We start from the raw sequence: 115,343 nt of genomic DNA, 5'->3' as shown, positions 1-115,343 counted from the left end.
GCATGCAAACATCGAGCGAGGTATGCTCAGTGGTGCTCAAAGGACAAAGCATGGGTGAGGCCGTTTGCCAAGTGTGTTCGAAGCGTGGATACGTGCGGCCCGAACGGGGAATATTTCTTGCGGGGGCACAACCCCTCTGCTAGAATGGGCAAGCTAATCCTGCTTCGGGTATATGCCTTCAACAGCCCCGAAGCCGTAAAGTCCAGAGGAGGTGAGCTGATGAAGGCTTATGAATTGTTGTTTTTTGTGTCTCCGTCAATCGACGAAGAAACCCGCGCCGCAACCATGAAACGCGTTGAGACCACCATTGCCGCAGGCAACGGTGCGATCGATAACGTCGACGACTGGGGAAAGCGCAAACTCGCCTATGAGATCAACGGTTTGACCGACGGTGATTACACCCTGATCGATTTCCATGCTGAACCCGAGAATATCGCGGAATTGGATCGTGTGCTGCGTATTACCGACGCAATCGTGCGTCATATGATCGTTAAGCGTACGGATCGCGACTAATTTGAGCGAATGACACGGGCGGCGGGCGCTGAGCGCATCGCCGTCAAGCATGAGAAGAGGTGGAAGAATATGAGCATTAACCGAGTGATAATCAGCGGAAACCTGACGCGTGATCCTGAATTGCGTTCCACGGCGAGCGGTCTTCCGGTCCTCGGTTTCGGCGTAGCGGTCAACGACCGCCGCAAGAACCAGCAGACCGGCGAATGGGAAGACTACCCGAACTTCATCGACTGCACTATGTTCGGTGCAAGAGCCGAGAGCCTCTCGAGGTTCCTCTCGAAGGGGACCAAGGTCGCCATCGAGGGAAAGCTCCGATGGAGCCAGTGGGAACGCGAAGGCCAGAAGCGCAGCAAGATCGAGGTGATCGTCGACGAGCTCGAGTTCATGTCGAGTCGTGATGGTGGCCAATCTTACGGTTCCCAGCCTTCCTCGGGTGGGTATGCTCCCGCTCCGGCGGCAGCGGCCCCGATGGTCGACGCCTCTTCTTCGGTCTATGATGAAGACATCCCGTTTTAGTAGGTACGAAAGAGGTTAGTAAAATGTCTGATTACGCAAAGCAGCCTCGTCGTAAGTACTGCCAATTCTGCAAGGAAGACGCCAAGTACATCGATTACAAAGATACACAGATGCTGCGTAAATATGTAACTGACCGCGGAAAGATCAAGCCCCGTCGCGTTACCGGTGCCTGCACCCAGCACCAGCGCGACGTCGCCGCCGCCGTGAAGCGCGCGCGCGAGATGGCTTTGATGCCGTACGCGGTTCCTGCCGTCAGTGGTCGTGGCGACCGCCGCAACCGCTAGGCAAGGGGGTAACTGATGAAAGTTATTTTGCTTCAAGAACTGAAGGGCAAGGGAGGCGAAGGCGACGTCGTCGAGGTAGCACCTGGATTCGCCAACAACTTCCTGTATCCCCAGAAGATCGCTATTCCGGCTACCAAGGGCAACCTGAAGCAGCTCGAGCAGCGCAAGCACAACATCGAGCTGCGCGAAGAGACGCGCATCGGTGGTGCCGAGAAGTTCAAAGAGGCCATCGAGGGCAACGTGGTCAAGGTTGTCGCGAAGGTGGGCGAGGAAGGCCAGCTGTTCGGCTCGGTTACTTCCGTCATGATCGCCGATGCGGTCAAGGAGAGCCTCGGTCTCGACATCGATAAGAAGCGCATCGAGCTCAAGGCTCCCATCAAGACTGCCGGTGAGCACGAGGTGACGATTTCGCTGTATCGCGACATCAAGACGACGCTGAGGCTGTTCGTCGGCGGTGCCGACGATGCGATTCCTTCCGAGGAAGCCGCTGCGGCAGTCGAGGCAGCAGAAGATGCCGAGGCTCGCGAAGAGCTCAAGGCCATCGAAGACGCTATCGTCGAAGAAGCCGCTGCCAGCATCGAAGCCGCCGATGCGGCGGGCGATGCCCAGGCTGCTTCCGAAGCAGCCGAGACGGCTGCCGAGTTCGTCGAAGCCGAGGACAAGCAGTAGTTCTGCGCTTCGATCGAACGATCGAAATCGAAACGGGTCGCATCGAAGGGTGCGGCCCGTTTTCTTTGCCAGGCAGGGGGTTCGGCAGGGTACGGCTTATCTTGCAGCCAATGCCGTTGCGGCTGGGGTTCATGTCGAGAATACCTGGATTCTCTACATGAGCTTTATCCACACGGTTCCGTAGTGGAAAATGTGGAAAACCTCTTTTGCGGCAGGTGGGAAAGCTGCCTGGACATGCGGCGTTGTGGATAACGAAAACCACTGGGAAAAATCGCCAAAATACACAGTTGAACTGCGGTTTTTATAGTGTAGTATACTAAGCTCGACCAGCTGACAAGAAAGCGAAAGGACGGGTATGCCGGACAGAGGACCTGGCTCTTACCATAATCCGGATTTTGCACCGGAAGAGACGAGCGTCGAGCAAAAACGCAAGTCTTTGCCTCAAAACATCGAAGCAGAGAAATCGGTTCTGGCTGCCTGCATGCTTAATCAAGAAGCGGTAGAGGAAATCGCGACGAAGCTGAATCCCGATAACTTCTTCCGTCCCGCCCACCAGCGCATCTTCGAGGCGATTCTCGATCTGTACGTGCGTCATATTCCCATCGACCAGATATCGTTGGCCGATAACCTCAACGCTTCGGGCCAGCTCGAAGCGATCGGCGGGAAGGCGTATCTTGTCGAGCTGGGCGACAACACGTTCGCTTTGACCAACTGGCACAACCATGCCGAAATCGTGAAGCGTACGGCCATCCTCCGGGAGCTCATCTATGCGTCGGCCGAGATAAACGCGCTTGCCTACGATGCTCCCGACGATCTTGACGTAGTGGTTGAAGAAGCCGAGAAGACGCTGTTCAAGGTTACGGAGAAGCGCGTTTCTTCCGCATTCCAAAAAATGGACACGCTCCTCAACGATGCGTTCGAGGAGATATCGGAACTGGCGGCTCGGCAAAACCATATGGCCGGCGTTCCCTCGGGCTTCAAAGACGTCGACGATCTGTTCCACGGCTTTAGAGGCGGCGACCTCGTTATCCTCGCCGCCCGACCCGGCGTCGGCAAGACGTCGTTCGCGCTCAACCTCGCAGTCAATTCGGCGAAAGAGGGAACCACGGTTGCCTTCCTCTCGCTGGAAATGAGCGCCTCCCAGCTCGTGCAGAGAATCCTGTGCTCGGAAGCGCGCGTCAGCCTGTCGAGGGTGCGCAGCGGCCAGTTGCAGGAAAGCGACTGGGCGGCCATCGCCGATGCGTGCGGCACCCTTGCGAACCTCGATCTGTACATCGACGACACCCCGGCGCTTTCCATCCTCGAGCTGCGCGCGAAGGCGCGGCGCGAGTTGCGCGATAAGAAGCAGGGTATGATCGTCGTCGACTACCTCCAGCTCATGCAGCCGCCCCAAACGCGTCGCGACGGCAACCGCGCCGTCGAGGTCGGTGAGATCTCCCGTGGTCTGAAGGTCCTCGCAAAAGAGATGGACATGCCCGTCGTGGCACTCTCGCAGCTTTCCCGTGCCGTTGAAATGCGTGGGAAAAAACGTCCGATGCTTTCCGACCTTCGCGAATCGGGCTCGATCGAGCAGGACGCCGACATCGTTGCGTTCATCGATCGAAGCATGGACGAGATCGAAGCGGAAAGCGACGATCGCCCCGATCTCGGTACCGCCGAACTCATCGTTGCGAAGCACCGCAACGGTCCTACGCGCGATATTCCGCTGGCGTTCAACCCCGAGTTTACGAAATTCATGAACTTTGTCGACGATTCGCGCGCGGCCGGCTACGCGTAGCAGCGAAGCATCGCGTTTCGCGGTACACTGCATACATGCCTAAACGCGTTACATTTATCCATGCGGCGGACCTGCATCTGGGCGCTCCGTTTCGGGGCTTGCGAGCCCTGTCCGATGCGTGGGCCGATCGCCTGCTGACCGCCATTCCCGAAAGCTACGATCGCGTTATCGAGGCGGCTCTCGAGAACGGCGTCGATTTCGTCGTGATGGCGGGCGATATCTTCGATTCGGCGCGCGCATCGTATGGCGACTACCTCCATTTCTTCCAAGGGCTGCACAGGCTCGACGAAGCTGGCATCCCCGTATACCTCTGTACGGGCAACCACGATCCGTTCACTTCATGGAAGCAGGACTTTTTCGCGTTCCCGCCGAACACCTTCATGTTTTCGGCGGACAAACCGAGCTTCGAAACCTTCGAGCGCGACGGCGAGCCGCTCGTGCTGTTGGGAGGCCGTGGCTACTACAACCAGACTTGGCCTTTCGATCAGGATATCGCCGAGGGGGTGAACCGTTCGGCAGCCGAAGAGGCAACGGGCGCTGCTGATGCCCCGTTCGCTGTCGGCGTTCTGCATACCGGCCTCAACCTCGACCACACCAAGGCGCCCACCGATCCTTCCGCGCTCATGCGCACGGGCATGGACTACTGGGCGTTAGGGCATATCCACAAGCGCTATACGTTTCCCGACGACAATCCCCGGCTCGTATTTTCGGGTTGCATCCAGGGACGCGATATCAACGAAACCGGCGAGCGCGGCGTTTTCAAAGTCACGCTGACCGAGAACGCGCCGAACCAGCTCGAGTTTATTCCGACGGCCAGCGTTGTGTGGCAGCGGATGCACGTCGATGTTGCGGACTGCGCAAGCATCGCCGAGGTAAGCGAAAAAATCATGCGCGAACTGTTTCGCGAAAACGGGAATTCGCATTGCGAGGAAATGTGCGTGCGCATCGAGCTGACGGGCAAAACGCAGCTGCATAAGTTCCTCGAAGCACCCTCGGTGCTGGCCGATCTGCGAAAGAACATCAACGATTCCTACGCGTTCTTCTTCTGCGATGCGCTTATCGATCGCACCGAACTTCCTCTCGACAAAGAGGCGCTTGCAGGCGAAGGCCTGTTTCCTGCGGTGCTTTTACAGGTTGCCTGCTCTCAGAGGGAGAACGAGGAAGAAACGCTCGCCTATCTGCAGGACGAATTCCTGAAGAAGAACCTGACGGTATCGAGGAGCGTCGAGCGTTCGCTCGGTAAGCTCGCTGGCGAAGCAGAGAACCTCGTACTCGATTTGCTCGGGCAGAGCGAGGCACGATGACGGACAATGAGATGGAAGGCCCCGGCCGCAAGAAGACGACGGTCGATACGAGTCCTGCAAGGGGCTTGTATCTCAGCCGCATGAAAATTGTGAGCTTCGGTTCGTTTTCAAATCGCGTGATCGGCCCGTTCGCGCCGCATCTCAACGTGGTCCATGGCAAAAACGAGGCGGGCAAGACGACGCTCAATGCATTTTTCGCTGGCGTGCTGTTCGGCTGGGAAGATGCGCGCGGTGCGAAAAACACGTACAAGCCGAGCAACGCCGATCGTGCCGGATCCCTTTTCTTTACCGACGAGGCGACCGACGAGGAAATCGAGCTGACCCGCATCAAGAACATCGACGGCCTGCAGGGCGCTGCAGATATCCTCGACGACATCGATAAAGAGACGTTCCAGACCATGTTCGCGCTTACGAGCGACGAGTTGCGCAGCCTCCGGAATACCACGGACGTGACGGCCAAGCTGCTCACAGCAGGATCGGGCACCGGTGCTTCGCCCGCTCAGGCCCTCGCAGAAATCCAGAGCAGAATCGGCGAGTACACGTCGCGCGCTTCGGGGCTCGACCACTCCATCACGCAGCTGACTGCGCGCCAGGATGAGTTGCGGGCTCAGATCGCCCAGGCGGGCGATGAGGCCGAGCGCTTCAAGCACCAAGACAAGGAGTTCCACGAGCTGGCCCCGCAGCGCGAGGCCCTCATCGCCTCGCTGCAAAAGCTCAACGCGGAAATCGAAGCATTGTCGGCGGGGAAGGCGAGCCTCGAGCGGCTCGAAGAAGAATTGACGCGCAGCATCGACAAGCGCGAGGCGCTGCTCGAGGAGGAGCAGGCCCTCGTTGCCGAGCATCGCCTGCATGAACGGGCCCTCGATCCCTCCCTCGCCTCGATCGCTCCCGCTGACGAGCATGCACTGCGTGATCGCATCGATCTGCTCGTCGAGGAGCGAAGCAAGTGCCAGCACAGTGTCGATCTTGCCAAGGAGAACTACACCGATTCCAAATCGAACTACGAAGCGCTGCTCGAGGCGCCCGATCTGCAGGAGCTCGAAGGCCGGGCGCGCAGGCAGCGCCACGTGCAGATCGCCCTTTCGGTGGCGCTTCCCGTACTGTTCGTTATCGCGGGCGTGCCGGTATTCATGCACGGTCGCGAGATAACGAGCCTCTCGTTTACGGCGCTCGGCATCATCCTCGTCGTGTTCGCGCTGTTTTTGGCGGGTGCGGCGCTCGTCATGCTGTTCAGGCCTTCGAAAACCGAAGAGGCGCTTACGCAGCGAAAGCAGGATGCCCAATGGGTGATGCTGCAGGATAAGAAGAAGCTCGAAACGTGCGAAGGCGAGCTGTCAGTGCAGATGACGCAAACCACGACGTTTCTCGATCGTGCGGGGCTCGGTGCCGCCCAGGGGTCTCTTCGTCGTGCTCGCGCGTTGCTTGACGAAGCCAAAGACGCCCGGGCGGCATCGAGCTTGTTCGTGCAGAGACAGCAGGCGCTCGTGGCGCAGCTATCCGCCATCGAAGACCGCCTTGCGGATATTCAGAGGCAGAAAAACGCTTTGTACAGCCGCCTTGGAATAACGCTCGATACGCCCCTATCCGAAATCGCAACGCTCATCGAGCAGAAGTCCCATCAGCGATCGGGACTCATCGAGACGAGCGAGAACGTTAACCGTCGGTACGGGGAGCTCAAGCAAGAGCTCGCGCACGCGAAGCGCCAGAAGCGCTTCGACGAACTCAAGCTCGAATACCAGCAGGTGACCACGCGCCTTGCGGAAAGCGGGGAAGACCTCGCTCGGCTGCTGCTCGCCAAGCACATGCTTGAAGCCGCCATCACCGCATGGGAAAGCAAGAGCCAGCCCGAGGTGTATCGGCAGGCGAGCCGCCTGCTCTCGCTGATGACGGCGGGTGCTTGGGTGCAGGTTCGCATGAGCGAAGAAGGCAAGCTCCAGGTGATCGACCGGGTGAAAACGGTGCGCGAGCCGATCCATCTATCGCTCGGCACATGCCAGCAGCTGTATTTGAGCCTGCGCATCGCACTTCTGATGACGGCGGAAAACGTAGGGCGCGCTATACCCATCATGGCCGACGACATACTCGTGAACTTCGATGAGGAACGTCGGCACGGTGCGGTCGTGGCGCTCAAAGAGCTATCTGCGCGCAGGCAGGTCATTCTCTTTACCTGCCACGATGAGATCGTAGAGCTCATGAAAAGCGCCGATCTGGGGTTGAACCTGGTCGAGCTGTAACGTCGGTTGGCGTCACGCTCGAGTTCTACTGAAATGCTGGCCGCCTGTTGTATGGCGAGCGGCAGGCGGCCAGCGAGCAACCGCTATTCGAGTTCGGCGAGTTTTTTGGCGGTAATGTAGCCCGTTACGAGCGAGCTGCCGACACCGCCGTACATGGTGCCGTTCCAGAATCCGCCTGCTGTTCCGTCGCCGATGAAACCTCCTGCGGTGGAATAGCCTGCGTAGAGTCCTGGTATGGGAACTCCTTTCTCGTTGATTACCTGGAAATCTCCGTTAACGCGTAGACCGCAGAGCGTTTTGCCGATTTGGCCGCCGATGATGGCTGCGTAGTACGGCGGTGTATCGATGGGGCTCAGCCACGATGGATCGTAAGGAAATGCTAGCTCGTCGTCCTCGCCTTTCTCGCACAGTTCGTTATACCTTTTTACGGCATCTTTGACGACTTCGGGATCGAGTAATAGCATCTCGGCAAGTTCTTCGAGCGTGTCTGCCTTCTTCACCGCACCGCGTTCGACGGCTTCGTCTACCTCTGCTAGCCAATCGGCCGAGACCAGTCCGGCATTGTCAACGAGTACCGCAGGGTCGGTAAGTGGAATGCGGCATTTGTCGTGGGTTGCCTCTAGGGTGGTATTCTTTTTGAATATCTCGGTTGGGTACTTCGAATCGCAAATATTGTAAACATGGTGTCCGACTGTCGCCATCCAGCGAGTGGAGTTGGTCAGATCGCCCATGCCGCCGCCCGGGTTCAGGGGAGCGTATTCCTCGCGGGTTAAAGCATAATAGGGTTGACGGGTGCCGTTTTGATCGATGATGAGCCACGGGTTATGGAAGAGCTGGCGTTCGCCATGCCAGAAATAGTGCCAGAACTGCCCATCGCCGCCCGCGATGCTCTCGTCGATGCCCGACTCCCAGCAACACCATGAATCGTATCCCGAGAAATCGCCACCGACTCCAAGCCCCATGCGGAACGTCTCACCGGTATGGTAGGGCATGGGACCGCCCTGCACAGCCCCTTCGTATGCGCTCGGAAGATATGCCTTAATAAGGTCTTTGTTCATGCCGATACCGCCGGCCAAAAGAATAATACCCTTTTCGGCTTTCAGATATTTCTTGCCATCTTGGTCGGAAACGAGCACGCCGACAACACGATTTCCGTCGAATACGAGTGTTTCGGCAGAGGTACTCAGCCTAATATCAGCGCCCGAGGAGAGGGCGTTTTTTTCCAGCGTGTCGATGGGGTTGGTGAAACCGAGTACCCGATTTTGCTTGCCGTCGACCACGTCTTTGTCATGCCACCGGTTTCCTAGGCATACGAGGTTCATCCCTTCTTGTTCGACAACCCAATCGCATGCTTCCCCGCCATAATCGAACATCGTACTCATTAGCGAATCGTCGACCGAATAGCCACAATCGGATTGGTAGCGCCTCATACCGGCTTTTTTATCGCCCTTGCAGATGCCCTCGAAACCAGCTTCTTTCTGTGATTTTGCTCCGCCGAACGGATTGACGAACGAACATGCATGACGACATGATCCGCCCACGGTCGATTGCTTCTCTATGCCGATGACTTTGAAGCCGTTTTCCGCAAGGTAACCTGCGGCGACAAGGCCGCCACCGCTCATGCCGACGATGATGACATCTGCTTCGTCATCCCAGCTCTCGGGTGGTTCAACGGGCGCAATGGGTGTGGCATCGGGAAGCGATGCGCCGGCTATGCCGCGGTCGATCAGCCGTTGGGTTACCGCGTCTACCGCTGTAGCAGACTCGTTTTTGTCTGCGGCGGAAGACGGGCTTGCGGCGCAGCCAGAAAGTGCGGCGCTCGCCACGCCAGCAGCGCTTGCAATGCCTAAGCCCTTTAGAAAGGTGCGTCTCGAAAGGGAATGCTTTGTTGTTTTGTTGCTCTCGTGGTTTGTGTTGGTCATGATGAGCCCCTCCTCGTGTTCGATGTTGTTCGTTTTATAGTCGTGTGTTTGACATCGGATGTTTTCGTGCACCAACATGTTGATGCCTTTATGGTATTGAGGAACGAAGCGCTCTAACAGGGGACGGGGATGCAAGGCAAGGCACGCGGTGGAAACAAATCAATTAATTTGTACCCTTGACATCGCAGCGGAGGAATCATCAGAATAAAGTAATCGGTCGGGGGATGCGGCTCGGAGTGGGGATGGTCTTCGTGCAGATACCTTTAGCAGATGTGCCTGCTGATTTTCGAGACAAGATCGCGGTCTTGCATGCCGCGGATTCCCCGCTCGATCGCATGACGGTGAGTGCTATTTGCAAGAAGTGCGGTATTTCACGTAAGAAGTTCTACACGCTGTTCGAATCGAAGTACGACATTATGTACTGGTATCTCGATTTTTGTTTTTCGGTTTCTTTGTACAAGATCGGCCGAATTCTTACTTGGCGCGAGGGCATTACTACGTGTCTTGAATTGGTGGAGCAGGAGCGGTCGTTTTTCTTGGCGGATTACGAAAACCTTGTTCAAAAGCAGAAAAGCTATTACTGGCCGCTCAATGCTCGAAGAATCGACGTCATCGAAGAAACGCTCGCGCTGCGGGGATTCACTGATCTTTCCGCAGCGCTTCGCCTAGAAATTGCGATTTATTCCAACTGGGTTCCCGATCTCATTCGTCATTGGATACAGCCCAACGACTTTATCGGCTTGGATGATTACGTTGGGTTTTGGCTGGACTGCGTTCCGAAAGGGCTCTATGAAGCATTGGAGCTGAGTGGCGGGAGCTGTCGATTGGATGCATAACGGGAGGATCAGCCGAGCGGTTTTCTGTATGCTACGCGGCCGCCTTCCGCCGCAACGGGGTAGGCGGCCGCTTTTCACGGTATATCTGGAGATCGCAGTGTATCCGTTATGGTGCTTGCGGCTATTTCTTTCGAACAGCCCTATTTGCCGCTCTCGCCGTTTTCCCAGACGGCGATCTGCGCTGTCGTTCTGTCCTCGGCTGCGGCGTTCCTGCCTGCGATCATTCCGAAGAGAAGCGCCTGTATCAATCCGTTTCCGCTTGAGTACACCGATCCGGCGCGGCAGGAGAATCCTTCGGTGCAGCCTCCTGCGGCATACAGGCCTGGTATAAGGGTGTCGTCGGGGCGGACGACATGCCCGGCAACATCGGTCGGCATGCCCCCTTGCGTATGGCGTATTTCGCCGGTGATCTTCATCGCATAATACGGGCCGTCGAAATTCTCGGGCAGGTTGGACTTATTGAAAGCATCTTCGCCCTTCTCGATGCCCGCCTTGTATGCGTCGAATGTCTTTTCGAGGGCGACGGCGTCGATCCCGAGTGCTTCCGCAAGCTCGGCTGCGGTAGCGCCTGTCGCAACGTAGCCCGCTGACTGCCTATCTGCGAACTCCTTGCTTTTCGATGCCTGTATATCGGTGAAGCAGATGTAGCCGATGTGGTCTGGCTGGGCGAGCACGTGAGGGGAGAGATCCGAGTAGCCGCCGTATTCGTTGACAAACCGCTCGCCATTGGCATTGACGATGATGGCGCCGTTGGTAGCGAGAGCCTGATGGCCTGCGGTCGTATTGCTATCGACTCCGCGAAACGCATGCCCTTGGTAAGCACCCATGCATTGAAGCTCTACACCGAGCTCTTCCGCCCATTTTATTCCTTCGCCTGTTGCGCCGAGTGCAACGACCTTTACCGCATCGGCTGTTTCGGGGCAATACTGTGCGATCATATCGGGATTGTTGGCGAACCCGCTCGTGGCGAGTACCGTGTTCTTCGCGGTAACTGCGTATTTTTTCCCGTCATACGTTCCGTATGCGCCGGCAACGGCATTGGAATCGTCGAGAACGAGGCCCTCTATTTCGAAAGAAAGCATCTGGGTGATCGATTCTTGCGCTGTCATATGTTCGATAAGCGTGTTGACGAGTCCATCGCCAGTGCCTTCGGCTATGTGCATACGACGTGCGGTTTGCCCGAAGCGCCCCCTTTCGTCAAGGGTCCAGACGACCCCTTTCTGTTCCGTCCATTCGATAAGCTCTTTTGCGCGTTCTGCTACGGTGTATACGAGATCGGCGCGGACCGTGTAGTTGGTGGGGCGCAGAATGTCGGTTGCCATGGCGAAGATGCTGTCTTCTACCTCGGCTTCGGTTTGCTGCTTGGTTCCCACGACGGGAATTGCTCCCCCCGATAGGATAGTTGCGCCGCCGAGCTGACTGAGTTTTTCTGCCAGAATAACCTGCGCCCCGTTTTCTGCTGCGCTGATCGCGGCGCATATGCCTGCGCCACCGCCGCCGACAACCAAGACGTCGGTTGAAAGCTGCTCCCTATCGGACACGTCCGACTGTTTTTTAGCGTAAACATAGGAGTCGGCTGTCTGGCCGCTTTCGCTTGCTTTCTCGGCGGTCGTTGACGGTGCGCAGCCGGTAATGCCGGCGAGTGCCGCTATTCCAGCTGCTGCTCCCGCCCCTGCCAAAAACGTGCGCCTGCTCACCGTGCTGCGCGACGAGATGCTCTCTTTTATCATATGTGGTCCCCTTTTCTTTTCGACGGCGCCTCCCGGTGCCTTTCCTGCGCTTGCCCTAGCGGATTGCCCCGCAATGCTCTGCCATCGTATTAAGCGGAGGCGCTTCCGTCTTCGACAAGGATGGTTGAAATTGACCGAAAACGGGGTCAACACCTGTCTGTTTAGCTCGACAAAAAGTGTCTAAATTTGGAGTTTCGCCTAGTCGGCTGATTTCGGATGCATTGTCGATCGGGTCTGCTGTCGGGGTCCGGGGGCGGCCATGCTAGAATGCGGGTTGCGATCCTCGAACTCGGTGGGATGATGTTGGCATTGGGGAAATGAGTTGCGACGATTGGTCGGAGGTTATAGTGGCCTCTTCTAAGGGTAAAAACGGGCAAAGCGCGCCTGATTTGACGGGTGTCGATGACGAACGTGCCGTGCGCTCATCGCTTGAGTGGCGCTCGGGTTCTTTGCTGATCTTCGGGTTTCTCTTCGGATGGATTTACGTTGCCAAGGCTTTTTTCAAAGAGTCGTACTTCGGTATCGTTGATTACGTCGACGGAGTTCTTGCCTACTGCTTCTTTCTCGCGGTGTTGATCGGCTTGGTCGTTCTCGCCTCCGTTCTGAGAAAGAGGTTCGTACGCGTTGCGCGACATCGCTATGCCGTGCTCGGCTCAGGCCTTGTTGGTTCGTTGTGCCTCTTCTTCATTCACTCGATTGCGGGCCTTTTGGGGCAACCGTTCTCGGTAGCCGTATGCGCAGCGTGCCTTGTTGTCTTCGCAGCTTGCTTCGTTGTCGTTTTCTTCTCGTGGATCGTCGAGATACGGGAGCTGATGTTTTCGCAAAGACTCAATACGGTTGTCGTGCTTATGCTTGTCGCGATGGCGCTCGCCTACGTTGCCGCTCCCAGCAATCTGAACAACAGCGAATACCGAGCCGTTATTCCCATTGCGAGTCTGGGGCTGTCGAGCGTGTGCTATGCCGCCTACGCGAAGGTAAGGGGAGGTTTGGCGGTCGGCGTTTCGACGGAAAACCTTTTTGAAGAGGGGGATCGCCGAACGGAGCGAAAGGCATGGCTCGTCCCCTTGGCGATGCTTGTGCTCACTATCAATCTGATTTCTTACGTTGAAATATTCGTGCCGGGGTATCACGTAATTACCAGCGAGTCTCCTCTTACGTACGCTTTGCCGTTCGTTTTGTGCCTTATGCTTGCCCTGATAGCCGTGCAATCGGGAAAGACCCCCTTTTTCAAAAACAAAATGTTCTGGCACGCCTGCCTCGGGTTTCTGGCAGTCATATTCTTAAGCTTCTTCATGGCCGTATTCGTTTTGGCGGTGCAGACGAATTTTTGTTTTGAGGTCATGTACCTTTTCCGACGGATGACTAAAATCATGTTCTTCGTCATATTCATGGTCATTGTTTATCAAGAGGATCTGAACCCCATTCCTGTTTTCGGGATTTGCTACATCGCGGCGCTCTTTTTGCCGTCTCTGGTAGTCAATGCCGTCAGGTTCATCCTCGCTCAGTTTGCTCCGACCGTGCTTGCATTGATAGGCGAATATGCGGTGGGTTACGCCTTGATCCTCGGCTTCTGCCTCATTCTCTGCCTCGTGTTCGTTTGCGTCATGTTCGTCAACGGGAGCATTGCGAAGATAACGTTTTCGCCGAGCCAGGCCGATGAAGACCGGGGGCTTGACAGGAGCGATGTTTGCGATCAGATAGGGAATCGCTTTGGCTTGACGCAGCGAGAGAAGGAGATACTTTTCTGCATTTCGCTTGGCTACAGCATGCGGAAAACATCCGAAGTACTTTATATCTCAACCAGTACGGTCCACACCCATACGGCAACGATTTATCGCAAGCTCGGCGTGCATTCGCGACAAGAAGTGATCGATTTAATCGATGCGGCGGTTTGACGGCAGACGAGCGAACAGTCGTCAGCGTCGTAAGGCGCAGCTCATTCATAAAAAGCCTATGCACAAGGAATGTGGAATACTCCATTCGACCCCATTGGCTACGGAAATCACCCCATAGATTGTTATAATCGGAATTTGCTGAGGTAAGGCGAGCGAGGGCTCGCATATGCGCGGCCGCCGACGTTCGGGAAAGACCCCGTTCGCGCGGCCAGGGAAAGGAACGAACGACATGCCCAGTACGGTTCTCGTCGGCGCCCAGTGGGGCGACGAAGGAAAAGGCAAAATCACCGACATGATTTCGAGCGATTACGATTATGTCGTCCGTTACCAAGGGGGGAACAACGCGGGGCACACCGTCATTCACGGCGATCGCAAGCTTGCGCTGCACCTCATTCCGTCGGGGATCATGTACGAGAACGCGGTGCCGGTCATCGGCAACGGCGTCGTAATCGATCCCGGCGTGCTCGTGAAGGAAATGGCCATGCTCGAAGCCGAGGGTATCTCGTGCGCGCGGCTGCTCATCTCCTGCGATGCGCACGTCATCATGCCGTACCACAAAGATTTCGACGGCGCCGATGAGAAGCGCCTCGGAGAGAACAGGATCGGAACCACCAAGCGCGGCATCGGGCCGTGTTATCAGGATAAAGCCGCCCGCAAGGGCATCCGCATCCAGGATCTGCTCGACGAGAAGATCTTCCGCCTTAAGGTGGAAACGGCGCTTGCCCAGAAGAATCCCGTGCTCGAGAAGATCTACGGCATGCCCACCTACACGGTTGAGGAGATCTGCGAAGAGTACCTTCCCTACGCACGTATCCTCAAACCCCATATGACCGAATCGGCGCAGCTTTTGAACGATGCGCTGCGCGAGGGCAAGAACATCCTGTTCGAGGGTGCTCAGGGAACGCTTCTCGATATCGACCACGGAACGTATCCTTACGTGACGTCTTCGTCGTGCTGCGCTGGCGGCGCGGCTACGGGAAGCGGTGTGGGACCTACGGCCATCGACAAGGTGCTCGGCATCCAGAAGGCTTACGTCACCCGCGTGGGCGGCGGCCCCTTCCCGACCGAGCAGCGCTACGCCGAGGATGGCGGCGCCCCCGAAGAGGCTGAAGTCGGCGAGACGTTCTGCCAGGTTGGTGGCGAGTTCGGTGTAACCACCGGTCGTAAGCGCCGCTGCGGGTGGTTCGATGCGGTCATCGGACGCTATGCAGCCGAGGTAAACGGTCTCACCGACGTTGCGCTCACCAAGCTCGACGTGCTCTCCGCGTTCGAGACCATCAAGGTATGCGTTGCCTACGAGTGCGAGGGCAAGACCTACGATTACTTCCCCATGCAGCAGAGCGTGCTCTTCCATGCCAAGCCCATCTACAAAGAGCTTCCCGGTTGGAAGGGTGTCGATATCACCGGGTGCAAGACGTTCGAGGAGCTGCCGGAAAACGCGCAGGCGTATGTCGAGTACCTCGAGGAGATCACCGGTGTGCCGATTTCGATTATCGCCGTCGGCCCCGATCGCGACCAGACCATTCTGCGCGGATGGCAGAGCGTCAAGTAAACCGAAGATGCGGCAGGTTTGCGCGGTCTCGCGCAGCCAAGCGTTTCAGGCGCCGTCCACCTGGGCAAAGATGGTACGGCGCAGAGCAGAGATCGATATGTTTCACGTGAAACATTTGTTCGTATAGAACAAGAGGAAAGGACAAGCAGTGAACATCTTGGTTTTGGGAAGCGGCGGTCGCGAGCATGCGATTACCTGGGCGCTTGCGAAATCACCGAATTGCGATGAGCTGTTCGTGGCTCCCGGCAATGGGGGTACTGCTCAAATTGCCGAAAACATAGCCACCCTCGATGTCAACTCGGGCGCTGCCGTGCTCGGCTTTTCTCGCGATCACGATATCGATCTTGTGGTGATCGGCCCCGAAGCGCCACTCGTGGCGGGCGTGGCCGACGTGTTGCGCGAAGCGGGTGTTGCCGTGTTCGGCCCCGATGCGCAAGGCGCGCGCCTCGAGGGCAGCAAAACCTACAGCAAGCAGTTCATGGATGAAAACGGCATTCCCACTGCGCGCTATGCGAGCTTCACCGAGCTCGAGCCCGCACTCGCTTACATCGAAGAGCTCGGCGCTCCTATTGTGGTGAAGGCCGATGGATTGGCGGCTGGCAAGGGCGTTTTCGTCGCAGAGACCGAAGAGGTTGCCGAGGATGCGGTTCGCAGCTGCTTCGACGGCGAGTTCGGCGAGGCGGGATCCACCGTGCTCATCGAAGAGTGCCTGACCGGTCCCGAATGCTCGCTTCTCGCGTTCGTCACGAACGGCAAAGCGTTCTGCATGACCACCGCGCAGGATCACAAGCGCGCGTTCGACGGCGATCGCGGCCCGAACACGGGCGGCATGGGCGTGTACTCGCCGGTGCCGATCGTGACCGACGAAGAGCTTGCCGAGATGCAGCGCATCATGCAGGTTGCCGCTGCGGCGACGGCTCGCGAACCGTTCGAGCACGATTATCGCGGTGTGCTGTACGGCGGATTCATGCTGACCCCCGAGGGCCCCAAAGTCCTCGAGTTCAACGCGCGCTTCGGCGATCCCGAGACGCAGGTGGTGCTTCCCCGTCTCGAAAACGATCTTGTCGAGATCATGTACGCGGTTGCGCAGGGTCGCTCGGAAGACATCGATCTCGTTTGGTCGGATGCCTGGGCCGTGTGCGTGGTGCTTGCGAGCGAGGGGTATCCGGGCTCGTACGAAAAGGGCAAGGTTATCCTCGGCATCGACGAGGCCGAGGATCTCAAGGGCGTCACGGTGTTCCACGCGGGAACCGCGCTCAACAACGACGGTGAGCTCATTACGGCAGGGGGTCGCGTGCTCAACGTGGTGGCCTTGGGCGATGATTTCGACGATGCGCGCGAACTTGCCTACGATGCCGTCGACCTCATCAATTTCGAAGGCAAGCAGTACCGCACCGACATCGGCAAGCGCGCCGCATCGGGCCGCGGAGCTTGGGAGTAGCCGGTATGCTATCCGAACGAATGCTTTCCACCGTTGTAGGCCAATGCACGAAAAGCTACCTTAAACTTGAGCCGACCGAGGACGCGTTTGTTCCTGCGCCTACCCCGGGGCAGGCCTATATGCTCTACATGCACGTGCCGTTCTGCGAGCGGCTCTGCCCGTACTGCTCCTTCAACCGCTTCCCCTTCAACGAGGACCGCGCGGTGCCGTACTTCGAGAATATGCGCAAAGAAATGCTCATGCTCAAGGATCTCGGTTACGATTTCGAGAGCCTGTACGTGGGCGGCGGCACTCCCACCATCATGATCGACGAGCTGTGCGATACGATCGACCTCGCGAAGGAGACCTTCTCCATCAAAGAGGTTTCGAGCGAAACGAACCCGAACCACCTCATCCCGTCCTACCTCGATAAGCTGCAGGGCCGGGTGCAGCGGTTGTCGGTGGGCGTGCAGAGCTTCGACGACGGACTGCTGAAGCAGATGGATCGCTTCGACAAGTACGGGTGCGGCGAGGAGATCCTCGAGCGCATCCGCGAGGCGAGCCCGTACTTCACCTCGCTCAACGTGGACATGATCTTCAACTTCCCTGCGCAGACGGAGGATGTCCTCATCAGCGATATCGAGCGCGTGGTGGAAAGCGGCACGAGCCAGACCACGTTCTACCCGCTGATGGCCTCGCCGTCGGTGGCCCGCTCGCTCGCTAAAACGGTCGGCAAGGTGGATTACCAGCGCGAGCAACGATTCTACAAGATCATCGACGAGCTTTTGGCCGGTGGTCCGGATCCGCTGTTCAAGCACGGCAGCGCATGGACGTTCAATAAGGCCGAGGTTGCAGAGTCGGGCGAAGACGTCATGATCGACGAGTATGTGGTCGATTACGAGGAATACCCGGCAATCGGCAGCGGCGGCATCACGTATCTGGGTGAATCGCTGTACGTGAACACGTTCTCGGTCAACGAGTACAACAAGGCCATCGAATCGGGCCGTATGTCGCTCATGGGCAAGACCACGTTTTCGAAGCCCGATCGGATGCGCTACCGGTTCATGATGCAGCTTTTCGGGCTGCGTCTCGACAAGAAGCAGTTCGAGCACGATTTCGGGTGCACGGTCGAGCGCGGCCTTCCCGTGGAGATGGCGTTCATGAAGGCGTCCGGCGCCTTTGCGACCGACAACGACAACGAGCTCACGCTCACCCCGAAGGGCCGTTACCTCATGGTGGTCATGATGCGGCAGTTCTTCATCGGCGTGAACAACCTGCGCGACCAAGCCCGCGCGGCGTTGACGGGCGAGGAGCGCGAGCTGATCTTCGGATAGCTTTGCGTTGCACGCCTGCCGATTCGCTCAAAGCGGTTGGCGGGCGAATGACAAATGCTTAACAAAAGGGGCCTTTGCGGGTCCCTTTTTTGTTCGAGCCGTATACTTTATATTCCATGCGAAGGATGTGATGCTTGCATGATCGTAAGGGACGGAAGGCCGAACGGGAGGCGAAAGACCGCATGCTGGACGATACACAGATCGACGAGTTGATTGCTCATGGCATCGACTATCGTGGCGGAGTCGACCGCTTCGGAGGCAATGCCGCCATGTTCGAGAAGTTCATTTTCCGCTACCTGAACGACGAGCACTACGACCTGCTTACCCAAGCGATTGAAGCAGGGGATGCCGAAGAGGGCTTTCGCGTTGCCCATACGCTTAAAGGTGTAGTTGGGAACCTGTCGTTCTCATCGTACTTCGCTGTTTTGGAGCCCGTCACCGAAGCGCTCCGATCAGGCAATATAGATGCCGCCCGCCGTTCGATGCCCGACGTTGAGAAAGCACATAAGGAAACGGTGGCTATTTTGGGGCAGTTAAGCTAAACTAGCGTCTTCTTAAATACCACGTTGTATACTAATCATTAATGAAATTGATGAGGTATACGGGGGCGCGGGCGCTCCTGTGGGCGGAGACAGATGCTGGTTTATGCTTGACCGGGATAGGAATACTCAGGGTTTCACCCTTGCCGAACTGCTGCTAGCCATTGCAATAGTCTTGGTTCTTGCGGCCTTGGCCGCTCCCTCTATATCGAACATCCAACGCAACATGCGCATGCTCGAGCTCGATGCGGCTGCGAGCGACATTGCCGTAACCGCCCAGCAGCAGATGACTTCGATGAAGGTGTCGGGAACGTGGCTCGCCCTTTTCGACGGCGACTCCCCGCAGCTTCCCACGGGAGATCAGAATGCGTTGAACGTTCCGTCCGGGGTTGTCGATAACCATCCCGAACAGAACGATCTCTATTACATGACCGCCGACCAAGCACGAACCGCTGGAATCATCCCGGCGGGATCGATCGACGCAGCGGTGCGCAACGGCGATTACTTGATCGAGTACAGCCTCTCAACCGCGACGGTGTTCGGGGTGTTCTACACCGATGGGAGAACGGGTTTCTTCCAAACGGCACCTGCGGATATCGGAGAGACGAAGCCTGCGCAGGCCTACTATGCATCGATGACGTCGGAGGTCGGCCGTATCCAGGATGCGCGCATCAAGGCCGACCCCATGATCGGGTACTTCGGCGGTACGCCTGCGGGAGCTACGAACGAAGTGGCGCTCGCCAATCCGAACATCTGGGTCGATGAAGACGGCATGCTGTGCATTCAAGATGCAAACCTGTCGAAGCATCCCGAATGGCTTACGAGTTTAGAGGTTTATTTTGAAAATCAGGAAGACGGCTCAACGGCTACGCTTGCGTTTGCCGGTTTGCAGGGAGATACATACACGGGAACGTATCTGGCGGGCGTGAACCTCGATCAAGAGAATTTGAGCCTATACGACAACGACGACAACACGGCTCTTTACGTCGTCGTCAATCGCGACGATGCGATCGCGGTCGATCAGGGAGCCGATGTATACAGGTTCAACCTCGACATGCTTAAATCATCGTCAGACGTAAACCTGAAAGCACTCGGGGGGGGGTTCACTTATGGCGATTCGGTTAAGGTAACCGCTACTGTTCGAACCGGCCAAAAACCATTTGTCCCTACGGACTCGACGGCGTATATCAAATGGCCTGAACCGATTACGAAGCTGAGCGTTGTGGTGACCGACCCTGCGAACCCCGAAGGCGAAGCCGGCGGTTCGCACATAACCGGCACGTATGCTTCCCCCGAAGTAAAGGCACAACCCAAAAGCGGAAAACCACTGGTGCTCGATAACATGAAGCCATGCACCGAAGAGCATGAAATTGCAGGCACCGATGCGGCATTGACGGACGTGGACGATGGAAAACCCGGAAACACCGAGGCGGCATACCAACGGTACTCAGGTTCTAGCATAAGCGTCGACCAAGCGATATTGGACGAAGTATCGATTGAAGCTTCGGTTGGTTCGTATACGAGCAGCAAGCGCAACGTCCACTACTACCAAATCCACGAGCTGTGGATCGGCGTTGGGTCTGATCCTCAGACGAGCCGAAAAGAACGTATCGGCTATCTGATTGACAACAAGTGGCAGTGGACGGGTTCTGGAAGCACGCTTGCGTCAAGTGTAGGCGTAACACGAAACGGTGAGAACGTTCCCCTTAACGATGGGGATGGCACTTCGGGAATCATGACGCTGAACATCGATCCGGTAGCGCTTAAGCAGGCTCAATCGGATCTGGGGATCGGCGATCAAACGCTGACGCTATATGTGCGCACTGCGCCGAGCGTCGACGAGGCGCGTGTCTTCTTTACGGGAAAGGAAAGCGTTTACGGCGGTTCCGGGCAAGGCGGCTTAATCCCAACCATTATCGCTCAGATGGCGGACAACCTCGCCACCGGTGCCCGAGGGGTTAATCACGGAGCGGTATTCCGTGCGGCGTTCGAGGGCGAATTCGGCTGCGCGTCGTCGGTTGCAATGTGGTCTATAGCACGCAAAACCGAATCAGGTCAGTATTCCTATGACAACAAGGCGTTTCCTACGGATAAGCGCGATATTCGCATATATTATGCGATTACCCCAGGGTATGGCTTTGACGGAAACCTTTCTGCGAAGGATAACGAGTCGACCAACACGGCGCTGTGGTATTTCTCAAGAGCGGAAGACGTTGTATACCCGCAAGCCATGGTGAACAATCACGGAGACGGTTCGAAGTACGGCAACTATTTGGTTTCGACGAAGGACGGCCGAAACGTGGTCGCCGATTTCGAGTTTCGCTACGATCAGGACTACCTGTTTTATCGCCTGCTCAAATACTACGCTATGACCGAAGCCGATGGTGATTACTCCGCCGCCAGCACGGTTCCCCAGTACGTTCCGTTTTCGTTGCAGGACGATGAGCAAGTCGCAGAGATCGAGGCTGCCGATCCGATTAAGGATGATTCGGGAAAGCTCACCAAGCTTTTCTCGCATTGGACGACCGATGAAACAAGGCCGGAAAACGTCGGCTCGATAGCCGTTGAAGCTGGAACTCTGCTCGGGCAATACCATGATCAGCTCAGCTACGTGGGAACGTCTCTGTATGCCGAATACGTTGATGCGGGCATTGGCATGATGTATTTGGAGTTTGGGGCCAAGGAGGACGGCAACCAGGTAATGGGTTATTCGGGTTACTTGACTTCTAGTCAAAGCAAGATCGAAAGCTTGCTTGAAAACGATGCGGCCATACAAAGCTGGGGTTATTACGTCTTGGTTCCCACCGCTATGAATGCTCCTCAAGCCCCGAAGGTTTCAGGCAACGATATGTCGGTGGCCACCATAGCGAAAGCGGTTACGATCAAGGGCGTTCAATACCAAGCGTATCAGGTGACGGCGCGCGGCAACGCCGCCAAGGCGCGCAACCTTACGGGAGCGTTTACGCTGCCGATTCTCGGAAACCAGAAATACCAGTATACGGTCAATGCCAACTTCGCCTGTGCGGTTGAATCCTCCGAAGTCGCACAGGAAGAGAAAAAGGCAGACACCTGGGGCGATTCCGAGAGCAATCCGTGGCAAGTCAGACACGCTACCCAATTCATCGGGACGCTTTCGCTGCTCGACAAGGTGCAAGCGAGCTATGTGGGCGACTGCTTTTTGCAGACGCATACCATCGATATGAAAGATACCTCCGATCCTGCCTTGAGGGTAAGCCTCAAACTCGATCACGAGTTCTCTGGGATTTACGACGGTGGCAGCGATAAAGGAAACTCCATCAGGAACATCCAGTATTGCTTGTGGAGCTATTACGTTGTCAACGGTGGGGATACTGCGCTGGGCCGTGGCAGCGGAATGTTTCCGAAGGTGGTGGGAACCGAAAAGAAGCATGCTGAAATAAAGAACATGAAGGTTGAAATCAAGTGCTCGGACTTTGTCGACGATTCGTATACGTGGGACACTCTCAGCCCGTTCTCCCACGCGGGGATACTCGTGGGCTACATGTCGAATTGCACCATGAGCAATTGCGTAATCGAGGGAGATAGCGCAGTAAGGGACGGTAAAAAGGTATCCCCCTCGATCGACATCGCATTCGGAACCGACTCGATACGGGGATGGGGCGCGCTTTTCGGCGGCGCCACCATGAGCGAAGTATCGAATTGCGCGGTAAAGTCGATTAACTTTACCGCGTCAAGGAAGAACGGCGGCGTATGGAACAGCAACCCCAAGATCGGAGCCCTTGGAGGTCAGGCTATTGATACGACTATAAGGGACTGCAAGGTTGACGATGTGAATATAGGCACCGGTTCCAAGACGAACACGATTTTCCGCGATGACCGAGGCGTGATGTCGGTGGGCGCGCTAATCGGTGACATATCAGGGGAAAAAAGCTCATGCAGCAGCGTTGAGGCGAACAATGTGAGCATGCAAGTTGCCAACGAGCAGTACGATGCCAAATGGGAACGCGGTTTGTTCTACGGTGGATTGGCGGGTACAAGCACAATCGAATTCGATGCTACCTGCACGTTTAGCGGCATTACGCTCAAGGTGGGTTCGGATACGGTTTACGATGTGCTTGAGGCTGCAAAAAAGACTGCACGCGACGCTGTCGCTTCCTCGGACAAAGAACCCGACCAGGAAGGCGAAGGAGCTGTTGCCGAAAGAGGCGGCTCAAGTTCAAAAGAAGAAGAGCCTGCAGTTTTCCAGGATGCCGAACCCGAGGATAATGCCGCCGAACCGCCCGGCGAGGCGGTGGTGCAGCAATGAGCGTTCGGCTGCTGTCGAAAAGATTTCCTGTCATCCGCCGTGGGTTTGGGAAACCGATCGGAAAGCTCGAAGACACTTCGGGTTCATCGGTCGTCTTGGCGCTTGCGTTCTTTCTTATATGCGCGATTGTCGGATCGATTATTCTCACGGCGGCCTCGGTGAACGCAAAGACGGTGGCCACGTACAAGGAGACGCAGCAGGCGGAGTATACCGTGACAAGCGCGGCGGGCCTCTGGGCGGATTGGCTCAACGGCAGCTCGGCGGAATGGGTGCTGGGGGATGGTGGGCAGCCAGATTTTGTCAACAGCGTTTACGGTGTTGACGCTGCCGTTAATCCGACTTACCCGACGAAAAGTCTCATCAAAAGTTTGTGGGTTAATTACGGCGATGAGATCTGGCCGAAGCGAAACGTCGAATCATACACCATTCCCGCGACGTTCACCGTGAAAGCGACATCTCTTACGGGCGAGCAACCAGTTGACCCCGTATATGCGCAAGTGACATTCGATCGCGACTTCAATATCGTTGTGGTTTTCTCTCTCAAAGGGTTTGTGAACGGCGCCGTCGACCAAACAAGCCTCTACAACTTGCAATTGACGATGCAGGCAACGCCGACATTCGACAGCGACGGCTCTTTGACAAGCATATCGTGGGGGTCTCCGAAGATGGTGAAGCTCGGATCGACCTTGCAGGAGGTCGGTTGACATGAAGCGCAGCACTCGGAAGCATGCAAGCATGCCCTCGGCATTAAGCGGGAAGCTTGCCTCGGTTGCGGGCGATACGCTTGCCGAGGTACTCATTGCGTTGCTCATCGTTGTTCTTGCCACTACGTTGCTTGCGACGATGGTCGTAACCTCTACGAAGGTAACATCGCAAAGCGAAGCGGCGATGAGCGGCGCATATGCCGCCCAGAGTAATCTTGCAAGCAAGGGTGGCGCGCAGGGCAACATCGACGTGTCGATCACTTCGAGTGACGGAAAGCTCGGCACTTCGACAAGCGATAGCGTCGCATGGAAGGTTCCCCTCTACGAATCCGACGGCTTCGCTTGCTACGAAGCAGCGGAATTCTAAGGGAATTGCGCATGAGCCGTTTTTCTCGACATACAGCCTCCGTTAACCGTTTTCGGTTGCGCTTGCGCCCATCGCTTTGCGGAGCGAGGCCGAAGCTTTGCAGGCGGCTGCACGATACGCGCGGGTTTACGCTTGCCGAGCAGTTGATCAGCATCGTATTCCTCGGACTTTTGTGCGTTGTGATTGCCGTTGGCTTGAATACGGCATTTCAATCGTACCGGCTCGCAAACGAGTCCACGCGTGCGAACGAACTGCTGACCCGCGCGGTCGAAGAGGTGGGCGACGAGCTGGCGTTTGCTTCGTCGGTTGAGGTTACGGGGGCAGGTCCGACATTCGTAAGCCCAACGACTAAGCAACCGGTCGCGATCGGCAACGATGCCGACGGCAGCGGCATCGTGCTCGTTTCCCAGAATGCGGGGGACGATTCAGCATTCGATCCGGTGCTGCTCGTCGCTTCGTCGCACGGTTTAACCGTAGAGGTATTTGATGTGGCGTTTAACGATGATAAAACTGATAATGGTAAGAAAAATACGTGGGATTTCAGGATCGATATAAAACAACAAGGACGCGACACCGTCATTGCGTCAACCGCCATGACGGTAGCGTGGATAGGATAAGGCTATGGCATACAAGCGTCTCGGCGACTTACTTATAGATGCAGGGCTGATCAGCAACGATCAGCTCGATTTGGCTCTTTCTCACCAAAAGGGCTCGAACCGCCGATTGGGCGAGGTCCTCATCGACGAGGGCATCATTACCGAAGCGCAGCTTATCGAGGCTCTGCAAATGCAGCTCGGCATCGAGTTCATCGATCTTTCCCAATACGATATCGATCCTGAGATGAGCAGGGTCATCTCGAAGAATGTCGCGCGTACGTACAGCGTTGTGCCGGTCAAGGCAACTCCCGAAGAGGTGTTCTTGGCCATGAGCGATCCGCTCAACTTCCTTGCTATCGAGGCGGTGAAGACCGCATCGCGCAAACGCGTGGTGCCTATGGTGGCGACCAACGATGCGATCCAGCGCGCCATCATGACGCTGTACGGCAACGAGGGTGCCGCGCGCGCCATCGAAGAGATGAAGCGCGAAGTCAAGACGAGCGATGAGGCGACCACGTTCACATCCTCGACGCTCGGCGACGATGCCGATGCGCAAAGCGCGCCGACCGTGCGCTTGGTGAACAGCATAATCGAGCGGGCGGCCACCGAGCGTGCGAGCGACATTCACCTCGAGCCGCGCGAAGCCGACATGCATGTGCGCATGCGCATCGACGGCATCATGCGCACCATCCTTACGGTGCCGAAGGAGCTGCAGCAAAGCGTTATCGCCCGCTTGAAGATCATGGGCACGATGAACACTTCGGAACGGCGCATTCCCCAGGATGGCCGTGCGAATGTTCGCATCAAGAAACAGGACATCGATCTGCGCATATCAACGCTGCCGACCATCCACGGCGAAACGGTGGTTATCCGCCTGCTCGATAAAGACGAGAAGCTTCTCGAGGCCGAGGGAATCGGTTTGGCGGGCGGCGATCTCGAGAAATACCGCACGCTCATCAACGCGAGCAACGGCATGGTTCTGATCGTCGGCCCCACGGGATCGGGTAAGAGTTCCACCATGTACACGATGATCCGCGAGCTCAATACCGATGCGGTCAATCTCGTTACGCTCGAAGATCCCGTCGAGTACAACATCGATGGCGTCAACCAAGTGCAGATCAACGAGAAGGTGGGCATGACCTTCGCCGAGGGTTTGCGTGCGGTGCTGCGCCAGGATCCCGATATCGTGGCAGTCGGCGAGATCCGCGACGGGGAGACCGCCGAGATAGCCATGCGCTCGGCCATTACCGGACACCTCGTGCTTTCGACGGTGCATACCTACGATGCGGCTTCGACGATCGACCGCCTCATCGACATCGGGGTGGAGCCCTACCTTATCGCGAGCGGCGTGCGCGGCATCGTATCTCAGCGTTTGGTTCGCTGCGTATGCCCCCATTGCCGCGAAGCGTATACGCCCGACGAAGAGGATCTGGCCATGCTCGGCCTTTCACCCGATCCGTCCATCAAGTTCTACCGTGGAACCGGATGCCCCATGTGCTTCAACACCGGGTATCGCGGGCGAACCGGTGTGTTCGAAATCCTCATGCTCGACCGCGATCTGCGCTCGCGCATCACGGGCGGCGCTACGCGCGAAGCACTGCAAGATGCGATAGAGGCAACGGGTAAATACCAGAACATGCAGCACGGCCTTCAAAGGCTCGTGCTCGGAGGAACGACCACGGTTGAGGAAGCCCGCAAAACGATGACGGCGTTGGAGTAAGGCGTACCCATGAATATCGCTCACCTGATAAACCAAGCACACGACGTTAACGCGTCGGACATCCATATCGTCTGCGGTTTGCCCGTCAAGTTCCGTGTGGGCGGCAAGCTCATATCGGCAACCGAGGAGACGTTGACCCGCGAAGAATGCGAGCTTATCGCGCGCGATCTTGCCGGGGAGCGCTATGAGGCAATGAAGGACATCGGCGAGATCGACCTTGCCCGCACCATTGCCGGTGTGCGCATCCGCATCAACCTCTTTCGCGCGCAGGGCAACGTAAGCGCAGCGCTCCGTCTGCTTTCCGACGAGATACCCCCGCTCGAAACGCTGGGCCTTCCGCCTGCGGTCATGGATTTTCCGAGCATGCAGCGCGGGCTTATCGTGGTCACCGGCGAAACGGGGAGCGGCAAATCGACGACGCTCGCCGCTTTGATCGATCGCATCAACCATACGCGTGCCGAGAACATCATCACGATGGAGGATCCCATCGAGTACGTGTACAAGCCCGATCAGTCGATCATTTCTCAGCGAGAGATCGGCCAGGATACCGAGAGCTACCACAATGCGCTTCGTGCCGTTTTGCGCGAAGACCCCGATATCATCCTGATCGGCGAGATGCGGGATCTCGACACCATCCAAACGGCGCTCACTGCTGCGGAAACCGGCCACCTTGTGCTTGCCACGCTGCACACTAAATCAGCAGCCGATTCGATCGACCGCATCGTCGACGTGTTTCCCGAGGGTTTGCAGCGCCAGATCCGCATGCAGCTCTCGACGTGCTTGGTAGCCGTGCTCTCGCAGCAGCTGCTTGCGCGCCGCGATGGCATGGGCCGTTCGCTCGCATGCGAGCTCATGATGGTCACGCCCGCCATCCGCAACCTCATCCGCGAGGGCAAGACGCCCCAGATTGCCAGTTCGCTTGCAACTTCGGCGGCGGCAGGCAGCGTGACGATGGACAACGCGCTTCTCAACCTCTACCGCGCCCGCGCGATCGATTCCGAAACCGCGCGGGAGAACGCCCATGACCAAGACTACATAAGGAAGAACACGCTGTAATGCCGACATTCACCTACAAAGGAATCACCGAAGGCGGCATGCCTGCAACGGGCGTCGTCGAGGCGTTCGACGAGATCGGGGCAATGGAGGCCGCGCGGGCTCAGTGTCGCGTGGTCCAGGAGGTTAAGCTTGTGCGCGAGCGCAAGAACCTCCTTACCATGGATATCACCAAGCCCAAAGCCAAACTCAAGAACCTTGCGATCATGTGCTCGCAGTTCTCCATCATCCTGAAAGCGGGTCTGCCGATCGGAAGAGCGGTTGCGCTCGTGGCCGACCAGACCACCGACAAGTATCTCAAGCGCGTGCTTTCCGATGCTTCTTCGGATGTGGCTGCCGGTCACGGTTTTGCCGACAGCCTCGAGAACAAGGGCGAGAGCCTCCCGAACATGTTCATCGAAACCGTGCGTTCGGGTGAGGAGAGCGGTCATCTGCCCGAAGCGTTCGCGCGGCTGCATACGTATTACGACAAGCGCTCGAAGGTTGCGGCGAAGGTGGCGAGTGCGCTTACCTACCCGATTTTCGTGCTTATCATCGCGGTGATCGTGGTTGCGGTCATGATGGTGATGGTTATTCCATCCATGACGAGCATGATCTCGTCGCTCGGGAGCGAAATGCCGTGGGTGACGCAGTTTCTCATCGACGCTTCGTCGTGGCTGCGGCAGAACATCCTGTGGGTGATCTTGGTTATCGCCCTCATCGTTGCCGGGTGCAAACTTTACGGGCGTACCGAATCGGGCAAGACCGTGTTCGCCCTCATGAAGCTCAAAGCGCCGATCCTCGGCGTGGTTTCGGTGTATTCAGGTGCCGCGGAATTCGCAAACTCCATGGCGACGCTGATTGCGGCTGGCCTGCCGATACCCCGCGCTATCCAGGTGACGTCTCGCGTGCTCAACAACCATGTGCTTTCAAGCGAGGTGAGCATGATGGAAGTTGGTTTGACCGAAGGCAAGAGCCTGGGCGAGTGCATGGGCGAAGCGGAGCATTTTCCGCGTACGCTGATCGAGATGGCTTCGGTAGGCGAACAGACGGGCGAGCTGGAGGAAACGCTCCAAACGGTGGGCAGCTTCTACGACACTGAAACGCAGCGCGTGACCGATCGGGCGCTTTCGCTGCTCGAGCCGGCGCTGTTGGTGCTGATGGCGGTTTTCGCAGGTTTCATCGTTATCGCGTTGTACCTGCCGATGTTTTCGATGTATGCGTCGATGTAGCGGGAGGCCGAACACGGACGGCCGAGCATCGCATCGTGCAGATAGAAGGATCCGGATAGGGAATGCCGGGATTGAGGATTGTTGTTCGGCCGACAGGCCGAGCAGAAAGAAAGGAAGTGTCATGAAAGAGATGATCAAGCGCGTGCGCGAGGAGAAAGGCGGCTTTACGCTGGCCGAGCTCCTCATTGTGGTAGCGATTCTGCTGGTGTTGATTGCGATCGCAGTGCCGCTGTTCACGGGAGCGTTGGATAAGGCTCAGGCTGCGGTTGGGATTGCGAACGCGCGCTCCGCTCAGTCCGAAGCTTTGACGGCTTACCAGCTGGCAGAAACTTCGAAAAAAACGGGTCTTGCAACTCAATACTTCTATTACGACGATCATGGGAACGAAGTGGGCGAAAACGATGCCTATACATACAAGTATACGGTTACCTTAACCGAATCAAACGGGAAAACGTCAGTTCGCGTTGATATGAACGCCCCAGAGCAGAAGGACAATATTCTTAGCACCACTGGTTCATCCACCGGCGGTTCGGATGGCGGCGAAACGGACAAAAGCTAGGATTTCTTCTATCCTCGGTTTTTGCGAACGAATGTAGAAATATGGAGCAGTCTTAACACCGCATGACCACATCTCTATTCGACATAGCCCCTGCACTCGCAACGTACCTTCTGGCTCTCGTTGCGGTGCTGGGGGCGTGCATGGGAAGTTTTATGAACTGTCTGGCATGGCGGCTTGTCGGGGGGCAGAGCGTTCTTTCGGGACGAAGCTACTGCCCGCGCTGCAAGGAGCAGTTGTCGGCGGTCGACCTCATCCCAATCGTTTCTTGGGTGGCGCTGCGTGGCAGATGCCGACACTGCAAAAAGCGCATCCCCGTGCGCTACGTGCTTGTCGAAATCGTTATGGCGGCGGTGTTCGTTGCGATTGTGTTCGTGTACGGATTTACCGTTCAGGCGCTGGCATATGGTGTGCTCGCATGCATTTTGTGCGGGGTCACGCTGGTCGACGCCGACACGTACACGATACCCAACGGGTTTATCCTGGCGGGAATCGCGACGTGGGCTTTCACGGTGTGGTTTATGGGCGTTCCGCCGCAAGGTTTTTGGCCAGGTAGCGATTTTGCGACTCAATTCGGTGACGGGTTTCTGCCGGTGCTGGCCGATGGCGTTGCGGGCGGCTTGTTGCTCGGCGGGGGCATTCTCGCGTTTTCGCTTTTGTTCGAGCAGGTGACGAAAAGGGAATCGCTCGGCGGCGGCGATGTAAAGCTGTTGTTTGTAACGGGGCTGTTCCTCGGTGCGCCGCTGGGGCTGTTCTGCTTGCTCATGGCTTGCTTTATCGGGATTATCATCGCGTTTGTTTTGAGGCTTTCCGGCGGGTTGCCGGGTTCGGACGTTCTTAACGAATCCGATGGCGGCCCAGGGGAGCTGGAAAGCCTCAAAACAAGGGCGATACCGTTCGGTCCGGCGATAGCCGTGGCCACGGTGCTGACGCTTTTGATTGGCTCCCCGTGCATGACGTGGTACGTGGGGTTGTTTATGTAATACCGAGCCGTTTCGGTGGATGAACGCCAACGGTGCGGGTGAATGAGAAACGGAAGATCGCGCGTATGGGAAAAACGTATACAGGAATCGATATCGGGAGCAGCACGCTTAAGATGGCCGTTTGCGACGGCGGTTCCATAAGAAAAATCGCGCTCGAAGAGCTGCCCGAGGGGCTGATGTCCGAGGGGCGCATAACGAGCTTCGAAGCCATGGCCGATTTCATCAAGGCTGCCGCAAGGCGATCGGGTGGTATGACGAAGCATGCGGCATTTGTGATTCCGCAGGCAGATTGCGTAACGCGGCGGATCCAGATGCCCGCCATGAGCGTGCGCGACCTCGAGATCAACCTGCCCTACGAGTTTCGCGACTACATCACACAGGGCAAAGATAAGTTCTTCTACGACTATGCCGTCGTGGGCACAAGGGCGCTTCCCGATGGTACCCCTGAAGTCATGGATCTGCTGGCTGTTGCGGCATCGAAGCAGGTGATAAACGACTATGCGCGCATGTTCTCGCGCGCTGGCATGAAGCTCGCCATCGCTTTGCCAACCGCTGCGGCATTGCAGAATCTCGTGAGGGGCAACGTTTCGGCTCGGGCAAACTGCTGCATAATCGATTTCTCCCACGCCACAACGCAACTCCATTTCTTCGCCGACGGCGCCTACGACGTGTCTCGCGTAATCGAGATCGGAATGATCGATTTCGATCGCGCGCTCGGCGAACTCCATGGCCTCGACGCTCATGCGGCAAGCGGCTATCGGCAGGCAGGGCTTCGGGACGAGAAGGATCTTGAGGCAATCCGAGGCGTATGCGAGTCCATTGCCGTGGAAGTGGGCCGCGCCCTCAATTTCTACGGGTTCAACAATCCCGAGACGACGATCGACACCGTGTACACCTGCGGAGGCGGTTCGATGGTTGAGCCCCTTGTAGCCAAAGTGGCCGAATACATCGATCTTGAGCAGCGCAGCATCGCCGAGATCATGCCTTCTGCATCCGAAAACGTTTCGTTGGCCTGCCGCTGCCCTGCGGCAGTCGGTGCAACGATGGGCGGGGGGAGGTAGCCATGGATTTGCAGAAGGAGATATCTTTCAAAGGCGCAAAGAAAGTCGACTACCCGGTAAAAACCGATATCAACCTCATGAAGGTAGAGGTCGCGAGGGGAAACACCGTTGTGAACGTACTGCTGTTCCTTGTGTTCCTCGTTCTGCTTGCGTTGTTCGTGAAGTTTGCCGTGCTCGATCCGTTGTCGGCAGGCTCGCAGAGCAATCAGCAGCTTGCAAATGCGCGAGCGCAACTCGATGCCCTGACCGCAGAGAACGAAAGCTATACCGAATTGAGCCAAGAGTACTCGAAGTATGTTGTCACGGGGCTGACCGAAGAGGAGATGGACCTTTCCGATCGAAACGAGCTCATCGACCTTCTTTCCGATACGGTCATGCGGGCAACGTATCTTTCATCGGTGAAGGTCGTTGGGAATTCTGTGGCAGTTACGTGCGTGGGGGTGGGCTTGCAGGACGTTTCTGGGTTGGTGCAGGAGCTTGAGCAAGACGAGCGCGTTGCGTATGTGACCGTGTCGACGGCGCAAGAGAAGGATGAGGCCGCCTCGTCGGCAACCATTCAAATCGTATTGCGGGGATCGCTCGCGGCGGGTGCGCAAGAGCTTCTCGGGCAAAGCACCCAATCCGAATCGTCATCCAACGACCAATCATCGACCACTCCCGGCGAAGATCTCGCTGGCGCCTTGGGAGTGAAGGGAGGTAGCAATGGGAACTAGCATTCTCAACAGATCATTCTCCACGAGGGAAAAGGCGCTGATCCTCGTTCTTGCTATTGTTTTGCTTGTTGCCGCCTACTACTATTTCGTGGTTCGCAGCGTTGCGGAGACGCAGGAGGCCAACGCCGCCGCTCTCGAGCAGGTGCAAAGCGAGATCGATACTCAGTTGGCGATCGCCCAGGTTCGTTCCAAGATGCAAGGCGAGCTCGAGAAGCTCGGAACGCTTGAGAGCCTACCCGAGGTTGCAGTATACGACAACCTTCGCAACGAGCTCGACGAGCTCAACAAGGTGCTTGAGCAAACAAATTCGTACGACATCAAGTTCTCGACACCCGAGATCGATGGCGAAACGGTACGGAGGATCGTGAACATAACGTTTTCGGCTCCCTCGTACGAGGAATCTCTTTCCGTGGTAGATCAATTGCAGAACGGAAAGTATCGATGCGATGTAACCGATTTCTCCCTCGTCGGTACGCTTCTTGCCGATGGCAGCGTGAAAAGCGTGAGTGCAAACCTCAAGGTGACGTACTTCGAAACGGCGAACGGCGCGCAAAGTCTGAACGGATTGGTTGAAAAGGCCGAATCGTAAGCGGTTCCTGCGGAAATAGCTTGACCGCATCGCATCGCACAGGTAAAATAATGCCCCGCGTCTCAAACTGTGCGTTTGGGATACAAAAATGGTCGGGTAGCTCAGTTGGTAGAGCAGCGGACTGAAAATCCGCGTGCCGAGGGTTCAAGTCCCCCTCCGACCACCATTGATACTTCTGGTAGACCTCGCGTTTGTGGGGTCTACTTGCATGTTCGGGACACGATGGCTCGCCGGATTCCATTTCTTGAATATTTACTTGAGACAACCAACCATATAGGGGCAGAACGATCCTGTCACCTTCAACCGAAAGCTCCTTCGGGCAGACGATGTATTGATTGCCGATCTGCTTGTTAAATTTTCTTTTTAATTTATCAAGCGAGGATGTACTAAAGCGCTTTGACGACTTTACCTCCAGGGGGCTCACCCGAGGCTTTAGACCTGCATTCTCATAGCCTTCTGCAATCAGAAAATCTATCTCCATGTTTTGCGAAGCATCCGTCCGATCGCTGCGGGAGTAGAAAAAAGTTCCTGAGGCATATCCCCACAAGCATGTATTCTCTAAAAGCCTCATCGCTTTTTAAATAAAGGGATGCTGGCATAGAGTTTCGTCGGACAAACGAGTCTTCTATTGCATCGGCAATGGGTTTTTCGTCCATAGCCCACAAGACTTCTTCGAATCAAACTGAACAAGCTGCATCGGTCGTTCCTCGGAAGGAATCAGGATGCCCTGCGCGCTTTTTCGAATAGACATCAAAGAATCAGTTCGATATAGTCATAGCGTCTATCGGCGACCAGTTGCTTAAACGCCTCCCGGGCTTTTGCGAAAGCTTGTACTTCGTCAAATATTGTAAGAGATTTACGATCATGCAATGAAACCTGGCAGCAAGCAGAAAGATATAAAAAGAGGGCCAAATGCAAAACACCGAGATCAAATACCCGGCAAACGTCTGCGAACAGCAGAAGACCGGCGATGAGCCAGTACTTTTGGGAAACGAGGCCATCGCGACGGTGTCAGACTATTGGCGATGGGCCCATTCAGACCTCAACAGCAACGCCGAGCGCGGTAAGTTCGCCGAATTCTTAGTGGCTTGCAGTCTCGATCTCAAGCACGAGGTCAGTCAGGAATGGGAGCGTACGACATCTGTTGGGCGGATGGCGAAGACGAGATCAAGATAGAGGTCAAGACCTCCGCGTACTTGCAGATTTGGGACAGAAGAAACTCTCATCGCCCTCTTTCAGCACCAGGCCTTCTCGAAAATGGAACATTGAGACAAACGAATACGAAGAGGTCGTTCGAAGGCAGGCCGACGTGTACGTGTTTTGCCTTGAAAAACAGAGGACGCAGGAAGGATGCAACCCCAACCCGCTCGACCTCGCCCAGTGGGAGTTCTACGTTCTGCCGACTTCGGTGCTTGATAAACGGGGTATGCAGGGGAGAGTGGACCTCGCCCAGCTCGATGCCCTGAAAGCCGAGAAGGTACTGAGTCTTCGCGGTTTGCCCGATGCCATACGCCGGGCTTTTCATGCATAGCCAAGCGCTGTTTAGAAAACGCGAACAAAAATGACCCAATTACCGGTTCGCTGCTTTTCTAGAGATTCCGCGCCTTCCCTCTGTCCGCGCGTAGTTCCCCGTATCGCGGTGTAACTGCTTGATCAGGGAGGCATACAGCGGGTTCGTGTCCCCCAACCACCATGTGCACCACGCAGGCTTCTTCGGGACCTGTTTCATTCGGGTTTCATTACGCTTGCAAGAAGCATAGCGCCTGTTCGGCCCAGGGCGATTCGCATCTCGCGCTCGAGGCTCGTATCCCATGGAAGCGCATGCTCAGCACGCAAAAGAAAGCGGAACCGAGTTGGCTCCGCTTTCACTGAGTTGGTTCTGCCTTCAGCCATGGGGCTTTTGCCGCAGACCCCCACTATCTTGGCGGGAATGGGGGTCTGCGACGTACGCAATGACTCGGGGGCTACTCGTTTTCGTTGATGTAGCGCACCGCGTGGCGACCCTCGGTCATCGTGCGGCCGACTGCGCAACCGACCAGGTACTCGGGATAGTTGCCCGAGAACATGCTGCCACTACAATCGCCTGCAGCGTACAGGCCGGGAATGGGCTCCAGCGACTGGTCGAGAACCTGCATATCCGCGTTGATTTTCAAACCGTCGAGCGTGGTGAGAATGGAGCCGCCGAACCAACAGCCATAGAACGGAGGCGTTTGGATTCCCGAAAGGCGGAAAGCCTCTTTGCCGTAATCCTCGTCGTCCTGCTTGTCGTAGAGCTCGTTGTAGCGATCGACCGTGGCAAGGAAGGAATCCTTGGGCACTTCAAGGAGATCGGCCAGCTCTTCGAGGGTGTCGGCCTTGAAGAAAGCTCCCTGTTCAAGCAGCTGCTGGCCGCCTGGGAACGCGCTGACGGCTTCTTCCGGGGAAGCGGATTGCAGCAACTGCGAGGCGATTTTCGCGCAACCGACAACCTGGAACCGTGCAGCGTCGGCAGCTATGTTGGCATCGAAGACAGAACACCACACGCCGCCCGGTTGGTTTGCCGAAGCATTAGCGCACCAATCATACGGAGCGGACTCATTGAAGAAGCGCTTGCCGTGGCGATTGATTTTGAGGAAAGGCAAGCTGCCCAGAACATTTTCCGAGCAGACGCTGGGGAAATCAGCATCCATGCCCTCGCCCACGAGACCGCAATCCACGCCGGGAAGAACGGCACCGCGGTCGAAGATCATCGGTGCAGATTCCGCATCCATCCGAGCGCCAATCCAGATGCCCGCTTTGATGCCATCCCCGGTGCAGTTCGGCATCTTATCGATCGCGGTGCAGGATTCCAAGACGGCGGGAGACAGCGCTTCGAGCATCACCGGATTCGCTGCATAACCGCCGGTGGCAAGGAGGACGCCCTTGGTTGCGTTCACCTGAACATAGCCGTCACGGGTTTCGAAGATCGCACCGGTAACGCGACCGCCTTCTTCGCGAACGAGCTTCGCCAGCGTATAGCCGAACGCGATCTCGTTACCCTTGGATGCGATGTAGTCTGCCAAGACTTTGTTGCGGGAGAATCCGGCTTCCGCAGAAGCATTGCCCCAAAGGGCAGGGGGGGCGGCGTCGGCAACGTCAGGGAGATACCACATGTGCTGTTGGGGCGGCACGTAGAAATTGGTGCCGCCGGTCGGGTGATCGTAGCCGTCTGTATCCAAGTATATATCCATACCGGCAGCCGCCATGATGTCGTGCACGTACTCGAACGTCTCGCCGCTCTCGTTGACCCAAACCTTCCATACGTCCTGGGAGCATTTGCCCGAAGCGTAGCGGGTCAACTCGTTCAGCAGTTTGCCCTTGTCGGTTTCAACGCCGGCTTCTTTCTGCCATTTGCTGTCGATGGCGCCCGCGAAGTGACGGGTTGCCTGCACGGCGCCCGCCTTGTCGCACAGCAAAAAATCCATGTCCAAGTCGGCAGCGGTCGCTGCGGCCACCATGCCGGCGTTACCTGCGCCCACGATCAGCAGATCGGTGGTTTCGGTCTTAACGATCTGGTCTTCGGCGATTTCAGGAGCCTCGCCCAACCAAGAAGCAGATTCTTCCTTGCCGTTCGATTCGTCGCCTGCCTGTGCCTTCGGTGTTTGGCACCCCATAAGGCCCATGGCGGCAAGTGCGCCTGCACCGATGCCCGCGATAGACACGAATTGGCGCCTGTTCATTTCGATACTGCCCACGATATCCTCCTCTAACGTTTTCGGGTTGGTCCCTCCCAAAACCCATTGCCATAAGTTAACAACCTGCCGAACAAAAAGAGAAATACCGATTCGAGTATGATTTATAATGGTTTGGTATGAATGATAGGCCGAGAGGGGCGTCTATGCGTACCGAACAGCTCAGAAGCTTTATCGCCCTCTACGAAACGGCGTCCTTTACCGCAGCCGCTGCGCAGCTTTACACTTCCCAACCGGTGATCACCAGGCATCTGGCGCAACTGGAAGAGGAGCTGGGCGGACCGCTTTTCACCCGCACGACACGACGAGTTGCGCCTACGAAGGCGGGGGATCTGTTCTACGAAAAAGCCCGCGAGGCGATCCTGCTTATCGATAAGGGGATTGCAGAGTGCAAAGCCCTGAACAACCACAGCAGCAGGATCGCCGTTGGATACGAGTACCTGTACATGGATCAGATTACGACACCATGGCTCGAGGAGTACGAATCGAACTGCGGCGAGGGCATCGCGGTGGATGTTATCGAGCAACCTTCGCCGCAGCTCTTTGACGCGCTCTTCGCGGGGAGCGTCGACTGCGTTTTCGTCGGCGTGACCAGTGAAGAACTCATACCGGCCTATCTGGAAAAGCGCCGCGTTGCATCATCGATGGGAGAAAACATCTTTGTCGGGAAGACGCATCCGCTGGCGAACCGTGCATGCATCACCATCGATGACCTGCTGGACGAGGGTTTCGTGTATCCGCTTACCAAGCCCACGTCCCGCGAAAGCATCGTCGCCCGAGACTTCGAGGAACGCGGAAAGACCCCTCATTCCGTCGTTACCCTCCACCAGCCGAGCGCTCTGAGCGTGGTTGAACGCGGTAGCGCAGTCATCAACCTCCCTGAAGGATACGGGATCGAAAGCCCCAACCTGGTTCGGATTCCGTACAAATCCAACCATCGCATCGACTATTTCTTCGTTTGGAATCGCGGAAACGACAACGAAGCCTTCGAGCAGTTCCGCGCATTTATCGAGCAGAAAATCACGGAATTCAACGGCTGAAGGAAGGCGTTTCGAACTAAGCGCTTGATTTCGAAGATCTGGCAGAACGGTTGGGTACGACAAGGGTTTTCGTGGTGAATCCCGTGCGGCAGCATGGCGCAGGTTGCGTTTCTCAGCCGATCTCCCGTTCGTCAACCACCACGCCCTTCAAGAGCTTGTGCACGTCCTTGAGCGAATGCACATCGATCTTCGCGTACAGGTGTTTGATGTGCGATCGAACCGTGTCGACGGAAACACCGAGCTCATCGGCGATCTCGGGCGCCCGCATGTTTTTCCCGAGCAAAAGCAGCATCTCGCTTTCTTTCGGCGATCGAGCTGTTTCGGCTATGTGCGCAACGGTATAATCATTTCATGGAGAAACTCCTCGACAGATTTACGGGCAACATATCTCCTGTTGCGTTGCTTGTGTCGTCGTTCTACTGGTCGTGGTTCGACGTCGTGCCCTTCAGTCCCGCGTTGTTTTCGGCTGTGGGCATACCTGCCGACGTTATGCCGCTTGCTCTTTCGCTAGCGGTGAGCGCTGTCGTTCTTTGCATACTCGCATTGTGCCCAGCCTGGCGTGCGCGGGCCGTATCCGCGAAAGCGTTTTCTCTGGTTTCGCTCGTGGCGGGCGGCGGCGGATCGCTTCTCATGTATCTGGGCGCGCAAACGGCTTCTGCGCCGCTTCTCGTTGTCGGTGGCGTATTGGTGGGTGTCTATCAAGGTGCTGGGATCGTAACCGTTGGCGGACTTATTACCTGCGAGGGAACGACGAACGCTCTCGTGCATATCGCTACTGCGCTGCCGCTCAATCTGCTTGCGATTCTCTTTGTTATGTTTCTCCAGCCGCAGCCCTCGGTGGTTTTCGCGCTTGCTCTCCCGCTCTCTTCCGCGTGTTGCTACGCGGTTTTTTCTGCGCGCAGGCAGAACAGGATGCTCGTAGATGCGCTTGCGGATGAAACCGAGAAGAAGCTGAGGGGTTCTCGCGCCTTGAGCGGCACGGGGATAGCGCGGTATAACCCGCGGTTTCTCATCATATTGCTTGTTGTGTGCTGTTCGTTCGGATTCGTGAATTATCGAACGGTTTTCGACAGCGGGTTCGGTGGGTCGGATCTCGACTACCTATCCCTTGCCATCCGCGCCGTTGTAAGCCTGGCTGTACTGGTGGGCTATATTCGCTATTCTCAGCGGCCGTATTCCATTTTGCGTTTTGCGTTGCTGTTCATGACGTTTGGGTTGCTGGCCAGCCCGTCGTTGGCAATGCTGGGCGAAGCAGAAACCATCGTGCCGGAGTGTTTGTTTCTTGCCGGATACGCATGCTTCGATCTTGTCATTTGGGCGATAATCATCATCTTGAGCAGAAAGGCGAACCTCTCGCTTCTAAAAACCATCTGTATTGTCGACGCAGTCGATCAACTGGGGATATTCGTGGGGACCGTGCTCGGCATCGCCTGTGGAGAAAGCAGTGCTGCGTTGGCGGTTTGTATCATCCTCGGTGGGCTCTTGTTCGTTCTCATGCTGAGCTTTACCGAGAAAAGGGACCCTGTCAACGATGATCTGAATTCGCTTGAAATCGAGTTTGCGTCTGCGATCAATGTTGCAGACAGCAGTGACGAGCGAGATTCTGCGAGCGCCTTTCAGTCGGCATCGGTTTCGCCGGGCGGGTCGGTCGAAGAGCTTGCGGGCCGTCATTTTCTCACGAAGAGAGAGACGGAAGTGCTTTCGTTTCTTGTCGAAGGGCGGAGCGTTCCGTATATTTCCGAGCATCTGTGCGTATCGGACAACACTGTGAAAAGCCACGTGCGTCATATCTATACGAAGCTCGATGTGCACAATCGCCAAGAGCTTTTGGATCTTGTGCTACACCGCTAATGCGGGCGCTCGGCGAATTGCCCCATCCGCCTTGTTTTGCCGATAACGATTTCAGCAATTCTTGGGTGACATATCGTCTAGTCCGTTCGTAATCTCATCACAATCGGGTGATTTATTGAAAAACGCCCGCAAGTGATGAAGAAACCCCTTCGTGAATTTCCTTCAATTGACGGGTGTCGTCACCTAATGCATGGGTGGGGCATCTAGGGAAGGAATCAAGGAGAAGGGAAGTACCATGAAAGAAAAAGCAAGAGGCAACGCGTGCACTCGCTTGGCAACGATCATTGCATTGGCAGTTGTTGCGGTTCTGTCGTTTGGCATGCTTGCGGCATGCAGCTCGGGTTCGAGTTCTTCAGGTGGTGGTGCGACTGCTACCGATGAGGCAACCATGACTACGAAGACGTTAGTGAAAACTGCCGCAAACGAGCTCGCGCTTGTTGATTGGGATGTGTCGGCAGATGATAGCCCGCTTACCATTTCAAGCGATGATTCTCAATATGCAGATTACATCGCCGATCTGAGCAAGCTTACCGGATTCAACATCGAGAGCCTGACCATGACAGTGGATATTGCGACGACCCAGGGTGCGGAAATCGGCGCAACCCACGAGTTCACAAAACTGAACACCTACACCATCAAGAGTCTGGATGCCGTTGTCGATTCGAAGAACATCACGTATGCCGACGGCGATTTCAAATAGCTCCGGGAATACTGACCAACAAACCGCTACGTTTTGAAAGAGGGAAGAAACATGGCTGAACTTACGAGAAGAAACTTTTTGCTTGGTGCGGGCGCAGCCGGTGCGGCCATAGCTATGGGCGCTGCTACGAATCTGGCATACGCTGCCGACAAGAAGGCCGATAAGAAAACCGACTACGCTAATCAGGTATCCGAGGAACTTACTTGCGATGTGTTGATCATCGGCGGTGGCCTTTCGGGCACGTGCGCGGCTGTGCAGGCGGGCGAAAACGGCGATAATGTGCTGCTAATCGAGGGGCAATCTGCTCTGGGCGGCAACGGTACTGGCGTCGAATGCACGAACGCCTATGGCCTGCATCCCAATTCTTCGGAGACTACGCTCGGCGAAATGGTCACATTCGAGACCAAATCTCAGGCATATACCATTAATCCGCTGCTGGTTCACGATATGGTTGGACATGCAGCTGAGAACGTGCAGTGGCTTATCGACAATGGCGTCGAATACGAGGCGATCGAGGATCTTGACCCTGCGTATCTCGAGATGTACAAGGCAGGACGTTATCGTGCTGAATTCAGTTTCGACTTCGTGTACAAAGGGGGAGCCGCTGGCGTAGGCTACTTCCCGGCAATGAAAAAGAAACTGCGCGAGTACGGCGTGAACCTCCGTCTCAATACGCGTGGACGTGATCTTATCTTGGACGAGTCGGGTAATGTCATTGGCGCGTATGCCACCGACACCTATGGTGACACCATCAAAATCAACGCGAAAGCCGTCATTATTGCAACGGGCGGATTTGGCGAAGACGAGGAGCGCATGGGCAAGTACGGAGTCGATCTGAACGACATTCGCATCATCGGCACGCCCGGGCACTACGGCGACGGCGTCACCATGGCCATCAATGCGGGCGGCATTGAGCACGGAGCATCGGCTTTCGGTATGACCAACATCATCGGATCCGCTGGACCTTGGGGCCCCATTTGGGACAAGCTCTGCTGGGGCGGACCGAGCCTGTGGGTTGATATTCACGGCGAGCGTTTTTCCGACGAAGCGTGCTCGGCATACACGCATAACATGGAGCTCCAGAACGTTCCCGTACGCTTGAACGGCGGTACGTGTTGGACCATCATGGATTCGAAAATTCTCGAAACGATGCTCGATGGCGACGAGGAAGCCGCCCAGCTTTGGGATGAGATGATCGAGAAGGGCGATGATGCCTACAAGGCGGATTCGCTCGAGGAGCTCGTTGATATCATGGGAGTTGAAAAGGACTTGTTCCTTGAAAATGTGAAAATCTACAACGAGCATGCAGCAAAGGGAAGCGATGACGACTATGGTAAGGATCCCCAGTATTTGATGGAGATATCCACTCCTCCGTTCTATTGCGGCCTTATTCGCGGCGCTCTTGAGGGATTGTACTCCGGCGGCGTGAAGACTGATCGTCAGTTCCGCGTGAAGAAGCCGGGTCGCGACCAAGCGTTTGAAAATCTGTTTGCCGTCGGAGCAGATGGCGGCATGCTGTACAACCACGTATACGGCCTCGATATCAACGGTTCGATGAGCTGCCATGGTATCAACAGCGCCCGCACGGCCGCCAACACGGCCCATGCATACATAAGCGGGGAGTAGGCGAGTACAACCAGCGAAATCCGAAAGTCTGCACATAACGCCGAATGCGTACCGCCTGAAAAAAAGAGCGGATGCTTCATGCGGGCATCCGCTCTTTATGCAACTAATAATCGAACCCCCTACGCTTCGGCGCTGCGTTTGCCCACAAGATGTTCAGCGTCGGTAAGGTGCGAATCGTCGTAAATCTTCTCAGTTGGCGCGAATCTGCCGGTTCCATGCTCTTTGTCGAAGGCGATTTGAGTTTGGGAAAGACCCTTCCAAACAGGTTTGATGTCCCGCGATTTTTCAACTGCCTGCGCAACAAGAGAAGGAGCAATGTAGCCGATCCAGCAGAAAATCGCGCCGTAGAGATTTGCTCCGAGCATGTCGGCGCTCTTGCCGCTTATCTTGTGGCCGAGCAGCATCGGTGCATCCTGCGCGGTGAATTACGAGAGGCTCGCGAAGGCAGAATCGAGTGTCGAACCCGCCGCCAATATCATGAGAATGCACATGAGCGGATATCCGGCACCTCCCATAGCCTGGCCGAGCGCTGCGGGGGCGTTGCTCAAGAGCGCGTAGCCGCTTAGCGTGCGGTACATGCCGATCGTGCTGATGCCGAGTTCCAAGGGGAGATGCGATAGCGCCCTTTGCGTTACGGCGGTCCCGAACCTCGTTGGCGACATCTGCAACAATGTCTGCTATACTGCCACCTCGTGTTTGGTTCCGGTGATTTCGGGTGCATGTGCCCGTCGGAAGCCGAGCACCCGCGTTTGCATCGATGGGCCCTGCTCTCGCGGTTTATTCGTTGCCCATAGCCCGCGGCTTATGCCGTGAGGAAAAAGGAGAATACCGTGAGAAACAAGAAGACGTCCTACGTCGCCCAAGCGGGCATGATCGCTGCTGTCTACGCGGCGGCAACGCTCATCACCATGTTCCTGTTGCAGGGCCTTGCCTGGGGTCCGATTCAATTCCGCATCTCGGAGGCGGTATGCGTGCTTGCCGTGCTCACCCCGGCAGCGGTGCCCGGTCTTACCATCGGGTGCGTTATTGCAAATCTCGTTTCGCTTGCCATCAACGGAACCGGTGCGCTCGGCCTGCTCGATGTCGTGTTCGGTAGTTTGGCTACCTGCGTGGGGGCGCTGTGGTGCTGGAAGTTCCGCAGCCGCCCGAAGGTTGCGCTTTTGGGCCCCGTGCTGGCAAACGCGCTCATCGTTCCGGCATATCTCCCGATCTTGCTCCAGGGGCTTGGCTTCTACACGATTCCTTTCACTGACATCAGCCTCGACGGGGCGTATATTCCCATGTATCTGTTCGGGGTGGTTGCAACAGGCATCGGCGAAGCGCTTGTCGTCTATGCGTTGGGTTTGCCGTTGCTTAAGGCGCTGAAGAGATTCGGTATAGCTGATGAGCCTCGTATCGAAAAACGGGCTTAAGAACAACATTCCGATATACCCGAAGTAATTCCCTCGATTGGGTTCGCCGTAACCTTTAGTTTGGCAGACTGCTATTTCGATGGAGCGCGGTGTTGCAGAGTGCAAAACGGATACAATATCTGCGTATATCCATCGTTATAAGGAAACGAATGAACCCGGTAATCGTCATCCCGACTTATATATCGGCGCGCCGCAGAAAAGAAGGCGGCAACATTCTCGCCACGTACGATCACACAACGCCGCTTACCCAAGCGGGGGAGTTGGGTCGTTGCCTCGATTCTCTGCAGAAGGTGCAGGGTCTCGGCCAGATCGCGATTCTCGTTGTGAGCGAGCCTTCGATAGAAAACCAGGCTGCCGAGAAGGTGCAGGCGATAGCCTCCCAGTTCCCGAGCCTGAACGTCGTAGTCATCGGGGCTCCCGAGCACGCACTCATCCAACAGCGTATGGAGCAGCTAGGACTCGGCCGCATGAACAAGGAGATCGGCCTTTCCGGGTACGGAGCGGTTCGCAATCTCGGATTGGTGGTGGCCAATACGCTTGGTTTCGATTCGGTCGTATTCGTCGACGATGACGAGATCATCGAGGATCCGGATTTTCTCCAACGGGCAATGTACGGTATCGGGAAGCTTACGAAAAAGGGCATCCCGATTCTCGCCAAGACGGGCTTTTACTACAATTCCGAGGGCACCTACCTCTCGAAGAGCATGGACAAGTGGTACAACCACTTTTGGCAGCAGGGTAAAGCGTTCAACAAGTGGATCACCAAGGCTATGCAGGGGCCGCGGCTTTCGCGATCGAACCACGTATGCGGCGGTTGTCTCGCGCTTCATAAAGAGGCGTTCAAGCGCGTGAGCTTCGATCCGTGGATTCCGCGCGGCGAAGACCTCGACTACCTGTTGGGCTTGCGCATGTACGGCTCGGATATCTGGTTCGACAATCAGTGGAGCCTCGTGCATCTGCCCCCCGAGACGCCGAGCGAGGGCACGCGTTTTCGCCAGGACATCTTCCGTTGGCTCTACGAGTACCGCAAGATGGAGTACAGCCGCACGCAGATCGACCTCATGCAGGTGAAGCCGTCGTCGCTCGAGCCCTATCCGGGGCCGTTCCTCGAGCCCGGTATCAAGAGCCGCATTCGCACGACGGCGTTTCTGCGCAGCCTCGCGCGCCCCGACAAGAAGGCTTACCGCAAGGCGGCAAAAGCCGCGACGGGCGAGGCTACGACGTACGCTCAGCGCAACTGCTCGAAATACTTCGAGTTCCAGTTCGTATGGCCCGAGCTCATGGCTCGTATCGAGAACGACAAGATACTGCGGACCGCCCTGCTGCAGTCGGCTGCGAACCGCCAAGCGAGCGGAAGCGGGCAGCCGAGTCAACAGCGGGCCCGCGCGGCAAACCCTGCGCCTGCAGACGTTGCAGCCGTCGGCATCGATCCCGGATCGACAACGGAGATCCGCCTCAACATCGCCGATTAGGCTCGGATGGGAAACGATCCTGTGACAAGGGGAGAAGCGCCCCTGCTGTAGTGGCACAATCTTCGTGTGCCCAGCGCTTTGCTGCAAGAACGCGGCATTGCGCGAGGGATGAACGGCTTTCGGTTTGCGACAGGTGAAAGAAGCGATTGATCGATGGACGTCTTTGTAGCATATATTGCTCCGGTGCTTGTGGGCATCGGTATCGGCATCCTGTCGGGTATGCTCGGCATCGGGGGCGGCACCGTCATGGTGCCGATATTTCGCCTTGCGTTCGACATGAGTGCGATCATGTCGACGGCCACTTCGCTCTTCACCATTATCCCGACCTCCATTTCGGGGGCGGTGTCCCACATCCGCGCTAAAACCTGCATCGTCTCGCTCGGTGTAGCCGCCGGTATCGGTGGCGCCTGCACCTCTCCGCTCGGTGTGTGGTTGGCGACTATCTCGCCCGCATGGTTGATCATGGCGGCTGCAGCGCTGATCATCGGATATTCGGCTGTCAGCATGCTGCGCAAGGCTTTCAAGACGAAGCCCGCGAAGGCGGCGGCGAGCGGAGCGGCCGTGCCAGAAACGTCGAGCACCCCGAACGTCGCACAGCCCAGCGTGTCCGATGAGCAAAACGCGAGCGTTAAGCTTTCCCGCAAGCAGCTGCTCATCGGTGCGTGCATCGGACTTGGTGCGGGCCTTGCTTCGGGATACGTTGGCGTGGGCGGCGGGTTCATCATGGTTCCGCTCATGCTTTCGCTTATCGGCATCCCCATGAAGAAAGCCTCGGGCACTTCGCTGATCGCCGTGATGATTCTCGCAATCCCTGGCGTTATCGAGCAAGGTTTGCTCGGCAACATCAACTACACGGCAGGCATTATGGTGGCGGTCGGCTCCATTCCCGGTGCGGTTATCGGAGCGCGGCTTGTGCGCAAGGTGCCAGAGCGTATACTGAGGTTCATCTTCGGCGGCTTCCTGATCGTGGCGGCGATTCTGCTTGTTTTGAACGAAACGGGCGTCATCGCATAAACGGCCTCGGAGGCCAATGGCAAGCACAACGCGGAGGAGATGCGCCTCATGGCCCAACCTAAGAAAACCGACAAGAATCGGCAATCGTCGACGCTGCCCCGCTTCTTCACCCTCGAAATGCTCATGTTCACGTTCGTGGTGCTGTCGGGCTTCATTCTGCTGTACTCGATCGCCATGCCCAACAAGAACATCGGCATTATGGTGGGTGCGGGCATCGTGTTCACGTTCTCGCTCGTTGTGGTTATCCGCTTGCTCATGGATCCCGATAACGTGCGGGCTCGGCAGTCGGACGCCATGCTCAAGCTGGCCAGCCAGACGCTAGCGTGCATGAAGGAGGGGCTGAACAAGTCGTCGGCGCAGAAGGTGTGCCGTCTGCTTTTGCCCTCGACGGCAGCGATAGCCGTTGCCATCACCGATAAGGATCAGATACTCGGGTACGCGGGCGTCGAAGAGGACCGCAACCCCACTGGCAGCGAAATCCGCACGCATGCCACCCACGCAACGCTGCAAGACGGGCGTATGCGCATTCTGCTGACCACCGAGGACATCGGGTTTCCTACGGAAACGAGCATCAAAGCGGCTATCATCGTTCCGCTTGCGATGGGCGGCCACGTGGAGGGTACGCTCAAGTTCTACTACCGCCGTCCCCATCACATCAGCGAGACGCAGAAGTCGATCGCCGAGGGATTCGGCAAGCTGCTTTCGACGCAGATGGCCGCCGCCGCCCTCGAGCAGCAGACCAAGCTCGCGACAAGCATGGAGCTTAAGGCGCTGCAAAGCCAGATCAACCCTCATTTCCTTTTCAACACCATCAACACGATCGCTTCGCTTATCAGGACGAACCCCGAGAAAGCCCGCATCCTGCTCCGTGAGTTCGCGGTGTTCTACCGCCGCACGCTTGAAGATTCGGCCGAGCTGATCCTATTTGCTCGCGAACTCGAACAGACGCTGCGGTACTTCTCGTTCGAGGTGGCGCGTTTCGGCGAGGATCGCGTTTCGATCGATGTCGACGTCGAGCCCGAGGTCGAGGATATGATGGTGCCGCCGTTTTTGATCCAGCCCTTAGTGGAGAACGCGGTGCGTCATGCCATGCCGTCGGAGGGAATGCTCGAGATCGAAGTGAGCGGTGTGCGCGAAGGCGACGATGTGCACGTGCGCGTGAGGGACAACGGCGTAGGCATGACCGAAGAGGCGCGACAGAACATCCTCCACCCGCAATCGTCGAAGGGGCTCGGCATCGCCGTCAAGAACGTGAACGACCGCATCCGCGGGTACTTCGGGCCCGGCACTCATATGGAAATCGAGAGCGAACTGGGCAAGGGAACCGTGGTAACGCTTGTGCTCAAGAACGGAGCGATTCGCGATTTTCCTTCGATTGAGGAGACCCGCTAGGAAGCGGTTGCTTGACGTCGGACTGCCTGCAAGCTGATCATCAGGATAAACGAATGCAAAGCGGCTCGGGTATAAGGCCGTTTTGTGTTTTGATCCACCACATCCGCAAAAAACTTAACTAATTATATAAAAGTTCTTGCATTCTTACCTGAAAATAGGTAATTTATTAATCAATTGAGCCGGAACCCAGAAAGGATTCACTATGGCGAAATCTATGCAACAGCGTGGCATGGCTGTCGTGCTTGCAGCATGTCTCGCTCTGCAACTGGGGGGGGTAGTAATTTCTCCGCCTTCCGCTAGTGCAGAAGACGACCCAAGCGCGCACCTGCTAGCAAGCTATTCCGATCGGTCGGAATCCCGATTGTCGACCGATCAGTACAACGATCTTTTGACTCCGGCCAAGTTCGGTAAACTCTCCGGTGGAATCGAGATAGAGATTCCCGGATGGGGCGGCGAAGAGGTTAGCGTCGGCTTTTCCGAGGCCGTTAATACAACTTCTTACATAGCTCCCCTCGCGGCAACCCAGGTTTCCACCGAGGCGGGGTTGCAGGCGGCCCTTTCGGCACAGGAGCCGGAAATCGAGATAACCGCCGGCTTTCCCATCACATCCACCAACACCATACAAGCGAATTACGACGTGCTTATCTTCAGCGATGAGGCGAGCCCCGTAACGCTTACGCGCGATTCAGGATTCAAGGGCGCGTTCTTCCTGACCACTGGCGGCGGCAAGATCACGCTGCAGAACATCGTACTCGACGGCGGCGGCGATGCCATTGCGGGCGTTACCGGATCGCTCGTCGAGGCGAACGATCAGGGCACAATCACCCTCAATACCGGTGCGGTGCTGCGCAACAACGTGAAGTCCGCAGGCAACGGCGGCGGCCTCAACGCAATCGTCAACTCGACGGTCTACATCAACGAGGGGTCGGTTGTCGAGTACAACAAGACTCCTGGTGAAAACCACGGTATTGGCGGCGGCGTGTACGTGAGCCAGTCGTATCCCTACAACGACGCCTCGAAGCTGTTTGTTTCGGGCGGTACGATCCAGTACAACGAAGCCAAGGGCGGCGGCGGTGGCCTGGCAACCGGCTCGACCGTTGTCGAGGTGCAGATGACGGGCGGCGATATCGTCTACAACAAATCGACCCCCGACTATCTTGGCGGCGGCGTGTGCACAACCGGTTTCTTCGAGTTTTCCGGCGGTTCCATCTCCCATAACATCGGTACGCGCGGCGGTGGCGGCGTCTATGTCAGCAGCGGCGAGTTCACGATGACCGGGGGAGAGATATCCGAAAACGAAGCCATCATCGGATCCGGATGGGGCGGCGGCATCTGGCAGGGCGCAGGTGGCTACACGCAGATCCTCGGCGGTTCCATCTCTGATAATAAGGCGAAGTACGGCGGCGGCATCTACCATGAATACTATGAGCCCTATAATGCGAAAACCGGTATCGTGATCTCAGGCAACGCGGTCATCAGCGGAAACAGTGCCACCACGACGGGCGGCGGCGTAGCCATTCTCATGCCCGATAGGAGTGCTACGCATCAGCGCGTCTTCGAGCTTTCCGGCAACGCGAAGATCACCGGCAACACCTCGAAAGATGTGGGCGGTCTTTCCATCCAGGCTGAGAATGCGAACGTGAATGCGCTCATCACCCTCGGTGGCGACGCGGAGGTTTCCGGAAACACTGCAAGCGGGCAGGCCGGAGGCATCTACCTGTGCGGTGTCGATGCAGAAATAACCGACGCGTTCACCGTATCGGGCAACACGGCGAAGTACGGCGGCGGCATCCGGCTCATGCCGTTCAGCTCCTCGCTGTCCACTGTGCTGAAACTCAGCGACGACGTGACCGTATCGGGCAACACCGCAGAGCTCGGCGGCGGCGTGTGCCTGTCGAGTGGCGTTTCGCTCGAAACGGCCGACAGCGTTGCTATCGACGGCAACTTCGGCGATCTGGGAGCCGGCCTGTTCTTGCTCGGCAGCACGGCTACCGTCGGCGGTGCGAGTACCATCGACGGCAACAATGCGAATCTGACCGGAGGCAGCACGGCGAACAACGCGGCCGGCGGCATCTACCTCACGCAGACGACCGCTGGCGATACGTCGACGGTGAACCTGATCGATACCGCATCGGTGTCCGACAACGATGCGGTCAATGAAACAGGCGGCATCATCATCGACAAGGGCGGCATTCTGAACGTCTCCGATTCCGTAACGATTCTCGGAAACGGTTTGGCGGGCGGGTCGTCCGGCATCGCCGTATATCCGAACTCGACGCTCAACGTATGGGATACGCCGCAGATCGGCGCATCCGACACCGATAACGGCGTGTTTCTTGCATCGGGCATGTCGGCTACGGTTCCTGCGGGTAAAGATTTGCTTGCGGGTGCTCGCATCAATTTCGAAGGTCTCGAAGACGGTGCAGCCGAAGGTGCGCTCGTTGCCAAGCGTGCCGACGCATCGGCGGCGGTTACCGACGAATCGGCCTTCATGGCTTGGACGGCTGGAACCTATTCTGTCGTTCGCAATGCATCGAACACGTCCGAATATGTGCTTGAAGCCAAAACGGATGTCGATGTTCTCACGATTGCACGGCTTTTCGGTTCCGAGCGCTATGAAACTGCAAGGCAGGTGGCAAATTACGAGCGCGATATCTCGATGGAGGATGTGTTGATCGTCGCATCGGGGCATAACTACAACTTCCCCGATGCCCTTGCGGCCAGTTCGCTTTCGGGAGCAAATGGCAATGCGCCCATTCTGCTTACCGATCCAAGTGCGCTGCCCGCGTCAACGCGCACGCTTATCGGGCAAGCAGCTTCGGCGACGAAGGTATACATCATCGGCGATACGCCTTCTGTTTCATCTGCCGTAGAGGCTGAGATTGCCTCGGTGCTCCCTTCGGCGCAAATCGTTCGACTTGCCGGGGAGACGCGCATGCGCACCGCAGAGCTCATTTTTGATGAGATCGGGACGAAGGCGTCGAAAACGGCCATTATCGCACGTTCGATGGATTTCCCGGATTCGCTGTCTGCGTCTTCGTGGGCGGCTTACACGGTAAGCCCCATCTTCTTGACCGACTTCGCGGAGACGGGACTTGCGCAGACTACTATTGAGGCGCTTGCTTCAGGTGGCTTTGAGCGAATCGTTGTGATGGGCAGCGAGCTTTCAGTGCCCGCCTCGGTGGTCAACCAGGCACTTGCCGCAACAGGCCTTGCTGATGTTGATGTTGTTCGCCTTGGAGGCGCTGATCGCGTGGAGACCTCAGCTCTATTCGCCGAGTGGGCAACTGATTCAGCACGTGGTGCCGAGGCCCTCTCCTACGATAACCTTGCACTTACTCGAGCCGACTCGCACTCAGATGCGCTTGCTGGTGGTGCGCTGCAAGGCATGCACGGATCGGTGATTCTTCTTACTTGGACCGATCGGGTTCACCCCGCTGTTCTCTCAGCGATTCAGGCCGCCGAGTCTTCGGTTTCGGAAGTTCGATTCTTCGGTGACGAGAAATCGGTTGCCGTACCCACCATGCGCGCATATGTAAACGCCATTCAGTTCGATGAACCTTCTTGGAAGCCCGATGATTCGGTGGCTTTCGATCTCAGTTAGAAACAGACTGGCAAGGCGCAAACCGCTTACATATCCCGCCCGACTACGGTTGGGCGGGAATGGACGAAGCACTTTTGAAAAACAGTAGTGATTGGAGCTCGCAATGGACGAATTGCTCGCTCTGAAAGCCGACATCGATGCGATGCTCAGAGCAAAATACGGCCACTTAACAGGACGAGAGTATCTCATCCTCATTGCCGTCGCGGCTCGTAAAGGGCATGCGACCCTCACCGACATCGCGCGCGCAAACCGGTGTTCCACGCAAGCAACGCGAGCGTTTGTCGAACGGCTTGAAGAGAAGGACTACCTCGTGGTGTCCGATCCGGACATCGGCGACAAGCGCACGATCGATATCGCGCTCACCGAAACAGGCGAGCAGCTCATTGAAAGCTGCCCGATCGATCTTGGAACGAGAAAACGACTGGTTGATCTACCTCCTGAAGCACTCAACGCGGTGTCGACGGCGGTTGAACTGTTCAGCGAATGGGGTTCGGTCGACGAACCCGAGCAACGGGCGTTTGGCTATTTCTGAAAGGAAACTCTATGATCAAATCGATAAAGGCGCGGGGGATGGCGGTGCTGCTCGCTGTTTCCCTCGTGCCGTTCACAGGAGCCGGGCAGGCGTTCGCCTCGCCAGGCGGCGAATCACCTGGATTGGACGCGGCCTTTCCAGCAGAGGTCGAGCCCATACATCTCGATATCCCCGAAATCGAGCGGCCTTTCGACGGACCGATCCAATATGTAGCCGACGAGTCCGCGCAAGCGGTCGAGCCGAGCGTCGAGGCCTTATCGGCCGACGAGGGCGGCATCGAGCTTTTGAGCGCTGTCACCACGTTCAGCGATCTTAAAGCTGCCATCGCGGCGGCACCCGACGGGGGCACCGTCGAGGTGGGGGCTGATATCGAGGTTGAGGGCCTGATCACTCTAGCGGTTAACAAAACCGTCACGCTCACAAGCGAGGCGGGCGGCACCTACACGTTGAGCCGCAGCGCCACGGTTCCATACCTGAGCGATCTGTTCCAGGTATCCGGAGGTGCGAAGCTCGTGCTGACCGACATCGTCATCGACGGCGGCGGTGCGGCCATAACCGAAGTGACGGGCTCGCTTATCAGGCTGGGCGCAGACGGCCACCTCGAGGTGAACGACGGGGCTGTGCTGCAAAACAACATCATCGATATGGCCAGCTCGACCGGTTACAACCTGCGTTACAACGGCGCTGCCGTGAACGCGGTCGGCGAAGGCGCCACGATGGCGTTCAACGACGGGTGCCTGATCGACGGCAATTCGGCGCCAGTGCAGGAGGGGGATAGCGGTCACGGCGGTGCGGTTTCCGGATCGCATCATTTCGAGGGCGCTCCCTCGATTGAGATCACCGTGAACGGTGGGACGTTCTCGAACAACTCTGCAGGTTCGGGCGGTGCGTTCTGCGTCGGTCGCAACTCGACGCTGACCGTCAACGATGGCGAGTTCCTCAACAACACCGATCTGAACTACTTTGGCGGCGCGATCTGGTCTGCCGGTGTGCTGAACATCTACGGCGGTACGTTCGACGGCAACGTGGGCAGTCGCGGCGGCGGCGCTGTCAGCTACATGGGCGATGTCAGGTACGGCAGCTCGTTTACCATGACGGGGGGAGCCTTTACGAACAACACGGGAGGCGGCTTGGGCCTCGGCGGCGCCATTAACCTGTGGGGCACTGGTCCGATCAACATTACCGGCGGAACGATCGGAAGCACCGACCCTGCCGATGGAAACGCCGGCGTAGCCGGCGGCGGCATCTGCATCGTTTCAGGCAAGGGAAGCGCTCCGATCACGATCGGCGGTACAGTTAAGGTTCTCGGCAACTCCGCATCCGATGTGGGGGGCGGCATCGCCTACACGACGAGCGATAACAACGAGGACAACGGAACGCTGACGCTGTCGGGAGATCTCGAGGTTGCGTACAATCATGGCAACCAGGTTGGCGGCGTGTACATCAACAACGGCGATGAAAAGGGCGCTGCCATTATGGACGCAGACATTCTCGGCAACGTGGAAATCCACGACAATAAAACCGATACTGACTGCGGCGGTCTGTACATGTCCGGCTTCGACGGAACCGTCTCCGGCAATGTTTCGATTGCCGACAATGTGGCGGCCAACATCGGCGGCGGCGTGATCCTTACGCAACGAATCGGCATAACCACCAGCAGCTTCACCTTCTCTGATGATGTGGAGATATCGGGCAACGAAGCGTTCGTCGCCGGTGGCATCATCCTTTCGGGCGGTTGCGGAGCGACGTTTGCCGATGATGCTTCGATAACCGACAATTCGGTTACGGGTATCAGCGGCGGTGTGCACATTGCCGTGAACGCCACGCTCACCATGAAAGACCGGTCCGTCATATCGGGCAACACCGCGGCCGTCCTCGGAAGCGGCGTGATCGTATTTGCGCCTTCGACACTCAACGTGCAGGACGCCACGCAGATCGGAACGTCGGACACCGACAACGGGATCTACTTCGACTCGAAGACTCACGCTACCATTCTCGCAGGCGAGAACCTGCTCGCTGGTGCACGAATCAACGTCGAGGGTCTCGAGGACGGTGCGGCGGTCGGATCGCTTATCGCCAAACGCGCCGACGGCACGACGGCGGTTACCGACGAGTCGATCTACATGGAATGGACCCCGGGCGGGCTCTCTGTTGTTCGCGATTCGGCTACTCCGTCCCAGTACGTGCTCGATGAGGCGCCTCCTGCAGGTAAGGCGCTTTCTATCGCGCGTCTCTACGGTGCCGACCGCTATACGACCGGCAAGCAAGTTGCCACGTATGGACGTGATATCTCAACTGAGACTACGCTCATCGTTGCTTCCGGCCACAACTACAATTTCCCCGATGCGCTTGCGGCGAGCTCCCTTTCGGGTGCCCTCGGCAACGCGCCGATCTTGATGAGCGATCCAAGTTACTTGCCTTCGGCGACGCGCGACGTGATGGCTGCGGCAACCTCGGTTTCCAAGATCTATATCATCGGCGATACCCCTTCGGTGTCGGCAAACGTTGAGGCGGAGATCGCGGCCTTGCTGCCTTCCGCTGAAATCGTTCGTCTTGCCGGTGCGACGCGTATGCAGACTGCTGAACTCGTGTACAAGGAGCTCGGGGCGTCTGCTTCCAAAACCGCTGTCATCGCCCGTTCCATGGACTTCCCTGATTCTCTCTCGGTATCGTCTTGGGCAGCACATACGCAAAGCCCGATCTTCCTGACCGATTTTGCGGAAACCGGGTTGACCCAAGGAACGCTCGATGCGCTTGCTTCGGGCGGCTTTGAGCGAATTCTCGTTCTTGGCAGCGAGCTTTCGGTGCCCGCTTCCGTTGTCGGCCAAGCGCTTGCAGCGACGGGTCTTGCCGATTCCGACGCGATCAGACTCGGCGGCATCGATCGAGTGGATACTTCGGTCAAGATCGCCGAATGGGCTACCGATCCTGCCCGTGGTGCAGAAGCTCTCTCCTACGACAACGTAGCGGTTACCCGCGCCGACTCGCACACCGACGCACTCGCTGGTGGGGCGTTGCAGGGCATGCACGGTTCGGTAATTCTGCTTACCTGGACTGACCGCACCCATCCTGGCGTACTGTCGGTTATCGGTTCAGCGGAAGACGGTATTAACGAGATCCGCTTCTTCGGTGACGAAAAGTCTGTTGCCGTCAGCACCATGCAGGCCTATGTGAAGGCAATCCAATTCGAAGATCACGCCTGGAAACCCGATAACTCGGTGGCGTTCGATTTGGGGTAGGCAAGGCGGCAGCTAACCGATAGCTGTCTGGAAGAGTCGCCCCGGGATCGGTCTCGGGGCGACTCGCATTCACGAGTTGAGAAAGGAACAAGGTATGGAATCAACACCAATGCGGAAACCGCTTGCGTTTTTCCTCGCGGCGCTCCTCGCTGTATCGCTTGTACCCTTTGCGGGCGCGGCGTATGCCGATCCTGTCGATGGGGGCGAGCGTGCCGAAGAGGTTGCTGCGGGTGAGACCGCTGCGACGACAGACGAGCTTGGGCTGGCAGCGGATGCTACAGCCGTTCCGCAGGCTCAGAGCGGTTCGAACTCCCAATCTGCCGTCGGCGATGGCATCGGCGCGCTCGCCGTGGCCGATGTTACGGTAACGAATTTCGGCGAGCTGCAGGCTGCGATCACCGCAATCACGAGCGATAGCGACCCCAAAGGCACGATCATCATCGGCCAGGACTTCGCGTTCGACAGCGCGATCGATATCGACAAGCCCTGCGAAATTCTCATCCAAGGCAACGGCAACACGCTCACGGCTGCTTCGAGCAGACACTTCCAGGTATTGTCGCTGGCCAACGTCACCATCGTCGACACCGTGCTCGACGGCGGCACCACGGCGGGCGGCATCAACCTGATCAACAAGGGTGCCCTTGCGCTCGAGCGCACGACCATGCAGAACTGCAGCGCTCCTTCGGGCCGCGACGGCGGTGCCATCAACACGTACGGCAACACGGCAGCCGATGCGGTAACGCTGACGATTAGCGACAACTGCCTGTTCAAGGATAACGTCGCCAACGCGACCAACCCCCATTCCGCCGGAGCCATCTCGCTGCGGCGCAACACGGTGTTCACGATGTCCGATACCGTCCTCGAGGGAAACACCGCGCGCGGCACGGGCGGGGCCATGCACATCATCGGCTCGTCAACCACGCAGAACGTCCAGGCGACGTTCACCAACGTGACGTTCGACGACAACGAGAGCCTCGATTCTCAGGCGGGCGGCATCGCTATCAAGGACTACGCTACCGTCGTGTTCGACAAATGCACGTTCACCAACAACAAGGCCTTGTGGAGCGGCGGGGGATTGTTCTCCGACCGCTACTGCGATATCACCATCACCGACTGCGTCTTCACCGGCAACGAATCGAGCGGATCGAACCAATCGAGCGGCGGCGGCCTCGGCTTGAGCCTGTACGACAACGCGGCAACCGCGTTCACGATGACCGGCACCCTGATCGAAGGCAATACCGCCACACGCGGCGGTGGCGTCACGTTCAGCACGTTTACCGACTACGAGATCTCGGACTGCACGATCATCGACAACACGGCGACCGACGAGGGCGGCGGCGTGTACGTGAGCAGCGCCGTTTCGGGAACGCTTCCCACTTCGGTGACCATAGCCGATTCCGAAATCAGCGGCAACACCGCAACAAACGGCGGCGGCCTGTTCGGCGGCCAGTACAAGACCTACAACTCGCAGATCAAGCTCGAAGGCACGACCGTCTCCGATAACGTGGCAACCGAAGACGGCGGCGGCGTGCACATGCAGGATGCGACGCTTGCGACGCTGCACGCCGATGCAGCGACGGTCTTCTCGGGCAACACGGCGGCTACGCTGCACGACCTGACCGATCCGGCGCTCATCGCGACGCACGGAACGAACATTCTGACCGATACGAAGTCGACGCAGTACGTGGCCTATGCGTACAACAACTACGATGTGAACCAGGTGCTCGGACCGCAAATCGTTCTCTCGACGATTGCCTACGATGCGAACGGCGGCACGGGTGGCGATTTCTCCGAAACGGTGCTCACCTCGTCGACGTATGCCGCAAAAACGGCAGCCGAGCTCGGATTCTCGAAGGGAACCGACCAGTTCCTCTACTGGACTACCACAGCTGATGCCGAAGACCCGTCGGCTCAGATCTACCGCGAGGGCGAGACGGTGGCGCTTCCGAGTGACGGTTCGGCGGTGACCCTGTACGCGCAGTGGAAGGCCGAGGATCCCACAGAAGTGCTTTCTATTGCTCGCCTGTTCGGCAACGAGCGCTACAAAACTGCACAGCAGGTGGCAACGTACGATCGGGACATTTCGACTGAGCCGGTACTTATTGTGGCTTCAGGGCACAACTACAATTTCCCCGACGCTCTCGCCGCAAGCTCTCTTTCGGGTGCTAGCGGCAACGCTCCGATTATGCTAACCGACCCAAGCTCCCTTCCATCATCGACCCGTGAAGCCCTTGTCGCGGCTACGTCGGCGTCCAAGGTGTATATCATCGGCGATACCCCTTCAGTGTCGGCGTCGGTCGAAGCTGAGATCGCACAGATTCTACCCACTGCTCAGATCGAGCGTCTTGCGGGGGCGACGCGCATGCAGACCGCCGAGCTTATTTATGGCGAAATCGAAACCCGTTCTTCCGATACGGCAATCATTGCTCGCTCTATGGATTTTCCCGATTCTCTATCGGTCTCCTCGTGGGCGGCTTATACCAACAGCCCCATCTTCCTGACCGATTTTTCCGAGCAGGGGCTTACCCAGGGCACGCTCGATGCCTTGGCGCGCGGCGGATTCACGCGGGTTCTTGTGCTCGGCAGCGAACTCTCCGTACCCGCTTCGGTTGTTGAACAGGCGATTTCGGCTTCAGGGCTTTCGGCTTCCGATGTTGTGCGTCTCGGCGGTATTGATCGCGTAGATACTTCGGTCAAGATCGCCGAATGGGCTACCGATCCATCGCGCGGAACCGAGCAGCTTTCCTATGACAAGCTGGCAATAACGCGTTCCGATTCGCATTCCGATGCGCTTGCCGGTGGAGCGTTGCAGGGCATGCACGGATCGGTGATCCTGCTCACCTCAACCGCAGTTGTTCATCCAGGCGTGCTTTCGGCTATTGCAGCTGCTGAAGCGGAAATTAACGAGATACGCTTCTTCGGCGACGAAAACGCAGTTGCCGTCGATACCATGCGTTCCTACGTGAAAGCCATTCAGTTCGACCAGCCTTCTTGGAAGCCCGACGATTCGGTTGCGTTCGATCTGAATTAACGCGAACCGCACCGAAGTTCATGCGCGTTCGATGCGCCACGCCGGATGTCGGTGTGGCGCATCGTCGCTGTGAGGGGTATGCTTGAGTCGAGCGCAGCAAACTGCGCGCTTTTCGCAGGTAGGTGTTTGATTGGAAGGACGCTGAACATGAAAGAGCTGAGCGACGAGAAGACGCTGTTTGCCTTTGCTCGGGACTTGGAGCCGGCGATGACAGTCGAATCGGGCGAAACCGTTCGTATTCGTACGAAAGATTGCTTCGGCAACCAGGTGCAGACTCCCGACGACGTGCTCGACGAGATCGATTGGGATGCGATCAACCCCGCAACGGGCCCGATCTACGTACGGGGCGCGAAGCCGGGCGGCGCTCTCAAGGTCGAAATCCTCAATATCGAACTCGATGCTCAGACCTCGTCGTGCACGGGCAAAGACGAGGGCGTGTGCGGCGATAGGTTCGATGCGTGGAGCACGCGCTTGTGCGCCATCGAAGGCGATAAGCTCATCTGGAACGATAGGCTTTCCATTCCGCTCAATCCCATGATCGGCGTGATCGGCGTGGCGCCCGCGGGCGAACCGGTCAACTGCGGCACACCCGGCACGCATGGCGGCAACATGGACAACACCGCCATCACCACGGGAGCGACGTTGTATTTTCCCGTGGCGGCAGAAGGCGCGCTGTTCGGTTGCGGCGACATGCACGCCGCCATGGGCGACGGCGAGATCAGCGTATCGGGCGCCGAGGTTGCCGGATGGGCGACCGTGCGGCTGACGGCGCTGCCTGCCATGCGGGTGAAAAACCCGCTGATCGAAAACGAGACCCATGTGGGCGTGATCGCTTCGGCGGAAACGCTCGACGAGGCCGCATCGATCGCGGTGCACGACATGGTGCGCATGGTAAGCGAAGCGACGAATACCGCAGAAGACGAACTCGTCATGCTGTTCTCGCTCACGGCTGACGTGCAAGTGTGTCAGATGGTCGACCCCGAGAAGACCGTGCGCTTCATGGTGCCGAAATACGTGCTCGACGCATACAGCTTCGAGCTTTCGTAAGCTTGCCTGCTGTCTTCGGGTGCCGACGGCGGCATGCGCGCAGGGCGTCGAAAGCGGTTCGGAGGCGAGCGGCAAGGTGTCGGATCGTGTCAGAAAAATACAGTAATTCGTCGCTCGGAGCACCCAGAGCCGCGAAACCGAGGGTATCCGCCCCGAAGCTTTGGAACCGTCCCAGATCAGTGGCATGGCCTCGGAATCGGCTATAGAGCGGATGTCGAACGACGACGAATTACTTCGTTTTTTTGCCAACTTTCTGCTAGCTGCGGGCGGTTCCATCATGAACCCACGCCGGCGCGCCCGCCGTTTTATCGCTGCGCTGCTGTCGGCGTACCTCTCGCGCCGCCGCCGGCTTCCGGCGGATCGAAGTGGGCGGGGTTACGTGCCGGCGATCTTCCCCAGCGCCTCTGCGCTGTCGTCGGTGAAACCTTCCGCGTAGGCGCTCGGGACTACAACGGCACCCTTCGACTCTTTGATGCCCTCGTTCAAGAGGTGCATCTGCCGTAGTTTGAGCGCTATCTCGTCGTTCCGGTAGATGTCGCTTGCGTTGTGCAGCATGGCGGCGATGTCCTCCTCGACCTCAGCAAGCATGACGCGGGCGTCTTTTTCGCGCTCGGCGCGGGCTTCGGCCGACATGGCTTCTTGCAGCTCTTTCGGGATGACGATGTCGCGGATTTCCACGAATAGGATTGAAACGCCCCAGATGCTTGTCTTGTCTTCGATCGAGGCCTTCAGCTCCTCGTCGAGCTGAATGCGGTGAATGGCAACATCGGTAACGTTCTTGCGGCCGATAGCGTCGCGCAAGGCTGCCTGCGCGGCAAGCGCTACGGAGTCGTAGTAATCCTCGACCTCCATGCAGGCCTTTTCGGCATCCCACACCATCCAGAATACGGCAGCGTCCACGTTGACGGGAACGAGGTCGGCCGTGAGGGTTTCTTCGGCGCTGAAGCCGGTGAGCATGACGCGCTGGTCGGCGCGCAGCGCTATGTGCTCGATGAAGGGAATGGTCCAGTAGAGTCCTGGGCCGACGGTTCGGTTGAATTTTCCCAGCCGTAAGATCACGACCTTCTCCCATTGCGGCGCAATGCGAATGGAGAACACGGCCAGCACGGCGAGGGCGATGGCGAGCGCAACGATCCAGATGTTGATACCGCCGAGGGCATAGGCTCCGAAAGCTCCTACGGCGAGTGCAACGACCACGAAGAGAAACGCGGAGAAAATGATGCCGGCGTTTTCGTCGGTATGGCGGGTTTTGGGCGAATTGTAATTCTCTATCTGCAAAGGTTCCTGGCGCTCGATGCGACGTGAGCCCATCGGCGCCGCGCTCTTCTGTCTGTTACCCCTCATCGGTGTACTCCATTCTCTCCTCTTGCGCTGCTGCGGTCTTGTCCGCCATGTCCTGCGCGATACTGGAGAATCGCGCTCTGATGTCTTCGTAGGTGAGTCCGAGTGCCCGATACTGGCGTATACAGTCTTCGAGCTGCACATCGACGGCGATTTCTGCGGGTTCGGCTTCGCCGGGGATGTTCTTCTGGACGTACATACCGCGACCCCGAACGGAAACGATCAGGTTCTCAAGCTCGAGATCGCGATATGCTTTGGTCACGGTGTTGTAGTTGATCTTGGCATCGGCTGCCAGACTGCGCACGCTTGGCAGTTGCTCTCCGGGTTTGAAATATCCGGTTCGAACGAGGTAGGCGAAACGATTCCGAAGCTGCACCCAGATGGGCAGATCGGACGTTTCATCTACGACGAAAAGGCTCGGTTGTTTCTCAGCGGTCAAAATGGTACTGGCTCCTTTCGCGCTGCGTTGCTCGATGCGGCGCTTTCATCAGTGCACCCCGCATATGACCACGCAGTAGCGCAAACAGAAACTGCCGATAAGGCAGATGACGTCGGATACGGGGATGGTGCGGCAGTCTTTGTGCATGAGCGAGTTCAGCTCGAGTGCGAACGGCACGAGTATGCCCATGCCGATTACGCCGACAACGGCGGTTGACAGCATGGCGGGATCCATGAGCAGCTCGACCGAGTTTGCCGCTGCCGGTTTAGCGAGGGTGGCATGGACGAAGAACGCAAGCGAGATGCCTTCGAGTACAAGGCAGGTTAAGTGTGCTTTCTGCAGAGGTCTCGCCGCGCGCAGGAGCAGCGTTTGACCCTGGATGAAGTAGTCGATTAAAAGTACGACCGATACGCCCGACGAAAGGGCGGAGAAGAAAAACAGGGCAACGAGCGACCACTCGTGCCAGAGGGGAACAGCAGCCTGACTTGCCAGGAGCACACCTGTATATCCCATTACAGCGATAGAGCAGATCGCGCAGAGAGCTTCGAGCACGCGCTTTACTCGTCCATCGAGGAAGGGAATCTTGAACACATTGGCAAGCGCGAGGAGCAATCCCAGGATGGCCTCGACGGCAAGCGCGTAAGCGCCGAATGTCATGGGTGTCGGTCGGGGGCGAAAAAAGAGCAGAAGCGCACGATCGGGATATTGCAGATCGAACACGAGGCAGGCAAGCGAAACCGCGAGCATGATAAGGCTGATGGTGTATACGCGCCCCTTAAGCGCTTTGAATGCAGTGCGAAGGCGCATGTGGTGGCGTGCGGCGGTGTCGGAACGATAGAATCCGAGGCTCCAGGCGGACATGACGAAGAACGCGCCAGCGGATGCCCCGCCGAGGAACAGGTATGCAATCACCAGGGAACCGAAGAAGGATGTTTCCATGAGGTGCTCGGGTACTCCTGTTCTCAGCGTCTTATGAACTTCTCCCATTATCAGTCATTTCGAGCCAAAGTGGAATACCCATTGACTGAATTGGTGAATCGGTATAGTATGACACCATGTCGGGTAGAGCCATGCACCGAGCACGTTCCTGCAGGCTTGCTGATGGGCAAACGGACTCGTACCCGCTACTATGGAACCAAGGCAAAGGGGGATTTATGTCTTTACTGGATGGAAGTATCCGCCGCCGCGATTTTCTCAAGGGCGGTGCCGCTGCTACGGCAGCCGTCGCAGCGATGGGCCTTATCGGTTGTGCGCCGAACGGAGGCAGCGAAGCGGGTGCCAAAGAAACCGACGCCGATGGAATGAACCCGCATGTCGTGGAATCGGATACGGCGATTCTTGGCGACGAAGGCTCATGGGTAACGGTTGAGTGCTGGGCGAACTGCGGAGGCCGCTGCGTCAACAAAGCGTTTGTCAAAGACGGCGTTGTGCTGCGCCAGAAAACAAACGACGATCAAGAAGATACGCTTGAAACGCCGCAGCAGCGTTCGTGCCCGCGCGGCCATTCGTTGCGCCAGCACGTGTTCAACGCCAACCGTTTGAAGTATCCCATGAAGCGCAAAAGCTGGCAGCCGGGCGGCGGAGAAAACGCCCATGGCGACTTGCGCGGCGAAGAAGGATGGGAGCGCATCAGCTGGGAAGAAGCGCTCGGATACGTTGCCGAGGAACTGAAGCGCGTCTATGCCGATTACGGACCTCGTTCGGTTGTGTGCATGGGAACGGAGTGGCAGGTATTGAACCTGCTCGGGGGCAGAGTCGAGTGGAACAGCACCGAATCGTACGGCAATTGGTATCTGGCACCGATCCAAATGGGCACCACCGTTGGCAATGGCTTTCCCGATGCGCTGCTCATCAACGACCGTCTCGATATGCTCAACGCCGATACTATCGTGCTGTACGGCATCAACCCCGCTTGGCACAACGGGGGCAATCCTTCGTACTACTATCGCCTTGCCAAAGAAAACGGGACGGAATTCGTATTCGTGGGGCCCGACTACAATGTATCCGCTGCCATGCTGGACGCTCGCTGGATTCGCGTGCGGCCCGGTACCGATACGGCATTTCTTCTGGCAGTCGCTTACGAGATGCTGCGACTCGACGAATCGGGCGAAAGTATTGTCGATTGGGATTTCCTGCACACGTACTGCGTCGGGTTCGATGCAGAATCCATGCCTGAAGGCGCTGCTTTGGATGAGAATTTCAGGGAATACGTGCTCGGTACGTATGATGGGCAGCCGAAGACGCCCGAGTGGGCGACCGAGATCTGCGGAACGCCGGTAGAGGATATCACCTGGTATGCGCAGAAGGTCGGAAAGCAGGACAACGTGACGCTGCTTCACAGCTACGCGCCGTCTCGGTATAAAGGCACGATCGATTTGCCGCAATTGTTCATGACTGTGGCCTGCATGGGAGGTCATCTGGGACGTCCTGGCAACGCATGCGGGAGCGTGTTCAATACCGAATCGGCCAACGGCGGTCCTCGCCTTGTCAAGCTGGGAAATCCGAGCAAAAGCGCTACGGTCCCCAATCCGCTCGAGCGACCAGAGATTTGCAAACCGGAAATCTGGAGGAGCCTCGATGAGGGCGTGTACTACAATCGCGGCGGCTACCGCAAGGGCCCGATCGATAACAATTTTCTTCCTCAGGAAGAGATCCGGTTTGACCCGAAAATCATCGTGAACGATTTCCATAATCCTCTTCAAGCGACCGAGGACATCAATCGCGGCATCAAAGTCTTCAAGAAGATGGACATGGTGGTTGACGTTCACTACCGCTATACGCTGACAAGCCAGTACGCCGACATTCTTTTGCCGTGCACGACGCCGTGGGAAGGCAGCCTCGATAAGAGCAAGGGCGAATTGGATGTTGCTACGACAAGCACGATGCGTCTTTCGCGTTTCCAGTGCAGTCGCGATATGATCCTTGTGACGCAGCCCATCATTGCGCCTATGTACGAAGCGAAGAACGAGACGTGGATCTTCAGCGAGCTTGCGAAACTACTCGATCTCGATCCGAGCGAGCTGTATCCGATCAGCGACATCCAGTCCTATTACGACAAGATCGCCGGAGCCGAGGTGATCGATGTCGACGGAGTCACCTACAAGACGCTCGTTACGATCACCCAAGACGATATCGATGCATGGGATGTGGAAGGCGAGCCGCAGGAAGGCGTGATCTCCCTGCAAGATCTCCTCAAGCAGGGCATGTACATTGTGCCGCGCGAACAGGGCGACAACCTCGGCTATATCGGCTATAAGGATTTCATCGACGATCCCGAGGCTAATCCGCGAGGATCCGCAAGCGGCAAGATGGAGATCTATTGCCAGGCGAAAGCCGATAGCATCAATGGAATCGGGTATGCTCAAGAAGAACTCAAGCCGTATCCGACGTATCATCCTTCGACTTACGAAAACAGTTTTTCCAATTGGGAGGCCAAGGAGAGCGGAACCTATCCGTTCCTTATGTACCAACCTCATTATCTCAGGCGAGCCCACACAAACTACGACGAGAACGTGTGGACTCAAGAAGCGTTCCAAAATCCTGTGTTCATCAGCGCGGAGGATGCCGCTGCCAAGGGGATCGAAACCGGAGATACGGTGCTGGTGTTCAACGATGCCGGCAAGGTTCTCCGCCAAGCGAGTGTAACCAACCTCATCATGCCGGGTGGTATAGCTATGCCTCATGGGCCGCGGACGTATCTCGATCCCGAAACGGGCATCGATTTCGGCGGCAACGAGAACATGTTGGTTGATGCGAACACGCAAGACGAGTTCTTCCCCCATATGAACGGCTATAACAGCTGTCTTGTCGATTTTGAAAAATACGACGGCGAGCCGTTGCCAGCTGATTGCATGAGGGAACCTGTTCTTTGGACGGAGGAGTAGATCATGAGCGAAGGCTTTTATTTTGATCAGACCCGCTGCATCGGGTGCCGTGTCTGCCAAGTGGCATGCAAGGATCGCTTGGGTCTCGAGCAGGCTGGACCGCAGACGAGGAGGGTGGTAACGTTCGAGGCGGGTGCGTATCCCTCTGCTACGATGTACCACACTTCGGTGTCGTGCAACCACTGCGAGAATCCTGCGTGTGTTGCAAACTGCCCGACGGGAGCCATGTATAAAAGTGCCGACGGGATTGTACTACATGATGACGACGTGTGCATCGGCTGCAAAACCTGCATGTCGTCGTGCCCTTACGGTGCGCCGCAATATTCTGAAGAAAAGGACCTGATCATCAAATGCGATAGCTGCAAAGCACTTCGGGAGGCCGGTATGAATCCCGTCTGCGTCGACGCTTGCATGACTCGCGCGCTCGATTTCGGCGATACGGACGAATTGAAATCGAAGTACGGGAGCGATCTGGTGAGCGAGTTGCCGTGCCTTGGTGGTGCGGATATTACAGCTCCGAATCTTCTTATAAAACCATCCGACGCTGCGATGGGGGAAGATTATCGGGAGATAGTGCTATGAGCGAGAAGTCGGATTCGGCAATCGAGGAGACAGCGGTTCGCGATGAGCTGCTGTCCCTCGAGGCTCTGCTGGTAAGCAGATGCTATTTGTTCGCCTTGTTTCATAAGGCTTTCGGAGGAGAGCCGAATTCGCTGCTTTTGGAGTCGATGGCTTCGACGATAACCGTTGATGTAGTCAACGAGTACGCGCATGCAGACGAAACAATGGGAAAACTCGAGGTTTTTATCAGCGGCCTTTCCGATAGGGCGAGGGATGCTTCGTTTCTCGATGAGGCATTTACGGAATATGCGCTCTTTTTCGAGGGGCCTGCCGATCTTCCGGCCTATCCGTGGGAGGCTCCCTACATCAGCCACGATGCAACTGTCTTTCAGAAAAGCACGCTGACGATTCGGGAGGCGTACCGATCATACGGTCTTCAGGTAAAGCTGTTCCAGCACGTACCCGACGATCACGTTTCGACCATGTGCGCGTTTATGGGCCATCTGGCGGATCGATCGCTGACCGCTTTTCGGGATAGGCGCTTCGGCGATCTCGGCGTTTTGCTGGGGGATCAGTACAGGTTCGTTCGAGACCATTTGAACAACTGGATTCCCGAATACGCAAAGCTCGCTCGCAACGCGAAGACGGCTTGCTTGTATCCGCAGCTCATCCAAGGGATGCAGGCTTTTGCCCGGTTGGATGAGGTTTTTTTGGCAGAAACCCTTGTTTGGCTCGGCGGCTCTTCCGCCGAAGCTGCTGTTGCTTGCAACATGTCTTATGAAGCGCCCTCGGCGTTCGCGGCGGTTGAAAACATCCTCGCTCGGTTGAACGAAATCAGGCTTGTCGGCATCGAAGAAAACGAACTCGTCGAGGTAGCCTAGATACTGAGGTGTTCGCTGGCTTGGCGATGATGCCCGGGAGGCGGTCGGTGTGCGTTGCATGGCCGACCGCCTCTGGTGTTTGCAAGGGCGTTTTGGTGCTAATCGACGCCACTGCGTGTAGCACGACTTCGCGGCAGTCGCCCAATCGCCACCGGCCTGTTTCCCTCCGCTTACCGCCCGCCTCATTCCCGATTCTTCGCGTTGCGCGTGATTCTCATGTGATCGGCTCAACTTGCTCTATAATGGGACTTGTTACATCAGCCTTGCGCAGCGATTTGGAGGCCCCATGTTGAAAGCAATGATCGTAGACGACGAAGCGCCCGCGCGGTCAGAACTCAAATACCTGCTTGACGAGCTCGGCCAGACCGAAGTGGTTGCCGAGGCTGCCAGCGTGCGCGAGGCCATCGAGAAGCTCAAAGAGTATCCATGCGATGTCATGTTTCTCGACGTGAACATGCCCGAGGCCACCGGTCTGCAACTAGCCGAAGCTTTGCAGCATCTGAAGTTTCCGCCCGCCGTTGTGTTCGTAACGGCCTACAGCGAATTCGCGCTCGACGCCTTCAAGGTGAACGCGATCGATTATCTGGTGAAACCCGTTGAGACCGAGCGCCTTTCGCAGGCTATCGCTCGTGTGCGCGAACATGTTTCGCTGCACGTCAAGGCGCAGCGTTCCGAGCGCATCCCGGTTGAAAAGGGCGGCAAGAAGATTCTTATCGGCATCGACAAGATCCGCTTCGTCATGGCGCGCGACGATTACGCGTACCTGCAAACCGATACCGACCGCTATTTTTCGACGGTGAGCTTGGCTCAGCTCGAGAAGCGCTTGGACGGGCACGGGTTCTTCCGCGTGCATCGCGGCTACCTCGTGAACCTCTCGCTTGTCGAGGAGATAGAATCGGTTTCGGGCGGCACGCTGCTGCTCACGCTCGACGGCACCGATGAGAAGATCCCCGTTTCGCGCCGCCGCGTTTCCGCACTCAAGAAGGCGCTCGGGCTGTAAAAGCAAAAAGAAGTGATTGTTCGAGGGGTCGGCGTTTTTATAGCGCCGACCCCTTGTTGTTGCGCTTTTAAAGCGCCGACCCGCGCTTGCATGCGGATCGGCGCGAACGTGCGCTACCGCTCTTCGTCCTCCTCGTTGCCGAGGTCTTTTGCGGCGTTCTTCTGCTCTTCGTTGAAGAGGTCGGCTGTGCGCTTTTCGGCTTCAGTCGCCTTGCGGTACTCGACGGGTTGGTTGAGTACCACCTGCGGGTACGGAATGCTGATATCGTACTTGTCGAAGAGGAGCTTCATCTCGCGGTTCAGGTCGCGTTCGAGCTGTATGCGGTCCGATTCGTCGCACTGGACGACGATGCGGATGTTCACGCTGTTGTCGCCGAGCGAGACGACGCCCTTGTAGAACGGGCCGTCCTGGATGGCCGGCAGGCGCTTGCGGATGAAGGGGAGCTCCTGCGCGAGGATGTTCTCCACGCGTTCCAACGATTCACCGTACTCGATGCCCACGTCGCATGAAGCGTAGGACGATTGCTTGGTCATGTTGATGACGTCGCTCACGTTGCTGTTGCGGATGACCTTGATGTTCTTGGAACCGTCTTCGATCTTGGTGGTGCGCACGCCGATTTCGACAACCGTGCCGCGCCAATCGCCGACCATGATGATGTCGCCGACGCGGAACTCGCCCTCGAAGATGATGAACAGCCCCGAGAGGATGTCGGACACGAGCTCTTTCGCGCCAAAGCTGATTGCGATCGACAGGATGCCGGCTGAGGCGAGCAGCGTCGTCGTATCAACGCCGATGAGCGCCAGGCAGTAGTACAGCATGCCGATGATGGTTCCGTATTTGATGAAGCTCCCCACTAACCTGCATACGGTTTCGCCACGTGCTCCGAGTACGCCCGAAAGCAGACGCAGGAGCTTTTGGACGATGGTGGCAACGGTCATGGCCACGCAGGCAAACATGATGCAGGCGGTGATAGCGAAGATGTTCAACCCGCGCTGCCATTCGCCGCTCAAGATGTAGGAGAAGATGGAGCCGCTGCCGAAGATGCGATCCTGGAACACTACGGCTACAAATACCGCAAGCACCGATATCGCAGCGAGCCATTGGGCGACCGAGAGAATCTTCTGCTCTGCGGTTTTCTCGTTCCACTTGAACGACCTGTTGATCCAGCGGCTTGCCGCCGATTCCGTTTTGATCGTGCGCCCGCTGGGCATCTTCACGTCGATCATGCGCTGTTCGGCATCCGTCCCGTTCTTCGGCTTGCCTGCGAATGAAAACTCGCGGTCGAATGCAAGCAGCAGGAAAATGATGACGAGGCACGCAAGCGCGATGCCGCCCGTTATGAGCGTGAGGGGTACGCGCTCTTCCATGAGCTCGCCTTCGGTACCGGCAACGTAGAGATAGTAATTGTCCGTCTCGAGCGACGAGGCGTAGTATTGCTTGGAATCGATGGTTATATAATCGCAGTAGCCGTCTTTGAGCTGGGATTCGGTCATGCCGTGAGCCAAGGCTTCCTTGCCGAGCAAGCGATCGTCGGGGAAGTACGCAAAGGTGTTGTCGGCCTTGTCCACGGCGAAGGCGAATCCGTCGGTGCCCACTTTCACGCCGTCGAGGATGCTTTCGATCTGGACGCTGGCGAGCAGGTTTTCGAGGCGGGTCGGACGGATGCCGATTTGTACGAAGCCGTCGGTGCCTCCTTCGGCATCGTACAGGGCTACGCCGATGTATTGAGCCATCTCGCCTGAGATTTCATCGGCTTGGGGCTCTTGGATAACGTACTCCACGCCTTGCAGCAGCTGGCGAAACTCGTAGGATTGGTCGGTAGGATCGTCGCTCAGCACAAAGTTCGTATACGTGGAATTCGTTGCCGTCAGGGTTCCCGCCGCATCGAATACGAACACGCTCTTGATCTGAAGAACGTCTGCCAGCTCTTGCAGTTTGTCCCTGGTTGCAAGAGCGGGATTGCGCTCGATGATGTAGGCGGCCGTCTCGCATTTGCTCAGGTAACGTTCGCCGTATTGTGCGGTGAGCTCGCCTGCTCGGGCCTCTGCGCGCTGGATGGTGCCTTCGATCTCGTTGACACGCTCGTTGTTGGCGACGGATTCCGAGGAGAGTGCGAACAGGGTTTGCATATAGAAGGATATGACGAGAATGCCCAGGAATCCCACCAGCGACAGTACGGCCGCCTTCTTGCCGATGGTCTTGTTGTAGCGCAAAGGCCCGACAGGGCTGTAGTCTTCGAAATCGTGTCCTCGGCGTTCGTCTTCCTGCATTACGAAGATGCCGTACGTGATGATGATCGTCATGACCGCAAAGAACACGAAGAGGATAACGCCAACCGTCACGTTGCGCGACGCGGTCATGTCGCTTTCGGGAACCGCAGCGATGTAGTATGCATCGTCGATCTTGCTCACGCCGCAATAGAGCTTTTCGCCGTCGAGGGTCATCCAGGTGAAAGCGCCGTCTTCAAGGTCGGTCACATCGATCCCGCCGTCGAGGGCGTCGCTTCCGACGAGGTTCGACAGCGGGTGGTACTCGATCAAGTAATCGCGGCCCGACACCGCAAACATATAGCCGTGCTGGCCGATGCTGATGTTCTTGAGCACGCTTGCCGTCGATCCCGTGTCCGCGATAAGTTGGTAGAGCTCCTCGGGATTCTGCTCGATCACGACCATCGTGGAATCGTCGATGCGGGCGGCGTAGTAGCGATCCCACCAATCCTGTTCGGGCAGCTCCACTTCCACCGCGGCAGAGGGTTCGCCGTCATCGAATACGGTTCTGAGTTGGTTGAATCGGCTTGAGGAGAAGTTCTGGGGGGGGGAATTATATGCTCTGGCGACGATCGTTCCGTCGCGGTCGACGACCATGACGTTATCGACGTCGAGCAGCTCGCAATACTCCGCCATCTTCGCGTCGGTTGCTTCGAATCCGACGTTGTTGTTCGCCATGAAAGCGACGCTTTCGGCTTTCGATTGGTATATTTCGTCGTAGGTGACGGTGTTCTGCTCGGTCTCTTCGTTCGCTTCGGCAAGAAGGATTTTGAGATCGCTCGCCTCCTGCTCCATCTCGTCGGTATAGCTGTCGAGCGAGAGGCTGCTTTGCATCGTGGTAAGCGATACGGCCATGACGGCCAAGCTCGCCACTGCTACGACGATGAGGATGGCTGTTTTCACCTTGAGTTTTCTTGACATGCGATGCACCGTTCCTAATCCCATTTGTCGATCAGCGCGTCGATGGTTCCGTCATCGAGCATTGCCTGGATGGCGTCTGCGACCGGCTGGCTTAAGACAGAGCCCTTTTGCGTGGCAACGCCGTATTGCTGGTTTGCGATCTCGGTGTCGAGAAGGCTGCGATCGTCGGTGAGGTACGTTTTGGCGATGCTTCCGTCCATGCATGCCACATCGATGGTTCCCCTCTCAAGCGCCTGGCTGAGTTCCTGGTATGAGGGAATCTGCTGGAGGTAGAACGTATCGAACTGCGCGCCCGCCCCATCTTCGCTTTGGGAGACGACCTCGCCGTTGGTGAAGCCCATCTCGGTGAGCTTGATTGCGAGCTGCGGAGCGGTGTTCGATCCCGACATGGTGCCGAACGTCATGCCCTTAAGTTGATCGATATCGGTGATGAGCGAACTGTTCTCCACCATCATGATGGCGGCGTCGTTGTAGTAGGCAGGCGAGAAATCGAAATTCTCAAGACGCGTATCGGATATGGAGTAGCAGGCAACGAGGCAATCGACCTCGCCGTCGAGAAGCATCTCCTTGCGCGTCTCGGGCAAGACACTTACGAATTCGACGTCTGCGTAACCGAGCCGATCGGCCAGTTCTTCGGCGATGTCGATCTCCAAGCCGTAGTAGTTGTTCGTATCTTCGTTGAGATAGCCGAAGTTCATAACGTCGCTGCGAACGCCGACGCGCAACGTGCTGCTGCCCGAAGCGTTGGCTTTGTCGGTATTGCCGGTACAGCCGGACAGCGGTGCCAGCGCAAAAGCAAGAAGCACGGCGGCGAACACAAGCGCACCCCGTCTTACACCTCTCATGTGCAATCCTCCTGATGAACGTTATGAAGCCGCATGCATACGTCGGCTCGTCCGCTCTGATGTGCACGCTCGTATCGCTCGGGCGGCGGTATCAGGGGATTCGATGACAGACGTGCGTATGCGGCTTCGTGTGCCTTTCCACCATTGTATATGCGAGTAACTGGGTGAGGGAGAGGTCGCGCAGCGGTACAACTAATGGTTAAAGCGCTGTGTAGCCTCGGAGTTCGCGGAGGCTTGCGGCTGCGCGCGCAGTCGTCCTTAACGGGGTTGCCGAGCGGCCTTCGCTTCCTGCGCAAGGTTGGGTGGCTTGCGGTTGCGTGCGAACACGAGAAACAACGCAGCCGATACGAGCGGCAGCGCGGCGAAGCAAAGGTACATGCCCGCATAGCCGAGCGATGCCGCGATCCAGCCCGAAACGACCGATCCGATACCGATGCCGCCGTCGAAGCCGATGAGGAAGGTAGCGTTCGCTGCACCGCGGTGCTCGGGCTCGGCGTCGGCGACCGCCATGGTTTGCAGCGTCGAATTGCAACCGGCGAACCCGAAACCGTAGAGAAAAGCGGTCAGCACGAACATCCCAAGCGAGTGCGCTTGGGATAAAACCACAAGCCCCACTATGACGAGCACGATTCCCGGCAACAGGATCGGCGCGTACCCTTTTCGATCGACGATGCGACCGAGAAAGGGGCGCGAAAGCGCGACGGCGATCGCGTAGGCGGTGAAGAAGAACCCAACGTTTTCGACGCCCTGCGACGAGGCGTGGATAGCCAGGAACGTGACCAGCGAACCGTATGTTGCGCCCATGAAGAGCATGATCAGCGCCGGCAGTACCGACGATCGGTTGAACATGCTTGCGAGATGCAGCGATGCCGGTTTTTTCAACGTGCGGTATTTGAGTGTGCTGGCGAAAGCGAACGCCAAGGCCAGCGTTGCGACGGCCACCATCACGACGGGCACCATGCCGTTCGCGTGAAACAGTTCGAGCGCAACGCCGGGCGCAATGGCGAACGCGAGGCTTGCCGAAAGCGCGAAGAGCCCCATGCCTTCGCCGAAGCGTTTCGGCGGTATGATGTCGCTCGCTACCGTCGAGCTCGAAGTACTCGTGATGCCCCATGCGAGCCCATGGACGAAGCGCAGCGCTAATATGATGCCGACAACGGGGATGAAGGCGAACGATGCCGATGCGAGGCCCATGAACGCGATGCCCGCTAAAAAGATGCCCTTTCTTCCGAATCGATCGAGGATAATGCCGCAGAACGGACGAACGAGCAATGCCGATACCGTGGTGATCGCGGTCACCCAGCCGAGTGCGGCATCGTTCGCACCGAGGGATTGCAGGTAGACGGGCAGCACGAAGGGAAACGTCTGCCAACTGCTGAAGATGAGGAAGTTCACCGCGGCAATGAGAACGAAGTCTTTCGTCCGGAGGGTTTGCTTTGCGTCTTCGGGTACCACGAGCATCCATTCTCTTGATTCGATACGACACATGGTATCACCAGAAGCAATCGGCGACGGCGATCGCGGGCGGTTGCGGACTAACGAGCGGCTGCGGGCCAGCCGATCTGGCCGCAGAAACCCTTGATGCGCGCTGCGAGGGCCGAGCGAACAGGATCGCTCGGCCCTCTAGCAACGGGAGGAGGGGAGTCGAGGTTACGCGATGGCCAGAACGTCTTCTTCCGTGACGGGCTTGGAGGCTTCCAGCTTGCCGCCTGTTGCGGCTTGGATTCCGCAGATGCGACCGGTCATGATGCAATGGCCTGCCGACATGCCGCCCTGATACATCGACCAGTCGGGGCTGCCGCACAGCTGGCCCGCGCTGAAGCCGGTTACCCAGAGATTCGGGATAACGGCGCCCTCTTTGTTCAGGGCTTGGTAGTTCTCATTCACGGTGACCCCGGCGCACAGGGCGGAAACGCGTACATGTTTGTGGATGCCCCAGAACGGCGCCTTCTCGATCTTCTTGAGGTACTTCTGCGCCTTGCCGAAATCGGCGTCGAATCCCGCGTCGCAGAGCTCGTTGTAGCGTTCAACCGATTTCTTCAGGGCATTGGCGGGAATACCGAGCTTTTCAGCCAGTTCGTCGAGGGTGTCGCAGCAGTACGTGTCGATGAGGCCTTCGATAACGTTCGCGCCGCTTTCGGCAGAACGATCCATCTCGACGTCGGGCATGTAGGGCTTCATCTTTTCTTTTTCGGTCGGCTTGCCGCCCCATTCGGTGACGGTTTCGAAATAGTCGTCATCGAAAATCTGCGAGTACCAGCCGGGTTTCGGCTGGTTGCGTAGGACGCAGTTGATTTCCTCGAACACGCAGTCTTCGTTCATGAAGCGCTCGCCGTTTTCGTTGACGTTGAGGAACGGCTCGTTGTACATGGGGCCCGAATCGAAATCGTGCATCATGTGGGAGTGGCCGACGGGAACGAAACCCGCGCCGACCGCCATGCTCATGAGGATGCCGTCGCCTGTCTTGTTGACCTGCTTGCGGTCGAATTCCTTGACGTCGGGGCAATAGCGCTCGACAAGGCTTTGGTTGTTCTGGTAATCGCCGGTCGAGAGGATGACGCCCTTCGTGGCGTTGAACTTGATGTAGCTGTTGCCCTGCTTGCCGACGATGCCCGTTACGGCTCCCGATTCATCGGTTATCAGCTGAACGCCGGGGGTCGAATAGAATATCTCGACACCCCGTTCTGCTGCATAATCGGCAAGGTGCTCGATCATGGTGCCGTTGTTGTACGGCTTGGGGCCGAACATGATGCTGCGTCTCGAGCATTTGCTGCCGTCGTCGTACGTGGTTACCGCAGTCGGGCGAACGTTGTAGGGCGGAAATCCCGCTTCGGCGCTGCGAACCTGAAGCCAGCGGATAGATTCGCCGGAATACTTGCAGTACGTTTCAGCAAGGCCTCGATCGGCGCGCCAGCGGCAGTCTTCCAGGTAACCCTGCAGGTAGTTTGCGATTCCCTGCTCGTCGCTTTCGTCGAGTAAAACACCCGAGCACGTTCCGCCCTGCGCGATGGCTTTCGATTCCTTTTGCAGCAGGGCGACGGTTGCGCCCTCCTCGAGGGCGGAAAGCGCCGCGGGAACGCCGCCCGTGCCGGCGCCCACGACAACGACGTCGTAGGTTTTCTCTTCGGAGAACTCGGTGATGGGGGTTATCTCCGCTGCCGAAACCTCGAAGTCTTGTGCGGTTAGCCCGTCGGGGTACTGCACGCCTCCCGCATCGGGTGCAGCGCTTGCATTGCCGTCGCCTGCCGGCGAGCAGGCGACCATGCTCGCGCTTGCGGCTGCCGCCCCGGCGACGAGCGCGCCTTTGAGAAAATCGCGTCGATTGAGTTCCATGACAGAACCATCCCTTCCTTGGTGTTCCTTTTGCCTTCAGATTGCGGCGGGCTTCCGATAGTCGATTGCTCGCGACGAGTTTTCGACTCGGTTGCGCGAATGCCAAATCCGCATATCAAACCTACCAACGAGGATAGATTTTTTCCTACCACAAACGGTATGAAGTTGCTTCGAACGAGCGTTTCGACAGCCGTTTTCTGGTATATATGTCTTCGGGAGGAAAGATGATCAAACGCTTCGCACGCACATCTCTGCACATAGGGGTAGCCGTCATCGGCTTTGCGTGCGCGCTCTTGGTGCTTGAGATCCAACGAATGCCCGCCGTTCACCATGTCAATTTCTCCATGTTCGCCCCTGCTCCGTATTTTGTCGAGGTTGCCTTCATCCTTGCGCTCGCCGCGGGGTACGGCGCGAAAAAGACGCTGCGCATTTCCTCACCGAAGATCGCTCGCGTGGGGATTGCCGTGGTTGCGGCCGCATTCTCGCTGTTGGCGGTATCCGGAGCAGAGTTGCCGAACGATGGGGCTGTGCTGGCGACGCAGTCGTTGTACCGAATCGGGAGCGCTTGCCTTCTGCTGTTTTGGGGCGAACGCCTCGCCGAGCTAGGTGCGCGAAGGTCAGCGCTGGTGTTTGCGGCCGCTTGCCTTGCGTCGGGTTGTATCACCCTTGTCCTGTCGGTGCTCGACCAGGGCATTTCGTACGCCCTCGTCTGTGCGCTTCCGTTGGTTGCGGGCGCGTGCTTCATCGTCTACGAACCCAAAATCGTCTCGGTTGACGGCGCGGCGGAATACGAGAAACTCGATGACGAGCTCGCTCGCCCCCTTCCGCGATTCTCGTGCGGAAGCAAAAGGGAGACGGTTGTGGCTTTCGGCCTGATCGCGTTGCCACTGCTTTGCCGCGGGCCGTTCGTATCCATCCAGTCGGTCTGGATGCCGTTTCAAAGCGACTCGCTCGTGACGTTTTTGATCCAGCTCAGCATAGGATGCGGTGTGCTTATCGCGGGGGCTGTGGCCCTTCTCGTGGTTTTGCGGGTCTGGAATCGTAATTTCATTCTCGTGTTCGAGCTGTTCGTATTGCCTATCACGTTTCTCGCGTTCTACGCATCGCAGGCGTCGGCCGATCTGTGGTTCATCTACCTGCTCATCATCGATGCGACGTACAAGGTGACGCTGTTCTATCTGTTTGCCACGCCGTTTTTGTTTTCCGATCGGATCAATCCGCTGCTTCCCCTGTTGCTGTCGTTCGCCTTGATGATTTTTGCGCGAGCGGCTTCGTCTGCGCTGTACGCAATGCTGCCCGCAGCTACGTTCGCTGCGATAGCTTCGGTGATCGTGCTGGTGACGTTTATCGCAGGCGGCATATTGGCCTTTCTCATGATTCAGAAGAACCTGGTTTCGGCCACATCCGATACCGGGGAGTCGGCTGCTCTGGAGGTTCCGGAAAAAGATTCATGTGCGGTACTGATAAAGCGGTTCGGACTCACCGCCCGAGAAGGCGAGATCCTCGTCCTCCTTGCCCAAAAGTACCATGCGCCCTACATCGCAAAAAAGCTCGTCGTAAGCCAATCGACGGTGAAGACCCACATGCGCAACATCTACGCGAAGCTCGAAGTCCATTCGCAGGCCGAGCTGTACCTGCTACTCGAGCAGATCGAAAACGAGATCGAGGTAATCGACGAACCTGCGCACGAGGGGTGAGTGCGTCTACGACGAAATACCACGTCAGAACTAGGAAATAACGTCCCATTCGGGAGGATATGCGGAGATGGACCCTATCCTGAGCGTGTCTGATAGAATAGGGGAACTTTCGCAGAAAGAAGGTCCCAATGTTAGTCGGTGAAGTTGAGAAGCTCTACCCCTCTGCAAAGATGCTGGTGAAAGAAAAGGTAGCCAGCAGAATCCTTGCGAAGGATGCGAGTCTCTACGAGTTTTCTGATGACGCAAGCGCATGCGCTGCTGAATACATGGGCTGGACCGATTTGGCCAGCAACCCCCCGTATCCCCTTGGGGATATCCAGGCATTTGCCGACGATGCGATCGCCGGCGGGCTGAAAACCGTCGTGCTGATCGGCCAAGGCGGCTCGACGCAGGCGCCTATGACCATCACCAAGTACAACAAGGTCGATTCGGGGATGGTCTCGTTCAAGACGCTCGATTCCGATTCCCCGGTTCGCGTACGCGGCATCTTGGCCGAGGTGAAACCCGAAACAACGCTGTTCATCATCTCGTCGAAGAGCGGCGGCACCATCGAGCCGAGGCTCGCGCTGCGCGCCGTGCGTAACGAGCTTGCCGAGTGCGTGAGCGAAGAGGACCTCGTCAAGCGGCTCGTCGCCATCACCGATCCCGGTTCCGAGCTTGATAAGCAGGCGAAGGAAGAGGGCTGGGCCGCAGTGTTCCCGGGCGAGCCGACGGTTGGCGGACGGTTCTCCGCGCTCTCGGTATTCGGGCTTTTGCCCGCAGCGCTTGTGGGCATCGACTTGCGCGAACTCATGGACCATGCGATCGAAGCGGAGCGTCGCTGCAGCGAAGACGCCATCGACAATCCCGCCGTCGGCCTTGCGGCCTTCCTGTACGACAACTACCTGCAGGGTCGCAACAAGTTCTCGTTCCTTACGCCGAAGCGCGGTCGCGTGCTCGGCCTGTGGATCGAGCAGCTCGTTGCCGAAAGCCTCGGCAAAGGCGGCCAGGGGATCCTTCCCAACATCGAGCTCGACGCGCTGCTGCTCAACAAGGATACGGGCGATCGCACGGCGATCGTTTATCAGACGAGAACCGATCTGTGGGACGAGCGCAAGAACTTCGAGATGAGCCTTGCGTACCTTGATCCTGCCATACCCCGCCTCAACTTCAAGATCGACAACGCAGCCGAGCTTGCCGAGCATTTCGTCATGTGGGAGTACGCCATCGCGATGTGCGGCTACCTCATGCGCGTATGCCCGTTCGACCAGCCCGATGTGGCTTCGGCAAAGCAGGCGGTGCTCGGCATTTTGCGCGACGGCCAGCCAGCCCCCGATTTTGCCGAGGATTACATCGGCGATGTGCATACCGGTGAGGTTGAGGTTACGGTTGCCCCGATGTTCGACGGCGTATCCGATCTGCGCGGAGCGCTCAGGGCGCTGCTCGGCAGCATCAAGCCGGGCGACTACTTCGCTGTAAATGCGTTTCTCCCGTTCACTGGCGAGGGGCGTCGCGAGGCGCTTGAGACGATTCGCCATGGCGTGGGCGTCACCTGCCGCGTCGTCTCGTGCCTCGAGGTCGGTCCCCGTTACCTGCATTCCACAGGCCAGCTGCAAAAAGGCGGGCCGAACGACGGCGTGTTCCTCATCCTGTCTGCCGACGAGCTCAAAGATATTCCGCTCGATCAGGAGGCGGAAAGCCTCGGCGCGTTGGCGAAAGCCCAAGCGGCGGGTGACCTGATGACGCTTGCCGACCGCGGGCGCCGCTGCATCCATATACATCTCCCCGATCATTCGGGCGTCACGCTACGCGCGCTGTCCGAGCTGGTGGTCGAAGTGCTCGAAGAACTCGAGCAGGAGGCGGCGGAAAAAGAATAGGATCCGCGCCGTCGTGCTGCACCGCGTTGCGGATTCGCGTCCCTAGAAGGATTTTGCGATGATCGAGGCTCTAGACATTCAAGTCCGCGGAATCGTACAAGGGGTGGGATTCCGCCCCTTTGTTTACCGTATGGCGAAAAAATACCTGATCAACGGTTGGGTTCTCAATGCAACCGACGGTGTGTTCATCCACGCAGAGGGCGAGGGCAAGCTGCTCGACGAGTTCGTGATCGAGCTTTCGGAAAACCCGCCCGCCGCTTCGCAGGTTGACGAGCTGTCGCTCAAGGAGGTGCCGCTCGAGGGCTTCGATACCTTCGAGATACGGTTTTCGGATGCTGGAGCCGTGGAGAAGACCACGCTCATTTCGCCCGATTTGGCAACGTGCGAGGATTGCGCCCGCGAGCTTATGAACCCCAACGATCGGCGGTACCGCTACCCGTTTATCAACTGCACGAACTGCGGGCCGCGGTTCACGATCATCGAGAAGCTCCCCTACGATCGCAAGAACACGTCGATGAAGGAATTCCCGATGTGCCCTCGGTGCCAGAGCGAGTATGACGAGCCGCTCGACCGGCGATTCCATGCCCAGCCGAACGCCTGCTTCGAGTGCGGTCCGAAGGTGAGTTGGCGCGAAACCGATGCGGCAAGTGCTTCGGCCTCGGACGGCGCTTCGAGCGATACAGCGGACGCTTCAAGCTCGGACGGCGCTTCTGCCGATACCGCGGGTGGTTTGGCGCAGAACGTCGAGGCGGACGCAGCCGAGTCGGCGGGCGGCCAGAACGTCGAATGGGGCACTACGCGCGAAGAGAGCGATGCGATATTCGCGAAGGCGGTACGGTTCCTGCGCGACGGCAAGATCCTCGCCGTCAAGGGCCTCGGCGGTTTTCACCTGGTGTGCGATGCCGATAACGAGAAGGCGGTTGCCGAGTTGCGCCGCCGCAAGCGTCGAGAGGGCAAGGCGTTCGCGGTCATGATGAAAGACATCGCAGCCGTTCGCCGCGTATGCGAAGTGAACGACGCGGAGGAGCGCCTGCTCACGGGCTCCCAGCGCCCGATCGTACTGTTGAAAAAGCGGGCCGACGCCGGGTTCGCCCCGGGGCTTGCCGACGGCCTTGCCGAGCTCGGCGTCATGCTTCCCTATACGCCGGTGCAGCATCTGCTGCTGAACGATTACGACGGTATGCTGGTGATGACGTCGGGCAACATTCACGACGAACCCATCGTCACCGATGACGGGGAGGCGTATCGCGTGCTCGGCGGCATTGCCGACGCCATCCTCGGGAACAACCGTGCGATTCGTGCGCGCTACGACGACTCGGTCGTGCGCGTGCTCGATCTCGGCGCGGCAGGTCCGGTGATCCAGTTCGTGCGACGCGCTCGCGGATATGCGCCGATGCCGCTTGCGCTGCCCGAGATCGCCGTGGACGAGGCCGGCGAAACGCGGGAGGCCAACGCCGCCGCCGATGCGCCCGATGAGGCCGAAGCCGAACCCGCATCGCTGTTCGCGACGGGTCCCGAGCAGAAGAACACCTTCTGCCTCACGCGTGACGGCGAAGCGTTCGTTTCGCAGCATATCGGCGATATGGAAAACGCCGAGACCTACGACGCCTGGCTTGCCGCAAAGGCGCTCTACGAGCGGCTGTTCGAGATTGCGCCCGAGCGCATCGCGTGCGATATGCACCCAGAGTATCTGACGAGCAAGTGGGCCCATGAGCAGGATCTGCCCGTGTACGAGGTGCAGCATCACCATGCCCATATCGTATCGGTCATGGCGGAAAACAAGCTGGCCGGGCCGGTTGCGGGCTTCGCATTCGACGGAACGGGTTTTGGGGCCGACGGCACTATCTGGGGCGGGGAAGTGCTGCTCAGCAACCTTTCTGCGTACGAACGGTTTGCGAACTTCGCCTACGTTCCCATGCCCGGCGGCGCTGCGGCCATCAAGAACCCGCTGCGGATGGCCTACGGCGTGCTCTGGGCGTTCGACCTGCTCGACCATCCTGCGGCGAAGGGCCTTCTCGAACAGCTTGGCGAGGCGGCAGAGGTGTGCGGCCAGATGATCGACCGCGGACTCAACACGCCGCTCACCTCGTCGGTCGGCCGTCTGTTCGATGCGGCGTCGGCCATGCTCGGCATCTGCATTGCGCCGAAGTACGAAGGGGAGGGAGCTATCCTGCTCGAGGCGGCGATCGGCGATAGAGCGGCCAACCGCGAAAAACGAACAGATGTTTCACGTGAAACATTCGACGCCGAGGCCGAAGCCGATGCGGCCGAGCGCTACGCGATCGACATCGTCAAGAACACGGCGACGGCTGAAAGCACGGCGCTCGACACATCGGTCGTGCTCTACGATGCCGCTCCCGTATTCGAGGCGTTGCTCGACGACAAAGCGGCTGGGGTGCCGATCGGGTTGATCGCGCGGCGGTTCCACGATGCGTTCGTGACGGCGATCGTGCAGGGCGCGCGGCTGATTCGCGCAACGTACGGCATCGAGATCGTGGCGCTTTCGGGAGGCGTATTCTTGAACCGCTATCTTATGGAGCACGCGATTCCGGCGCTGGCCGATCAGGGATTCACGGTCGCCGTCAACCGCGATCTGCCGCCGAGCGATGGCTGCATCTCCTTCGGGCAGGCTGTGGTAGGATTGCGCTTGTAACACGGATAAGCGTAGTGCGGTGCGCGATGCGCTATTTGCTGCGATCGCGCAGCGGATGCGGTCGCGCCGCTTCTGAAAGAAGGCAGTTATGTGTTTGGCAATTCCTGCGAGGATCACCGAGCTCAAAGACGACCATATGGCGACCGTCGACATCCTCGGTGTAACCCGTGATATATCCCTCGATCTGACTCCGCAGGCGGGCGTCGGCAATTTCGTGCTCGTGCACGCGGGCTTCGCCATCGAGGTGGTCGATGAGCAGTACGCCCAGGAGACCATCGATCTCATCAAGCAGTTTCCCGAGCTTGCAATGGACGACGTTCCGCAAGAGGCACCGCAAGGCGCCTCGGCGCCATCCCTCGGCGGGGGTGGCTCTCTCGGCTCGTTGGGGCTGTAGCCATGGATCTCTCCCAGTTCAAGGATCCGAAACTCGCCCGCGGGCTTATCGATTCCATCGGATCGCTCGCCCCCGAGCAGGCGACGCTTATGGAAGTGTGCGGAACCCATACGGTCGCCATCGCGCGTAACGGCATCCGCAACCTCATGCCCGAGGGCATCCGCCTTGCATCGGGGCCCGGTTGCCCGGTGTGCGTGACGTCGAACCGCGATATCGATACGGTCATCGCGCTCGCACGCGTCGAGAACGTGACGATCGCCACGTTCGGCGATATGACGCGCGTGCCCGGTTCGACCTCGAGCTTGCTGAAAGAGCAAGCCGCCGGCCGTTCGATCCAAATCGTGTACTCCCCGCTCGACGCGCTCAATCTTGCCCAGGACTGCCCCGATCGTGAGATCGTCTTCGTGGGTGTGGGCTTCGAGACGACGACGCCGCTTGTCGCCATGTCGATCAAGCGCGCGAAGGCCATGGGCCTCAAGAACTTCTCGGTCTTCGCCGCCCACAAGAACATGCCCGGGGCGCTCGAAACCATCGTGAACGACCCCGAGCTCAAAGTGGATGCGCTCATCCTCCCCGGCCATGTGAGCACCATCATCGGCATGGAGCCCTATCGGTTCTTGGCCGAAAAGTACGGCATCGCCGGGGTGATTACCGGATTCGAGCCGGTCGATGTGCTGCAGGGAATCGCCATGATCATGCGGCAGCTTCACGAGGGTCGCGCCGAGATCGAGATCGCCTATGCCCGCGGCGTCATGGCCGAAGGCAATCCGACGGCGATGGCCGCCATCGACGAGGTGTTCGAAACGTGTCCCGCCATCTGGCGCGGTTTGGGCGAGATCCCCGATTCGGGCTATCGCATTCGCCCCGAGTACCGCGAGTTCGATGCCGTGCTGCGCTTCGATCCCGAAATCGAGCCGACGCAGGATCCGAAAGGCTGCCGCTGCGGCGATGTGCTGCGCGGCATCATGGCGCCGAACGAGTGCCCGCTGTTCCGCAAGGTCTGTTCGCCGGAGAACCCCGTCGGTCCCTGCATGGTATCGAGCGAAGGCAGCTGCGCCGCGTACTACCGCTACTACTGAGGGTGCGTGTAGGTTGCCGTTCGGTCGAACGGCAAAATGCCTATAGAGAAGTTATTTTGCCCATCTTCGGGCTTTTCGCCGTTTGCAGCGTGGAGTTGTTGCGAGATTTTCACCGCAGGATGTTCAGGCTCGGTTACGCGTGAGCGCTCTTTCTGGTACCGTAAAGCTGATTTCAATTGACGTATTGTAAAATTGACATACTAGGGAGAGCGCAATGGCTGCCGAAAGAAAGGTTTCATTCAGCTACCAGATGATGACGGTGATCATTGAGCATGAAAAGCATATCAAGATAATCTTATCGTCGAAGTACGGTCTATCACCTACCGAATTTTCGATTCTGCGTTCAATAGAGCTATCGGGAGGCGTCTCTAAGGGGCTTTCTGTCGGCGGGTTCTTGCATCTCAAGCACAATTCGATTTCGGTGGCCGTCTCGAACCTCAAAAACCAAGGGCTGATCGTCAAGACCATCAACGCCCAAGATCGTCGTGCGACCGATATGTCTATCACCGAAAAGGGAGTCAGTACCACAAAGCAGGCGACGGAGGATATTTACGAAGACATGAAGGCTTCGTTTTGGAAAACCATGACAGATGAGGATATCAGGGAAGCCGTACTGATCGGCAGCTACGTGAACAAGAAGCTGAATTCGTCGAATAGCCTGCATACGGCTTCGTTCGAGAAGCAAGTCCTTCCGATATCGCCGGAGTTCATAGTCAATATGAAGGTTCTTCCGAAGATGTGGGATAAGATCATCAAGGAAGCGGGGGGAATATCCACGCCCGAATACAGGATGCTGAACCTGTTGGCAAATTCGGATGAGCCTTTGAGGTCATACGACATTGCAGCCAGGCTTCTCATGGATAGGGCAGCGATATCGAGGGGGAAAGCGAAGCTCGAATCAGGGGGTTACGTTGTGGCCCATCAGGATAGCGCCGAAAAACGCGACGCTTCTTTTTCCGTTTCCGAGAAGGGGCGCTCTCTCGAAGCGAAGATAACCAAAAAGCTTGGCGAGGCGACGAGCGAACTCTACTCCGATCTCGATGCAAACGCTGTCGAGCAAATGGATCGATGGCATAGGGAGATGTACGAAACTCTAATTGACAAATAGACAAATTGCACAATTGAATAATTGTTCTATTGACATAATGTGTAAATGACGTATTCTGGTCGTAGACAGCCCACACGGGGCTGAGGGAGAAAGGGTCTCACTATGCCAGATACGAACAAAAAGTCTCTTGGAATCACAAGAAGGAACTTCCTCGCGGGAGCATCGGCTTTCGGAGTTGTTGCCGGTCTCGGCACGCTTGCTGCATGTTCTCCCAGTTCACAATCCAAAGGTTCGGAAGATTCGAGCGCAAGCACCTCTGCTTCCGGGGGCGATCAGCGGTGGGTTCCCGAATCAATCGACAAAGTGTACGATACCGATCTTCTCATTGTCGGCTGCGGCGGATCGGGAATCGCATGCGCTGTGCAGTCGGCGCAGAATGGAACCGATTTTATCGTCATTGAGAAAGGCACGATGGTTGGAGGCAACGCAAATTTCGTGGAAGGCATCTTTGCCATCGATTCGACGCCGCAGAAAGAAGCGGGCATCGAGATAGAGCCGGCCGATGTCGTCATGGCGGAGCTTGAGCGCGGGCAGTATCGCCCCAACGGAGCTTTGTGGATGGACTTATGCGAAAAGTCTGCCGAGAACATCGATTGGCTTTTGGACATGGGTTGTCTTTTCAGCGGTGTTATCGACGATTATCACGGTGGGCTGTTTCAGACATTTCACTGGTGGAAAGACGGCAAGGCGGGGGTCGGCTACGTCGAGCCGATGAAGGCGAAGATGGACGAACTGGGCATCGAGCCTCATCTGGAAACGGCCGCTGTTTCTCTGATCATGGACGATGGTGCAGTTGTCGGCGTGTACGCAGAAGGCCCTGAAGGAGTGATCCAGTACAATGCCAAGGCGGTAGTGCTCGCTACCGGCGGTTTCGGCGGTAGTCCGGAATTGCTCGAAAAGCAGGGCTGGAATACCGAATCGCTGCATATCGTCGGGTCGAGTAACGCCGCAGGCGACGCCTACAAGATGTGTATGGAAGTGGGTGCAAAGGATTCGTTGCCCTATGCGTCGCAAAGCGTCCTCGGCTTCATCGAAGCGCTACCGGTCGTCAGCATGGAAGATGCAGCCAATCCGATCAACGGATATTGGGGCATCGCTTCGGGCGGCCCGGTCCTTTGGGTGAACGAGTACGCCGATCGCTTTAACAGTGAGAACCTCCGCGATATAAGTATGGTCATGCCCTTCCATGCGATGAAGGACAATGCAGAGAATTACTGCATTTTCGATCAGGCGATTTTCGATAAGTATTTTGGTCTATCCGATGCCGATGTCGAAGTATTCAAAAAATCCCTCGAGGAGAACCTCGGGAATTCGCTCTACCAAGCGGACTCTATCGAAGAGCTTGCGGAGAAGTTCGATCTGGATGCAAAGACCTTGGCTGCTACCGTCGAACGCTATAACAAAATGTGTGAAAAGGGCGAGGATACCGACTACGGAAAGGCTGCAGAATTTTTGGAACCGATCGCGCAGGGGCCGTTCTATATCGCCAAGATCGGCTACTCGTTCTTCTTCACGACGGGAGGCATCTGGACCAACAAGCGTCGCGAGGTTCTCGACGAAAGCAAGAAGACCATCCCCGGACTTTACGCGATCGGCAATGATGGCAGTATGCTCTACCGCAACGTGTACACGATCAATATGCCCGGCACCGCCTTTGGCAATCAGGTCAATTCGGGCCGTGAAGCAGCAAACAACGCACGAGCGTACATACAGGGGTAGGAAGCCGAACGAACATAGCCTTCCTCAAAAGCGAAGCGTCAGAGCAGACGCTTCGCCTTTTTTTCTGAGCCACCATCCGTAAAAGCAGAACCATTAATCCGACAAACCACCCGTTTGTGGCGAGGATCCATCCGCTACGCTATGCTGCGAGAAGATGGGAACGAACGCAAGGAGCGGTAAAACCATGCAGCAGTGCAATCTGTTTATCAGCATTCCGTTTGTAGTCGGCAATGCCGATTGGGATACTGCGCCGACGTACGCAAACGTGGCATCCTCGGTGAAGCGATCGTACCTTAATGCCGTGCTTGCGGAAATGCGCGGATTCGCCGAAGATGCGCCGCTGCTCGAAATAGCGTCAGTTACGTTCGGCACGGGATCGATGAGCACGATTCCGGAAGCCGATATGCGCGATTTTTTGTGCGAAATCGGCCGCATTTTCCCCATAGCACCAGCTACGACCGTGCATGCCGGCTTCGATCCCGGATTGCTTTCGGTCGGCCAGGCGAACGACCTCAGGGCGTTCGGTGTCCCTTGTCTCGAGTTTCGTTACTTTACTTCAGATTTTGCCGAAGCTGATATTCTGGGCGTTCCGTCGGGTGAAACGGAGATGAAAAAAACCTCGGTTCTGCTCGAACAGATGGGGCTTGATCGTATTGTCATGCAGGTGGCTCTCGGAATCAACGGTCAGACGAAAGCCTCTCTTGAAAAGACGCTGCGTACTGCGCTGCGCTCCGCCGTTGACGGTTTCGAACTGGTGCCTTTGCGCGAGGGCTGGCTGTGCGCCCAAGGCGACGATGACGCAGCGCAGTTGTTCGAACACGCGACAGTTTGGCTCGACGCGCACGGGTTTCGTCCAACGACGCCGACTCGGTTTATGCGCGCAGGCGCCGACGATCCGTACCATGAGAATCTGTATGCGCCCATCGGGGAAGAAGACGGCCCGGCAACGCTCTCGTTCGGTCCATCGACGATCTCGGTTTTCGACGGCTTGTTGTGGTCGAACATCGGCGACATCGATCGGTATATTCGAGAAAGCGCGAATCCCGAAGCCATCACCGAGCAGGTTGTCGAACTCGATGAAGCGGCGTCCGCCCGGCGGCGCGAGCTGGACACCCTGTACCGAAAAGCGGCCGATCGGCTAGGCTTCAAGGAGCGCCTTCGCTATCGACGGGTATTTGAACGGCTTTTGAAGAGCGTGTGATCGGCAAGTGGTCCCGCGGGTTTCAGGAAGTCCGACAATCGCATACTAAGGATTCGTATCAATCATTGGACATGGTCTTATATTGGGAATGTCTGAAACGTACGAAGGTGAGCCATCGTTTTTCAGCGGTGGCTCCCTATCGTGCATTCGAGCGCAAAACCCGTTCTTGCGCCGATTCTTGCGGTACCACGAGGGCCGCTCTCTTTCCGACGTTGGAACCGGGGTCTCATTTATGCGATAGAATAATCGCCATGCGGATTCTGCAAGAATCGTCGAACGCGATCATCATGTCGGGGGATACAGCTGTACGCTCGACGGGCTGAACAGTGGGAGGATATCGTGGTACACGCGAATAGGGCGGATCATGTTTTGGCCTGACAAGGGAGATATAGCATCCGATCTCCCTCAGAAAGACGAGCTTATCAACATACTGGATCGCGCAGGTGTCGACTATTTCGTGAGACATGTTCCGAAAGGCGGCATATTCGGATGGGGTTCGGAACCTCACAAGACCGCGCATTTCGTAGTCGAGGGAATGGTCGAGATATACAAGCTCGAGCGCGATGGGCGAAAAAAGACGCTTTACTTCTGCAAGAAAGGCGACTTTTTCGGTTTCCAGATTCTCAGCGATTCGTGCTTGCCCATTGCAACTGCGTGCGCATGCGTCGATAGCGAACTTATCGCCATTCCAAAGGAGTCGTTCTTTACGGCAATGCATACGTGCCCTGAATTCACCGATATGATCGTGAAGTATCTGTACAGCTTGATTTCCGTGCTTACGAACGAAACGGTCTCGTCGGCTTTCTATGCGACCGCCCAGCGCATCCCCATGCTTTTGCTTAGTCTTGGGCGCGACGAGTTGGAATCGCGCGGAGGCGATCGCGGTGCCGAAGCGGTCGATGGTGCAGGTGAGCCCCTTATCGTGAAGTACAACAACAGCGATATCGCGAACATTTTGGGAATAAGCAGGAACTCGGTTACCTCTTCTATTTCGCGTCTGCAGGAACAGGGTATTGTGAAGAAGCGGCGTAACAGCATTGAGATACTCGATATGGATCGCCTAGAGCGAATTACGATGCTCGAAGCGAGCGAGTAGCCGATATCGCAAGTTCGGTGCGTGTCTGAAGCGGATTGTGTGTTCCTCCCGGAACTCCTTATGCACAAAATTGGTCAGACCGAGCGTCTTTCGGCGGATATACTCTGGTATCAGGGGCGTATGGGAGGATACCGGATACGATGAAGACGATGCAGCCGAGTGCGGCGGAGCATAAGCCTGCTCACAAAGGCGTCGTGCCGCTTGTGGGGCTTTCGCTTGCAGGATTTTTCATGTATGGGTGCAACAATATTCTTATGACCCTCCTGCCGTCCTATTCGCTCAGCATCGGTGCGACGATGGTTGAGGCGGGTCTACAGGGAACGGTGTTTCTACTCGTTGCCGTGGTCATGCGGTTCTACTTCGGTCCTTTGGCCGATCGCCGCGGAACCCGTTTCGTCATGGTCATAGGTGCTGCCTCGTTTGTTGTTTCGAGCCTGCTGCTTGCGCTCAGTACGACCTTCTGGCAGCTTCTGCTCATCCGAAGCGTTCAGGCGGTGGGGCTTTCGGCGTTTTGGCCCTGTGCTGTAGCAGCCGTTGCTTCGATATCGCCTGCAGGAAAAGACGGTCTCTACATCGGCTCTTATCGATTCGCCACCGCAGCTTCGCTCCTGTTCGGCCCCCTCGCTGCATTGGCGATTGTCGAGATAAGCGGGTACGCGGCTTGTTTCCTGATTCTAGCGGGTTGCTCGGCGGCGGCATTCGCTCTTTCGTTCTGCTTCGCGCCGCATCGCGTGCGCATTGTCGAGGCGCCGGTCCTGCCGAGCGATGGTTCATCGAGCGAGAAGGTCGAATCTGGCGAATGGGATGATTTGGGCACTGCGAGGACCCTGCGCATGGCTTTTGCTTCGGGGCAGCGCAGTCTCATCGTGCTTTTGTGCGTGACGGCGGTCGTTTCGCTTGGATACGGCCTGTCGATGAATTTTGTCGTAACGTTTGTCGAGGGTGAACAGATCCCCATCAACGCCGGGCTGTTCTTTTCGTGCTTCAGCATCGGTGGGCTTATTGCGAATCCTCTCGCGGGATGGATTGCCGATACATGCAATCGACGCGTCGTGCTTTCGGCGACGCTCAGCTGCATGGGGATCGGAATCGGCCTGATCGCGCTCGTTCGCGTCGAGCCCCTCGTTCTGCTTGCCGCGGGTTTTCTTGCAGGCATGGGATCTTCGGGTTCGACGATCGTTGTTCTATCGACCATTTCTGCAAGCGTGGACGAACGGTTTCGCGCCTCGGCTCTTTCGGTGCAGCAAAACGTCGTCGACCTTGGCATCGCATGCGCTTCGACCCTGTTCGGATGGCTGTTCGCCATAGCGGTAACTCCCGAGTTCGTGTTTATCGGGCAGGCGATGTTCGCCGTCGTATGCGCGTGCGTATTGCTGGCAGCGAAGAAGGCCGTTCGCTGCTGATGGGCTGATGCGTTGCTGTGTCGACGAACCCGATCATGCTTGGCCCCATGAAAGAAGCCCGCCGAAGCGGGCTTCTCCGAAAAGGGATGTTCCATCTTTCGGGTTGCGTTTGCCGTGCAGCCTGTCAGGACGGGTTCAGAGCACGTAGTACACCGAGGGGCCGGTCTCGTACTCCTCGTGGAAGGGAACGGCGCCCTTTTCGGCTATGTACCGGGAGATATCGCTTTCCGGATCGTTGATGTCTCCGAAGATACGCGCTTTGCCGGGGCAGGAGAGCACACACCATGGCTGTTCGCCTGCGGCGGCGCGCTCGTAGCACAGGTTGCACTTCGAGGCGGTTTTGGTCGTTTCGTCCATCTGGGGTATTTCGTACGGACAGGCGGTTACGCATGTTCCGCACCCGATGCATGCTTCGGGATCGATGATGACAGCACCGTCCTCCTCGCGTTTTTCGATCGCGCCAGCCGGGCAGTTAGCAAAGCACAGCGGAGATGCGCAGTGGTTGCAAAGCTCGGGTCTGAACGCAAGTTTCGCATCGGGAAAAGTGCCCGTTGCCTGGTAGACGATCTCACCGTCACGGTTGCGCACACGTCCCCAGTACAGTCCCTCGGGAGTCTGGTTGGAGACCTTGCAGCTCACCACGCAGGTTTGGCAACCCATGCAGCGGGTCGTGTCGATGACCATGCCGTATTGAACCGTATTTGCCATGATTGCACCTACGCTTTCTCTACTTCGACCAATACGTCATAGAAAGCTGTACTGGTTTGGCCTATGAACTCTTCGGTCGGGTTGATGGTGAAATGGGTGAGCATCTGGTAGTTGCCCTCGATGAATTGCTCGGGCGTCCATCCGCTTGCCGTTGCGACAGCGCCGGGGTGGATGCCTTCGGTGAGGAACGCCTTCATCTTGCATTCGCCGCGATCGTTCTTGATGAGAACGACATCGCCGTGCTTAATCCCTCGGGCTTCGGCATCAACGGGGTTCATCTCAAGCATCGGTTCGCTTTGCACGATGCTGAGCTCGGGAATGAGGATGTGCTGTGAGTGCACGTTCAAGCGGTCGTGGAATTGCAGGTATACGAGTGGATACTTTTGGCCGAGCTCGCCTGCGGGGTCTTCGAGCATCGGTACGTAGGTGGGAACCTCCTGCTCGTAGGGGACGAGCTCTTCGTTGTAGAGTTGGAAGCGCGTCGAGGGGGTGGGAAACGTGCTGTCAGGCCGGAAGATCAGCGGCTCGAAGATCGCATCCGCGCGGGCGAAAATGCCCTCTTCGGCTACTTTGTCGAAATCGAAGCCCTCCCATGCGGGATGCTCGTAGTTGAAGAAGCCGCGCGCCCATTCCTCATCGGTTTTGTTCCAGTATGCCTCGAGGCCTACTTTCTGTGCGAGCAGCGACATGATTTCGACGTCCGACTTGCTTTCGCCCATGGGCGTGATCTTGGGCTTGCTGACGATGACCCAAGGGGTACGGTCTTCGACATCCCATTTTTCCCAGTAGTTGCATGCAGGCAGCACGTAGTCTGACTGCTTGGCCGTCCAGGTCCAATACGGATCCACCGTCACGATCGTGGAAACATTGGGCAGTACTTCGTTGATGACTTTGTTCGCATCGGGGCTCATGTTGACGAAGTTCGAGTTCGCGAACCACAGGAAATCGAGGGGATAGGGATCTTTGTTCATGATCTGGTCGTACATGGTAGACGTTCTGACCATGGTGGCTTTCTTGTCGCCGGTGTTCGACCAATCGGGGTTGCCGAGCGCTGGCGCTTCGATCTCGGGATGGGGCTCGGCTGCCGTGATACCGCCCATATGCGATGCGCCGCCGCCCTCAACGCCTATATACCCAGTGATTGCTGCGAGTACTGCGACGGTGCGGAACGGTGCGAACGAATTCCAAACGCGCTGCATGCCCTGGCCCATGCGGATGCCTGCTGGTTTTGCGTTGGCGTACTCGAGAGCGAACGTTTCGATGACTTCTTCGGATAGTCCGGTGATTTCAGCTGTTACGGGAAGCGTGTATTTGGAAACCTCGTCGACCAAGTGGTCGAATGCCGTCCGCACCGCTTCGCCCTCTGCATCGAACGTGCCCGAGAGGGCGGGTGTTGCGCTTTCGTCGGTGTACTTTTTGGCGCTGTTCGAAGCGGTGTCCCATATCATCCAGTCTTCGCCGTCCATGAGGTAGCTGCCGTCTGATTCCTTCACCAAGAAGGGGGCTACGCTGTGTGCGATCAACCATTCTTTGTCATGGAGATCGTTGCCGATAATGACGTTCATCATGCCGAGGGCGAGCGCCGGATCAGTTTGGGGTTTGATGGGGATCCACTGGTCGGCAATGGCGGCCGACGAGCACAGCCGCGGGTCGACCACGACTATCTTCGCTCCTTTTTCGCGAGCCTGTACAAGGTAGCGGAATTCGGAGGTGTGCGTGTCTGCCACGTTGCGTCCCCACAGGACGATCATGTTGGAATTGAGGTAGTCGCGCGTGTCGTGAGAGCCGCGCTTCACGCCGTAGGCGAGAATCATGCCCATGCTTGCGCCCTGATCGCCCATGATTCCTTCGATGTCGAACACGGTGCCGCCGAAGGTGCCCGCGAATCGCGTGGGTGCGCTCATCGAGAGGTTGCCCGAATTGCCGGTAAACGAGTAGAACGCTGCCGATTTCTCGCCGTACTTCTCTTTGGTCTCAAGCAACTTTTGTGAAATCTCCTCGATTGCCTGATCCCACGAAATGCGTTCGAATTCGCCCGAACCGCGTTCTCCCGTACGCTTCATCGGGTACATGACGCGCGCATTTTCATCCTGAGTTTTCTGGCTGAGCGCCATGCCTCGCAGGCAGGCGTTCGCGTAGTCTTCGCGGCCCGGCGTATCACCCGGGGTGACTGTGACGATCTTGCCGTCTTTGATATGGGCTTTGAGATGACAGTGCGATGTGCAATTGAGATTGCAACATGCGTGTGCATAGGTGATGCCCTCATTCGGGTCGGTGGTTGATGTTGCGTCCTCCTTTGCCGGCGGTTCGCTGTCCGGAGCGCAGCTGGCAAGGCCGAATCCCAAAGCCGAGGTGACGGTGATCCATCCCGCGCCCTTCACGAAGGTTCGGCGGGTGAACTTGCCGTCCTTCACGTACTCCAACGGTGAAGTGTCCGTTTTCTTTTCCATGTTCCTCCTATCGTCTGATGGCCGCAGTCGGTTTGCCTTCGGCGCGTAAAACGCTCCTGTGCGCATGCAATTCGCTTCCCCCCACTGCGGACCGAACAAGTATAGGAAGGGCGAGGCGTGCTCTTCTGCCCAGAATTGGTCACATGGAACGCATCATTTGGAGGCGATTGTCCGGCGAGATGCGATGCGCTGGTCGTCGAAACGTGATTTTCGAATACGCAGGATGGTGTAGATGAGGGCCACGCCGAGGTAGACGACTATGCTCTCCCAGGCCGCTGCCTTTTCGGCCGCCGCTGCTGGTGCCAGGACGAGCACGATATGGATGGCGATAAGGGCGAAAAACACGTAGGAGGCCCTCTGGAGCCGCTTCCATGTTTTCCCTGGCATGAGCTTCCGGATGCGCTCGAACGATGTGACGGTCAAGATTGCACCGAGAGCAAGAAGAGCCGATACGGTGGCAAGCTGCATCGCGTGCAGGGGCGAATCTCCGAGCATAGCCAACAGGTTGGGAAGGTACGATTGAACTTGCGCGGCAATGTGGAGGATCGCAAGCGCAGACGCCGTTACAGCGAGATCTTTACGCAGCGGCTGCAGAATGTTTCTTGCCGCTGACGATTCCCTGAAAACGCCGATGAACATGACGATGGTGAAAAGGGATAGCGCGATAAGCCCCTTGCGGACGAGCGGAAAAACGGCTTTCCAAAGAGGAGCGGGCAGCATCCCGTACGAACCTGCCGCATACAGTGCTATCAGGGCTGCCGCTGCTATGTAAAGCGGTGCCGAACGCATTTTGAAGAGGAGGCTCGAGGCGACGACGAACGCCGTTGTGCCAAGCAGCGCAACAAGATATTCCATGCCAAGCGGCCCTTTCGGAATCGGTATGCATAATCGATCGATAGGTGATCGTCGATGATCTCCGATCCAAGTCTAGCGATCGATCCAATTCCCATCTGCCAAACATTGGGCACATGACTGGATGGATTGCGGCGAATTGGGGACTCGGGCATCGGTGCTGTGGCCTTTCGGCCTGTCCTGCGATTCTGGGGTCCTGGGAGAACCGGCGGAAGCGAAGATGGTTTCGCTTCCGCCGGTTTCAAATTCTAGAGTGTGCGATTCTAGAAGCTCGTCGTCGTGCGGCGCAAGGGACGAGAGGGTTCGCGCTGCAAGCGATAGAGCCTGAAACCTACAGGCCGGGAGGGCCACCGGCCGGGTTGTTGGCTGCTTCTTCGGCCATCTTCGCGAGCTTCTCGGCGTAGACGTCGGCTGCTGCCTTGTCCTCTTCGAGGTGCTGGGCGATGTGTTCGCCGGCAACGTAACCCTGGGTTGTCGCAATACCAACCGAGTTTCCGGCTGTCAGCGTATGGTATTGGATGGCGTAGCGACCGCCGCAATCGTTGCCGCAGGCGTAGAGGCCTTTGATGATGCTGTCGTCGAGGCGACGCACTTCGAAGTTGTCGGTTACGAGTACGCCCGACATCTGCACCATGCCGCTCGAGATGCGACCCTTGTCGGTATTGCCCGCCATGCCGAAGAACGGCGGCGTATCGAGCGGGTTCATGAGGTCTGCGTCGCGACCCCAATCGGTGTCTTTGCCTGCAGCGCACATCTCGTTGTAATGCGCGATCTCGTCGAGCAGACCCTGCTTCGCTTCGCCTTCGTATCCGAGGATGTCGGCGAGCTCTTCAAGCGTTTCGGCGGCATACATCTTCGATTTGCTCATGCCGTAGCCGGTGAACCCGTACACCTCGAAGCCGTCGGGTCCCGTCTTGTAGTTGGCGAGGTCTTCTTTCACGAGATCCCATTCGCGGGCGCAGGTGGTCGAGGACATGTTGTGCTCGTATCCCTGGTTCTGGATGTTCTCTTCCCACTTTCCGTCGGCGATCGTGCACATGAGCTCGCCGCGTTCGCGTCGGGCCATGAATCCGAGACCGCCGAACTGTAACTGCGCATCGTTGAAGAAGCGCTTGCCGTCAGGGCCGAACACCGGGTAGTTGCCGATGGCGGTGAGGCCGGGCACACCCATGCCGTTGCCGAAGTTCATTGCTGCGCGCGGACCGGGCTCGATTACGCCGCCTGCCCAGCAGGCGAGCTTGTGGCCCATGCCGTCTTGCCCCATGCCCATGAATCCGGAGGGGTCGGTAGTATCGAGGCCGCTCGCTTCGGCGAGCTCGCGCACCTCGTCGTTCAGAGCGAGCACCATTTCGCCGTTGCCGGAGAAGTCGCCGCATGCGAGCAGCACGGCTTCGGCGTTAACCTTCACGTAGCCGTCGGAACCCTTGCCGTATGCACCCGTCACATCGCCATCTTCGTTCTGGATAAGCACGACGGCCGTGGTGCTGTACAGCCACTCCGCACCGTTTTCCTTGGCTATATCGATGCTGTGCTGAAGCACGGTTCCCCATGCGGGCTGGTTCTGGCCTTTGCCGAGGGTATCGTTGAAATCGCGATACGATATGGTACCGGGAAACGAGGTGTAGCCGCTGTGGTTGATAGCGACGGCGCGCCTGCCGTTCGGGAAGCTGTAGAACACGGAGAACTCGTCGAGCTCCTCTTGCGGCGCCGCTTCTCTGATCCAGTCGGTGACTTCGCCCGAGCGCGTTGCATACATCTTTGCGATCGAGGGCATTGAGCGGCAGTAGCTGCGCAGCTGCCATTCGTTGAGGACCTGCATTTCGTCGATCTCTTCGGCGCCGGTTTCGAGGTAGGCTTTCGAATTGATCGTGCCGCAGTCGCAGCCGATGGGAGCCCAGGTGTCCTCGGGCTGCTTTTCCATGACGACGACTTTCATGCCGAGTTCCGCCGCACGGCGGGCGGCGCATACGCCGCTGTTGCCACCGCCGATTACGAGTAGTTCGGTATCGACGGTACTCGTCACATCGGCCTCGTCGACCGTGGGCTTTTCGCCGAGCCATGATGGATTGGCAGCGCCGTCAACGCTCGCAGCCGAGTTGTTGTTGCTCGCGGCGGCCTGCGTTGTTTCCGCGTCGGCGGTTTCGCTCGTTTTACCGGGCGCGCATCCTGCGATCATGCCGGCGGCGGCTGCGCTGGCGCCGGCGAGCGCGGCGCCTTTGAGGAACGAGCGCCTCGATACACCTTGGGTTACTTTCATGATGATCCCCCCTTGGAATCGTCGTGTCGGTTGCATCCGATTTCTTCACTTCGGACGGCTTCACCCTACCAAGAGGTGCCTTACCAAAAACGGGTGGTTTTGTCCTATACTGCTTGCGGAGGTGGAAAAACGCATGGATGAGGCACGTACAACCGAGCTGGGCGGAGCGCGGCGAATCGCAATGATCTGCGCGAGTCCGTTGACGATTGGATTCGCTCTGTTTCTCGTTTGGCAGAACGCCTCGCTTACGTTTTTGTTCCCCAGCTCTTCGGGACAGATACTTTCCCCGCTTCTCGTCGGCAGCATGAGCGTGGCTTTTCTGCTGGCACTCTGCTTTATCAGCTACCGTCGCGATGCCGGAACGTTTACGCCGGCATGGTCGATCGGCTTATCGTTTATCACAACGGTTGCCGCCTGCGTTGCCTGCGTGCTCGTTGCTCAAACGCTGCTGCCGCTTTGGGGTATTTACGTTGCCGCTGCAGCGCTTGGCTTTTCGGCTGCAACCGTTGCGTTTGTGTGGGCAACCGTGTTCGCCGAGCGCACGTCGGCCGATACGCTCGTTGGCGTGTGCTGCGCGTTCTTCTTGGCAAGCGTGATCGATTATGCGGCAATGCACAGCGGCTACTTCACGATACCTGTCATCGTAGTGGCGTGCGGCATTGGATCGTGGGTCTGCTACGTGCTCGCTGTTCGTTCAAAGCCTCTCGATGAACGGCCGCTGCTCGTTCGGCCATCCAATACCAAGGAGTTCGTGAAACTTGGCATCGGTTTGGCGATCTTTGCTGTGGCGCTCGGAATCGTGGCGGGCACGACGGCCGATGTTGCTACCGAAGAGTCCATGCGCGAGCTCAACGGCAATGCAGCGTTGGCAGCCATCGTCCTGTCGTTGGTATGTTTCGTTGCGTCGATTGCATTCAGGTCGCGCATCGAACCGATTACGCTCATCAAGGTGTTTGCACCGTGCTTGGTGGCGGTGATACTGCTCAACATCGTCAACCTCGATCATGCAGACGTGTGGCTTTCTCCTACAATTCTCTCCTGGACGTTTCTACGGCTGTGCGTGTTCCTCGTGCTCATCAACATCGATCGATGCCGCATCGTGAGTCTGCCCATGCTGTTTCCTGCGGTATGGACCGTGCTTTGGTGGGGCTATGCGGCTGGCGTGTTCTCGGGACAGAACATTCTTCCCTTGGCGGGCGGCGGTACCCAGGCGCTCCTGAACAGCATTGTGCTCGTCGCCGTACTCGTGGTGCTCGGCGCGATCCTGCTGGTAGGAAACCGCGTGACCATGAGGGTATCCCATGTTGGGGAAGGAGAGAAGCCGCCTCGATGGGACGGCGGCGAAGCAGTGTCTGGCGCATCGGTCGCAACCGGTTCGAAATCGGAGACGGAAGTGGAAAAGAGTACTGCGGGCGAAGGCGTAGCGCCCGACGACACCTCTGTCTCGGAACGCGAGACTCTCGAACAACGCTGCGAACGCATTGCGGCGACGCATCAGCTTTCTGTTCGCGAGGCCGAAGTGCTTGTCTACCTCGCGCAAGGTCATACGCGGGCGAGCATTGCGAAAAAGCTCTTCGTTTCCGAGAACACGATTCGCGAGCATGTGAAGAATATCTACAAGAAACTCTACATCCACTCTCGTCAACAACTTATCGATATGGTGGACGCGCGGCGGTAATCAACACATCTGCTTTCCTCCGTCTGCGGCGCTGCGGTTTGCGCGGTATACTGGCGCTGCAAGGCATTCACGGAAACGAGGCTGGCTCATGGACTACGTGCTTTCAAACTGCAACCTGTTCGATGGAACATCGGATGAGGAAAATCTGCGAGAGGGCGTCGATATCTACGTGCGCGACGGCTCTATCGCCGCAATTACCGATCATGGCGAGGTGGAACCCGGCTTCCAGCGCATCGATTGTGCGGGCAAGTACGCCATTCCCGGCTTGATCAACCTGCATGTGCACCTGTTCGGCACGGGCAAGCCGAGCAAGGCGCTTTCGGGCGGCGGCGGTGCGCAGATGCTCATCAAAATCACCAAAACTGCGCTCGGTGCGAAGGTGCTCGATTCGATGGTGAAATCGGGAGCCCAGGCGCAACTTGCTTCGGGCGTAACCACGGTGCGTGCAGTGGGAGATTTCCATTGGTCCGACGTGCGTTTGCGTGACCGTATCAACGCAGGGGCGGTGCGGGGTCCGCGTCTGCTCGTATCGGGTCCGGCGATCACGGTTCCGGGCGGGCACGGTGATGGAACGTTCGCGCAGACGGCGACCGATCCCGAGGAGTTGCGCGCGCTCGTTCGCAGCCACAAGGAGCACGGCGTCGATTTCATCAAGATATGCGTAACGGGTGGCGTGATGGATGCCAAGGTGAAAGGCGAGCCGGGCGAGCTCAAAATGAGTCTCGAGCAGACGGCGGCAGTATGCGATGAGGCCCATAAGCTCGGCTTCTACGTGGCGAGCCATACCGAAAGCACCGAAGGCGTACGGGTGGCGCTCAGCGGGGGAGTCGATACCGTCGAGCATGGAGCTCCCGCAACGCCCGAGATCATCGAGCTGTACAAGCAAACGGGGTCGGCCGACATCTGCACGATCTCGCCTGCCATCCCCCTGTGCAAACTCGATCCGAGCGTGACGCTCATGAACGAATTCACCCAGTTCAACGCCAACGTGGTGTTCGAGGGCATCGTCCAGGGCGCCCGCGATGCTCTCGACGCGGGCATTTCTGTGGGACTCGGTACCGATTCGAGCTGCCCGTTCGTGACCCAGTACGACATGTGGCGCGAGGTGTGCTATTTCGCGAAGCATGTCGGCGTCTCGCCCGCGTACGCATTGCATACAGCTACGCTGCTGAACGCCCGCATTGCAGGTATTGCCGAGGAAACGGGAAGCGTCGAAGCGGGCAAGTGCGCCGACATCGCTCTCTACGACGCCAATCCCCTCGAAGACCTTACTGTCCTTCGCACGCCGAGCATGGTTGTGTCGCGCGGATTGCTCGTCGAGCATCCGGCTGCCAAACGCCTTACGATGGTGGATGCGGAGCTCGATAAGCTGCTCTAGGCGAAGGCGAAGGCGAAGGCTCGGGCGCCGGGTTTTCGCACGACGGCATCCGCAGCGCGCGAGTCAGCAAAACCCGCGCGGTAATCCGCGCACAGCGAGCCCTGGTTTGCTCTGTGCGACGGCAGGTGCTTCAAGGCGGCAAAACGGGCGGTCGTCGATGCGGCCGCCCGTATTCTTCGAGTATGTCTACCGTCCGCTTTTGCTTCGACGGCGGACGTCGAAGCTGAGCGCGAGTGCCGCGAGGCTTGCAAGGCCGATGGCGGCGAGGAGGATCGTGTGCGGATCTCCCACCTTCGCTAACGTCGATCCTGGCTTGTCCGAGCCGCCGGGGTCGGGATCGCCGCCCGGTCCGCCGGTGTAGGAGAAGCGCGCTTCGATGGTGGCAGCTCCGGTCACAGGGAAGGTCCATACGGCATCGCCCGAAAGCAGCGTATTGTCAGGCGCGTACCAGCCGCTGAAGGAGTACCCGGCTTTCGGTAAGGCGCTCGCGGTAAAGCTGTCGCCGACGAGTACGCTGCTGGCTTCTGCCCAGTTCCCGCCCGAAGCGGTACCGCCGCCGCTTGCGGTTACGGCAACTTCGTGCAGATTGCTCGCAGAGGGCATGCGGTAGAGACCGGCGGTCGCCGCAGCGGCGGGTGCGATGCCGTCGGAAACAGACGAGGTGTCCAGAGGCGATTCGGGCGAATCGGAGAGAATCGCGTAGTACGAATCACCGAGTACGGTTGCCCCGAGCACCGGCTTGGCAGGATCGGCCGAGTAGGGGCTCGTCTCCCATGCATCGGCTGCAGGGTCGTACGAGAACAGCGTGCCGTACGAAGTGAGCGAATCGCCGATGAAGTGGATGCGTTCGCCGTCGGCTACCGGATGGTAGCGGCAGAGCGCGGGGCTGTCGATGGCGGGAATGTCGTTCGAGGGACTCTTCTCCGTCCATGCGGTTCCGTCAAACACATAGGGAACGAACTGCCTCGTCTGCGAAATGCCCTCTTCGGCGGTGCCGAACGAGATGAGGAAATCGCCGAGCTGCGTCATGTAGCCGAAATCGCAGACGGTGCCATCGGTGTCGGTCGGGCCTCCGATCACCTCGGACGTCATGGCTACGGGGTCGATCAGAAGCAATCCGAACAAGGTGTCTTCCTCGGAGATGCTCGAGCTTGCCAAAGCTATTCGGCCGTTGTAGGTACCCGCCTGAACCGCATCGGCAGAAGCGAGCCCGTCCACGGCGAACGGATCGCCAAGGCTCTCCCACGCGCCTGTCGCCGCATCGTAGCGATACAGCCAGGCGAGCATCGTGTAGATGGGGTTTTCCGCCTGCGGGTCGTTAGTCGTGTAATAGGTATCGACGGCGTAGAGTTCGCCGTTTGCCGCAAGGTAGTACAGGTTGCTTGCGTGTCCGCTCTCGATACCTTCTGCCGAGGGCAGGTTCGTCCATGCGTCCGTAGATACGTTGTAGGAATATACCGCTTCGCCCGAATCTCCGGCAAAGTAGACAACGTCGCCGTCGGTGAGCAGACGCTGGTAGTTGAGCATGCTCGAGGAAAGCTCGAAGGGAACGTCGCTTATGCGTTCGAGAAGCTGCGTTTCCGCAGTGTCGTCGGGGAAGAAGTAGCGCGCCTTGTAGGTGTGGCCGTTCTTTTCCACGTTGACGCGATGGTAAGCGTTGTCGGCATAGGCCGATGCATCGAAGGAGGTCGTCATGCCGTCAGGCGCTGCCGTTGCCGATGCAGGCGTGTTGTCGATGGTGACAGTCGCTCCGTCAAGTGCCCGTCCGTGAAGCGTTGCCGCACCATCCTCGAAAGTGAGGGCGTAGCTTGTGGGATTAAGGGTGCCCGCCGCCTGCACGGCCTCGTCGAAGACGAACCGCCCGCCCGAGGCGATCTTGCCCTGCTCGGTGGAAACGAGGCTCTCGGTGCTGCCGATGAGTCGCCCGCGAAGCTCGAGGGGCGATTCGACATCGCCGTACAGCGAACACAGCGCCGCATAGCAGCCCGCGAGCGTCGGGGTTGCCATCGAGGTTCCGCTCATGATGCCGTAATTGCCGGTTGGAGTCCCGAGGCCGAGGTCGTCGAGGAAGAGCGTGGTGGTCTGCGTCTCTTGGTTGGCAGGCAGCAAAACCAGCTTGACCTCGAGTGTCGGAGATCCGCCGGCAAGGGCGGCAGGGTCGGCGATCTTGTAGGTGACATCGGAGTACTGATGGCTTGGCATCGCTGCGATCTCGACGGAACCCGTGTCGCCGACGAGCTTGACGGCCGCCTGGGCCGAGAGCACGCCCGACGCAGGAGTTTGCCGTTTGCCCATGAAGCCGAGGTAGAGGTCTTCGGGCACGTCTGCAGCCGAGAGGCCGGCGAAAGGGTTGGGTATGTTTAGGGAGAGCTCGACGAAGCCGTCCGGCTCGAAGTCGGCGGTTACCGAGAGCTGCTTCGAATGCCCGTTCTGCTGAAAGCCCCCTGAAACGAGATCGAGCGTAACGGGCACTCCCGGATTGGCGCTTCCGTCCGGATTGTAATACGCGGCCACGAGGTTAAGGTGGTGTTCGACCTCGTCGATATTGGCGTAGCCGTCGAAGTTGTGCAGCGCATAGTTCACGGCTTTCTGCGTCGTCGGGGTGCCCGGTTGCGCCGTTGCGCCGACCGACGAGATGTAATGCTCGCCCACATTTGCCGAGAGCGTCGAGAGGATCGACGAGCCGCCGATGGCCACATCGACGATGGTCTCGTTGTAGTTGGTGAAGTTCGAAAGCGTTCCGTCGGGATCGGCAGATGCCACGACGATGGCGTAAGGGCTTGTGGTATCGGCGGGATGGTTCGGGGTCGGCCCAACGTCCATGCCGTCGTTTCCTGCGGCGATGAAGGTGATGACGCCCGCGCGGCCGATCTGGTCGATGGCGAAATCGATGATGGCGGAGTAGCTCGGTCCGCCCCACGAGCAGTTCGTGGCGACGACGTTCTCGCCCGCCATCTTGGCTTTGAGCACATAGGCGAATGCTCCGATGCACGAATCGTCGTAAATGCCTGCAGTGGCGTCGCTCACCTTGAGGCCCATGATGCGCGCCTGATTGGCCGAAGTGCCGGAGAGGCCTTCGCCGTTGCCGGTTTGTGCGGCGATGGAGCCTGCGCAATGCGTACCGTGCGACGTGACGTAATCGGTGCCGTCGGGCATGGGATCGTCGTCGTAGTTGCCGAAGTCGTAGCCATGCTGCCCCTCAAGCCCGATGGTTCCCGGATTGTTCCACATAACGCCCGCGAGATCGGGATTGGTGTAATCGACACCCGTGTCGATGACGGCCACGATGGGGGAACTTGTCGTTGGGGCACTCGTCGTTTTGCCAGCCGCTTCGAGCGCATCGAACGCCGCCTCGAAGTCGATGCCTTTTGCGGCGGGGTGCGAGGTGGTGCCGTTGCCGAGCGACCATTGGCCCGTTTCATAGAACGGGTCGGAGGCGGGGTCGTATGATGAGATGGTGCGCAGGTAGTTCGGCTCGGCTGCGAGTACGTCGGGCATGGCTTCGAGCTCGGCGATCATGGTCGCCGTGTCGGCGCCGTCTTTCTTCACGAGTGCGATGGAGAGCGAATCGGGCTCTTCATCGAGAAGGGAGAGCGGGCGGGCGATCGCATCGGAGGTGGGGTCGGCTGCTTCGTCGGACACCGTGAAGTCCCACGTGTTCTCGATCGTGTATCCGTCGAGAACGTTTGAGCGAGCGGATACGCCTCCTGCCGAGTCGGCGAGCAGCACGAGCGCCTCCCCTTCGGCGTACGTGCCCTCGACGAGGTCGAGGGGTTGGCTTCCTTCGGTCGCTTCGGCGTACTGCGTCGAGCCCGAAACGAGCGGAACGAGTCCGAATGCGAGAACAAAGGCGAGAAAGACTGCGATGATAGCGGAAAGGGGACGGCGTGCGGTCATGGGTCCTCCAATGGATGTCGTGCCTGCGATCAAACCCGCAGCTCGGCTACTGGCAAAACGCTGCCGGAGCTATCGGTCGAACGAGGGCATTCGTTCGCAGGAACAAGCAATAAAACGATAGCGGTAATAGTAGCATAATTTACTTAAGATCTTCCATAAATGGACGAAGTATTCGGCAGGATACAGCTTATATCGATGTGCCTCCGTGCTAACGATTTGTGGGCAATAGGTGTGCTGTAGGCAACAATACGAACAAATGTTTCACGTGAAACACTGGTGGGAATCGAAAACTACGAATCCCGCAATCTGTTATGAGGCAAGATAACGAGCAGGTAACAGCCGCACTACCTCGCAGTATCCAACGGACGACCCCCTTGAGAAACCTATTTTCGCAGGCGTATGATGGTATCGACATCTGCGCATCGCGGCTGTTCGTAAGAGAAAATACTCTAAATGATATAAAAAAAGTATCATTTACGGACGCAAGGAGCGGTTTCGGTGCTAGAATGTCGACAAAGTTTCCAAGGGGAAACGCCGCTGGTATTCGTAACCGGTGCGTTGGGAGCGAGTCAGACGTCTCATCGCACGGGTAGCGAAAGCGGGTTCAACGCTTGATCAAAAAGGGGGTGTGCGATGGAGATCTTTTCTGATCCGACAATGTTGGCGCGAATTCAGTTTTACCTGACCGCAGGGTATCACTTCTTCTTTGTGCCGCTGTCCATCGGAATTGCATTGATCCTAGCCATCAACGAGACGAGGTACTATCGGTCTCGCAGCGAGAAAGACGCTGCTGCGGCCAAGTTCTGGGTGAAGATTTTCACCGCGACGTTTGTGGTCGGTGTGGCCACAGGCATCACGATGGAATTCTCCTTCGGAACCAACTGGGCGGATTACGCCCGCTTCGTCGGTGACATCTTCGGTGCGCCGCTCGCGGCGGAGGCGCTGCTCGCCTTCTTCCTCGAGTCGGTGTTCTTGGGCGTGCTGCTGTTCGGCCGCGACAAGGTTTCGCCGAAGTTCTATCTGGTGTCGTCTTGGCTGGTGTTCATCGGGTCGGCGCTTTCGGCGCTGTGGATCCTGATCGCCAATTCGTGGATGCAGACGCCTGCGGGTGCCGAACTCAACGCCGACGGCACGAGGGCGGTCATCACCGACTTCTTCGCGGCGGCCTTCAACCCGTCCACCATACCCCGCTACACCCATACGGTTGACGCCCTCATTATCATGGGCGCGTTCTTCGCCATTGCCGTTGCCGCGTACTATCTGCGCAAGGGCAAGCATACCGAGTTCGCCATGAAGACGATGAAGATCGGCGCGGCCGTCGGTATCGTGTCGAGCTGCCTCATGATCGTGTTCGCGCATTCCGCAGCGGTAGTGGTTGCCGAAGAGCAGCCTACCAAGCTCGCCATGATGGAAGGCATGTACGAATCGGAGGTTCCCCCGCTCTATGCGTTCGGCTGGGTCGACGAGGAATCGGGCGAGGTGCTCACCCCGTTCTACATTCCCGGCGGCACAAGCTTCCTTGCAACCGGTACATGGGATACCGAGTTCCTCGGCCTGAACGACCTCGCCGAAACCGAGCAGTACGCCGATCTCGACGTCGATTCGCTACCGGTGAACGCTGTGTTCCAGAGCTACCACATCATGGTTGCCATGTACGGCCTCATCATGGTGTGCGTGATCCTCGCGCTCGTGTTCTCGTTCCGCAAGGGCAAGGTCAAGAACATGCGCTGGCTGCAAACGTTGCTGCTCATTTCGCCGGTGTTCCCGTTCATCGCGATCCAGACCGGTTGGTTCACCACCGAAGTTGGACGCCAGCCGTGGGTGGTCTATCCGTCGACGACGGGCCCTGACGGCGTGAGCTTGCTCACCTACAACGGCGTATCGCAATCGGTCTCGTCGGTTGAGATACTTATCACCTTGCTGCTGTTCGTGCTTGTGTACGCGTTCATCGCAGTGGCATGGGTGCGCATCGTGATGCACTTCATCAAGCAGGGGCCGGTTCTCGCCCCCGCAGGCGTCGGCATCCTCGGTGCCGAAACGGACGATTCCGACGAGGCGAAGGCTGCTTCGACGGTAAGCGACGACAAGGCTTCGGCGTCGAAAGGTGGTGAGTAGTCGTGGAAATGACATTCTTCCAAGTTCTCTGGTTCATCCTGATCTTCGTTCTCATCGGCGGCTACTTCGTGCTCGACGGGTTCGATCTCGGCGCGGGCACCCTGTACCCGTTCGTGGCTAAAAACGATAAGGAAAAGGCGATCGTGCGCAGGAGCATCGGTCCGGTATGGGACGGCAACGAGGTGTGGCTGCTCACGGCCGGAGGCGCGCTCTTCGCCGCGTTCGCTCCCGCCTATGCGACTACGTTCTCCGGGTTCTACCTGGCCATCATGCTCGTGCTGTTCAGCCTGATCGTCCGTGCGGTCTCCGTTGAGTTCCGCGGCTACGATCCCAAATGGGGCAGCGTCTGGGACAAGCTCTTCTTCATCGGGTCGGCTCTTCCGTCGCTTCTGTTCGGCGTTGCGGTCGGCAACATCTACGCGGGCATTCCCATGAGCGCGGGCGGCGATTACATCGGCATTCCGCTTCTGGGGTTGATCACTCCGTTCACGCTGCTCACTGGTTTGCTCGGACTCTCGATGTTCCTCGCGCAGGGCGCTACCTGGCTCGCGCTCAAATCGCCGAAGCCCTCCGCGCTGCGCGATCGTGCCGTGAAGGTTGCGTTCCCGATCCAGATTGCAGCGCTCGTGCTGTTCGTGATCGTTTCGATCTACGGTCATTTCATCATCCAGCCCGCTATGGTGCCCGAGCTTTCCGTGCTGCGCTTCCTGTTCGCGGCGATCGTGCTCGTGGGCATCGTCGGATCGATGGTTATGATGCGGAAGGGATCCGACTTGTGGGCGTTTCTGTGCCAGTCGGCAGGAGCGTTCTTCCTCGTGGCGCTGCTGGCTGCGTCGATGTTTCCGAACTTCGTGGTGGCATCGCCCGACAGCATCGGCCCGTCCATCACGCTCATGAGCGCCGCGGGCTCCGAGCTCGCCCTCATGTGGATGACCATCATCACGTGCGTGGGCCTGCCGCTCGTGCTCGTCTACCACGTCATCATCTACCGCACGTTCCGCGGCAGGGTGAAGGACGAGGATCTGAAGCACTACTAGGAGATTCGCTTCGCACGGCCAAAGCACCTACGGGAGCCGCCTTCGGGCGGCTCCTTTGTGCAGAGGGCATGCGCTCGGATCACGTGCCCGCGCTCATTCATGAAACGTAATGGTGAAGCGGGTTCCCTCGCCGAGAACGCTCGAAACGGTGAGCTCGGCATCGTGGCGGTCAACGATCCAGCGGGCTATCGCCAGGCCGAGCCCGGTTCCTTCGGGATTGATGAAACGGGCCTTGTCGTTGCGGTAGAACCTTTGGAAAACGGAATCGATCTCATCGTCGGCTATGCCGATGCCCGTGTCCTCGATGCTCACAACGGGTCGGCTTTTGTCGAGGGTGCAGGAGATTGTGACGGTGCCGCCCGGCTCGGTGTAGCGGATGGCATTGTCGAGCAGAATCGAAAGCAGCTCGCCGATCCGCTCCCGATCTCCTGTTAAACGCACTCCTGGTTCTATATGGGCGATAACGCGTATATCGCGCGCACTGGCGATCTGTGCGAATTGCTCGTACATGCTTTCGGCAACCTCGCTGAGGTCGACGCTGCTGTAGGAAAACTCGTCTTGGTCGGCGTCGGCGCGGGCAAGGGTGAGCAACGTTGAGATCATCGAAGCCATGTGGTGGGAACTGTCGAGAATGGCTGCAACATGCTTGCTTTCCTGCTCGACCGTACGATCGGGGTTCGCGAGTAGCAGCTCTGCGTTGGTTTGGATCGAGGCGAGCGGGTTGCGCAGTTCGTGCGAAGTGTCGGCCGCAAACTGCCGCTGCTTCTCCCATGCTTCGTTGATGGGGACGATGGTTTTGCGCGCACGCCAATAGCTGAAAACGCCGAAGATGAGAATGCTTGCAATCAGGCAGCCGGCACTGGCGAAGCGCAGCGAGTCTATCATGGCCTTTTCGGAGGTGATATCGAGAAACGAGACCGTTTCGGTGACGTTGTACGATTCGTCCTGCTCCCAGAACACCAACGTCTCGTCGTATACGACGCGGTATATCCGATAGCTCCGATCTCCAATTACTTGCGTCGAATAACCTTCGGGCAGATTGCGAGAGAGGATTTCGTCCATGTGCTCGGCAACCATGTAATCGGCGGGATGGGGGTTGATGTAGCCCTCTTGCGCATCGAAGAAGAAGATGAGGGGGAGCAAACCCGAAGGCAGCCTCTGCGAATGCGATTCGGATGATAGGTGTGATTGGGAGAATCCGGCAAGATCGCGTTCGAGCTTCTCGTCGGTTCGGGCCGTCATGCTCGTTTGCGTAAACACGTTGAGAAATACGATGCACAGCGCAAACAGGATAACGAGCATGATCAGGTTCGCAAGCGTGAGCTTTCGCGTAATGCGCCGTGACGATTCGCCTGCAGAGTATATGCGTTGCTTGCCCATGCTCAGCGTCCCTCGGCCTTGAACTGGTATCCGACACCGCGGATGGTTTTGATGTTGTCTTCGCACGATGCAGCAGCGAGCTTCTTGCGAAGGTTGTGCATGTGCACATCGAGAATGCCGAAACCGATGTCGGTATCGAAGCCCCAGAGCCGATTGGATATTTGGCTTCGAGTGAGAATGGACCCCTTGTTGATGATGAGGAACTCGAGAAGCTCGAATTCCTTCATGGTAAGGTTGAGGTCGCATCCGTTGTAGCGGGCTTCGCGGCTGAGAAGATCGAGTTCGAAGGCACCGTGTGCGAGAACCCGCTTGGTCGCTTCGCCGGCGCTCCGGCGCAGCAGCGCATGCACGCGCGCGATCAGCTCGGCCAGGGCAAACGGTTTGACGAGGTAATCGTCGGCTCCGATGCCGAGCCCCGTAACGCGATCGGCTATGGTGTCGCGTGCGGTGACGAACAGGACGGGGGTGTCGACAGCGTTGGAGCGCAGCTCCTTGACGATTTCGAGCCCCGACATGCTGGGCATCGTTATGTCGAGCACAAGCAAGTCGTAGATGCCTTGCGCTGCGAAAAAGTACGTATCGGCGCCGTCGCCGACGCTGTCCACCTCGAAGCCTTCCTTGCCGAGGGCTTCAGAAATTGCTTGGAGCAGAGAAGCGTCGTCTTCGGCGACCAAAAGCCTCATGGCATCCTCCTTCGCGGTGCTCCATCCTGTTGTACCATCCGTTGCTGCGGCAGTCAAACGAGGGACGGCGGGCAGGTGCGATCCGAACGTTTACGGGGGTTGCCGTCTGCCGCGAGAACGGCAGACGGCAACGACGGTTACGCCGCTCCGGCCTTCGACGGGGTCGCTTGCGGCTCGCCTTCGACGATCGAGGCGTCGAGCATAAGAAAATCGCTGGCGATGTCTGCGATCGCGCGATAGAAATCGGTCTTCGCACAGCGCTTGACATCGGCGCAGAAATCGGGGATCCACCGCATGGCATGGCCGAGGAGAAAGCCGATGCGCTCCGATTCGACGCTCCAAGCGCCGTCGGTATCCCCCTTGCCCAGGAGGCGGTGCACGTCGTGTGCGTAGCGGGCAAGCAAGGCGAGCTCGGTCGAAACATGGTCTTCGTCGGAAACCATGTCGATGGCAAGCGCGATGCGCTTGCTGCGCAACACGGCGTTCATTTCGTCGAACGCTTCCTGTTTGAGCAGCTTCTCATCGCTCGTGTACACCGATTCGTAGGGAAACGCGCCATCATGGCGAGGCCCGATGCCAAGGAACGTGGCCGCATAGTCGACGGCGAGCTCGGTAAGAGGCGCATCTTCGCAGCGGGCCGCATAGCGCGCCAACCGGGCGAATCCCCCTGAGGCGTCGCTGTTCGATTCGGTGTGCGCTGCGGCGATGTCCTCGACCGCCTGCCAGAGCCGTTCGTCCGCCTCTTTGCTGAACGCCTGGCCGGTGAAAGCGTATATGCTTTCCCGTGCGGCGGATAGCTGCTCGAGCTCTTCTGCGGTGCAGTAGTGAGACATGGGGCCTCCTCGCCTAGTAGATGAACGATTGGACGCTGCTGCCGAGCAGGTACATGATCGATCTGATGGCCACCGATCCGGCAACGAGGCAGACGAGCCCGACGAACAGCACGCTCGGGCGGGAAAGGACGGCGGTGCCGCCTTTCGCCTGCGGCTGCTTCCCGAACGCCTGCATCGCCGTGAGCGCAAGCGGCACGATCAACCCGAGTGCAACAGCCGCGCCCCAGAACAGCAGGGCCAGATCGCCGCTCAGCAGCCGATCGATCGAGCGGGAGGGATCGGGGTAGGGGGCCAGCGCAACCGCCGAAACGTACAGCACCACGGTGACGGTGCATATGATCGCCGCGACGAAGGATGCTCTGCCGATCAGGGTGCGGTCGGCATCGTCGACGTGCTTGATGCGGGAAAGCACCGTCATGGTAAGGGCTCCCATGGCGAACGCCGCACCGACGTACATGATCGGGAGGAACAGCGTGTTCCATGCGGGGCGCGCCCCCTGCACGTACGCTTCGCCCGTGATGAACGGAAGCGCGATGGCGGCGATCAACCCCAAAACCGCAAGCGTCTTGAGCACGGCGGGCGACGCCTTCTTCACCAAGGCGATGCAGAGGGCGACGATCAGTACGCCTGCCACCGCCGTTGCGAGCAGCTCCTGGGTGATGCCCGACTGAAGGTTGCCGAGAATGTAGAGGATCCTATCGGGGTTTCCCAAGTGAAACGCCGAGGCGAGGCCTCCCGCAGCGATCGCTGCAAGAGCGATCACGACGCCGGGCATCCGCAGGGATTCGGCTTTCCCCGCCAGAATGAAAGCGCACACGAAGCCGAGGCATCCCATGCTCAGGCCCGCGAGCACGCCGAATACGAGTAAAGGCCACTGAATATCCATTGCTAGCTCCTCCATGTCTGATTGGCCAACAGAAACGCTTCGCCGGGGGTGTTGCCTACGTCGGCAAGACGGTGCAGGCTGTCACCGGCAGAGGCGAGCTTTTGGGCGACCTCGGAAGCCGGATCGTCGGCATCTCCGAAAATGCGAGCATGGCCCGGGCAGATATCGACGCATGCCGGGTTCTTCCCATCGTCGACCAAGTGCGCGCACAGCGTGCATTTCTCGATAACGCCGAGGCGGTCGTTGCGCGACCGCACGCCGTAGGGGCATGCCATGATGCAGTATTCGCAGCCGATGCACTTGTTGTGATCGACGAGCACGATGCCGTCTTCTCGTCGGTACGAGGCACCGGTGGGGCATACCTTCACGCAGGTCGGCGTTTCGCAATGCTGGCATTTCACCGGCAGGTAGTACTCTTCGACGTTCGGGTACGTGCCGGTCGGTCCGACGTTGATCACTTTGGTGTAAAAGCGGCCGAGGTCGATTTCGTTCTCCTGGATGCACGCCGCGGTGCACGAATGGCACCCGATGCACCGGTCGAGATCGACGATCATGCGGTGGGTCGTCATTGCTGGTCCTCCTGTCCGTTGCTCAGAAACGCCGAAAGCTCTTCAGGGGTTGTGAAGATGCCCTCGGGCGGCCCGTCGGGCGACTTGTGGATTCTGCACATCGAGCTGAAGTTGTCGGTTCCGACGGCGGGGTCGAACACCTTGTCGTTATCGATGATCGCGTTGGGGTTGCTGTCGAACGCGCCGTGGAGGCCGTCCTGTGCGCCCTTCTCGGGGAACCACCAGTCGTGGTCGCAGTGAACGACGCGTGCATCGATGCCTTCGGTCAGATGGGCCACCTGCTTGATCGACCCCATCGTGGTTTCGATGCATACCCAATCGCCCTCTTCGACACCGTTTTCGTGCGCGGTTTCGGGGTTGATCTCCACCACGGGAAACGGTCTGATGGAGCGCATGTACGCCGACTCCCGGTACTCGCTATGGAAGTACTGGTGGTTGCGCCCGCCCGTCAGCATGACATAGGGGTACTCCTGTGCGAGGTCGGGGTCGCTGAAGGGCGATTGCGGCTGCTCGCGGTATCCGGGAATGCCGCCCCAGCCGAAGCGCTGCAGCTCTTCGGAGAAGATGTTCACTTTCCCGGTCTTGGTTTCGAATCCCGGTTTCATATCTTTTCGGAGAAGGCCCTTTTCGTGTTTGCCGTACGTAATCTCGTCGACGAATTCGCCGGCTTCCCTGAATTCCTCGAAGGTCATTCCGGTTGCTTTGAGCGCGAAATTGAACCAATCGTACTTGTCTTTCCACGTCATATCGATGTCGAGGCGGCTGGCCAGATCGAAGAGGATGTCGACCTCGTCGCGGCATTCGCCCTGCGGCTCGGTGAACGGCTGCCTGATCGTCGCCGTATGGTTGGCGGGCCAGCAGTGTCCCGACTGCGGATACTCGATGCGGTCGATCTCGTTTTGATGGGCGGCTGGCAGCACGATGTCGGCCAGCTCCGCCGAAGGCGACATGAGGAGGTTGACGTTAACGGAGAAGTCGATGTTCTTCAGACCTTCTGCAACCTCCAAGCTGTCGGCGCAGCTGATGATGGGTTCGCAGTTCATGCCCCAGTAGATACGCGGTTGGAACGGCTTTCCGGTGGTAAGCGCGTGGGTTGCCGCCGAGTAGACGCCGTCGCGTATGCCGTAGACCTGGGCTTTGCCCGGGCACATGCTGTAATCGTCGATGTTCGCTTCGATTTCCTGGCGCACTGCGCTTTTCGGGGGCACCGCATCGAACAGAGCCGATCCCTTCGTCGAAGTGCCGGGCTTCACGCTGTTGCCGCCGGGAATCTCGTAATTGCCCGCAAGCGCCATCATGATCGTGAACGCATGCGACACGCTGCTGCTGTTATCGCTGAAGTCGGTTTTCTGACCGCGCGTGAAGCAGGTGCCGGGGCTGCTCTCGATGTACAGCTCGATAGCGTCTTTCACTTGGTCGGTTGTAAGCCAGGTCGTCTCGGCGGTTTTTTCGACCGTCCATTCGGCAGCTGCGTCGGCAAGCTTTTGGAGCGACGTCCGGCGCTCGATGCCTTCGACGTCGTAGGAGCCGAGCAGCGCGGGCTTCGGGTCGTCGACGCTCCAGGCAAGATCGACGGTATCCCAGAACTGCACCGATCCGGTGCCCTCGTCCCAGTAGGCGATCTTATCCTTTGAGCCGCCGTCGGCAAGATCGCTTTCGCGGAGCAGCAACCCGGTTTCGTCGTTGAGCAGAAACGACGAGTTCGTCCACTTGGTCGCAAAATCCTTATCGAAGCGTCCCGAGCTGATCATTTCGTTGATGATCGCAAGGATGAGCGCCATGTCGCTTCCTGGGCGGATCGGAACCCACATCGTCGATTTCGCCGCTGCGGCGGTATGGCGCGGGTCGACCACCATGAGCTTTGCACCGCGGTCGAGGGCTTTCTTGATGTAGATCCAATCGTAATAGCCCCACGAGAACATGCCGCGCGCCCACATGACGATGAGATTCGTGTCCTCGGGATTCCAGCCGGTGAATTGGCAGGGGTTTCCGATCGTGGTCTTCTGGACGAAGTCGCCGGCGATCTTGCAGATGCTGCCGACGCCGAACCCGCCGACACTGCCCATATCGTAGAAGCACTTCTGAAGCACCGATATATTGAGCTGATCGCGTCCCGTCCCGTTGTTTGCGAGAATCGTGTGGCCGCCGTACTGCTCGATGACTTCCTTGAACTTCGGAATGATGATGTCCCACGCCTCATCCCACGTGATGCGCTCCCACTTCCCCTCGCCCCGTTCTCCGACGCGCTTCATGGGGTAACGGACGCGCAGCGGGCTGTTGACAAGCTGCGGAATCGCGAAAGCGCGGCTGCAGATGGTTCCCTCGGAATAAGTACCCGGTCGTCCCTCGACGCGGACGAGCCGTCCGTTCTTCACGATCCCGTTGATGGTACAGCGCCCATAGCAGTTGCGGCACGCGCTGCGGATGACCTGCGTTTCGCCCTCGGTTTGCGCGCTGCCGGCATCGTCCGCCGCAAGCGCGGTGAACGGCTTCCAGGCTTCGTAACCGAGTGCTGCGGCTGTCGCGAGGGCACCCGAAGCGGCCATCGCCTTGACGAACGATCGTCTTGATACTGCGTTCATAGCTTTATCCTTTCTTCCCTTTCGTCTTGCTGGTACGTTATTCGGTGGATTCGGTCATGCGCTCCTCCTTTTCGGCTCTTCGGGGCGATATGCCGACAGCGAGCGATCGATGCGGACATGCTTGTGCGCATTCGAGGCACAGCGTGCATGTTTCGTCGGATCCGACAACGATCGACGGGGGTTCGAGTGACTCCGGGCAGGCTTCCGAGCAGGCATGGCAGGACGAGTCGATGCGGCAGGTGCCAAGGTTCGCTTTCGTCTTGAGCTTGAACGGGCTTATGCGGGCGATGAGGCTTGCAGCCGCTCCGAGCGGGCAGATGCGGCTGCACCATGATCCGAACAGCCGAAGCTCGATGATCAGCATGAGCGGAAAGATGACGAGATCCCAGCTCGGTTGGTACACCGTCAGCGATCGAAAGATGGCGAACATGAGCCCGAACACCAGGCCGATCGGGCAGAACAGGCAGAAAACGGGGAACCCGACGATGAGCGACGCGAGCAGCACGGCGGCGATGAGCGCGATGCTCGGCAGCGGGTGTGCGGCGGACGCACTGCACGATTTTCCCTGCGACGCGCATCCCCCCTTGCTGTCCTGACCGCCTCGCTTAGTGGCGCTCGATCTCGCACGGCTCGCCCCGCGTTTTTTGACCAGACCCGAAGGGCATCCCCACGAGCAGAACGCGCGGCCGAGCAGCGCTGCCGCAGCGATCACCGCGACCAAGGGCGCCAGAACAGCCGCATGGAACTCGCGAGATGCAAGCGATGTTTGGGCGAACCCGAGCGGGCACCATGCGCAGAGGGTCCCCGCATCGGTGCCGAACGCCACGCCTGCGCCGATGGCTGCCAGCACCGCAACAGCAACGCCGGTGCGCACGAGGCGAATCGGATGGGACGGCTTGGGCGGTTTCATGCTCGTTCACGCTCCTTCGCAACGACGACGATGCCCTTCGCTTCGGAGCGGCCGCCCCCGTACGAGCGCAGCGACGAACTCGGGCAGATGAGTTCGCACAGGCCGCATCCGTCGCACAGGGCATCGTCTACGAGGGGGCGCCCCTGCTCGTCGAGCGCGATGGCGTCCTGCGGACACTTGTCGACGCAGGCGGTGCAGCCCTTCCAATCCCAGGCGATGCAACTCCGTTCGTTGACGACGGCGATGCCGTTGACGGTGGCCTTGCCGGACTGCGGAAGGAGGGCTTTGGTGGGGCATACTTCGGAACAGCGGGGCCTCCCCCCGTTCTCCTCGGCGCAGAAATCGCAGTAGTTGCGCGAGAAATCGAGCGTGGGCGTCGAGGCTCCCTTGATGCTTTCGGCGATCGAGAGCGGTTGGATGACACGGGCGTGGCAGACGGAGACGCACTTCTGGCAGCGCATGCACCGGGCGAGAAACCCGCGCTCGGATTGTGCGCCCGGCGGCCTGAGCACGGCCTTGTCCTCGGCGAGCGCGTTGGCGACGCCCCCCGAAGCGACAAGTCCTGCCAGCACCCCTGCTGAAACGAGAAAACCCCTGCGTGACAATCCGGCCATCGTTTCCCCCTGTCGACCGCTGTTGCCTGTTGGCACGCATGATACGGGGGCTGTCTTAATTCTTTCTTAAGAGGTCAATTGCTGCGTCGATGCCTTCATCGGACGCGTGGAACCCTGCGGCTTTGCGGTTGCGAAAACTACGAACGCGAAAACGGCGGCAGAGGTTTGCCTCGCAAGCGGTCGGTACGGGTCCTTTGCAGGTCGCTTCGGCAAGCGGTCGGCTCGAAAATGCAGGTTTTTGCGGATTATGCTGCGCTCGGCTCCCTATTTCGGCCCCTTTGTCGCACTGTCCGCGGCTTGCGGAAAAACCCGTGGGCGTACCGAAGTGAGTGCACGCCTATGATCAGGTGATACGTCTTGAACTGGAAAACCTGTCGGATTGCGGCGACGGTTTCGGGCAGTCGGGTGCAACACAATGTGAAAAAACCTGCAGAACCGGGCAGCAGGCCGAATCGCCGCCTGCGGGCGTGTCGCAGCTGGACGGCGGACGGCCTTCGGGGCGATGCTCGCTCGAAACCCTGACTTTCGAACCGTACATTTGCAAGCGTATTTTTCCTCGTCGGCGGAGAAAAACGGTCTAACCCCGTTTTCTCCTGCGTCAAATTTAGGTACCATGGCCTCCTTATCATGTCGAATGAATCGCACCTGCTTCGATGCGTGCGGTTGCAGACGCGTCGCGTGCGCGCGGCGCATAGAAAGGACGATCATGTTTCGAGAGATACGCAGAAGTAGGCAAGCGCTGCCTGCAGAAGAGGGCAGAGAGATACTCAAGCGCAATACGGCAGGCGTTTTGAGCCTGCACGATGAGCTCTATCCCTACGGCGTGCCGATCAGCTATGCCTACGAGGAGCCTTCGCGCGAACCGGGAGCCCTGTACGGCACCGTTTATTTCCATTGCGCGATAGCGGGGCACAAACTCGAGGCGATCGGGCGCAACGACCGCGTTTCGTTTTGCGTGATCGACCAGGATCGCATTGTACCCGAGAAGTTCACGACCGAATTCCGCAGCGTGATCGCATTCGGCATCGCGCGCGTGGTGTCGGACGACGACGAGAAGCGCCACGGGCTCAAGCTGCTCGCTGAGAAGTACTCCCCGGGCCTCGAAGAGGCAGCCGATGCCGAGATCGAAGGGGAGTGGAAGCATGCCTGCGTGGTGGCGATCGATCTCGACTACTTCAGCACGAAGGAGGCCATCGAACTCGTGCGGGCGCGCGGTGCAGAGCTTGCCGCCGACGAAGATTCGGAAGCATAGCGCAGCCTTCGGATAAGCAGTTTTTGCACGTGCGCGTGCGTACAAAAGAGGCCGAGCCTTCGAGCGGCATCCGCATAATTTTTCACGTGCGCGATGCGGCGATGCAGCCCGACGTCCGCGCGAAGTGCCTCGAATGGGTAAAATGGCGGCCGGTATCCGAACAGGTTGCCGGCCGCGCGCGCCCGCTACTCGCCCACGAACACGCCCTTGTCGATGATGAGCTCGTCGTCGAGGTAGAGCGTGGGATCGAGGATGATGCCGTCGTAATGGCAATCGGCTTTGTTGGTTCCGCCGAACGAAGTGTTCGTGCCGAAGGCGATGTGCACGGTGCCGTAGAGCTTCTCGTCTTCGAGGATGATGCCCGAAAGGATGGCCTCGTCGTTCGTTCCGATACCGAGTTCGGCCACCGCGCCGTTTTCCGGTCGGGCGAACAGGATGTCGAGAGCACCCGTGTCGTCGCCGTCCATCGAAACCAGGTGCCCGTTTTCAATGGTGGCAGTGAGGGGGCTGTCGAGCTTGCCGATGCCCACCATCGACCCGTCGATTATCATCGAGCCGCCGCCCGCGCCCTCGACGGGGGCGATGTAGGCTTCGCCCGAGGGAAAGTTGCCACTCGATCCGGACTCGCGGTACACGCCGGGGCTCGGTATGCCGGGGCGTCCGTCCAAAGAGAGCTCGAGGACGTGCCCGTCTTTCTCGATGCGGGCGGTTTTCGCACAGTCGAGCCGTTCGGTTAGCCGTATCGTGCGCTTCTCGACACGCGTGTAATCGGCGCATGAGGCCCCCTCGCGCAGCATGTCCAAGGTGATGCCCGGCATGGTGACCACGCGGGTGCCAGCGGCCGCCGCTTCGATACGGGCATTGGTATGCGTGATCGATTTTGCCGTGGGGCACAGCGCCACATCCGCTTTGCACATGGCGGCTGCGACCGCTGCGGGAGGCTCCTGCCCGGCAACGTCGAGTTCGGGCATCTGCACGAGGAGCGCCTTACGGCCAAGTTCTTGGGCGGCTCGGTAGAAAAGCGCGCCCACCTCGGCGGTGGGATCGTCGGTAACGACGAGCAGGGTTTCATCCTCGGCAAGGCAGAGGCTGTCGATGATGATGCGCTTGGCGCGTTCGGTCAGTTCCATATACGGGCTCCTCTTGTGTTGTGATAGCGAACAAATGTTTCACGTGAAACATGGTGTTTCGCGGCTCGGGAAACGTGCGCTGTCGTTCGTCGGTTGCAAAACCAAGCAGCGGTTCGGATGCCTCGGGCGACGCAGGCAACCATAGCCTGGCCTCTGCAGATCATAGCAGTTCCTTAGCCGCTTCGGCGACGATGGCGCGCGGCAGCACGACGGTCTTGCCGCTTGCTCGTTCGATATCGCGCGCCATGGCGGTCGAGTAGCCGATGCAGTCGAGTACGATGGCGCCGGCGTCGGTGCGTCCGATGGCTTCGGCTGCAGCGATTCTCGGTTCGGCGGGGCCGTACGGCGAAGCGGCAAAGAGCGCGGGCCTGCTTCCGAGCAGCTGCTCCCACCGGTTTCCGATATCGCCTATCTGCGACTC

At 58.1% G+C, this 115,343-nt stretch carries 87 protein-coding genes and 1 tRNA gene; 60 read left to right on the top strand and 28 right to left on the bottom strand.

The window, feature by feature from the left end; genetic code table 11:
• Positions 1–219: 219 nt before the first annotated feature.
• The 7 genes from rpsF to C1722_RS16035 all read left to right on the top strand — a co-directional run bounded on the left by rpsF (position 220) and on the right by C1722_RS16035 (position 7,297).
• Positions 220–513: a 30S ribosomal protein S6 gene (gene rpsF / locus C1722_RS16065; RefSeq protein WP_102380330.1), complete on the top strand. Its 294-nt coding sequence runs from the start codon at positions 220–222 to the stop codon at positions 511–513.
• Between the two features lie 69 nt (positions 514–582).
• On the top strand, positions 583–1,029 hold the full coding sequence (locus C1722_RS16060) for a single-stranded DNA-binding protein (RefSeq protein ID WP_102380329.1): 447 nt from the start codon (positions 583–585) through the stop codon (positions 1,027–1,029).
• Between the two features lie 23 nt (positions 1,030–1,052).
• A complete protein-coding gene (gene rpsR / locus C1722_RS16055) occupies positions 1,053–1,313 on the top strand; it encodes a 30S ribosomal protein S18 (protein ID WP_102380328.1) in 261 nt (86 codons plus the stop codon).
• Between the two features lie 15 nt (positions 1,314–1,328).
• The gene (gene rplI / locus C1722_RS16050) at positions 1,329–1,982 is read left to right on the top strand and encodes a 50S ribosomal protein L9 (RefSeq protein ID WP_102380327.1); all 654 of its coding nucleotides are present in this window, start codon (positions 1,329–1,331) and stop codon (positions 1,980–1,982) included.
• A gap of 355 nt (positions 1,983–2,337) precedes the next feature.
• The gene (dnaB, locus tag C1722_RS16045; protein ID WP_102380326.1) at positions 2,338–3,759 is read left to right on the top strand and encodes a replicative DNA helicase; all 1,422 of its coding nucleotides are present in this window, start codon (positions 2,338–2,340) and stop codon (positions 3,757–3,759) included.
• A gap of 35 nt (positions 3,760–3,794) precedes the next feature.
• A complete protein-coding gene (locus C1722_RS16040; protein ID WP_102380325.1) occupies positions 3,795–5,063 on the top strand; it encodes a metallophosphoesterase family protein in 1,269 nt (422 codons plus the stop codon).
• Positions 5,060–7,297 (top strand): ATP-binding protein, encoded by a 2,238-nt coding sequence (locus C1722_RS16035; RefSeq protein ID WP_244902616.1) that lies wholly within the window; start codon positions 5,060–5,062, stop codon positions 7,295–7,297. Before C1722_RS16040 ends, C1722_RS16035 begins: the two co-directional genes overlap by 4 nt.
• 83 nt (positions 7,298–7,380) lie before the next feature.
• Here the strand turns inward: C1722_RS16035 and C1722_RS16030 are convergent, their stop codons facing one another.
• Positions 7,381–9,297 (bottom strand): FAD-binding protein, encoded by a 1,917-nt coding sequence (locus tag C1722_RS16030; RefSeq protein ID WP_244902615.1) that lies wholly within the window; start codon positions 9,295–9,297, stop codon positions 7,381–7,383.
• Between the two features lie 164 nt (positions 9,298–9,461).
• Here C1722_RS16030 and C1722_RS16025 point away from each other — a divergent pair, with 164 nt between their 5' ends.
• Positions 9,462–10,055, top strand: a complete 594-nt coding sequence (locus tag C1722_RS16025) for a TetR family transcriptional regulator (RefSeq protein ID WP_180995319.1) — start codon at positions 9,462–9,464, stop codon at positions 10,053–10,055.
• A gap of 140 nt (positions 10,056–10,195) precedes the next feature.
• Here C1722_RS16025 and C1722_RS16020 read toward each other — a convergent pair whose 3' ends face one another.
• A complete protein-coding gene (locus tag C1722_RS16020; protein WP_102380323.1) occupies positions 10,196–11,785 on the bottom strand; it encodes an FAD-dependent oxidoreductase in 1,590 nt (529 codons plus the stop codon).
• 347 nt (positions 11,786–12,132) lie between these two features.
• Here C1722_RS16020 and C1722_RS16015 point away from each other — a divergent pair, with 347 nt between their 5' ends.
• The 20 genes from C1722_RS16015 (at position 12,133) to C1722_RS15920 (ending at position 33,894) form a co-directional block, all read left to right on the top strand.
• Positions 12,133–13,680, top strand: coding sequence for a helix-turn-helix transcriptional regulator (locus C1722_RS16015; protein ID WP_180995318.1), 1,548 nt, complete (start codon positions 12,133–12,135; stop codon positions 13,678–13,680).
• Positions 13,681–13,909: 229 nt separating this feature from the next.
• Entirely contained in the window at positions 13,910–15,232 is a 1,323-nt protein-coding gene (locus tag C1722_RS16010) for an adenylosuccinate synthase (RefSeq protein ID WP_102380321.1), read from the top strand.
• Between the two features lie 148 nt (positions 15,233–15,380).
• Positions 15,381–16,673 (top strand): phosphoribosylamine--glycine ligase, encoded by a 1,293-nt coding sequence (gene purD / locus C1722_RS16005; RefSeq protein WP_102380320.1) that lies wholly within the window; start codon positions 15,381–15,383, stop codon positions 16,671–16,673.
• Between the two features lie 5 nt (positions 16,674–16,678).
• Positions 16,679–17,986 (top strand): coproporphyrinogen III oxidase family protein, encoded by a 1,308-nt coding sequence (locus C1722_RS16000; protein ID WP_102380319.1) that lies wholly within the window; start codon positions 16,679–16,681, stop codon positions 17,984–17,986.
• Between the two features lie 182 nt (positions 17,987–18,168).
• Positions 18,169–18,528 carry an Hpt domain-containing protein gene (locus C1722_RS15995; RefSeq protein ID WP_219724330.1) on the top strand — a complete coding sequence of 120 codons (360 nt, stop codon included), beginning with the start codon at positions 18,169–18,171 and terminating at the stop codon, positions 18,526–18,528.
• 103 nt (positions 18,529–18,631) lie between these two features.
• Positions 18,632–22,810, top strand: coding sequence for a prepilin-type N-terminal cleavage/methylation domain-containing protein (locus C1722_RS15990; protein ID WP_102380317.1), 4,179 nt, complete (start codon positions 18,632–18,634; stop codon positions 22,808–22,810).
• On the top strand, positions 22,807–23,514 hold the full coding sequence (locus tag C1722_RS15985) for a hypothetical protein (protein ID WP_102380316.1): 708 nt from the start codon (positions 22,807–22,809) through the stop codon (positions 23,512–23,514). Before C1722_RS15990 ends, C1722_RS15985 begins: the two co-directional genes overlap by 4 nt.
• A 31-nt stretch (positions 23,515–23,545) precedes the next feature.
• Complete coding sequence (locus C1722_RS15980; RefSeq protein WP_146040709.1) at positions 23,546–23,881, top strand: hypothetical protein; 336 nt, start codon at positions 23,546–23,548, stop codon at positions 23,879–23,881.
• Positions 23,882–24,156: 275 nt separating this feature from the next.
• On the top strand, positions 24,157–24,498 hold the full coding sequence (locus tag C1722_RS16735) for a hypothetical protein (RefSeq protein WP_146040708.1): 342 nt from the start codon (positions 24,157–24,159) through the stop codon (positions 24,496–24,498).
• Between the two features lie 4 nt (positions 24,499–24,502).
• The gene (locus C1722_RS15970; protein WP_102380313.1) at positions 24,503–26,197 is read left to right on the top strand and encodes a GspE/PulE family protein; all 1,695 of its coding nucleotides are present in this window, start codon (positions 24,503–24,505) and stop codon (positions 26,195–26,197) included.
• 9 nt (positions 26,198–26,206) lie between these two features.
• The gene (locus C1722_RS15965; protein WP_102380312.1) at positions 26,207–27,253 is read left to right on the top strand and encodes a type IV pilus twitching motility protein PilT; all 1,047 of its coding nucleotides are present in this window, start codon (positions 26,207–26,209) and stop codon (positions 27,251–27,253) included.
• Positions 27,253–28,461: a type II secretion system F family protein gene (locus C1722_RS15960; protein WP_102380311.1), complete on the top strand. Its 1,209-nt coding sequence runs from the start codon at positions 27,253–27,255 to the stop codon at positions 28,459–28,461. The genes C1722_RS15965 and C1722_RS15960 overlap by 1 nt, the downstream gene beginning before the upstream one ends.
• Before the next feature lie 121 nt (positions 28,462–28,582).
• Complete coding sequence (locus tag C1722_RS15955) at positions 28,583–29,020, top strand: type II secretion system protein (RefSeq protein WP_102380310.1); 438 nt, start codon at positions 28,583–28,585, stop codon at positions 29,018–29,020.
• Positions 29,021–29,082: 62 nt separating this feature from the next.
• Positions 29,083–30,000 (top strand): prepilin peptidase, encoded by a 918-nt coding sequence (locus C1722_RS15950; RefSeq protein WP_102380309.1) that lies wholly within the window; start codon positions 29,083–29,085, stop codon positions 29,998–30,000.
• Between the two features lie 65 nt (positions 30,001–30,065).
• The gene (gene pilM / locus C1722_RS15945) at positions 30,066–31,061 is read left to right on the top strand and encodes a pilus assembly protein PilM (RefSeq protein ID WP_102380308.1); all 996 of its coding nucleotides are present in this window, start codon (positions 30,066–30,068) and stop codon (positions 31,059–31,061) included.
• A 2-nt stretch (positions 31,062–31,063) separates the two neighbouring features.
• Positions 31,064–31,774, top strand: coding sequence for a hypothetical protein (locus tag C1722_RS15940; protein ID WP_180995317.1), 711 nt, complete (start codon positions 31,064–31,066; stop codon positions 31,772–31,774).
• Positions 31,764–32,363: a type II secretion system protein M gene (locus C1722_RS15935; RefSeq protein WP_102380307.1), complete on the top strand. Its 600-nt coding sequence runs from the start codon at positions 31,764–31,766 to the stop codon at positions 32,361–32,363. The genes C1722_RS15940 and C1722_RS15935 overlap by 11 nt, the downstream gene beginning before the upstream one ends.
• Before the next feature lie 90 nt (positions 32,364–32,453).
• Positions 32,454–32,529 (top strand) — tRNA-Phe (locus tag C1722_RS15930).
• A gap of 746 nt (positions 32,530–33,275) precedes the next feature.
• A complete protein-coding gene (locus C1722_RS15925) occupies positions 33,276–33,539 on the top strand; it encodes a hypothetical protein (RefSeq protein ID WP_102380306.1) in 264 nt (87 codons plus the stop codon).
• A 133-nt stretch (positions 33,540–33,672) separates the two neighbouring features.
• The gene (locus C1722_RS15920) at positions 33,673–33,894 is read left to right on the top strand and encodes a hypothetical protein (RefSeq protein WP_102380305.1); all 222 of its coding nucleotides are present in this window, start codon (positions 33,673–33,675) and stop codon (positions 33,892–33,894) included.
• 433 nt (positions 33,895–34,327) lie between these two features.
• On the opposite strand, the gene C1722_RS15915 is transcribed toward C1722_RS15920, so the two are convergent.
• Positions 34,328–36,076 (bottom strand): FAD-dependent oxidoreductase, encoded by a 1,749-nt coding sequence (locus C1722_RS15915; protein WP_342352774.1) that lies wholly within the window; start codon positions 36,074–36,076, stop codon positions 34,328–34,330.
• Between the two features lie 143 nt (positions 36,077–36,219).
• Between C1722_RS15915 and C1722_RS15910 the strand changes: the two genes are divergently transcribed.
• The gene (locus C1722_RS15910; RefSeq protein ID WP_180995316.1) at positions 36,220–37,113 is read left to right on the top strand and encodes a LysR family transcriptional regulator; all 894 of its coding nucleotides are present in this window, start codon (positions 36,220–36,222) and stop codon (positions 37,111–37,113) included.
• 112 nt (positions 37,114–37,225) lie between these two features.
• On the opposite strand, the gene C1722_RS15905 is transcribed toward C1722_RS15910, so the two are convergent.
• Positions 37,226–37,441, bottom strand: a complete 216-nt coding sequence (locus C1722_RS15905; RefSeq protein WP_280522959.1) for a helix-turn-helix transcriptional regulator — start codon at positions 37,439–37,441, stop codon at positions 37,226–37,228.
• A gap of 23 nt (positions 37,442–37,464) precedes the next feature.
• On the opposite strand from C1722_RS15905, the gene C1722_RS15900 reads away from it, so the two are divergent.
• The 3 genes from C1722_RS15900 (at position 37,465) to C1722_RS17060 (ending at position 41,290) form a co-directional block, all read left to right on the top strand.
• Positions 37,465–38,964 (top strand): response regulator transcription factor, encoded by a 1,500-nt coding sequence (locus C1722_RS15900; protein WP_102380302.1) that lies wholly within the window; start codon positions 37,465–37,467, stop codon positions 38,962–38,964.
• A 235-nt stretch (positions 38,965–39,199) separates the two neighbouring features.
• Entirely contained in the window at positions 39,200–39,664 is a 465-nt protein-coding gene (locus tag C1722_RS15895; RefSeq protein ID WP_102380301.1) for a hypothetical protein, read from the top strand.
• A 51-nt stretch (positions 39,665–39,715) separates the two neighbouring features.
• Positions 39,716–41,290: an FAD-dependent oxidoreductase gene (locus C1722_RS17060; RefSeq protein ID WP_102380300.1), complete on the top strand. Its 1,575-nt coding sequence runs from the start codon at positions 39,716–39,718 to the stop codon at positions 41,288–41,290.
• A 119-nt stretch (positions 41,291–41,409) separates the two neighbouring features.
• Here C1722_RS17060 and C1722_RS15885 read toward each other — a convergent pair whose 3' ends face one another.
• Both C1722_RS15885 and C1722_RS15880 read right to left on the bottom strand, forming a co-directional pair.
• The gene (locus C1722_RS15885; protein ID WP_102380299.1) at positions 41,410–41,694 is read right to left on the bottom strand and encodes a hypothetical protein; all 285 of its coding nucleotides are present in this window, start codon (positions 41,692–41,694) and stop codon (positions 41,410–41,412) included.
• 21 nt (positions 41,695–41,715) lie between these two features.
• The gene (locus C1722_RS15880; RefSeq protein WP_102380298.1) at positions 41,716–41,895 is read right to left on the bottom strand and encodes a hypothetical protein; all 180 of its coding nucleotides are present in this window, start codon (positions 41,893–41,895) and stop codon (positions 41,716–41,718) included.
• A gap of 225 nt (positions 41,896–42,120) precedes the next feature.
• On the opposite strand from C1722_RS15880, the gene C1722_RS15875 reads away from it, so the two are divergent.
• From C1722_RS15875 to C1722_RS15835, 9 genes are all read left to right on the top strand, one after another.
• The gene (locus tag C1722_RS15875) at positions 42,121–42,702 is read left to right on the top strand and encodes a QueT transporter family protein (RefSeq protein ID WP_244902614.1); all 582 of its coding nucleotides are present in this window, start codon (positions 42,121–42,123) and stop codon (positions 42,700–42,702) included.
• Positions 42,703–42,851: 149 nt separating this feature from the next.
• The gene (locus tag C1722_RS15870; protein WP_102380297.1) at positions 42,852–44,174 is read left to right on the top strand and encodes a glycosyltransferase family 2 protein; all 1,323 of its coding nucleotides are present in this window, start codon (positions 42,852–42,854) and stop codon (positions 44,172–44,174) included.
• Between the two features lie 153 nt (positions 44,175–44,327).
• Positions 44,328–45,188 carry a sulfite exporter TauE/SafE family protein gene (locus C1722_RS15865; RefSeq protein WP_102380296.1) on the top strand — a complete coding sequence of 287 codons (861 nt, stop codon included), beginning with the start codon at positions 44,328–44,330 and terminating at the stop codon, positions 45,186–45,188.
• A gap of 48 nt (positions 45,189–45,236) precedes the next feature.
• On the top strand, positions 45,237–46,580 hold the full coding sequence (locus tag C1722_RS15860) for a sensor histidine kinase (RefSeq protein WP_102380449.1): 1,344 nt from the start codon (positions 45,237–45,239) through the stop codon (positions 46,578–46,580).
• A 361-nt stretch (positions 46,581–46,941) separates the two neighbouring features.
• Positions 46,942–50,184: a cell wall-binding repeat-containing protein gene (locus C1722_RS15855; protein WP_180995315.1), complete on the top strand. Its 3,243-nt coding sequence runs from the start codon at positions 46,942–46,944 to the stop codon at positions 50,182–50,184.
• Between the two features lie 103 nt (positions 50,185–50,287).
• A complete protein-coding gene (locus tag C1722_RS15850) occupies positions 50,288–50,716 on the top strand; it encodes a MarR family transcriptional regulator (RefSeq protein ID WP_102380294.1) in 429 nt (142 codons plus the stop codon).
• A gap of 11 nt (positions 50,717–50,727) precedes the next feature.
• Positions 50,728–53,955 (top strand): cell wall-binding repeat-containing protein, encoded by a 3,228-nt coding sequence (locus tag C1722_RS15845; RefSeq protein WP_180995314.1) that lies wholly within the window; start codon positions 50,728–50,730, stop codon positions 53,953–53,955.
• A gap of 94 nt (positions 53,956–54,049) precedes the next feature.
• Complete coding sequence (locus C1722_RS15840; RefSeq protein WP_102380292.1) at positions 54,050–56,986, top strand: cell wall-binding repeat-containing protein; 2,937 nt, start codon at positions 54,050–54,052, stop codon at positions 56,984–56,986.
• Between the two features lie 147 nt (positions 56,987–57,133).
• Positions 57,134–58,033, top strand: coding sequence for an acetamidase/formamidase family protein (locus C1722_RS15835; RefSeq protein WP_102380291.1), 900 nt, complete (start codon positions 57,134–57,136; stop codon positions 58,031–58,033).
• A 375-nt stretch (positions 58,034–58,408) separates the two neighbouring features.
• On the opposite strand, the gene C1722_RS15830 is transcribed toward C1722_RS15835, so the two are convergent.
• Genes C1722_RS15830 through nrfD form a run of 3 tightly spaced genes read right to left on the bottom strand, consistent with a single transcriptional unit; the run spans position 58,409 to position 60,800 of the window.
• Positions 58,409–59,377, bottom strand: coding sequence for a slipin family protein (locus tag C1722_RS15830; RefSeq protein WP_244902613.1), 969 nt, complete (start codon positions 59,375–59,377; stop codon positions 58,409–58,411).
• Positions 59,367–59,813, bottom strand: a complete 447-nt coding sequence (locus C1722_RS15825; protein WP_244387371.1) for a GntR family transcriptional regulator — start codon at positions 59,811–59,813, stop codon at positions 59,367–59,369. The genes C1722_RS15830 and C1722_RS15825 overlap by 11 nt, the downstream gene beginning before the upstream one ends.
• 48 nt (positions 59,814–59,861) lie before the next feature.
• Positions 59,862–60,800 (bottom strand): NrfD/PsrC family molybdoenzyme membrane anchor subunit, encoded by a 939-nt coding sequence (gene nrfD, locus C1722_RS15820; protein WP_102380288.1) that lies wholly within the window; start codon positions 60,798–60,800, stop codon positions 59,862–59,864.
• 167 nt (positions 60,801–60,967) lie between these two features.
• On the opposite strand from nrfD, the gene C1722_RS15815 reads away from it, so the two are divergent.
• From C1722_RS15815 to C1722_RS15800, 4 genes are all read left to right on the top strand, one after another.
• The gene (locus C1722_RS15815) at positions 60,968–63,697 is read left to right on the top strand and encodes a molybdopterin-dependent oxidoreductase (RefSeq protein WP_180995313.1); all 2,730 of its coding nucleotides are present in this window, start codon (positions 60,968–60,970) and stop codon (positions 63,695–63,697) included.
• Between the two features lie 3 nt (positions 63,698–63,700).
• Positions 63,701–64,279, top strand: coding sequence for a 4Fe-4S dicluster domain-containing protein (locus C1722_RS15810; protein WP_102380286.1), 579 nt, complete (start codon positions 63,701–63,703; stop codon positions 64,277–64,279).
• Positions 64,276–65,139, top strand: a complete 864-nt coding sequence (locus C1722_RS15805) for a TorD/DmsD family molecular chaperone (protein WP_102380285.1) — start codon at positions 64,276–64,278, stop codon at positions 65,137–65,139. Before C1722_RS15810 ends, C1722_RS15805 begins: the two co-directional genes overlap by 4 nt.
• Positions 65,140–65,425: 286 nt before the next feature.
• Positions 65,426–66,139, top strand: a complete 714-nt coding sequence (locus tag C1722_RS15800; protein WP_102380284.1) for a LytR/AlgR family response regulator transcription factor — start codon at positions 65,426–65,428, stop codon at positions 66,137–66,139.
• Positions 66,140–66,252: 113 nt separating this feature from the next.
• Here the strand turns inward: C1722_RS15800 and C1722_RS15795 are convergent, their stop codons facing one another.
• The 4 genes from C1722_RS15795 to C1722_RS15780 form a co-directional block, all read right to left on the bottom strand.
• A complete protein-coding gene (locus C1722_RS15795) occupies positions 66,253–69,327 on the bottom strand; it encodes a mechanosensitive ion channel domain-containing protein (protein WP_102380283.1) in 3,075 nt (1,024 codons plus the stop codon).
• Positions 69,328–69,341: 14 nt separating this feature from the next.
• Positions 69,342–70,172, bottom strand: coding sequence for a transporter substrate-binding domain-containing protein (locus C1722_RS15790; protein WP_102380282.1), 831 nt, complete (start codon positions 70,170–70,172; stop codon positions 69,342–69,344).
• A gap of 258 nt (positions 70,173–70,430) precedes the next feature.
• Entirely contained in the window at positions 70,431–71,633 is a 1,203-nt protein-coding gene (locus C1722_RS15785; RefSeq protein ID WP_180995312.1) for an MFS transporter, read from the bottom strand.
• Between the two features lie 189 nt (positions 71,634–71,822).
• Entirely contained in the window at positions 71,823–73,505 is a 1,683-nt protein-coding gene (locus C1722_RS15780) for an FAD-binding protein (protein WP_102380280.1), read from the bottom strand.
• Between the two features lie 224 nt (positions 73,506–73,729).
• On the opposite strand from C1722_RS15780, the gene C1722_RS15775 reads away from it, so the two are divergent.
• The 10 genes from C1722_RS15775 to C1722_RS15730 all read left to right on the top strand — a co-directional run bounded on the left by C1722_RS15775 (position 73,730) and on the right by C1722_RS15730 (position 87,711).
• A complete protein-coding gene (locus tag C1722_RS15775) occupies positions 73,730–75,202 on the top strand; it encodes a helix-turn-helix transcriptional regulator (protein ID WP_102380448.1) in 1,473 nt (490 codons plus the stop codon).
• A 128-nt stretch (positions 75,203–75,330) separates the two neighbouring features.
• Entirely contained in the window at positions 75,331–77,058 is a 1,728-nt protein-coding gene (locus tag C1722_RS15770) for a glucose-6-phosphate isomerase (RefSeq protein ID WP_102380279.1), read from the top strand.
• A gap of 58 nt (positions 77,059–77,116) precedes the next feature.
• On the top strand, positions 77,117–79,711 hold the full coding sequence (gene hypF, locus C1722_RS15765) for a carbamoyltransferase HypF (RefSeq protein WP_102380278.1): 2,595 nt from the start codon (positions 77,117–77,119) through the stop codon (positions 79,709–79,711).
• An 88-nt stretch (positions 79,712–79,799) separates the two neighbouring features.
• The gene (locus C1722_RS15760; protein ID WP_102380277.1) at positions 79,800–80,105 is read left to right on the top strand and encodes a HypC/HybG/HupF family hydrogenase formation chaperone; all 306 of its coding nucleotides are present in this window, start codon (positions 79,800–79,802) and stop codon (positions 80,103–80,105) included.
• Between the two features lie 2 nt (positions 80,106–80,107).
• Complete coding sequence (gene hypD, locus C1722_RS15755) at positions 80,108–81,184, top strand: hydrogenase formation protein HypD (protein ID WP_102380276.1); 1,077 nt, start codon at positions 80,108–80,110, stop codon at positions 81,182–81,184.
• Between the two features lie 214 nt (positions 81,185–81,398).
• A complete protein-coding gene (locus tag C1722_RS15750) occupies positions 81,399–82,292 on the top strand; it encodes a MarR family winged helix-turn-helix transcriptional regulator (RefSeq protein ID WP_102380275.1) in 894 nt (297 codons plus the stop codon).
• A gap of 102 nt (positions 82,293–82,394) precedes the next feature.
• Entirely contained in the window at positions 82,395–84,011 is a 1,617-nt protein-coding gene (locus C1722_RS15745) for an FAD-dependent oxidoreductase (RefSeq protein ID WP_102380274.1), read from the top strand.
• 184 nt (positions 84,012–84,195) lie between these two features.
• The gene (locus C1722_RS15740; RefSeq protein WP_102380273.1) at positions 84,196–85,212 is read left to right on the top strand and encodes a hypothetical protein; all 1,017 of its coding nucleotides are present in this window, start codon (positions 84,196–84,198) and stop codon (positions 85,210–85,212) included.
• 364 nt (positions 85,213–85,576) lie between these two features.
• On the top strand, positions 85,577–86,308 hold the full coding sequence (locus tag C1722_RS15735) for a Crp/Fnr family transcriptional regulator (protein ID WP_102380272.1): 732 nt from the start codon (positions 85,577–85,579) through the stop codon (positions 86,306–86,308).
• Between the two features lie 140 nt (positions 86,309–86,448).
• On the top strand, positions 86,449–87,711 hold the full coding sequence (locus tag C1722_RS15730) for an MFS transporter (RefSeq protein ID WP_102380271.1): 1,263 nt from the start codon (positions 86,449–86,451) through the stop codon (positions 87,709–87,711).
• A gap of 135 nt (positions 87,712–87,846) precedes the next feature.
• Here C1722_RS15730 and C1722_RS15725 read toward each other — a convergent pair whose 3' ends face one another.
• From C1722_RS15725 to C1722_RS15710, 4 genes are all read right to left on the bottom strand, one after another.
• The gene (locus tag C1722_RS15725; protein ID WP_102380270.1) at positions 87,847–88,419 is read right to left on the bottom strand and encodes a 4Fe-4S dicluster domain-containing protein; all 573 of its coding nucleotides are present in this window, start codon (positions 88,417–88,419) and stop codon (positions 87,847–87,849) included.
• Positions 88,420–88,427: 8 nt separating this feature from the next.
• Positions 88,428–90,869: a molybdopterin-dependent oxidoreductase gene (locus C1722_RS15720; protein WP_102380269.1), complete on the bottom strand. Its 2,442-nt coding sequence runs from the start codon at positions 90,867–90,869 to the stop codon at positions 88,428–88,430.
• 153 nt (positions 90,870–91,022) lie between these two features.
• The gene (locus C1722_RS15715; protein WP_102380268.1) at positions 91,023–91,724 is read right to left on the bottom strand and encodes a ferric reductase-like transmembrane domain-containing protein; all 702 of its coding nucleotides are present in this window, start codon (positions 91,722–91,724) and stop codon (positions 91,023–91,025) included.
• A 328-nt stretch (positions 91,725–92,052) separates the two neighbouring features.
• Positions 92,053–93,978 carry an FAD-binding protein gene (locus C1722_RS15710; RefSeq protein ID WP_180995311.1) on the bottom strand — a complete coding sequence of 642 codons (1,926 nt, stop codon included), beginning with the start codon at positions 93,976–93,978 and terminating at the stop codon, positions 92,053–92,055.
• A gap of 133 nt (positions 93,979–94,111) precedes the next feature.
• On the opposite strand from C1722_RS15710, the gene C1722_RS15705 reads away from it, so the two are divergent.
• Entirely contained in the window at positions 94,112–95,656 is a 1,545-nt protein-coding gene (locus C1722_RS15705; protein WP_180995310.1) for a helix-turn-helix domain-containing protein, read from the top strand.
• Between the two features lie 88 nt (positions 95,657–95,744).
• Positions 95,745–97,034 (top strand): amidohydrolase family protein, encoded by a 1,290-nt coding sequence (locus C1722_RS15700; RefSeq protein WP_102380266.1) that lies wholly within the window; start codon positions 95,745–95,747, stop codon positions 97,032–97,034.
• Between the two features lie 186 nt (positions 97,035–97,220).
• Here C1722_RS15700 and C1722_RS15695 read toward each other — a convergent pair whose 3' ends face one another.
• Positions 97,221–100,931 (bottom strand): S8 family serine peptidase, encoded by a 3,711-nt coding sequence (locus tag C1722_RS15695; protein WP_102380265.1) that lies wholly within the window; start codon positions 100,929–100,931, stop codon positions 97,221–97,223.
• 633 nt (positions 100,932–101,564) lie between these two features.
• On the opposite strand from C1722_RS15695, the gene C1722_RS15690 reads away from it, so the two are divergent.
• Positions 101,565–103,046, top strand: coding sequence for a cytochrome ubiquinol oxidase subunit I (locus C1722_RS15690; protein ID WP_102380264.1), 1,482 nt, complete (start codon positions 101,565–101,567; stop codon positions 103,044–103,046).
• Positions 103,047–103,054: 8 nt separating this feature from the next.
• Positions 103,055–104,083: a cytochrome d ubiquinol oxidase subunit II gene (gene cydB / locus C1722_RS15685; RefSeq protein ID WP_180995335.1), complete on the top strand. Its 1,029-nt coding sequence runs from the start codon at positions 103,055–103,057 to the stop codon at positions 104,081–104,083.
• Positions 104,084–104,176: 93 nt separating this feature from the next.
• Here the strand turns inward: cydB and C1722_RS15680 are convergent, their stop codons facing one another.
• The 8 genes from C1722_RS15680 to C1722_RS15645 all read right to left on the bottom strand — a co-directional run bounded on the left by C1722_RS15680 (position 104,177) and on the right by C1722_RS15645 (position 112,540).
• On the bottom strand, positions 104,177–105,463 hold the full coding sequence (locus C1722_RS15680; RefSeq protein ID WP_102380262.1) for a sensor histidine kinase: 1,287 nt from the start codon (positions 105,461–105,463) through the stop codon (positions 104,177–104,179).
• Between the two features lie 2 nt (positions 105,464–105,465).
• Positions 105,466–106,146 (bottom strand): response regulator transcription factor, encoded by a 681-nt coding sequence (locus tag C1722_RS15675; protein ID WP_102380261.1) that lies wholly within the window; start codon positions 106,144–106,146, stop codon positions 105,466–105,468.
• Between the two features lie 137 nt (positions 106,147–106,283).
• The gene (locus C1722_RS15670) at positions 106,284–106,979 is read right to left on the bottom strand and encodes a TorD/DmsD family molecular chaperone (RefSeq protein WP_102380260.1); all 696 of its coding nucleotides are present in this window, start codon (positions 106,977–106,979) and stop codon (positions 106,284–106,286) included.
• A 13-nt stretch (positions 106,980–106,992) separates the two neighbouring features.
• Positions 106,993–107,865 (bottom strand): dimethyl sulfoxide reductase anchor subunit family protein, encoded by an 873-nt coding sequence (locus C1722_RS15665; protein WP_180995309.1) that lies wholly within the window; start codon positions 107,863–107,865, stop codon positions 106,993–106,995.
• A 2-nt stretch (positions 107,866–107,867) separates the two neighbouring features.
• Positions 107,868–108,434, bottom strand: coding sequence for a 4Fe-4S dicluster domain-containing protein (locus C1722_RS15660; protein WP_102380258.1), 567 nt, complete (start codon positions 108,432–108,434; stop codon positions 107,868–107,870).
• The gene (locus C1722_RS15655) at positions 108,431–111,016 is read right to left on the bottom strand and encodes a molybdopterin-containing oxidoreductase family protein (protein ID WP_102380257.1); all 2,586 of its coding nucleotides are present in this window, start codon (positions 111,014–111,016) and stop codon (positions 108,431–108,433) included. The genes C1722_RS15660 and C1722_RS15655 overlap by 4 nt, the downstream gene beginning before the upstream one ends.
• A 37-nt stretch (positions 111,017–111,053) precedes the next feature.
• Complete coding sequence (locus C1722_RS15650) at positions 111,054–111,926, bottom strand: 4Fe-4S binding protein (RefSeq protein ID WP_102380256.1); 873 nt, start codon at positions 111,924–111,926, stop codon at positions 111,054–111,056.
• Positions 111,923–112,540 carry a 4Fe-4S dicluster domain-containing protein gene (locus C1722_RS15645; protein ID WP_102380255.1) on the bottom strand — a complete coding sequence of 206 codons (618 nt, stop codon included), beginning with the start codon at positions 112,538–112,540 and terminating at the stop codon, positions 111,923–111,925. The genes C1722_RS15650 and C1722_RS15645 overlap by 4 nt, the downstream gene beginning before the upstream one ends.
• Positions 112,541–113,246: 706 nt before the next feature.
• Here C1722_RS15645 and C1722_RS15640 point away from each other — a divergent pair.
• Positions 113,247–113,792: a pyridoxamine 5'-phosphate oxidase family protein gene (locus C1722_RS15640; protein WP_102380254.1), complete on the top strand. Its 546-nt coding sequence runs from the start codon at positions 113,247–113,249 to the stop codon at positions 113,790–113,792.
• Positions 113,793–113,977: 185 nt separating this feature from the next.
• On the opposite strand, the gene C1722_RS15635 is transcribed toward C1722_RS15640, so the two are convergent.
• Together C1722_RS15635 and C1722_RS17050 are read right to left on the bottom strand one after the other, a co-directional pair.
• A complete protein-coding gene (locus tag C1722_RS15635; protein ID WP_102380253.1) occupies positions 113,978–114,922 on the bottom strand; it encodes an aminopeptidase in 945 nt (314 codons plus the stop codon).
• 160 nt (positions 114,923–115,082) lie between these two features.
• Positions 115,083–115,343, bottom strand: a 261-nt coding sequence (locus tag C1722_RS17050) for an AroM family protein (RefSeq protein WP_180995308.1), incomplete at its 5' end; no start/stop codon positions are given.

Origin of the sequence: Raoultibacter timonensis (assembly GCF_900240215.1) — a bacterium.
GTDB classification, from domain to species: Bacteria; Actinomycetota; Coriobacteriia; order Coriobacteriales; family Eggerthellaceae; genus Raoultibacter; species Raoultibacter timonensis.
The sequence above is the reverse complement of the archived record's forward strand: the minus strand, read 5'-3'. Positions and strand labels throughout refer to the sequence as shown.

Bases quoted from the DNA above. Each gene is read 5' to 3' on its own strand.
- C1722_RS17060 (WP_102380300.1), top strand. From the start codon at position 39,716: ATGGCTGAACTTACGAGAAGAAACTTTTTGCTTGGTGCGGGCGCAGCC.
- C1722_RS15735 (WP_102380272.1), top strand. From the start codon at position 85,577: ATGTTTTGGCCTGACAAGGGAGATATAGCATCCGATCTCCCTCAGAAA.
- C1722_RS15995 (WP_219724330.1), top strand. From the start codon at position 18,169: ATGCTGGACGATACACAGATCGACGAGTTGATTGCTCATGGCATCGAC.
- C1722_RS15870 (WP_102380297.1), top strand. From the start codon at position 42,852: ATGAACCCGGTAATCGTCATCCCGACTTATATATCGGCGCGCCGCAGA.
- C1722_RS15730 (WP_102380271.1), top strand. From the start codon at position 86,449: ATGAAGACGATGCAGCCGAGTGCGGCGGAGCATAAGCCTGCTCACAAA.
- C1722_RS15790 (WP_102380282.1), bottom strand. From the start codon at position 70,172: ATGAGAGGTGTAAGACGGGGTGCGCTTGTGTTCGCCGCCGTGCTTCTT.
- C1722_RS15750 (WP_102380275.1), top strand. From the start codon at position 81,399: ATGGCTGCCGAAAGAAAGGTTTCATTCAGCTACCAGATGATGACGGTG.
- C1722_RS15845 (WP_180995314.1), top strand. From the start codon at position 50,728: ATGATCAAATCGATAAAGGCGCGGGGGATGGCGGTGCTGCTCGCTGTT.
- nrfD (WP_102380288.1), bottom strand. From the start codon at position 60,800: ATGGGAGAAGTTCATAAGACGCTGAGAACAGGAGTACCCGAGCACCTC.
- C1722_RS16035 (WP_244902616.1), top strand. From the start codon at position 5,060: ATGACGGACAATGAGATGGAAGGCCCCGGCCGCAAGAAGACGACGGTC.
- C1722_RS15705 (WP_180995310.1), top strand. From the start codon at position 94,112: ATGGATGAGGCACGTACAACCGAGCTGGGCGGAGCGCGGCGAATCGCA.
- C1722_RS15680 (WP_102380262.1), bottom strand. From the start codon at position 105,463: ATGGGCAAGCAACGCATATACTCTGCAGGCGAATCGTCACGGCGCATT.
- C1722_RS15670 (WP_102380260.1), bottom strand. From the start codon at position 106,979: ATGTCTCACTACTGCACCGCAGAAGAGCTCGAGCAGCTATCCGCCGCA.
- C1722_RS16040 (WP_102380325.1), top strand. From the start codon at position 3,795: ATGCCTAAACGCGTTACATTTATCCATGCGGCGGACCTGCATCTGGGC.
- C1722_RS15850 (WP_102380294.1), top strand. From the start codon at position 50,288: ATGGACGAATTGCTCGCTCTGAAAGCCGACATCGATGCGATGCTCAGA.
- C1722_RS15980 (WP_146040709.1), top strand. From the start codon at position 23,546: ATGCCCTCGGCATTAAGCGGGAAGCTTGCCTCGGTTGCGGGCGATACG.
- C1722_RS15695 (WP_102380265.1), bottom strand. From the start codon at position 100,931: ATGACCGCACGCCGTCCCCTTTCCGCTATCATCGCAGTCTTTCTCGCC.
- C1722_RS15955 (WP_102380310.1), top strand. From the start codon at position 28,583: ATGAAAGAGATGATCAAGCGCGTGCGCGAGGAGAAAGGCGGCTTTACG.
- C1722_RS15760 (WP_102380277.1), top strand. From the start codon at position 79,800: ATGTGTTTGGCAATTCCTGCGAGGATCACCGAGCTCAAAGACGACCAT.
- C1722_RS15885 (WP_102380299.1), bottom strand. From the start codon at position 41,694: ATGCTGCTCGGCCACAAGATAAGCGGCAAGAGCGCCGACATGCTCGGA.
- C1722_RS15740 (WP_102380273.1), top strand. From the start codon at position 84,196: ATGCAGCAGTGCAATCTGTTTATCAGCATTCCGTTTGTAGTCGGCAAT.
- C1722_RS15910 (WP_180995316.1), top strand. From the start codon at position 36,220: ATGCGTACCGAACAGCTCAGAAGCTTTATCGCCCTCTACGAAACGGCG.
- C1722_RS15900 (WP_102380302.1), top strand. From the start codon at position 37,465: ATGGAGAAACTCCTCGACAGATTTACGGGCAACATATCTCCTGTTGCG.
- C1722_RS16060 (WP_102380329.1), top strand. From the start codon at position 583: ATGAGCATTAACCGAGTGATAATCAGCGGAAACCTGACGCGTGATCCT.
- C1722_RS15895 (WP_102380301.1), top strand. From the start codon at position 39,200: ATGAAAGAAAAAGCAAGAGGCAACGCGTGCACTCGCTTGGCAACGATC.
- C1722_RS15935 (WP_102380307.1), top strand. From the start codon at position 31,764: ATGGGAACTAGCATTCTCAACAGATCATTCTCCACGAGGGAAAAGGCG.
- C1722_RS16030 (WP_244902615.1), bottom strand. From the start codon at position 9,297: ATGTTGGTGCACGAAAACATCCGATGTCAAACACACGACTATAAAACG.
- C1722_RS15840 (WP_102380292.1), top strand. From the start codon at position 54,050: ATGGAATCAACACCAATGCGGAAACCGCTTGCGTTTTTCCTCGCGGCG.
- C1722_RS16025 (WP_180995319.1), top strand. From the start codon at position 9,462: ATGGTCTTCGTGCAGATACCTTTAGCAGATGTGCCTGCTGATTTTCGA.
- C1722_RS15990 (WP_102380317.1), top strand. From the start codon at position 18,632: ATGCTTGACCGGGATAGGAATACTCAGGGTTTCACCCTTGCCGAACTG.
- C1722_RS15650 (WP_102380256.1), bottom strand. From the start codon at position 111,926: ATGAAACCGCCCAAGCCGTCCCATCCGATTCGCCTCGTGCGCACCGGC.
- C1722_RS15780 (WP_102380280.1), bottom strand. From the start codon at position 73,505: ATGGAACTCAATCGACGCGATTTTCTCAAAGGCGCGCTCGTCGCCGGG.
- C1722_RS15805 (WP_102380285.1), top strand. From the start codon at position 64,276: ATGAGCGAGAAGTCGGATTCGGCAATCGAGGAGACAGCGGTTCGCGAT.
- C1722_RS16020 (WP_102380323.1), bottom strand. From the start codon at position 11,785: ATGATAAAAGAGAGCATCTCGTCGCGCAGCACGGTGAGCAGGCGCACG.
- C1722_RS15655 (WP_102380257.1), bottom strand. From the start codon at position 111,016: ATGAACGCAGTATCAAGACGATCGTTCGTCAAGGCGATGGCCGCTTCG.
- C1722_RS15970 (WP_102380313.1), top strand. From the start codon at position 24,503: ATGGCATACAAGCGTCTCGGCGACTTACTTATAGATGCAGGGCTGATC.
- C1722_RS15690 (WP_102380264.1), top strand. From the start codon at position 101,565: ATGGAGATCTTTTCTGATCCGACAATGTTGGCGCGAATTCAGTTTTAC.
- C1722_RS15835 (WP_102380291.1), top strand. From the start codon at position 57,134: ATGAAAGAGCTGAGCGACGAGAAGACGCTGTTTGCCTTTGCTCGGGAC.
- C1722_RS15950 (WP_102380309.1), top strand. From the start codon at position 29,083: ATGACCACATCTCTATTCGACATAGCCCCTGCACTCGCAACGTACCTT.
- C1722_RS15860 (WP_102380449.1), top strand. From the start codon at position 45,237: ATGGCCCAACCTAAGAAAACCGACAAGAATCGGCAATCGTCGACGCTG.
- C1722_RS15640 (WP_102380254.1), top strand. From the start codon at position 113,247: ATGTTTCGAGAGATACGCAGAAGTAGGCAAGCGCTGCCTGCAGAAGAG.
- C1722_RS16010 (WP_102380321.1), top strand. From the start codon at position 13,910: ATGCCCAGTACGGTTCTCGTCGGCGCCCAGTGGGGCGACGAAGGAAAA.
- C1722_RS15810 (WP_102380286.1), top strand. From the start codon at position 63,701: ATGAGCGAAGGCTTTTATTTTGATCAGACCCGCTGCATCGGGTGCCGT.
- cydB (WP_180995335.1), top strand. From the start codon at position 103,055: ATGACATTCTTCCAAGTTCTCTGGTTCATCCTGATCTTCGTTCTCATC.
- C1722_RS15795 (WP_102380283.1), bottom strand. From the start codon at position 69,327: ATGTCAAGAAAACTCAAGGTGAAAACAGCCATCCTCATCGTCGTAGCA.
- C1722_RS15715 (WP_102380268.1), bottom strand. From the start codon at position 91,724: ATGGAATATCTTGTTGCGCTGCTTGGCACAACGGCGTTCGTCGTCGCC.
- dnaB (WP_102380326.1), top strand. From the start codon at position 2,338: ATGCCGGACAGAGGACCTGGCTCTTACCATAATCCGGATTTTGCACCG.
- hypD (WP_102380276.1), top strand. From the start codon at position 80,108: ATGGATCTCTCCCAGTTCAAGGATCCGAAACTCGCCCGCGGGCTTATC.
- C1722_RS15965 (WP_102380312.1), top strand. From the start codon at position 26,207: ATGAATATCGCTCACCTGATAAACCAAGCACACGACGTTAACGCGTCG.
- C1722_RS15785 (WP_180995312.1), bottom strand. From the start codon at position 71,633: ATGCTCGTGGTACCCGAAGACGCAAAGCAAACCCTCCGGACGAAAGAC.
- C1722_RS15665 (WP_180995309.1), bottom strand. From the start codon at position 107,865: ATGGATATTCAGTGGCCTTTACTCGTATTCGGCGTGCTCGCGGGCCTG.
- pilM (WP_102380308.1), top strand. From the start codon at position 30,066: ATGGGAAAAACGTATACAGGAATCGATATCGGGAGCAGCACGCTTAAG.
- C1722_RS15960 (WP_102380311.1), top strand. From the start codon at position 27,253: ATGCCGACATTCACCTACAAAGGAATCACCGAAGGCGGCATGCCTGCA.
- C1722_RS15745 (WP_102380274.1), top strand. From the start codon at position 82,395: ATGCCAGATACGAACAAAAAGTCTCTTGGAATCACAAGAAGGAACTTC.
- C1722_RS15660 (WP_102380258.1), bottom strand. From the start codon at position 108,434: ATGACGACCCACCGCATGATCGTCGATCTCGACCGGTGCATCGGGTGC.
- C1722_RS15635 (WP_102380253.1), bottom strand. From the start codon at position 114,922: ATGGAACTGACCGAACGCGCCAAGCGCATCATCATCGACAGCCTCTGC.
- C1722_RS15720 (WP_102380269.1), bottom strand. From the start codon at position 90,869: ATGGAAAAGAAAACGGACACTTCACCGTTGGAGTACGTGAAGGACGGC.
- C1722_RS16000 (WP_102380319.1), top strand. From the start codon at position 16,679: ATGCTATCCGAACGAATGCTTTCCACCGTTGTAGGCCAATGCACGAAA.
- C1722_RS15800 (WP_102380284.1), top strand. From the start codon at position 65,426: ATGTTGAAAGCAATGATCGTAGACGACGAAGCGCCCGCGCGGTCAGAA.
- rpsF (WP_102380330.1), top strand. From the start codon at position 220: ATGAAGGCTTATGAATTGTTGTTTTTTGTGTCTCCGTCAATCGACGAA.
- C1722_RS15700 (WP_102380266.1), top strand. From the start codon at position 95,745: ATGGACTACGTGCTTTCAAACTGCAACCTGTTCGATGGAACATCGGAT.
- C1722_RS15865 (WP_102380296.1), top strand. From the start codon at position 44,328: ATGGACGTCTTTGTAGCATATATTGCTCCGGTGCTTGTGGGCATCGGT.
- C1722_RS15925 (WP_102380306.1), top strand. From the start codon at position 33,276: ATGCAAAACACCGAGATCAAATACCCGGCAAACGTCTGCGAACAGCAG.
- rplI (WP_102380327.1), top strand. From the start codon at position 1,329: ATGAAAGTTATTTTGCTTCAAGAACTGAAGGGCAAGGGAGGCGAAGGC.
- C1722_RS15985 (WP_102380316.1), top strand. From the start codon at position 22,807: ATGAGCGTTCGGCTGCTGTCGAAAAGATTTCCTGTCATCCGCCGTGGG.
- C1722_RS15710 (WP_180995311.1), bottom strand. From the start codon at position 93,978: ATGAAAGTAACCCAAGGTGTATCGAGGCGCTCGTTCCTCAAAGGCGCC.
- C1722_RS15770 (WP_102380279.1), top strand. From the start codon at position 75,331: ATGTTAGTCGGTGAAGTTGAGAAGCTCTACCCCTCTGCAAAGATGCTG.
- C1722_RS15645 (WP_102380255.1), bottom strand. From the start codon at position 112,540: ATGGCCGGATTGTCACGCAGGGGTTTTCTCGTTTCAGCAGGGGTGCTG.
- C1722_RS15775 (WP_102380448.1), top strand. From the start codon at position 73,730: ATGATCAAACGCTTCGCACGCACATCTCTGCACATAGGGGTAGCCGTC.
- C1722_RS15815 (WP_180995313.1), top strand. From the start codon at position 60,968: ATGTCTTTACTGGATGGAAGTATCCGCCGCCGCGATTTTCTCAAGGGC.
- rpsR (WP_102380328.1), top strand. From the start codon at position 1,053: ATGTCTGATTACGCAAAGCAGCCTCGTCGTAAGTACTGCCAATTCTGC.
- hypF (WP_102380278.1), top strand. From the start codon at position 77,117: ATGATCGAGGCTCTAGACATTCAAGTCCGCGGAATCGTACAAGGGGTG.
- C1722_RS15725 (WP_102380270.1), bottom strand. From the start codon at position 88,419: ATGGCAAATACGGTTCAATACGGCATGGTCATCGACACGACCCGCTGC.
- C1722_RS15830 (WP_244902613.1), bottom strand. From the start codon at position 59,377: ATGAGGGGTAACAGACAGAAGAGCGCGGCGCCGATGGGCTCACGTCGC.
- C1722_RS15675 (WP_102380261.1), bottom strand. From the start codon at position 106,146: ATGAGGCTTTTGGTCGCCGAAGACGACGCTTCTCTGCTCCAAGCAATT.
- C1722_RS15940 (WP_180995317.1), top strand. From the start codon at position 31,064: ATGGATTTGCAGAAGGAGATATCTTTCAAAGGCGCAAAGAAAGTCGAC.